Annotated in this window: 101 protein-coding genes and 1 pseudogene (1 of these 102 only partly in view); 6 read left to right on the forward strand and 96 right to left on the reverse strand. The window is 37.2% G+C overall.

Annotated features, from left to right (window positions below):
* The 4 genes from PYW36_RS07110 to PYW36_RS07125 form a co-directional block, all read right to left on the reverse strand.
* A protein-coding gene (locus PYW36_RS07110; RefSeq protein WP_103158848.1) for a 2-oxoacid:acceptor oxidoreductase subunit alpha crosses the window boundary here: on the reverse strand, positions 1-735 show its start. It extends 1023 nt beyond the left edge of the window; only the first 735 of its 1758 coding nucleotides appear in the window; the start codon lies at positions 733-735; its stop codon lies beyond the left edge, outside the window.
* Between the two features lie 112 nt (positions 736-847).
* Positions 848-1639, reverse strand: coding sequence for a TIGR00282 family metallophosphoesterase (locus PYW36_RS07115; protein ID WP_037573411.1), 792 nt, complete (start codon positions 1637-1639; stop codon positions 848-850).
* 105 nt (positions 1640-1744) lie between these two features.
* Positions 1745-3886 carry a heavy metal translocating P-type ATPase gene (locus tag PYW36_RS07120; RefSeq protein WP_103158849.1) on the reverse strand — a complete coding sequence of 714 codons (2142 nt, stop codon included), beginning with the start codon at positions 3884-3886 and terminating at the stop codon, positions 1745-1747.
* Positions 3864-4250 carry an ArsR/SmtB family transcription factor gene (locus PYW36_RS07125; protein WP_103158850.1) on the reverse strand — a complete coding sequence of 129 codons (387 nt, stop codon included), beginning with the start codon at positions 4248-4250 and terminating at the stop codon, positions 3864-3866. The genes PYW36_RS07120 and PYW36_RS07125 overlap by 23 nt, the downstream gene beginning before the upstream one ends.
* A 201-nt stretch (positions 4251-4451) precedes the next feature.
* Here PYW36_RS07125 and PYW36_RS07130 point away from each other — a divergent pair, with 201 nt between their 5' ends.
* On the forward strand, positions 4452-4670 hold the full coding sequence (locus PYW36_RS07130; protein ID WP_037573959.1) for a hypothetical protein: 219 nt from the start codon (positions 4452-4454) through the stop codon (positions 4668-4670).
* Between the two features lie 70 nt (positions 4671-4740).
* On the opposite strand, the gene rny is transcribed toward PYW36_RS07130, so the two are convergent.
* The 46 genes and pseudogenes from rny to ylqF all read right to left on the reverse strand — a co-directional run bounded on the left by rny (position 4741) and on the right by ylqF (position 58236).
* Complete coding sequence (gene rny, locus PYW36_RS07135) at positions 4741-6300, reverse strand: ribonuclease Y (protein ID WP_103158851.1); 1560 nt, start codon at positions 6298-6300, stop codon at positions 4741-4743.
* Positions 6301-6842: 542 nt separating this feature from the next.
* Positions 6843-7886 (reverse strand): recombinase RecA, encoded by a 1044-nt coding sequence (gene recA / locus PYW36_RS07140; protein WP_037573405.1) that lies wholly within the window; start codon positions 7884-7886, stop codon positions 6843-6845.
* A 163-nt stretch (positions 7887-8049) separates the two neighbouring features.
* On the reverse strand, positions 8050-9201 hold the full coding sequence (locus PYW36_RS07145; RefSeq protein WP_103158692.1) for a CinA family nicotinamide mononucleotide deamidase-related protein: 1152 nt from the start codon (positions 9199-9201) through the stop codon (positions 8050-8052).
* A gap of 106 nt (positions 9202-9307) precedes the next feature.
* On the reverse strand, positions 9308-9892 hold the full coding sequence (gene pgsA, locus PYW36_RS07150; RefSeq protein ID WP_037573398.1) for a CDP-diacylglycerol--glycerol-3-phosphate 3-phosphatidyltransferase: 585 nt from the start codon (positions 9890-9892) through the stop codon (positions 9308-9310).
* Between the two features lie 40 nt (positions 9893-9932).
* A complete protein-coding gene (locus PYW36_RS07155) occupies positions 9933-10328 on the reverse strand; it encodes a helix-turn-helix domain-containing protein (protein ID WP_103158691.1) in 396 nt (131 codons plus the stop codon).
* A gap of 12 nt (positions 10329-10340) precedes the next feature.
* Positions 10341-11210 carry a DUF3388 domain-containing protein gene (locus tag PYW36_RS07160; RefSeq protein ID WP_037573391.1) on the reverse strand — a complete coding sequence of 290 codons (870 nt, stop codon included), beginning with the start codon at positions 11208-11210 and terminating at the stop codon, positions 10341-10343.
* Between the two features lie 51 nt (positions 11211-11261).
* Positions 11262-11966, reverse strand: a complete 705-nt coding sequence (ymfI, locus tag PYW36_RS07165) for an elongation factor P 5-aminopentanone reductase (protein ID WP_103158690.1) — start codon at positions 11964-11966, stop codon at positions 11262-11264.
* Positions 11966-13252 (reverse strand): EF-P 5-aminopentanol modification-associated protein YfmH, encoded by a 1287-nt coding sequence (gene yfmH / locus PYW36_RS07170; RefSeq protein WP_037573387.1) that lies wholly within the window; start codon positions 13250-13252, stop codon positions 11966-11968. The genes ymfI and yfmH overlap by 1 nt, the downstream gene beginning before the upstream one ends.
* A complete protein-coding gene (gene yfmF, locus PYW36_RS07175; protein ID WP_229717274.1) occupies positions 13245-14519 on the reverse strand; it encodes an EF-P 5-aminopentanol modification-associated protein YfmF in 1275 nt (424 codons plus the stop codon). Before yfmF ends, yfmH begins: the two co-directional genes overlap by 8 nt.
* A gap of 30 nt (positions 14520-14549) precedes the next feature.
* Positions 14550-15266, reverse strand: a complete 717-nt coding sequence (locus PYW36_RS07180; protein ID WP_037573385.1) for a GntR family transcriptional regulator — start codon at positions 15264-15266, stop codon at positions 14550-14552.
* A 2-nt stretch (positions 15267-15268) separates the two neighbouring features.
* Entirely contained in the window at positions 15269-17620 is a 2352-nt protein-coding gene (locus PYW36_RS07185) for a DNA translocase FtsK (protein WP_103158689.1), read from the reverse strand.
* A gap of 232 nt (positions 17621-17852) precedes the next feature.
* Positions 17853-19526 carry a ribonuclease J2 gene (gene rnjB, locus PYW36_RS07190; protein ID WP_037573383.1) on the reverse strand — a complete coding sequence of 558 codons (1674 nt, stop codon included), beginning with the start codon at positions 19524-19526 and terminating at the stop codon, positions 17853-17855.
* A gap of 307 nt (positions 19527-19833) precedes the next feature.
* Positions 19834-21150, reverse strand: a complete 1317-nt coding sequence (locus PYW36_RS07195; protein ID WP_103158688.1) for a M30 family zinc metallopeptidase — start codon at positions 21148-21150, stop codon at positions 19834-19836.
* 277 nt (positions 21151-21427) lie between these two features.
* Positions 21428-23533, reverse strand: a complete 2106-nt coding sequence (gene pnp / locus PYW36_RS07200) for a polyribonucleotide nucleotidyltransferase (RefSeq protein WP_103159293.1) — start codon at positions 23531-23533, stop codon at positions 21428-21430.
* Positions 23534-23696: 163 nt separating this feature from the next.
* Positions 23697-23966: a 30S ribosomal protein S15 gene (gene rpsO, locus PYW36_RS07205; RefSeq protein ID WP_037573379.1), complete on the reverse strand. Its 270-nt coding sequence runs from the start codon at positions 23964-23966 to the stop codon at positions 23697-23699.
* 103 nt (positions 23967-24069) lie between these two features.
* A complete protein-coding gene (locus PYW36_RS07210) occupies positions 24070-25041 on the reverse strand; it encodes a bifunctional riboflavin kinase/FAD synthetase (RefSeq protein ID WP_103159292.1) in 972 nt (323 codons plus the stop codon).
* A 14-nt stretch (positions 25042-25055) separates the two neighbouring features.
* Positions 25056-25973: a tRNA pseudouridine(55) synthase TruB gene (gene truB, locus PYW36_RS07215; RefSeq protein ID WP_037573374.1), complete on the reverse strand. Its 918-nt coding sequence runs from the start codon at positions 25971-25973 to the stop codon at positions 25056-25058.
* Between the two features lie 71 nt (positions 25974-26044).
* A complete protein-coding gene (gene rbfA, locus PYW36_RS07220) occupies positions 26045-26389 on the reverse strand; it encodes a 30S ribosome-binding factor RbfA (protein WP_037573372.1) in 345 nt (114 codons plus the stop codon).
* A 157-nt stretch (positions 26390-26546) separates the two neighbouring features.
* The gene (locus PYW36_RS07225; RefSeq protein ID WP_229717273.1) at positions 26547-26870 is read right to left on the reverse strand and encodes a VOC family protein; all 324 of its coding nucleotides are present in this window, start codon (positions 26868-26870) and stop codon (positions 26547-26549) included.
* Positions 26871-27066: 196 nt separating this feature from the next.
* The gene (gene infB, locus PYW36_RS07230; protein WP_103159291.1) at positions 27067-29214 is read right to left on the reverse strand and encodes a translation initiation factor IF-2; all 2148 of its coding nucleotides are present in this window, start codon (positions 29212-29214) and stop codon (positions 27067-27069) included.
* A 16-nt stretch (positions 29215-29230) separates the two neighbouring features.
* Positions 29231-29536, reverse strand: coding sequence for a YlxQ family RNA-binding protein (locus PYW36_RS07235; protein WP_037573366.1), 306 nt, complete (start codon positions 29534-29536; stop codon positions 29231-29233).
* Positions 29533-29820, reverse strand: coding sequence for an RNase P modulator RnpM (gene rnpM, locus PYW36_RS07240; RefSeq protein ID WP_037573364.1), 288 nt, complete (start codon positions 29818-29820; stop codon positions 29533-29535). Before rnpM ends, PYW36_RS07235 begins: the two co-directional genes overlap by 4 nt.
* Before the next feature lie 155 nt (positions 29821-29975).
* Positions 29976-31008 (reverse strand): annotated as a pseudogene (nusA, locus tag PYW36_RS07245) (transcription termination factor NusA); the annotation flags it as partial.
* A gap of 19 nt (positions 31009-31027) precedes the next feature.
* Positions 31028-31495, reverse strand: a complete 468-nt coding sequence (rimP, locus tag PYW36_RS07250) for a ribosome maturation factor RimP (protein WP_103159289.1) — start codon at positions 31493-31495, stop codon at positions 31028-31030.
* Between the two features lie 126 nt (positions 31496-31621).
* Positions 31622-35932, reverse strand: a complete 4311-nt coding sequence (locus tag PYW36_RS07255) for a PolC-type DNA polymerase III (protein WP_103159288.1) — start codon at positions 35930-35932, stop codon at positions 31622-31624.
* Positions 35933-36129: 197 nt separating this feature from the next.
* On the reverse strand, positions 36130-37836 hold the full coding sequence (locus tag PYW36_RS07260; RefSeq protein ID WP_103159287.1) for a proline--tRNA ligase: 1707 nt from the start codon (positions 37834-37836) through the stop codon (positions 36130-36132).
* A 27-nt stretch (positions 37837-37863) separates the two neighbouring features.
* The gene (gene rseP, locus PYW36_RS07265) at positions 37864-39144 is read right to left on the reverse strand and encodes an RIP metalloprotease RseP (protein ID WP_037573354.1); all 1281 of its coding nucleotides are present in this window, start codon (positions 39142-39144) and stop codon (positions 37864-37866) included.
* Between the two features lie 6 nt (positions 39145-39150).
* Positions 39151-40281 carry a 1-deoxy-D-xylulose-5-phosphate reductoisomerase gene (locus PYW36_RS07270; RefSeq protein WP_103159295.1) on the reverse strand — a complete coding sequence of 377 codons (1131 nt, stop codon included), beginning with the start codon at positions 40279-40281 and terminating at the stop codon, positions 39151-39153.
* Between the two features lie 15 nt (positions 40282-40296).
* Entirely contained in the window at positions 40297-41076 is a 780-nt protein-coding gene (locus PYW36_RS07275; protein ID WP_037573352.1) for a phosphatidate cytidylyltransferase, read from the reverse strand.
* A gap of 13 nt (positions 41077-41089) precedes the next feature.
* On the reverse strand, positions 41090-41851 hold the full coding sequence (locus PYW36_RS07280; protein WP_037573351.1) for an undecaprenyl pyrophosphate synthase: 762 nt from the start codon (positions 41849-41851) through the stop codon (positions 41090-41092).
* A gap of 149 nt (positions 41852-42000) precedes the next feature.
* Positions 42001-42555: a ribosome recycling factor gene (gene frr, locus PYW36_RS07285; RefSeq protein WP_037573344.1), complete on the reverse strand. Its 555-nt coding sequence runs from the start codon at positions 42553-42555 to the stop codon at positions 42001-42003.
* 19 nt (positions 42556-42574) lie between these two features.
* Positions 42575-43297: a UMP kinase gene (gene pyrH, locus PYW36_RS07290; protein ID WP_037573342.1), complete on the reverse strand. Its 723-nt coding sequence runs from the start codon at positions 43295-43297 to the stop codon at positions 42575-42577.
* Between the two features lie 153 nt (positions 43298-43450).
* Positions 43451-44332 (reverse strand): translation elongation factor Ts, encoded by an 882-nt coding sequence (gene tsf, locus PYW36_RS07295; protein WP_172458446.1) that lies wholly within the window; start codon positions 44330-44332, stop codon positions 43451-43453.
* A 214-nt stretch (positions 44333-44546) separates the two neighbouring features.
* Positions 44547-45335, reverse strand: a complete 789-nt coding sequence (gene rpsB, locus PYW36_RS07300) for a 30S ribosomal protein S2 (protein WP_037573336.1) — start codon at positions 45333-45335, stop codon at positions 44547-44549.
* A gap of 161 nt (positions 45336-45496) precedes the next feature.
* The gene (gene codY, locus PYW36_RS07305; protein WP_037573333.1) at positions 45497-46270 is read right to left on the reverse strand and encodes a GTP-sensing pleiotropic transcriptional regulator CodY; all 774 of its coding nucleotides are present in this window, start codon (positions 46268-46270) and stop codon (positions 45497-45499) included.
* 14 nt (positions 46271-46284) lie between these two features.
* Positions 46285-47694 carry an ATP-dependent protease ATPase subunit HslU gene (hslU, locus tag PYW36_RS07310; protein ID WP_103159285.1) on the reverse strand — a complete coding sequence of 470 codons (1410 nt, stop codon included), beginning with the start codon at positions 47692-47694 and terminating at the stop codon, positions 46285-46287.
* Between the two features lie 16 nt (positions 47695-47710).
* A complete protein-coding gene (gene hslV / locus PYW36_RS07315) occupies positions 47711-48253 on the reverse strand; it encodes an ATP-dependent protease subunit HslV (RefSeq protein WP_037573327.1) in 543 nt (180 codons plus the stop codon).
* A 5-nt stretch (positions 48254-48258) separates the two neighbouring features.
* Positions 48259-49149, reverse strand: a complete 891-nt coding sequence (xerC, locus tag PYW36_RS07320; protein ID WP_037573324.1) for a tyrosine recombinase XerC — start codon at positions 49147-49149, stop codon at positions 48259-48261.
* 121 nt (positions 49150-49270) lie between these two features.
* Positions 49271-50575, reverse strand: coding sequence for an FADH(2)-oxidizing methylenetetrahydrofolate--tRNA-(uracil(54)-C(5))-methyltransferase TrmFO (gene trmFO, locus PYW36_RS07325; RefSeq protein ID WP_037573322.1), 1305 nt, complete (start codon positions 50573-50575; stop codon positions 49271-49273).
* A 12-nt stretch (positions 50576-50587) separates the two neighbouring features.
* The gene (topA, locus tag PYW36_RS07330) at positions 50588-52657 is read right to left on the reverse strand and encodes a type I DNA topoisomerase (protein ID WP_037573320.1); all 2070 of its coding nucleotides are present in this window, start codon (positions 52655-52657) and stop codon (positions 50588-50590) included.
* 95 nt (positions 52658-52752) lie between these two features.
* A complete protein-coding gene (dprA, locus tag PYW36_RS07335; protein WP_037573317.1) occupies positions 52753-53613 on the reverse strand; it encodes a DNA-processing protein DprA in 861 nt (286 codons plus the stop codon).
* A 304-nt stretch (positions 53614-53917) separates the two neighbouring features.
* Positions 53918-54826, reverse strand: coding sequence for a succinate--CoA ligase subunit alpha (gene sucD, locus PYW36_RS07340; protein WP_037573316.1), 909 nt, complete (start codon positions 54824-54826; stop codon positions 53918-53920).
* A gap of 20 nt (positions 54827-54846) precedes the next feature.
* Entirely contained in the window at positions 54847-56013 is a 1167-nt protein-coding gene (gene sucC / locus PYW36_RS07345; protein WP_103159284.1) for an ADP-forming succinate--CoA ligase subunit beta, read from the reverse strand.
* Positions 56014-56237: 224 nt separating this feature from the next.
* Positions 56238-56507, reverse strand: a complete 270-nt coding sequence (locus PYW36_RS07350; RefSeq protein WP_037573311.1) for a hypothetical protein — start codon at positions 56505-56507, stop codon at positions 56238-56240.
* Positions 56508-56585: 78 nt separating this feature from the next.
* Positions 56586-57365, reverse strand: coding sequence for a ribonuclease HII (locus tag PYW36_RS07355; RefSeq protein ID WP_037573308.1), 780 nt, complete (start codon positions 57363-57365; stop codon positions 56586-56588).
* Entirely contained in the window at positions 57346-58236 is an 891-nt protein-coding gene (gene ylqF / locus PYW36_RS07360; protein ID WP_037573306.1) for a ribosome biogenesis GTPase YlqF, read from the reverse strand. Before ylqF ends, PYW36_RS07355 begins: the two co-directional genes overlap by 20 nt.
* 231 nt (positions 58237-58467) lie before the next feature.
* Here ylqF and PYW36_RS07365 point away from each other — a divergent pair, with 231 nt between their 5' ends.
* The 3 genes from PYW36_RS07365 to PYW36_RS07375 are packed head-to-tail and all read left to right on the forward strand — an operon-like array spanning position 58468 to position 64037.
* Entirely contained in the window at positions 58468-58830 is a 363-nt protein-coding gene (locus tag PYW36_RS07365) for a GtrA family protein (protein ID WP_037573953.1), read from the forward strand.
* Between the two features lie 18 nt (positions 58831-58848).
* Positions 58849-61455 (forward strand): YfhO family protein, encoded by a 2607-nt coding sequence (locus PYW36_RS07370; RefSeq protein WP_103159283.1) that lies wholly within the window; start codon positions 58849-58851, stop codon positions 61453-61455.
* On the forward strand, positions 61452-64037 hold the full coding sequence (locus PYW36_RS07375) for a YfhO family protein (RefSeq protein ID WP_229717272.1): 2586 nt from the start codon (positions 61452-61454) through the stop codon (positions 64035-64037). Before PYW36_RS07370 ends, PYW36_RS07375 begins: the two co-directional genes overlap by 4 nt.
* A gap of 54 nt (positions 64038-64091) precedes the next feature.
* On the opposite strand, the gene PYW36_RS07380 is transcribed toward PYW36_RS07375, so the two are convergent.
* From PYW36_RS07380 to PYW36_RS07480, 21 genes are all read right to left on the reverse strand, one after another.
* Entirely contained in the window at positions 64092-64643 is a 552-nt protein-coding gene (locus tag PYW36_RS07380) for a phosphatase PAP2 family protein (RefSeq protein WP_209289911.1), read from the reverse strand.
* A gap of 398 nt (positions 64644-65041) precedes the next feature.
* Positions 65042-65392 (reverse strand): 50S ribosomal protein L19, encoded by a 351-nt coding sequence (gene rplS, locus PYW36_RS07385; RefSeq protein WP_037573298.1) that lies wholly within the window; start codon positions 65390-65392, stop codon positions 65042-65044.
* A gap of 101 nt (positions 65393-65493) precedes the next feature.
* Positions 65494-66231: a tRNA (guanosine(37)-N1)-methyltransferase TrmD gene (gene trmD / locus PYW36_RS07390; RefSeq protein ID WP_103159281.1), complete on the reverse strand. Its 738-nt coding sequence runs from the start codon at positions 66229-66231 to the stop codon at positions 65494-65496.
* Positions 66228-66731 carry a ribosome maturation factor RimM gene (gene rimM, locus PYW36_RS07395; protein ID WP_103159280.1) on the reverse strand — a complete coding sequence of 168 codons (504 nt, stop codon included), beginning with the start codon at positions 66729-66731 and terminating at the stop codon, positions 66228-66230. The genes trmD and rimM overlap by 4 nt, the downstream gene beginning before the upstream one ends.
* A 103-nt stretch (positions 66732-66834) precedes the next feature.
* Entirely contained in the window at positions 66835-67110 is a 276-nt protein-coding gene (rpsP, locus tag PYW36_RS07400; RefSeq protein WP_037573289.1) for a 30S ribosomal protein S16, read from the reverse strand.
* Positions 67111-67354: 244 nt separating this feature from the next.
* Positions 67355-68722 carry a signal recognition particle protein gene (gene ffh, locus PYW36_RS07405; RefSeq protein ID WP_103159279.1) on the reverse strand — a complete coding sequence of 456 codons (1368 nt, stop codon included), beginning with the start codon at positions 68720-68722 and terminating at the stop codon, positions 67355-67357.
* 13 nt (positions 68723-68735) lie between these two features.
* Positions 68736-69068: a putative DNA-binding protein gene (locus PYW36_RS07410; RefSeq protein WP_037573283.1), complete on the reverse strand. Its 333-nt coding sequence runs from the start codon at positions 69066-69068 to the stop codon at positions 68736-68738.
* Positions 69055-70410, reverse strand: a complete 1356-nt coding sequence (gene ftsY / locus PYW36_RS07415) for a signal recognition particle-docking protein FtsY (RefSeq protein ID WP_037573280.1) — start codon at positions 70408-70410, stop codon at positions 69055-69057. The genes PYW36_RS07410 and ftsY overlap by 14 nt, the downstream gene beginning before the upstream one ends.
* Complete coding sequence (gene smc, locus PYW36_RS07420) at positions 70411-73977, reverse strand: chromosome segregation protein SMC (protein ID WP_103159278.1); 3567 nt, start codon at positions 73975-73977, stop codon at positions 70411-70413.
* A 3-nt stretch (positions 73978-73980) separates the two neighbouring features.
* Complete coding sequence (rnc, locus tag PYW36_RS07425) at positions 73981-74652, reverse strand: ribonuclease III (RefSeq protein ID WP_371874978.1); 672 nt, start codon at positions 74650-74652, stop codon at positions 73981-73983.
* A 168-nt stretch (positions 74653-74820) separates the two neighbouring features.
* Complete coding sequence (locus PYW36_RS07430) at positions 74821-75054, reverse strand: acyl carrier protein (protein WP_019165520.1); 234 nt, start codon at positions 75052-75054, stop codon at positions 74821-74823.
* A gap of 175 nt (positions 75055-75229) precedes the next feature.
* Positions 75230-75967, reverse strand: a complete 738-nt coding sequence (fabG, locus tag PYW36_RS07435; protein WP_103159277.1) for a 3-oxoacyl-[acyl-carrier-protein] reductase — start codon at positions 75965-75967, stop codon at positions 75230-75232.
* Positions 75960-76886: an ACP S-malonyltransferase gene (fabD, locus tag PYW36_RS07440; protein ID WP_037573267.1), complete on the reverse strand. Its 927-nt coding sequence runs from the start codon at positions 76884-76886 to the stop codon at positions 75960-75962. Before fabD ends, fabG begins: the two co-directional genes overlap by 8 nt.
* Positions 76879-77865: a phosphate acyltransferase PlsX gene (plsX, locus tag PYW36_RS07445; protein ID WP_037573261.1), complete on the reverse strand. Its 987-nt coding sequence runs from the start codon at positions 77863-77865 to the stop codon at positions 76879-76881. The genes fabD and plsX overlap by 8 nt, the downstream gene beginning before the upstream one ends.
* The gene (gene fapR, locus PYW36_RS07450; protein WP_037573258.1) at positions 77858-78427 is read right to left on the reverse strand and encodes a transcription factor FapR; all 570 of its coding nucleotides are present in this window, start codon (positions 78425-78427) and stop codon (positions 77858-77860) included. The genes plsX and fapR overlap by 8 nt, the downstream gene beginning before the upstream one ends.
* Positions 78428-78514: 87 nt before the next feature.
* A complete protein-coding gene (locus PYW36_RS07455) occupies positions 78515-78964 on the reverse strand; it encodes an ASCH domain-containing protein (protein WP_037573255.1) in 450 nt (149 codons plus the stop codon).
* A gap of 150 nt (positions 78965-79114) precedes the next feature.
* The gene (gene recG, locus PYW36_RS07460) at positions 79115-81160 is read right to left on the reverse strand and encodes an ATP-dependent DNA helicase RecG (protein WP_103159276.1); all 2046 of its coding nucleotides are present in this window, start codon (positions 81158-81160) and stop codon (positions 79115-79117) included.
* 1 nt (position 81161) lies between these two features.
* Positions 81162-82031, reverse strand: a complete 870-nt coding sequence (gene sdaAA / locus PYW36_RS07465) for an L-serine ammonia-lyase, iron-sulfur-dependent, subunit alpha (RefSeq protein WP_103159275.1) — start codon at positions 82029-82031, stop codon at positions 81162-81164.
* 18 nt (positions 82032-82049) lie between these two features.
* The gene (sdaAB, locus tag PYW36_RS07470; protein WP_037573246.1) at positions 82050-82715 is read right to left on the reverse strand and encodes an L-serine ammonia-lyase, iron-sulfur-dependent subunit beta; all 666 of its coding nucleotides are present in this window, start codon (positions 82713-82715) and stop codon (positions 82050-82052) included.
* 157 nt (positions 82716-82872) lie between these two features.
* Positions 82873-84531, reverse strand: a complete 1659-nt coding sequence (gene fakA / locus PYW36_RS07475) for a fatty acid kinase catalytic subunit FakA (RefSeq protein ID WP_037573244.1) — start codon at positions 84529-84531, stop codon at positions 82873-82875.
* A 12-nt stretch (positions 84532-84543) separates the two neighbouring features.
* Positions 84544-84918 (reverse strand): Asp23/Gls24 family envelope stress response protein, encoded by a 375-nt coding sequence (locus tag PYW36_RS07480; protein ID WP_037573243.1) that lies wholly within the window; start codon positions 84916-84918, stop codon positions 84544-84546.
* Between the two features lie 406 nt (positions 84919-85324).
* Here PYW36_RS07480 and rpmB point away from each other — a divergent pair, with 406 nt between their 5' ends.
* Positions 85325-85513 (forward strand): 50S ribosomal protein L28, encoded by a 189-nt coding sequence (rpmB, locus tag PYW36_RS07485; protein WP_037564748.1) that lies wholly within the window; start codon positions 85325-85327, stop codon positions 85511-85513.
* 148 nt (positions 85514-85661) lie between these two features.
* On the opposite strand, the gene PYW36_RS07490 is transcribed toward rpmB, so the two are convergent.
* The 14 genes from PYW36_RS07490 to gmk form a co-directional block, all read right to left on the reverse strand.
* A complete protein-coding gene (locus PYW36_RS07490) occupies positions 85662-86297 on the reverse strand; it encodes a thiamine diphosphokinase (RefSeq protein WP_103159274.1) in 636 nt (211 codons plus the stop codon).
* Between the two features lie 3 nt (positions 86298-86300).
* Complete coding sequence (gene rpe, locus PYW36_RS07495) at positions 86301-86951, reverse strand: ribulose-phosphate 3-epimerase (RefSeq protein WP_037573241.1); 651 nt, start codon at positions 86949-86951, stop codon at positions 86301-86303.
* Positions 86951-87826 carry a ribosome small subunit-dependent GTPase A gene (gene rsgA / locus PYW36_RS07500; RefSeq protein ID WP_037573240.1) on the reverse strand — a complete coding sequence of 292 codons (876 nt, stop codon included), beginning with the start codon at positions 87824-87826 and terminating at the stop codon, positions 86951-86953. The genes rpe and rsgA overlap by 1 nt, the downstream gene beginning before the upstream one ends.
* A 261-nt stretch (positions 87827-88087) precedes the next feature.
* Positions 88088-89365, reverse strand: coding sequence for a cytochrome P450 (locus PYW36_RS07505; RefSeq protein WP_037573237.1), 1278 nt, complete (start codon positions 89363-89365; stop codon positions 88088-88090).
* 179 nt (positions 89366-89544) lie between these two features.
* Positions 89545-91548: a Stk1 family PASTA domain-containing Ser/Thr kinase gene (gene pknB / locus PYW36_RS07510; protein WP_103159273.1), complete on the reverse strand. Its 2004-nt coding sequence runs from the start codon at positions 91546-91548 to the stop codon at positions 89545-89547.
* Positions 91545-92288, reverse strand: coding sequence for a Stp1/IreP family PP2C-type Ser/Thr phosphatase (locus PYW36_RS07515; protein WP_037573232.1), 744 nt, complete (start codon positions 92286-92288; stop codon positions 91545-91547). Before PYW36_RS07515 ends, pknB begins: the two co-directional genes overlap by 4 nt.
* A gap of 5 nt (positions 92289-92293) precedes the next feature.
* Complete coding sequence (gene rlmN / locus PYW36_RS07520; protein WP_037573228.1) at positions 92294-93388, reverse strand: dual-specificity RNA methyltransferase RlmN; 1095 nt, start codon at positions 93386-93388, stop codon at positions 92294-92296.
* Positions 93385-94695, reverse strand: coding sequence for a 16S rRNA (cytosine(967)-C(5))-methyltransferase RsmB (gene rsmB / locus PYW36_RS07525; protein ID WP_103159272.1), 1311 nt, complete (start codon positions 94693-94695; stop codon positions 93385-93387). The genes rlmN and rsmB overlap by 4 nt, the downstream gene beginning before the upstream one ends.
* Entirely contained in the window at positions 94696-95634 is a 939-nt protein-coding gene (fmt, locus tag PYW36_RS07530; RefSeq protein ID WP_037573223.1) for a methionyl-tRNA formyltransferase, read from the reverse strand.
* Positions 95621-96109: a peptide deformylase gene (def, locus tag PYW36_RS07535; protein WP_037573221.1), complete on the reverse strand. Its 489-nt coding sequence runs from the start codon at positions 96107-96109 to the stop codon at positions 95621-95623. The genes fmt and def overlap by 14 nt, the downstream gene beginning before the upstream one ends.
* A gap of 368 nt (positions 96110-96477) precedes the next feature.
* Complete coding sequence (priA, locus tag PYW36_RS07540) at positions 96478-98895, reverse strand: primosomal protein N' (protein ID WP_069191678.1); 2418 nt, start codon at positions 98893-98895, stop codon at positions 96478-96480.
* Complete coding sequence (gene coaBC, locus PYW36_RS07545; protein ID WP_037573216.1) at positions 98886-100106, reverse strand: bifunctional phosphopantothenoylcysteine decarboxylase/phosphopantothenate--cysteine ligase CoaBC; 1221 nt, start codon at positions 100104-100106, stop codon at positions 98886-98888. Before coaBC ends, priA begins: the two co-directional genes overlap by 10 nt.
* Before the next feature lie 178 nt (positions 100107-100284).
* Positions 100285-100494: a DNA-directed RNA polymerase subunit omega gene (gene rpoZ / locus PYW36_RS07550; RefSeq protein WP_037573213.1), complete on the reverse strand. Its 210-nt coding sequence runs from the start codon at positions 100492-100494 to the stop codon at positions 100285-100287.
* Entirely contained in the window at positions 100494-101117 is a 624-nt protein-coding gene (gene gmk, locus PYW36_RS07555; protein ID WP_037573210.1) for a guanylate kinase, read from the reverse strand. The genes rpoZ and gmk overlap by 1 nt, the downstream gene beginning before the upstream one ends.
* Before the next feature lie 161 nt (positions 101118-101278).
* Here gmk and PYW36_RS07560 point away from each other — a divergent pair, with 161 nt between their 5' ends.
* Entirely contained in the window at positions 101279-102979 is a 1701-nt protein-coding gene (locus PYW36_RS07560) for an Rqc2 family fibronectin-binding protein (protein ID WP_037573207.1), read from the forward strand.
* 15 nt (positions 102980-102994) lie between these two features.
* Here the strand turns inward: PYW36_RS07560 and PYW36_RS07565 are convergent, their stop codons facing one another.
* The 11 genes from PYW36_RS07565 to pyrR form a co-directional block, all read right to left on the reverse strand.
* Positions 102995-103408, reverse strand: coding sequence for a VOC family protein (locus tag PYW36_RS07565; protein ID WP_037573204.1), 414 nt, complete (start codon positions 103406-103408; stop codon positions 102995-102997).
* A gap of 343 nt (positions 103409-103751) precedes the next feature.
* A complete protein-coding gene (pyrE, locus tag PYW36_RS07570) occupies positions 103752-104360 on the reverse strand; it encodes an orotate phosphoribosyltransferase (protein WP_037573202.1) in 609 nt (202 codons plus the stop codon).
* Positions 104360-105052, reverse strand: coding sequence for an orotidine-5'-phosphate decarboxylase (gene pyrF, locus PYW36_RS07575; RefSeq protein WP_037573200.1), 693 nt, complete (start codon positions 105050-105052; stop codon positions 104360-104362). The genes pyrE and pyrF overlap by 1 nt, the downstream gene beginning before the upstream one ends.
* Positions 105053-105055: 3 nt before the next feature.
* A complete protein-coding gene (locus PYW36_RS07580; protein ID WP_103159271.1) occupies positions 105056-105973 on the reverse strand; it encodes a dihydroorotate dehydrogenase in 918 nt (305 codons plus the stop codon).
* On the reverse strand, positions 105970-106734 hold the full coding sequence (locus PYW36_RS07585; RefSeq protein WP_037573197.1) for a dihydroorotate dehydrogenase electron transfer subunit: 765 nt from the start codon (positions 106732-106734) through the stop codon (positions 105970-105972). Before PYW36_RS07585 ends, PYW36_RS07580 begins: the two co-directional genes overlap by 4 nt.
* 12 nt (positions 106735-106746) lie before the next feature.
* The gene (gene carB / locus PYW36_RS07590; RefSeq protein WP_103159270.1) at positions 106747-109920 is read right to left on the reverse strand and encodes a carbamoyl-phosphate synthase large subunit; all 3174 of its coding nucleotides are present in this window, start codon (positions 109918-109920) and stop codon (positions 106747-106749) included.
* Positions 109913-111013 (reverse strand): carbamoyl phosphate synthase small subunit, encoded by a 1101-nt coding sequence (locus PYW36_RS07595; protein WP_103159269.1) that lies wholly within the window; start codon positions 111011-111013, stop codon positions 109913-109915. Before PYW36_RS07595 ends, carB begins: the two co-directional genes overlap by 8 nt.
* Positions 111013-112287, reverse strand: coding sequence for a dihydroorotase (locus PYW36_RS07600; RefSeq protein WP_103159268.1), 1275 nt, complete (start codon positions 112285-112287; stop codon positions 111013-111015). Before PYW36_RS07600 ends, PYW36_RS07595 begins: the two co-directional genes overlap by 1 nt.
* A 13-nt stretch (positions 112288-112300) precedes the next feature.
* Positions 112301-113176: an aspartate carbamoyltransferase catalytic subunit gene (locus tag PYW36_RS07605; protein WP_103159267.1), complete on the reverse strand. Its 876-nt coding sequence runs from the start codon at positions 113174-113176 to the stop codon at positions 112301-112303.
* 19 nt (positions 113177-113195) lie between these two features.
* Complete coding sequence (locus PYW36_RS07610) at positions 113196-114488, reverse strand: uracil-xanthine permease family protein (protein WP_103159266.1); 1293 nt, start codon at positions 114486-114488, stop codon at positions 113196-113198.
* Positions 114489-114649: 161 nt separating this feature from the next.
* The gene (pyrR, locus tag PYW36_RS07615; RefSeq protein WP_037573946.1) at positions 114650-115174 is read right to left on the reverse strand and encodes a bifunctional pyr operon transcriptional regulator/uracil phosphoribosyltransferase PyrR; all 525 of its coding nucleotides are present in this window, start codon (positions 115172-115174) and stop codon (positions 114650-114652) included.
* Between the last annotated feature and the right edge of the window lie 169 nt (positions 115175-115343).

A 115343-nucleotide genomic window follows, 5' to 3' on the forward strand; every position in this document is an offset into this window, starting at 1 on the left:
CACTGTGCCATTCACTTTTGGTAAATTATCTATCATATATTCCATAATTTCAGATGCAGGCGTTATAGGATAGGCTGCCATAAAACGGGAGCCCCCAGTGATGGCGCCTAAACCGATAGCATCATTACCTATCATATAAAGATGAGGTGCGCCACTACCTTCTTCAAGAATGAAATCACCTGTGATATTTTCATGTTGCTCTGACATCACACGATAGCCTTCATTTAATGCTTCAATATTTAATTGAACAACCTTTTCCCCTTTTTTCTCAAACATGTTTTGAATCAACGTTTCAAATGTCTCTGTTTGAAGTTGCATAAGTGCAGCTGTTGCACCAATTGCCACCATATTTTTCATTAAAGGTGTCCCTAGCTCTTTCGCTATCTCAGTAAAAGGCAAAACAATAAATTGCGCTTTACAATCTTCAGGTTTTTCTGGTTTCGCTTTACTGTCAGCTAATATTACACTGTCTTCACGCATCTCATGATGGTTTAATACAATCGTTTCTTGATCAAATGCGATTAAAATATCTAAATCATCACTAATTGCATGAACAGGTGTAGTAGAGACACGAATTTTATTATTTGTATGGCCACCTTTTATGCGGCTAGAAAAATGTCGGTAACCATATAGATAATATCCTTTTCGGTTCATCGCTGTCGCAAAGATTTCACCTGTCGATTCAATCCCTTCACCTTGTTGACCGCCGACTTTCCATGATACTTGTGCTTTCATTTAAATGAGCCTCCTACACGTTTAAATTCATTTAATATCATATCAAAATAACCCATGATTTGCCTCTACAAATCATGGGTTTGTTAAAAATTCATACTAATGGACGATACGTTTAATGAAACGGATGATCTTCATTGATTAAAATTCTTGAAATGGCTTTCGCTGTTCCATCTTGCTTTAAATCAATTACCACACCTGACAATACCCCACGTCCTTCATCTGGAACCACGTGTCTTTGAGGGAGACTCGTAATAAAGCGTTTGATTACTTCATCTTTATTAATTCCTAAAATCCCGTCATAAAAACCCGTCATCCCTACATCGGTAATATAAGCGGTTTGCTTTGGTAAAATGCGCTCATCTGATGTTTGGATATGTGTATGTGTACCCACAACCGCACTGACACGTCCGTCTAAATACCATCCCATTGCATATTTTTCGGACGTTGTTTCAGCGTGAAAATCAACAAAAATAAAATCAGTTTCTTTTTTCGCCTCTTCAATTAATTGGTCTGCAATTTTAAAAGGGTCATCAATCATGGGCATAAAACTTCTACCTTGAAGATTGATGATGGCTAATTTTTTATCATTTAAATTGATAATTCTCATACCGACACCAGGGGCTTCACTTGGAAAATTAGCGGGTCTTACAAGACGTGTAGCATCATCAATGAATTCATATATTTCCCGCTGCCCATAAGTGTGATTTCCCATTGTCATAAAATCGACACCTTGTCTCAATAACTGTTTATATATTTTTTCAGTTAGTCCTTTACCATGCGCAGCATTTTCAGCGTTCACAATTGTCACTGTTGGACGATAATGTTGTTTTAATTGCGGAAGGGCTTCTTCTAGCGTTTGACGCCCAATTTTACCTACAATGTCACCAATAAATAGTAATCTCATTCAATAAGTATCCTCTCTAATTCAAGCTAAATCTCGCTTGCATCTCTACTATTTAATTTTAACGGGTTCACTGTACATGTCAACAACTCCCATTATAAACACTTGTTACGGTTTGATATATAAGAGACGCATCGCATTCAAGCCGACTAATAATGTGGCACCCATATCTGAAAAAATAGCAATCCATAACGTTAACCATCCTGGTATGACGAGTAATAACGCAGCTACTTTAAGACCAATTGCGATGAGGATATTGATTTTAATAATACGCATTGTTAAACGACTTAATCGGAATGTGTAAGGAATTTTAGTTAAATCATCACTTAATATCGCAATATCCGCTGTCTCCACTGCTGTATCCGTACTTGCTGCACCCATAGAGAGACCTACATTTGCCTTAGCAAGTGCTGGCGCATCATTCACACCGTCTCCTATCATGGCAACATGTGTGTACTCACGTTGTAACGATGTCACTCTTGCTTGTTTATCTTCTGGAAGTTGCTGTGCTTTGAAATGTGTGACACCAACCTCATGTGCAATCGCTTTTGCGGTTTGTCCATTATCACCTGTCAACATTTCTAAATGTTGCACACCCAGTTTGAGTAATTTTTGACAGCTGTTAAAAGCTTCTGGACGGATTTGATCGTTTATTGCGATGAGTGCAACAATGCGTGTCTCTTTTGAAACTAACACCACAGTGTGACCTTGCGTTTCATACACTTTAACACGTTCCTGCCAATGTGGCGTCATTTCGGTTTCAAAATATTGTGGTTTTGCCGCCATAAAAGAGGCATTTTGAATCTTGGCCGAGACACCTACACCCGTTAAAGAGTGGAACTTTTGAACGTCTTCATTCAGAGGTAGCGCTTTATCTTGAATATAAGTAACAATTGCCCGAGCGATGGGATGGTCTGACATATTTTCAATCGTTCCAATTTGGCGAAGTAATTCATCTTTGTTGTCTAACTCATCATCAAACTCAATATGCGTGACTTTGGGTTGACCCTGTGTCAATGTCCCTGTTTTATCAAAAATGATAGCTTTAACTTGGCTCAGTTGCTCTAAATGTATGCCACCTTTAATTAAGACGCCTTGTTTTGCGGCATTACTAATACTCGAAATAATCGCTATAGGTGTCGCAATGACAAGAGCACAAGGACAACCAATAACTAAAACTGAAAGGCCTTGATACAACCAAGTATGCCACTCTGCCTGCCATAATAGAGGAGGCAATATCATAACCATAACAGCGATGATAATAATGATTGGGGTATAATATTTAGCAAATTTTTCAATAAGTGCTTGCGCTGGAGCCTGATTCACCTGTGCCTGTTCCACGAGTTGTATCATTTTAGATAAAGTGGTTTCATTAGATTGTTTCGTTACACGAACTTCTAGAACGCCGCTTTCATTTAAAGTTCCCGCAAACACTTCATCACCTTGTCCCTTATCTACAGGAATAGACTCACCTGTTATTGCGGATTGATTAATACTAGAAGCCCCATTGATAATGATTCCGTCTAATGGCACTTTTTGCCCAGGTTTAATATATATGATGTCATTCACATGGATATCTTCTACAGGAATCTCTTCAATCTCCTGTTGATTCATCCGATATGCGGTGTCTGGTGCAATGGACATTAAAGATTTCATGGATTGTCTGGCTTTGTTCATCGTAAATGCTTCTAAAGCTTCACTTAATGCAAACAAAATGACGACCACTGCCACTTCGCCCCATTCTCCAATGAGCGCACCACCAACAACTGCAATTGTCATCAAGGAATGCATGTCAAATTCAAAATGAATGAGATTTTTAAAACCTTGGATAAGTAGTGATGCCCCGCTTATTAAAATTGATGTTAAAAATAGCAAAATAGTAATGAGGTGTGTTTCTCCAGCGGTGTATTTTGCAATATAGCCTAGCACAACAAGAAGTGTCGCAAAACAAATAGGATAGTGATGATGATAAAAAGCGATGACTTTTTGCCACCATTTTTCATTCAGAGTGGCACTTTCTTCCTCCGTTTGAACAGCAGTCTTGGTTTCTAACTTCACATCTAAATTTTCGAATGCGCCCGCTTTGTTAAGTTCCTCAATTGTAGGATCTCCCGTCACATAAATTTTAGAGGCTCCAAAATTAACGGTCGCCTTTTCTACTGACGGCAATTGGTTCAATTTCCGCTCAAATTTATTCGCACAATTCGCACATGAGAGGCCTACAACATCATACGTTTTCTGTTGATCCATTGGCAGTCACTTCTTCCTTATGTTCTATAGACACAAGCATAATTTGTCTAATATGTTCATCATAAATGCGATAAAAAGCACGTTTGCCCTCTTTACGATAAGTTACAATCCCGTTGTTATATAGGACACGTAAATGATGTGAGGCATTCGCAACTGTAATGTTCAGTAATGTCGCAATATCGCACACACACAATTCATCATGAATACAAAGCGCATAAGTCATTTTAGCGCGGTTTAAATCGGCAATGCTCTTAAACATTTGACTGACTTCATTTATCGGGGCTTGGTGAATCGCAACTTGTGCGTCAGAAATTTTTGTTTCGTCAATTGACCATAACTCACATGTAGGTATTTCCTTAACCACTTTCTTCACCTCTTATTCAAGTATGTATTTGAATATAGTATAATGAAACCAGAATAAACATTCAAGTAAAGACTTGAATAATAATTTATGATTTAAAACATTAAGAGTGGGTAAACTATTAAAAGAAAGTGAATAATGTATACTCTTTATTACTATTTGTTTGCTTTTTCAAATCAATATATAGGAGTTGTAAAATTATTTATGTCCATTTCAATTGATCCCGAAAAATTTGCAGAACTTGTTGTTGGGGCGAATCCTTCTAAAAAAGAGAACCCTGAAGACATTGCGAAAGACAGTATCGATATATATATTCATGCCTATCGTTTAGCAGAAAAATATACCAACATCTCCTCAAATTGTTACGATACTGCAGGGGCATTAAAAGAATTACATGAAACTGAATTGAACTTAAGTCATTAAAATGCGAGTTTTACCTTATTAGGTCTCACATATAAAAAAGCAATGTTACTTCGCGTAACATTGCTTTTTATTATTTTGCATACTCTATTGCTCTCGTCTCACGTACGACTGTCACTTTGATATGACCTGGATATTGTAATTCATCTTCAATTTGGTTTTTGATGTCTCTTGCTAAACGATGGGCTTTCAAATCATCGATATCCTCAGGTGAAACCATCACACGTATTTCACGGCCTGCTTGGATAGCAAATGCTTTATCAACGCCATCGTAACTTTCAGAAATGCGTTCAAGTCGTTCTAAACGTTTAATATAATTTTCTAATGTTTCTTTTCTTGCACCTGGTCTTGCTGCTGATAGAGCATCTGCAGCTGCAACTAAAATAGAAATAATTGACGTCGGCTCAACATCACCATGATGAGAATGAATCGCATTAATCACCGTTTCAGATTCACCATATTTTTTCGCCAATTCGACACCGATTTCTACGTGACTGCCTTCAACTTCATGGTCAATCGCTTTACCAACATCATGCAGAAGTCCTGCTCGTTTTGCGAGTGTCACGTCTTCATCAAGTTCGGCAGCCAACATACCAGATAAGTAAGCCACTTCAATGGAGTGTTTAAGCACATTTTGACCATAGCTTGTACGGTAATGCATACGACCTAATATTTTAACTAAATCTGGATGCATATTATGAATATTTAATTCAAATGTCGCTTGTTCACCTGCATCACGTATAATTTCATCAACATCTCGACGTGCTTTTTCAACCATATCTTCAATACGCCCCGGATGAATGCGTCCATCAGATACGAGATTAATTAAAGCAGTTTTAGCAATTTCTCGCCGTATTGGATCAAATCCAGATAAAATCACTGCTTCTGGCGTATCATCGATAATCAAATCAATACCTGTCAATGTTTCAAGGGTACGTATGTTACGGCCTTCACGACCGATGATACGACCTTTCATTTCGTCATTAGGTAAATTCACCACAGAAACCGTTGATTCTGAAGTATGATCAGCAGCAAAACGTTGAACTGCGGTTGCAAGTAATTCTTTCGCTTTTTGATTGACTTGTTCTTTTGCTTCGTTTTCTTTTTCTTTAACCAATATTGCAATATCTTGTGACAACTCATTTTCAACACGCGCCAATTGTTCTTGTCGTGCTTCTTCTTGAGTGAGACCGGAGATGCGTTCTAGTTCTTGTTCGTGCTTCATTATTATAGATTGAACACTACTCTCTTTTGCATCTACGTGTTGTTGTCTTTCTTCAAGTTTAGATTCTTTTTGCTCTAAAATCTCATCCTTTTTATCTAAAAGATCAGATTTCCGCTCCAAGTTCTCTTCTTTTTGAAGAAGTCGGGATTCCTGCCTTTGAAGTTCACCACGTCGTTCTCTAAGCTCGCTATCAGCGCGTTCTCTTAGAATTTGGTTTTCTTCTTTAGCTTCAATCAACTTTTCTTTTTTGAGATTCTCTGCTTCTTTATTGGCTTGTTCAATAATATCGTCGGCAGTATTTCGTGCTTGAATCTGCTTTTGATGTATTAAATATTGGGCAAACAGATACCCTACAACAACTCCTAGAATGATACCCAGCAAAATGAGTAAGAGGCTTAATAAATTCACACAAACACCTCCTTTTTCTAGGATTTGGTACTGTATGTCAATAAATCTATAAGATTATAAGAATAAAAATAAGGACCATACAAGTTCAATTGTACGTTTTGAACAATGAAAAATCAAGGTTTGTGCCATTAACCGTCTCAACAAATTTTGATAAATTAGTTTAATTTATCAAATAGAGAAAACACGTTGATTTATTCTAAAATACAAATGTAATGATTGTCAGATTAAATTAAGCAGAAAGTATAAATATTCATTTAATATATACTTTTAAATTCTTTATAAAGAATAAATTAATCTTCCTGTTGAAAAACAGGTTTGTCTATTAACGAAACAGATTTTGAACAATAATATTAGAATTGATGTAGGTGGATGATAAAATCCCTCTTACCGACGATTTTACTCATTTAAGTCGTTTTAAAATAGCCATCAAAATTTATCTCGTCGTAAATTTTGATGGCTTTCTCACTTGAGGTTGGCACGATGCGCCAACCCGGTTCTATTTATATCAAATTGTGTTTTTCATTAAATTGACGATGTAGCGATTATTCGTCAAAAAGTGTTTGAGGTGAATCAGCTTCGTTTTCATCAACGTCGCCATCGAAAATGCCCAACTTCTCACGCAACTTACGATCGATTTCATCTTCAAGTTCAGGATGCTCTTTCAAGAACATTTTAACATTTTCTTTACCTTGACCCATACGTTCACCATTGTAAGAATACCAAGCACCTGATTTATCAACGATGTCATATTCCACACCTAAGTCTATAAGTTCACCTTCACGTGAGATACCTTGTCCATACATGATATCTACTTCTGCGACCTTAAACGGAGGTGCTACTTTATTTTTAACAACTTTGATTTTTGTACGATTTCCCACAATGTCTTGACCTTGTTTTAATTGTTCAGCACGACGTACCTCTAGACGAACAGAACTATAGAATTTTAAGGCGCGGCCCCCAGGTGTTGTTTCAGGGTTACCAAACATCACACCGACTTTTTCACGAATTTGGTTAATAAAAATAGCTGTTGTATTTGATTTTGAAATAGCTGCTGATAATTTACGTAGTGCTTGAGACATTAATCGCGCTTGTAAACCAACGTGCGTATCTCCCATTTCACCTTCAATTTCAGCTTTTGGTGTTAATGCTGCAACAGAGTCAACGATAATGATATCTACAGCACCACTTCGTACAAATGCTTCTGCAATTTCAAGACCTTGCTCACCATGGTCAGGCTGAGATAAATATAAATTATCAATATCTACACCAAGTGCCTGAGCATATACTGGATCCAAAGCATGCTCAGCATCAATAAATGCTGCAACTCCACCATTTTTTTGAACTTCTGCGATTGCATGGAGAGCAACCGTTGTTTTACCTGAGCTTTCTGGGCCGTACACTTCTATAATACGACCTTTAGGATAACCACCTACTCCAAGTGCATGGTCCAAAGTGACTGAGCCACTTGAAACACTTGAAACACGGCGATCTTTATTTTCTCCAAGTTTCATTACGGCACCTTTACCGAATGATTTTTCCATATTTTTAATTACTGTATCGAGTGCTTTTTGACGTTCATTATCCAATTGAGGACCCCCTATAAATATAGTTTCCTTTAGTATTTATCTCTACTATACATGGTAAAAAAAGAAAATACAAGCATTTTGCGAATATTTGTTCGCTATTCACCAACGCATTATATTTATAAAAGCGAACATTTGTGCTTATTTTTTTGTGAAAATCACCTGTTCACCCATGATTTTTTAACCAATTCAACCATTCTATCATGATATAATTCGAACTGCGCTCTCTCATTTGCAAATGTTGATCTGAAACATAAAAATAAACTACATGTACTGCATTACCTTTTAAAAAGCAAACGTAAACTTTGTTGTTTTCACTCAACAAACTGATGGCCATCTCGCTATCATATAAAGATTGGACGAAATATGCACTTTGTCGTAACCGATTTTCGATTGTCTCAGAAGAATCAATAAAAGCAGAATGATGTAGCATATACCCTTTTACATTCTGTTGGGTATCTACTTGTTTAAGTCTTAAATTTAAAGCCCCTTCTGTCACTCCATCATATAACGCTAAAGACTGTGTTGCCTCAGCTAATACGCGTGCTTCAAGTGTTGTGTCATTAGACCCATAATAATATTGTCCTACTCTTTTTAATATCTCATTTTTCACTGGCTCAATTATTTGTTGACACGCTTCGAGCGAGGCACCATTAGCGGTTAAACGAATAGTCACTTCATGAGTCCCAGCTAAAGGCGCAATCGTTGGGTTAGACTGCTCAGAAATTAAATCGTTGAGTTCTGTCTCAAGTTGAGATTCACCAATTCCGGCAAAGCGTAAAACTTCTGAAAAAATAGTCCCATTTGTATGGGAAAAATGAGGCATCATATATTGGTTGACCATCGGTTTCAATTCTTTAGGTGGACCAGGCAGAAGCACAATTTTTTTGTTTTCATTTTCTACAATCATCCCCGGAGCCATCCCCACATCATTGTTAAGCACTTGAGCGCCTTCAATCACCAATGCTTGTTGTTTGTTATTTGGCGTCATCACTTGATGTTGCTCACTAAAGTAACGTTCAATATTTTCTAAGGCAGCTTGATCTATGATTAGCTTTCTTCCTAAAACATCTGCCACGGATTGTTTCGTGAGGTCATCTTTTGTCGGGCCCAATCCTCCAGTTAAAATAATTCCGTCATAATTCTGCATTGCGCGTTTTAACACAGATTGCAACCGCTCTTGATTATCTCCAACAACAACATGCTCTAAAACATGATGCCCCGCCGCATTTAGAACTTGTGATAAATATTGCGCATTCGTATTTGCTATTTGTCCAAGCAATAACTCAGAACCTACACCAATAATACAAACTTTCATACCCAAAATCCCCTTGATTATTTTTTGATAACAAAACCTCTAATGTGTGATGGTGAAAAGGGCAAAAGCCTTCAACACATACTGTGCATTAGAGGTCGATAATCCATTATTTTTTATCTTGTAAGAAAACATCTTTTCCTTTGTAAAAGTACTCAATACCTGACAATACTGTAAAGAAAACACCGATATATAGTAAAACTTGACCTAATGAAAAACCAATCCACTGACTCAAAGGATCACCTAATAGTAGAAAGATAAGTGCCACCATAGTCACGGCAGTTTTGATTTTTCCTAATTGTCCTGCGGCACTTACAAACCCTTGTTCGATTTGTAACAAACGTAAGCCTGTGACTGCAAATTCACGTGCAATAATGATAACTGCAACGACAGAGTTCGTTAATCCTAACTGTACAAGGACAATTAAAGCAGCGGATACAAGCAATTTGTCTGCTAACGGGTCTAAAAATTTTCCCATATTCGTGACAAGTTGCCATTTTCTAGCTAGGTACCCATCCACCCAGTCACTGACTGAAGCTAATATAAAAATGATACCACTAATTAAAAATTCAATTCGAATGGACATGCCACCCAAAAACGAAATGTGTCCCATGCCAAAATCAACTAGTGCAAAAAGCATAAATATTGGGATTAAAATGACACGGAATAATGTAATCTGATTAGGTAGATTCATATGTATTTCCTCTTTTCATAAACTCATTCCATGATTGTTATTATAGCACAAGAGAAAGTATGGCCCAAAGCACACTTGTAACAAAAAATGTTCCTGCAATCAGAGCCAGTAAATATTTAGGTTCTTTGGTTGATGTAGTCAGTGTATAAGCATCAGGGTTTTGATGTAATTGATTTAAGAGTGCTTGTGCATGATTATATGAAGGAGGCAACTCATCTTCATGATCCGCCATTAATGCTTTCGCATCCATATTCACTGCGTGTGCATATTTTTGAATAAAGCCTTTTGCATATTCAGGTTGATTCAGTGATTCAAAATTGTTATTTTCAAGATGAATTAAAGTTTCTCTTTGAATATGTGTTCGTTTTTCTAATTCCGATAACGTTAAACCCATCCGTTCTCGTCTTCCTTGTAACACTTTACCTATATGCTTCAACTGTGCTCCTCCTTAAAATGGTTTAAATCCATCTCCAAAACCGTCTCCAAAGCCTCCAAAACCGTCACCGAAACCACCAAATTCATCACCAAAGTTGAGATTATTTTTACTTTTCACTGTTTTCTTTTTCATTTCGTCATATTCGATTTTTTGATTTTCTTCTGCACGCAATTCAATAATATAATCAAAATCGTCCATGACGTAATCACTGGCTTCTACAAATAAATCTGGGTGTTCGACCACTTTAACAGAAGGCAATGTCATCACTTCTCGAACGAGTTCTTGATGTTTAGGATTTCTTTCTCTTGCCGTCACGGCCCCATCTATAATATAAACATGGTCTTTATCGTACTCCCCTTTAATTAAAGAACTTCTTACAGTTTGTTTAATTAAAGTCGAGCTAATGAACAACCATTTTTTGTGGGCTGATACACTTCCAGCGACGATAGATTCTGTTTTGCCGACGCGTGGCATCCCACGAATACCAATCAGTTTATGCCCTTCTTCTTTGAATAATTCCGCCATAAAATCTACCAGTAAACCTAAGTCGTAACGTTCAAAGCGAAAAATTTTCTTATCATATTTATCTTGTTTAATATAGCGGCCATGTCTTACAGCCAAACGGTCTTTTAATTCTGGCTCACGTAACACACGTAAAGAGATGTCATCAATTTCTTGTAATAGGGTCTCAAATCGTTTTACTTTTTCTTCACTATCTGATTTGATGATAAATGCGCGACGAGAATTATCTATACCATTAATCGTACCAATATTAATTCCCATCATCCCTAGTAAACTTGAAACGTCACCAAGCAATCCTTCACGGTTAATATTAATCTCGTATTCTAAGTACCACTCTTTTTTTTCTTTTACTTGTGTCATCACTTTACACCCCTATCCCAATGTGTGACATATTAATGGTATTATACCAAACTAACGGTACCAACCACCATTAATTCGTTGTACTGTTCCAGTGACACTTTTGGCTAATGGAGATATTAAATAGCGACATGTATTGGCGATTTCTTCTGGTTCGATGAGCCGTTGTTGAGGAATGGTTTCAAGAACTGCCTCCAAATCACTTGCCTCAAGTTCTTCTGTCATACGTCCTGAGACAATGCCAGGCGCAATCGCATTCACAGTCACACGTGTTAATGCTAGTTCTTCACTCATTGCTTTAACAAAACCAATTTGTGCTGCTTTCATTGTTGAATAAATCGTCTCGTAGCTCGCCCCGGTTTCTCCCCATATAGAAGAAATGACAATAAGACGTCCTTGTTCACTTTGAATCAATTGGTGAAGAAAATATTGCGTCATCTTAATTAGATGGTAAACGTGTACACGATACATATTATCAAGTTGTATATCGGTCGTATCTTGAAGTAAACCGTACAGACTTTGACCGCTCACATAAATCAGAACATCAATATTTTTAACCTCACCAAACAGCACATCCAATTCTATCGATTGCGTTAAATCTACTTTAATAAACTGGACCGGTTGATGCATAAATTTTTCTTGTAATGTGTCTAAAGGCGTTTGGTGATAGGTCACAACAACTTCATATCCTTGTTCTAACAAATCAGCCACAATCGCTTGCCCGATAGATCCAGATCCACCAACAACGAGTGCTTTCATTACGATTTCATCTCCAAACGACTGTCTACAATTTGCTCTAAATTGAAGCGTTTTAAAACCGTTTGATTCATTGAGTCTAAAGAAATCTCCTCGATAATGTCTAATAGTTCAAATAAACTTACACCATCAAAATAGTATTTAGTATACTGATTGGCAATATATTCAGGGGCGTTCAAACTAGACACATACTCACCAATAAACTGTTTTTTAAGCAAATCAAATGCGTGACAATCTTGTATTTTCCCTAGATTATTTTGTAGTTCTTCAAGTAACAACTGTTTTAATTGATCGGGCTCTGTTGTTGCAGATGTAATCAGTGAAAAACTGTAGGTAGGTTCAATCACTGTTTGATAACTAAAAGTATCGTCAATAAAGGCTCCATCTAAAAGTTTTTGGTAGAAATCTGTTTCTTCTCCAAATATAAGTTCAAAAAAGAATGACATTTCAATATCTTCTTTCACGCGTTGTGTGTCTGAAGCGGCATATAAGTTATTTTTAAAACCAAGCATTAAGCGTGGTGATTGAATAGGCATTTCTTCAACAATTTTATGTTGCACGACATGCGTAGGTTCCTCTAAAGGATCTCGTTCAATTTGAGGTTGTGCTTTAATATGTCGTGCGGCCTCATGTTGTTGTATGACTTCCATGATATGTTTTGGCTCTACATCTCCAACGATGAATAAAACCATATTTGAAGGGTGGTAAAAGGTATTGTAACAAAGATACAAGTCATCTTTTGTAATGTCATAAATACTGTCTACACTGCCTGCAATATCTACGCGCACTGGATGTTGATGGTACATCGCACGTAACGTATTGAACATTAGTTTGTATCCGGGCTGTTCTTGATACATTTTGATTTCTTCAGCTATAATCCCTTTTTCTTTTTCGACTGTTTCTTCAGTAAAGTATGGTGTTTCTACCATGTTTAGAAGTCGAATGATATTTTCTTCTAAATGATTTGTTGCACTGAATAGATAACTTGTGCGATCAAATGTTGTAAATGCATTCACTTGTGCATCATGTTCTGCAAAATCAGTAAATAAATCGCCCTCTTCTTTTTCAAACAATTTATGTTCTAAAAAGTGAGCCACCCCATCGGGTACAGTTACAAATGTCTCAGTTTCATGAGGTTTAAAACGAAAATCAAGTGAACCAAAAGCTGTCGTATAAGTGACGAAAGTTTTTTGAAAGCCTTTTTTAGGGATGATAAAAACATTCAACCCATTATCTAGGACTTCTGTATAAACGGTTTCGTCAATTTGTTCATAATAAGTCTTATGCATGAGATTCACCTTCCTTCGTCATGACATAAATCGTATCAAGTTGTGCACGTTGACAGAGTTGTTGTACCTCTTCTGACGTCACACTTTTAATTTTCTCTTCAAATGAACGCTCATTTTCATCTTTTGAAACTAAAAGTTGGTTATGCATGACTTCAATTATGTGTTTTTGACGGTCTTTTGCTTCTTTACGATGAGACAAGATAATTTTTTTCGCGAGTTCTAGTTTATCTTTACTAAATTCTCCATTTTTAAAACGATTAAATGCCTCAATAATTGTTGTTTGCGCTAATTTTACATCCTTTAATGAAACACCACTCATCACAAAAAGGAAACCGTTTTTTCCATCGATTTGTGAGTGAATTGAATACGCAAGACTTTTTTGTTCACGTACTTCATTAAACAATACGGATGAAGGATCCCCACCAAACATCGTGTTGAATACGACAAACGCATAGTAATCAGGTTGACCCAATGCGGTCGGGAAGCGGAAGCCTAAATTCAATTTGGCTTGATCTACTTCGTCGAATTCAACTTTCTCTTTGACTGCCTTTAAAGGTGCAATATCTTGAGCGATAGAGTGGAAGTCTATTTTATTTGTATTGAAATGGAAGGTATTCGCAAGTCTTTTCTTAGTATGTTCCACGTCTACGTTCCCCACCACATAAACATGACAAAAATCTTCGTTTAAGAGTTGACGATATGTATGATAAATGTCTTCGGGCGTGACTGCATCCACATATTCAAGTTCACCTGCGGCCATGTATCGATAAGGATGATCTCCAAACATATGCTTTAATAAATTTAAATAAGCTAGTTGAGATTTGTTATCTTCAATTGCAGCTAATTTTTTCTTTAATAAAGTTTTTTCTTGTTTTAAAAAGCCTGCATTAAAGCCACTATTTTCTACCAACGGCGCGTATAAGACCTCTTTCAATAGGTCAATTCCTTCTTCAAGTAAAGGTGTCGCATCTTTAAGATAACGTTCATTAACGATTTCTAATGTCAATGTCAACACGTGACGGTCTTTGAATTTTGAAACGTAACTGTTTATGTAGGCCCCATAAAGAGAAGAAAGATGCTGATTAAATGCTTTATCCGTAGGCCATTTTTCAGTAGCGCGAATCAGTAACTTACTTAAAAGTGAGCGCTTTGTCATCGTTTCAATATTGAGTGGTGCCATAAATTTAAAAGTAATCATTGTCGTTTTAAATTTATCTGTTTTATGAATATGTATAGCGTCTAAAGATGATGGTTGTGTCTCGTTCAAATAATCTCCTCCTTTGAATCATGTAATATATTATAGACGTTTTCGTATCGTACGAAACTTAACTAAACTACTTTTAAAGTAATTTAATGAATATAAAATAGGTGTGCCATCTTTTGTATAGTGCACTTGTTTTAATAACATAATGCCATCTTGCGGGTCAGATTCTAATGCATCAGAAATGTATGGTTCATAGCTAATGGCTTGTATTTCAGTTTCGGCGTATGAGATTTCTTTTTCAGTCACTTGTTCAATCGCTTTTAAAATGGACTTGGGTTGATCATGTTGCCCAAAATAGTCGAGGACATTCGTAGCTACTTTGTCGAGACAATACACTACAGGATGATTATCAGCTGTGCGAATCCGTTCGATTACAGTGATTTTTTCATTGGGTTCAATATTCATTACTTGGCTATCATGGAGTGAAGCGGGCTCTTCATCGAGACTTAAGAAAACTGTCCCATGTTCATATCCTTTTTCTGAAATCATACGAGTGATGCTCATTAATTCGTCTAACGGATAGAAGAAAGGTTGCGGTATATTGACCCGCGCCCCTTCCTCAAAGTTTTCCGTTACGATTTGTTCGGTAATTAACTCATGAATCGCCACTGTCACATGCTCTGTATCAACGTCGCATGTACGTGCTAAATTTAAAACACTTGGTAATGACTCTCCCGGTTTCAATGCTTCTGAGTCAATTTGTTGTAAAATCCATGATTTAACTTTATTTACTTCTGGCGTCACAGACATATTTACACCTCTCCATCATTTAAATCCACTAAAATTTGTCTCGGTTTACTACCTTTTTGCGGCCCAATCACTTGATTTCTTTCTAAATCATCCATGATACGAGATGCACGATTATAGCCTATTCTAAATTGGCGTTGTAAAAGCGATGTACTCGCTTTTTGTTGTTCAATCACAAACAAATAAGCCTCATGGTATAAAGGATCATCGCTTTCCGCTTCACCTTGTTCAACCACTTCATCAGGTTCCATTTCTTTAACATAGTTTGCGGACTGTTGTGCGACAACATAATCTACAACTTTTTGTACTTCATTATCACTTAAAAAAGCCCCTTGCACACGTGTTCTCACAGAACCTCCATTTTGGATAAATAACATGTCTCCTTTACCCAATAATTTTTCTGCACCTCCACTATCGATGATTGTGCGTGAGTCCGTTTGAGAACTTACCGCAAAAGCGATACGTGACGGAATATTATTTTTAATGAGTCCCGTAATTACATCAACGGAAGGACGTTGCGTCGCAATAATTAAATGAATCCCAGCAGCACGTGCCATTTGCGTAATACGTGTTATCGCTGTTTCCACATCTTTACCTGCTACCATCATTAAATCTGCCAACTCATCAACAATTACAACAATATAAGGTAGTAATGGCTCTTTTTCGCCTAATTCTTCATTTTTTCGTGTAACTAGCGCATTAAAACCTTCAATATTGCGTGTGCCAGAATGTTGGAATAAATCGTAACGTCGCTCCATCTCACCGACCACTTTTTCTAATGCTTGAGAAGCTTTATGCGGGTTCGTAACAACTGGAGTTAATAAATGTGGAATACCATTGTACACATTTAATTCTACCATTTTTGGGTCAATCATCATAAGTTTTACTTCATGTGGTTTTGCATTGAGTAAAATACTTGTAATAATGCCGTTGATACAAACAGATTTACCACTCCCTGTTGAACCTGCCACAAGTAGATGTGGCATTTTATTCAATTCCGCGGTCATCGGTTCACCAGAAATATCTCTTCCCAAAGCAACTTCAAGCTTATTTTGTGTTGGGAATTTTTCTTGAAGGACCTCTTTTAAAGAAACGAGTGAAATTTTTTCGTTTGGCACTTCAATACCTACAGCGGACTTTCCAGGAATCGGCGCTTCAATACGAATATCTTTAGCCGCAAGTGCCAAGGCCAAATCACTATGTAAGTTGACAATTCTACTTACCTTTACCCCCTGTGCGGGTTGTACTTCATATTGTGTGACCGCTGGACCAATTTTTATTTGTGTGACTTTGGCATTCACGCCAAAGTTTTTAAGTGTCGTTTCTAATAGCTTTCCTTTTTGTTGAACTTCTGTTCTACTTGTCGTTTGTTGCTTTTTAGGTTCATCAAGTAAAGTGAGTGGAGGTAGTTCATAGGCTTGATTTTCTACTTCACCCGCTTCTGAAATTGAACCTTCATTCGTATGCGTTGAAGGAGGTTCTTCTGTTTTAGTTTGTCGTTGAGGGGGCGCCGGTTTAGAAGGTGTCACAGACGCTTCAGTAGACGCCGGTGCTTCATTTGATTCTTGTCTTGTATTTTCTTGATGATCCTCATGTCCAAAAATTGGAATCGTTGGCACATCAAAAGCACTTTCCGTTGTGTCTTCAGGGACTTCTTTAAAGTGTGATACATCTTTTGGTCTGTCTCTTAAGCGTTTTGCTTCTGTTCTTTGTTGACGCGCTTCACGACGTTTCAATTTAAAATCATGATATTTATCATATGATTTTGAAGCGCCTGATTTTGAAGTTTCAAACCATAATTTTGTCACGTCTCGATGACGTTTTTTTAATAACAAAATGATACTAGAAGCTAATAAAACAATCGTTAATAAAGTCACCCCGACAATCGAAATCAGTGGTGTCAATATGTGAACTAAGTAATAGCCAAATAGTCCTCCCCCAAAATTAGGGAAATGTGTTAGTTCGTATTGCTGATACACAAATGAAAGGACAGGCTCACGTTTAGCTCTCATCCCTCCAACGGATTGGTAATACAATTGTGCAACAAATAGTAACGCTATTTGAAGTAAAATTGACCCTGTAAGTCGACGAGATTTAGGCAACTTACCATTATAAGCTAAGAAACCTGTAGCTAAAAGTAATAGAATATATGTAAGATAACGCGTTAACCCAAATAAATAATTGAATATGCTATCAATTGCTATGCCTACAATACCAAGTTGAAAGAGGCCAAGCATGATCATAATGACAAAAACAATCGCTAATATAAAACGTACCGAATTATCTTTTTTATTCTTTTTCGTGGTACGTTTTTTGCGTGTCGCCGTTTGCGATTTTCGTTTTTTTGCTTGTGCCAATGAAAGTCACCTTCTTCTTTCTTAAATCTTTGTTCTATATGAATGGAGTCCTTGCTACTTTGTAATATGTATTATTGTATGAAATATCCATTAATGAATACGTAATAAAATCTACACTACTCTTTATTATACCGTAATCTTTATGTAAAAAAATGAATCCTCTCTTTAAAAATGACGGTCTTTTCAAAGAGAGGGATTCGATTGCATACATTTTTTCAGTTCTTTTTGTTTCTTATATTTCTGAGATGACTGGAATAATCATAGGTCTGCGACGTGTGCTTTCGTATAGTAGTTTACTAATTTGATCACGCATGTTTTGTTTAATTTCAGACCATTCGATATGTTTGGCTTGTAAGCCTTCTTCAACAATTTCTCGTACTTTTTCTTCTGCTTCTTTAAGGAGTGCTTCACTTTCTCGCACATAGACAAAACCACGAGATTGAATTTCTGGACCGGCAGCAATTGTTTTATTTTTAGGGTCTAATGTGACGACTGCAATGAAAATACCATCTTGTGCCAATAAATGTCTGTCTCGAAGAACGATATTCCCGACATCACCAACACCGATACCGTCAATTAAAATGTTACCTGCATGAACTTTTTCGTTTAAAGTCATATCATTGCCATCGAAATTAATAACGTCGCCAGCTTCAACTAAAAAGATTTTCTCTGGTTGTACCCCTGATTCACTTGCCAACTTAGCATGGGCAATTTGCATTTTGAATTCCCCTTGAATAGGAATAAAATACTCAGGTTTCATCATATTCAGCATCATTTTTAATTCTTCCATACAGCCATGACTTGAGGCATGAATTTTTTTATTGTTCGGAATAATTTCTGCACCTGCACGTACTAATTCATTTAAAGTATCACCAATAATGACTTCCATATTGGCAGAAGCTGTAATCGCTAAAAAGACAGAATCACCCGGTTCAATATTCATAATTTTATGTTTTTGACGGGCCATTTGATTGAGCGCTTCGACAGGTTCACCTTGCATTCCTGTTGCAATAATGATGACTTCATTTTTTGGATAATTTTCAATTTCATTTATTGGAATAAGTAAATCTTTAGGAATATTAAAGTATCCCATTTTACGCGCTATGTTAAACGAACTTTCGAGTGAACGTCCTAAAAATGATACTTTGCGATTCAATCGTGATGCAATATTTAACACTTGTTGAATACGAATAAAATTAGATGCAAAACATGAAACAATCAAACGTCCTTTCACTTTCGTAAAAGCGTCATACATGTGTGATTCAATAACATTTTCTGGTGTATTGTACCCTGGCTTTTCTGCTTCATTTGAGTCACTAAGTAACGCAAACACACCATTTTGACCAATTTCAGCCATTTTTTGAATGTCTGGCGCATATTGCCCATGTAAACTTTGATCAAATTTAAATTCACCTGTGTAGACAATGGCACCATAAGACGTATGAATACATACACCTAAACTATCTGGAATACTGTGAGTTGTATTAAAAAATGTGACATTTACACCTTTAAAACGCATAATAGATTCATTATTCACTACATAATATCTAATTTTCTTATCGATTTGGCGCGCTTTCATATTTTCTTTAACAAGTCCGATTGTTAATTTTGATCCATACACCGGTGCATCCACTTGTTCAAGCACATAAGTCACTGCTCCAATTGCATGTTCATGGCCGTGCGTTAAGAAAATTCCTTTTAGTTTATGTTTATTTTCAATCACATATTGAATATCTGGAATAACAATATCGATACCTAACATTTCATCTTCTGGAAACATTAATCCTGCATCAAGCATAAACATTTCATCGTCAACTTCAACTATATACATATTTTTCGCAATTTCACCGACGCCACCTAGGGGGATGATGCGAATATTTTTATTTTTCTTCTTTACTAAATTCAAAATGTTACCTCCTAATAAATATAACCCGTCCATTGTACATTCATCTTTTATTATAGTTGATAACCTATCTTCTGTACACTATTAAAACATTTCATGCTATTCACAAATTAAACTGCTAATTGATAAAATCTCTAGCATTCATTTATAAATCATTAATAAATCTCAAGTGTCCGTTAGAAACTCAACCTTACTTGCACAGTATTATTTTTAAAGTTACATTAAAATAGCCATCAAAACTTATCTAAGGGTAAATTTTGATGGCTTTCAAACTCTAGGGTGAGGACTTTCCTCGCACCTAAACGCTTTATTATTTTATTTTTATATATTTAATGTTATCATCTTTATCTTTTGGTATTTCAAATTCATCTGTGGACTCGAACATCACTGAACCTTGAGGTGCTAGTGTTTGAAGAAGTTGTCGGACTGGTTTAGGGTTAATACTGTTAAAGCCAGCTTCTCCTTTGAATCCATCTAATCCTGTCGCCTCTTTTTTCTCTAAGGCTACTCTAAAATGACTCATAAATTCACCTAAAGTCATGTTAGGATCGACATGTTTTTGTATGGCCTTTTCTAATGCTTCGCTTGTATCTGCAGGATCTTGCAAGATTTCTTTAAATATGGCATCTCCATTATCACTTTGAGCACTTAAATATTGAGAGAAAAGGTATGACAACGCATAATTAGAAAGAACATCTCCACGATGATTCCATTTGATTAAAGAATGTCCATTGGCAATCGAATTCGAATGATTGTAATAATCAATTCGGTGTTCTAGCGGTTTACCTAAATACAAATGCTCACTTGCCATCGCAAATGCCTCATCTAACCAAACATCCATGCCGTCTTCTTTCTTCTCTTTTAATAATTTTTGGTTCGCATTCACCATATGTTGGTATTCATGAGCTAATGTTGAATACACTTTCTTTTCATTCAAACGCGTTCGATCTGTTCCCATGGATGGATAAGTATCCATATAGAACACTTCAGCACGGTTTGAATTAGGAACATCATAAAGGTCTCTTGGATGGAAATAGCCTCCTGTATATGATCCTGTAACATCAAAATCATCTTTAATATCGTACACTAAAATATTGACTTTCCCATCTTTATCGACATCTGAAGGTTCACCAAACTTTTCTTTTACAAGCGGGTCAATCTTCTGATCAAATTCTCGTCCAATATTTTTGGCTTGTTGGTCTGAAATGTAATCATCAGCTACCCATACATTTGTAGCTGTCCCATTATATTTTAGCGTCGCTTTTGTTCGTTCATTTGCGTTCGTTTGCATGTTTACTGTCGTAAAGACACGTGTATCTTCTAATTTAGAATTGGAAAGCGCATTTTCAGATTTTCTTGTTCTATCTGTGATAGGTGTTTTTTCTTTAGGCGCTTTAAAGACTTTATCTTCTTGATATGATTGTAAATTTTTCGCTTTTATCGTATCAATCGTGTTATTTTTCAAACGATTCTCTTTAAAATTTCCAATGAAAGACTCATTTGCTTCTTTATTCGTCTCTTCATTATTTATAATATATGTATTTGCTTCCGCTAAGGGACTCAAAGAAAATACTGCTACCATTGAACTTGCGACAAGCGACGTTACCATTTTTTTCTTTTTGAACATTGAATCTTCCTCCTTAAAGTTTAATTAATTTTAACTTAGCATTTATATAACTACAAATCAATATTAATTTTATCTAATAAATTGCATATACTTTATTAGAATAACTTTAGTTCTACTACTTAATGAGCGAGCCTCATATAGCCCTTTATCTTTACCATTTTCATATAGTAAAAATTTTAGAAATTATTTTTCATTTTCCAAATTATGAAAAATAAAAAAGCAGTGAAACGACATTAAAATATCGTTTCACTGCTTTTGTTTTGAATTACCTATAATATTATGCTTTAGAATTTAATAATACTTTGTGAGACGCATTGACACGACCTTGTTTGTCAATTTCTGTCACTTTTACTTTTAACGTATCCCCAATTTTTAAGACATCTTCAACCTTATTGATACGTTCGTTCGCAATTTGTGAAATGTGAACGAGTGCATCTTTACCTGGGAACAATTCAACGAAGGCGCCAAATTTTTCAATACGTTTGACTTTACCCTCATATATTTGACCCACTTCAGCTTCACGAACAATACTTTCAATCCAAGCACGCGCTTGATTAATCATCTCTTGTTCTGTAGATCCGATATATACCGTACCATCTTGCTCAATGTCTAATTTTACACCCGTAGCATCAATGATTTCATTGATTTGCTTACCACCTGGTCCAATGACATCTCTGATTTTTTCTGGTTTAATCATTAAAATTTCTACTTTAGGTGCGTAAGCACTTAATTCAGCACGTGGCTGATCGATGGTTTGTAACATATGTTCTAAAATTGCTAAACGCCCTTGTCGCGCTTGTTCAAGTGCTTCTTCAATCACTTCTTTCGTTAATCCATCGATTTTGATATCCATTTGAATGGCTGTAATACCTTCTTTAGTTCCTGCAACTTTAAAGTCCATGTCACCTAGGGCATCTTCCATCCCTTGAATATCTGTCAAAATCGTATAACTTTCATCTCGTGTTACAAGTCCCATTGCGATACCTGCAACTGGGGCTTTTATCGGTACACCTGCATCCATTAATGCCAATGTAGATCCACAAATTGATGCTTGAGAAGATGAGCCATTCGATTCAAGAACTTCACTTACAATACGTACAGTATAAGGGAACGTTTTCTCGTCAGGAATAATGTATCTCAAAGCACGTTCGCCGAGCGCTCCATGCCCAATTTCACGACGCCCTGGTGCACGTACAGGACCAGTTTCCCCTACTGAGAAGTTCGGGAAGTTGTAATGGTGCATAAAACGTTTGTGTTCTTCTTCACCTAAACCATCAATAATTTGATATTCGGAAATTGAACCTAAAGTCAATACTGACAATGCTTGAGTTTGGCCTCGAGTAAATAAACCAGAACCGTGCGCACGTGGCAGTAACCCAACTTCAGACGATAGTGGACGAATTTCATCTGGTTTACGGCCATCTGGTCTCACTTTTTCATCGGCGATAAGGCGTCGAACTTCCTCTTTAATTAAGGCATTGATAATGCTGTTTACTTCTTTAAGTAATGCTTCGTTTTCTGGATCTTCTTCATTTATATATTCAGCAAGAATCGTTTCTTTAACCGCATCTAAATTCGCTTCACGGGCTTGTTTCTCCATCGTTTGAATTGCATCGTTCAGCTTATAATCTTCAGCTTTGGCTTTAACTGAATCAATTAAAGTTTCATTTTTTTCAGCAGGAACAAATTCGTGTTTTTCTGGTTGAATATGCGCAATAATCTCTTCTTGGAAAGCACAGAGACGTTGGATTTCTTGATGACCGAATAAAATAGCATCTAACATTTCCGCTTCTGTAATTTCACTGGCACCCGCTTCTACCATGTTAATTGCATCTTTATGTCCCGCCACTTCTAGATCTAAACGAGATTGCGCTTTTTGTTCTAAATTTGGATTGATCACATATTCCCCATCAACATAACCCACGTTGACACCCGCAATAGGCCCTTGGAATGGAATATCTGAAACACTCAATGCCATAGAAGAACCAATCATTGCTGCCATTTCAGGAGAACAATTAGGGTCTGCACTCAATACCATGTTCATGATTTGTACATCATGGCGATAGCCATCAGGAAATAGCGGTCGAATTGGGCGGTCGATAAGACGCGCAGTTAATGTAGCTTCATCCGCTGGACGTCCTTCACGCTTTTTAAATCCTCCTGGAATTTTACCTGCTGCATACATTTTTTCTTCATAATTGACCGTTAAAGGGAAAAAATCACCATCACGTGGTTCTTTCGATGCTGTCGCTGTTGACAATACAACAGTATCTCCGTAACGGACTAAGACGGCGCCATTTGCTTGTTTTGCAAGTTGCCCTGTTTCTATTGTTAACGGTTGGTTCGCCCATTCCGTTTTAAATACCATTTTTTCTTGAGACATGTATAATCTCCTCTCCTACTTCGATTACATTTCATCAATATTTCATTACTTATTATAGCTTACATATAAAACGCGACACAAACGCTTTCTAGATAAAAAGCGTCATATAGTAAAAAAAGAAAGAAACCAAAGCCTGGCCTCTTTCTTTCAATGTGATGTTACATTAACGACGGATACCTAATGATTTGATAAGTTCACGGTAACGCTGAATGTCTTTTTCACGTAAATAGTTTAATAAATGGCGACGACGACCTACCATTTTTAATAAACCACGACGAGAGTGGTGGTCTTTTTTATGTGTACGTAAGTGATCGTTTAATGCAGTAATTTCTGCAGTTAATACCGCGATTTGAACTTCTGGTGAACCCGTATCAGTTTCGTGTGTACGGTATTCTTTGATTAATTCGTTTTTACGTTCTTGTGAAATTGCCATGTGTCAATTTCCTCCTTTTATTTGTTTTAAGATGCCTTAATCTGAGTGAGGCGTCGGAGTTTCGACCTACCAAGACTAAGGTCAAGCGTCTTACTTTCAGACCTTATATATTATATGATACATCATCACCAAAATCAACAGCAAGTAAATATTTCGCGCGTTCTTTATCTTGATTCATTTGAGCAACGAGTGGATCAATCCCATCAAATTTCAACTCTGGACGTAAATAATGATGCCATACGAGTACCACACGTTCCCCATAAATATTTTCGTTGAAATCAAAGATGTTCACTTCGATAACGACTTGTGGAAGATCATCGTGAAATGTAGGTTTGACGCCTACATTACAAACGCCTCTGTATACCCTGTCGCTTGACCCGATACGTAAACTTACGGCATATACCCCTTTCGCAGGTAATAAATAATCATCACTTGGTTGAATGTTGGCGGTTGGAAAACCAATCGTACGACCTCTTTTTTCACCTTGAACTACAGTACCTTTAATTTGGTAACGATAGCCGAGTTGGTCGTTTGCCTTTTGCAAATCACCTGTTTTCAGCGCCTTACGTATGGCAGTTGTAGAAATCTTTTCATTGTTTAAATCTTGCTTTCCAACAGTGATACATTCAAACTGGTCTTGATATTCTTGTAGCATTGCCATGTTGCCTTTACCATATTTACCAAATGTAAAGTCAAATCCAGCCACAATCACGTGGGCTTGGTTTTTCAACAGATATTCTTGTATAAAATCATCAGAACTTACATCCGCAAATCGAGACGAAAAATTAACGACTAAACAATAATCAATATCATATTGGCGGAGTAATTCGATTTTGTCATCTAAAGGCGTTAAATAAGTCGTTCTTTTTTGTTTAGGATTGAGTACAACAGAGGGATGGGGGTCAAATGTCATCACTGCTTTTTTTAATCCACGTGATGAAGCCACTTCGTCAAGTTTATGAATTAACGCTTGATGACCTCGATGTAATCCATCAAAAAATCCTAATGCGATAGCAATCTCGTCTTGAATATATTGCTCAGGTTGAATGGGGTGTGTAATTTCTATAACTTCCATAATCCTATGCTCCTTTAGTTAAACACCTTTTTCGGTTTAATTTCAGTGCGATGTGTAGGATGTGCTTCGTAAATAGCTATAACTGCATCAGTCGCTGCATCCACAAAAACAAGTTGATTTTGTGTGGTCATATTAAATTGTTGTCGCGACAATTTTTGACCATTTGAAATACGTTGCTTTAATTGTTTGTCCTCTATGTAAACCATTGGCAAAGCTTTTAATCCATATATCATAGGTAAAATAAAATCAGACAATGTATGGTTTTGATGCTTTTCTGCAATCCTTTCCAGTGATAATGCTTGGTCTATATGAAAGCCACCACTTTCCAAACGCGTCAATCGCGACATATGTGCTGGCAAGTTCAGCTGTTTTCCAATATCAGTTGCTAATGTCCGAATATAAGTGCCTTTCCCACATGATACTTCTATACTAAATGTAGCACATTCTTTATCAAAATCCACTTGATTTAATCTTTCTATGTGCGTAATCTTGACTTGTCTCGCCGGGCGTTCTACTGTTTCTCCACGTCTAGCATATTCATAAAGTTTCTTACCGTTGACTTTGACAGAAGAGTACATCGGAGGAATTTGTGTGATGATGCCTTGAAAGGAAGCTAAAACTTGATCAATTTGAGTATTGGTCACATCTCCTTCTTCGATAATTGTCTGTTCCAATACTTCCCCCGTTTGATCTTCAGTCGTTGTGGCTATCCCTAAGGTAATTTCTGCTTGATACGTTTTACCCATGTCCATCACATAATCGCTCACCTTAGTCGCTTGACCGATACAAATAGGCAATACCCCATCAACTTCAGGGTCTAATGTTCCTGTATGTCCTATCTTTTTCGTTTTTAAAATTTTACGTAATTTGAATACAACATCATGACTCGTCATGCCACGTGGCTTATATACTGGTAAAATACCGTGGTACATTGTTTCACCCCTTTACATAAAAAAGGACACGGCCCACTTTTGGTCGCGTGACGTATCCTTCTCTAATAACTTTAATCTTTTTTGTGTAAATCTTGAATCAATTGTTCAATACGATTTCCGTACTCAATAGATTCGTCGTATTCAAACTGTAACTCTGGTACGACACGTAAGCGCATACGTTGGCCGACCTCAGTTTTAATAAAGCCTTTTGCTTTTTCAAGCCCTTTAAACGTGTCTTCACGTTCTTTATCACTACCAAGTACTGTACAGTAAACCTTTGCTAATGATAAATCATTTGTCGGTTGCACATCAGTTATCGTTAAAAATCCGATACGTGGGTCTTTCAACTTATTGTTGATAATATCCATTAATTCTTTTTTCATTTGTTCACCGACGCGTTGTGCTCTCATATTCATAGTTTGTCACCTCTTTATATTTAAATTCATAGCTTTGACTTCAAAATAACATTATAAATGACAGTTGAAATGTCCGTCAATGAGCAATCCGCTCTGACTCAATCATTAAAAGCAAGAACATTGAAAAAATGATGATCAATATCTTGAAATACGCAGCCTAGAAACCCATCACGTTGATGTTTCGGTTGGACAAGTGACCCCCAGCTTCAGTGACACGAACAATTAAATCATCTAAATCTTTTTCGCTTGTGACGGAAAGTGATATTAATACATCTTGACCGGTCACTTCTTGTTGTAAATAACTATGAAAAGTGGGATGCTCAACGAACATAATAGGAGAGGACGCACCTGCTTGTATCCCAAACATATGGCCCACTTGTTCAGGTCTTTGCATAATTTCAAAACCTATAGCTTTATAAAATGCTATACTTTTCTTTAAATCTTTGACAGCTAAATTAAACCACATATTTGTCACTAACATCATTGCACCTCTCAGTTAAAATTGAAAGTCAATTTCGTCATATTTCTTTTCTCATATTCAGTTTATACTGTAATATTTATCACCATTATACCCTATCTTACTCTACTTAAGTCCATGAATTACAACGTAAAATAAAGGAACGGACAATCCTTCTGCCCGTCCCCTTTTTCAGAACTAAAACATATCGATTTTAATTTTATCGTTCTACTTCAACCATGATGTACGCTTCAATAATATCGCCTTCTTTAATATCATTGAACTTTTCAATTGTAATCCCACATTCATAACCTTGTGCAACTTCTTTTGCATCATCTTTGAAACGTTTAAGTGTGTCGAGTTCACCTTCAAATAAGACAACACCATCGCGAATAATACGCACACTAGAATCACGTGTAATCTTACCTTCAGTCACGTAGCTACCTGCGATTGTTCCAACTTTAGATACTTTAAATGTTTGGCGCACTTCAGCTTGACCGATGACTTTTTCTTCGTATTCAGGATCAAGCATCCCTTTCATCGCCGCTTCAATTTCTTCGATAACGTTATAAATTACACGATGTAAACGCATATCGACATTTTCAGCTTCAGCCGCACGCTTTGCACCTGCATCTGGTCGAACGTTGAATCCAATGATAATACCGTTTGACGCATTGGCAAGTGTCACGTCGGATTCATTGATTGCCCCTGTTGCAGTATGAATGATACGTACATTGACACCTTCAACATCAATTTTCATTAAAGAGGCTGCAAGTGCTTCAACTGAACCTTGAACGTCCCCTTTAATAATGACATTTAAGTCTTTCATTTCACCTTGTTTCATTTGTTCAAACAAGTTATCTAATGTCACATTTTTACTTTCTTGACGTTGTTGGATAATACTTTCTTGTTCACGTGCTTCACCAATACGGCGTGCTTTCTTTTCATCTTTGAATACAACGAAACGATCGCCAGCTTGAGGAACATCATTTAAACCTGTAATTTCGACAGGTGTTGAAGGTCCAGCAGTTTTAATACGTTTACCTAAATCATTGACCATTGCACGTACTTTACCATGCGTGTTACCCACTACAATCGCGTCACCCACATGTAATGTACCATTTTGTACAAGAAGGGAAGCGGCAGGTCCACGAGATTTATCTAATTCTGCTTCAATTACAGTCCCTACTGCAGCTTTATCTGCATTCGCTTTTAATTCTTGGACTTCTGCTACAAGACCAATCATCTCAAGTAAATCATCGATACCTTCGCCACTTAAGGCAGATAATGGAACGAAGATTGTATCGCCACCCCAGTCTTCTGGGATTAAGTTGTATTCTGTTAATTCTTGCATCACACGGTCGGCATTCGCTGTAGGTTTATCAATTTTGTTAACCGCAACAATAATAGGTACTTCTGCTTCTTTCGCATGATTGATTGCCTCAATTGTTTGTGGCATCACACCATCATCTGCAGCTACAACTAAAATTGTAATATCTGTCACTTGGGCACCACGTGCACGCATTGTCGTAAACGCTGCGTGTCCTGGAGTATCTAAAAACGTGATTTTCTTGTCATTATTTTCAATTTGGTAAGCCCCAATATGTTGTGTAATCCCGCCAGCTTCACCTTCTGTCACGCGAGTATTACGAATGGAATCTAATAAAGTTGTTTTCCCATGGTCAACGTGTCCCATGATAGTTACAACAGCTGGACGCTCAGATGCATCTTCATCATTTTCAATGTCATCAAAGTAAATGGATAGGTCATTATCATCAATAACAACTTCTTCTTCTAATTCAACACCATAATCTGATGCTACGAGTTCTAATGCTTCAATATCTAGGGATTGGTTGATATTGGCCATAATACCTAATAAAAATAGCTTTTTAATAATTTCAGATGAATCTACACCTAATTTTTCCGCGAGCTCACCAACAGTAATCCCTTCTGTATAAGTGATTTTTGATGGCATTTCTTTTGACTCTGCAGGTTGTTGTGCTTGTTTTTGTTTATTGTTACGGTTTTGCTTGTTATTTTTATGATTACGTTTGTTATTCTTGTTGTTTTTAGCATTACCGTTATTCTTTTGCTGTGGTTGTTTAGAATTGTTATTTTTTTTATTATTTTGCTTAGGTTGATCTTTCTTTTGTTGGTGTGTTGAGGCATTATTATTTTTCTTAGCGTCTTTTTGTTCAGATGATGTGTTTGACTTTTTGAACGCTTGATCTAATGTTTTAATTTGATCGTCTTCTAATGTTTGCATGTGGTTAGATACTTCGACGCCTGACTTCTTTAATTCATCAATGACATCTTTACTTTTAATATTTAATGATTTGGCATATTCATAGATTCTTTGTTTACTCATTGAACCACTCCTTACTTTATTCATCGATCATAGAGATTAATTTCTTCGCGAAACCTTGATCGGTGATGCCGATATTTACTCGGACTTCTTTCCCTACTGCGTCTCCTAATTCGAAGCGATTGCTTACAATACGATAAGGGATTTGATAACTCTTACACTTATTTGTCAGTGTTTTTTTAGTGTTGTCTGATGCGTCATTAGCAATGAGCACTAGAGAAAGGCGTTTCTTTTTAATTTCATTAAGGATGACACTTTCTCCACTTTTCACTTTGCCTGCACGCATTGCGAGCCCTAGAAAATTTAAAAATGCGCTATCGGTCATTTTGTTGGAATCTCTTCTCTATAAATTAATCGAATAATTTCTTTATAAACGGGATCTAAATCTTCTTTTGAGGCTTTAAAAAATTGTTCTAGTTTTTCTGCAGATTGGGCTTTTTCAACTAGGGCAACATCTTTGGAAACATAAGCACCACGACCCGGCTTTTTACCTGTCGCATCTGCTGAAATTTCACCTTCTTTATTTTGAACGACACGAATCATTTCTTTCTTAGGCTTCATTTCATTAGATAAGATACATTTGCGCATAGGAATTTTTCTTTTTTTCATTAAAAATCCCTCCTATTTGTCTTCGTGTTCTGAGTCAGATGTTACTTCTGATGATGAATCATTTTTAATCTCTTCTTCATCTAATGCGTCAACTTCGGATGATTCTGTTGATGGTTCTTCTTTAGTCATAAATTTATCTTCAAGTTGTAAATCTTTAGCATCAGATTCAGATTTAATATCGATTTTCCAACCTGTAAGTTTAGCTGCTAATCGTGCATTTTGACCACGTTTACCAATCGCTAATGAAAGTTGATAATCCGGAACTATTACTGTTGTTGATTGATTTTCTTCGTCTACGATCACATCAACTACTTGTGAAGGACTTAACGCATTACTTACGAAAACTTTAGGGTCCTCACTCCATTGAACGATATCAATTTTTTCGCCACCTAATTCTTCAACAACCGCTTCAACACGTGCGCCTTTTGCACCTACACATGCTCCAACCGCATCGATATCTGGATTATCTGAATGCACACTGATTTTTGAACGATCTCCTGCTTCACGCGCCACAGATTTTACTTCGACTGTGCCTTCGTAAATTTCAGGGACTTCTTGTTCGAATAAACGTTTAAGTAAGCCTGGATGACTACGTGAAACATAAATTTGTGGTCCTTTAGTCGTTTGTTCGACTTTGTTCACATAAACTTTGATACGTTCATTAGGGACGTATGTTTCATTTGGACTACGTTCAGCTTCTGAAAGTACCGCTTCAGTACGTCCTAAATTTACGTAAACATAGCGGTGGTCGACACGGTCAATGACACCTGTCATGATATCTTCTTCTTTGTCGATAAACTCTTCGTAAAGAATTTCACGTTCTGCATCACGCAAGCGTTGCATCACAGCTTGTTTTGCAGCTTGAGCACCTACGCGGCCAAAGTCTTTAGGTGTCACATCTTCTTCATAAATATCGCCAATTTCGTAGGCAGGGTTTTTAACGAGTGCTGTAGAAAGGTCAACTTCTTCTCTGTCATCAAAAACCTCTTCAACGACTTCTTTACGAGAAATGACACGGAATGTCCCGCTGTCTAAATTTAATTCAACACGTACATTGCGTGCACTGTCGTAATTTTTTTTATATGCCGTAATTAAAGCGGCTTCAATTGCGTCCACAAGTACCTCTCTAGGAATCTTTTTTTCCTTTTCAAGGTATTCAGTCGCTAATAATAATTCATTACTTTTCACTAATACTTCCTCCTAACATTTATAGCATGACCGCATGTCTTGCTTTTGCGATTTTCTCACGCGGAATGTTGACTTGACTTGTTTTTGCTTTGATTTTAACTTCCATAGTAATTTCTGTATCCGTCACTGTCTTTAAAATGCCTAACCATTCTTTTTCACCTTCAACAGGCGCATACAACGAAACAAAGATAGGTTGTTCTATCGCATTATGAAAGTCTTTTTCTTTTTTTATTGGTCGTTCTGCACCAGGAGAAGCAACATCAAGGTAATAGGCTTCTGAAATTGGATCATGTTCATCCATTACTTCGCTAATTTTTTCTGATGCAATTGTGCAGTCATTTAAATCGACACCGCCTGGCTTATCAATTGAAATGCGCAAATAATGGTCACGACCTTCTTTTGCAAATTCAATATCAACTAAGTCATAATTTAATGCTTCAAGGACAGGTTGGATTAGTGTTTCAACTTGCTCTGTAACTTTACTCATACGAGCCCCCTTATCAGCGGTACACAAAGAGAAAAGAGCGGGTGATACCCACTCTTTCTCCTTGAGTCCAAATTTATAAGCATGTTTATTATAGCATAATCGCACTGTTCCTACAAATGACTTCTATTACATATCAAAAATTGAAAGTTGCGCTTTGTCAGGCATATTCGGTAAAGAACCGAGATCATCTAAATATTCGATAACTTTTTGTGAAACTCCAGCCTTTTTATTTAAATCTTCTTTTGATAAGAACGGTCCTTCTTCACGCGCCTCGACAATCCGTTTTGCAACGTTTTCACCTAGACCAGGGACTGCCACGAATGGAGGTATTAAAGTATCTCCTTCGATAATAAATTCGTATGCTTTACTTTTTTCAAGTGATACTGGTTGCATTCGAAAACCACGTTGTGCCATTTCATTCGCAATTTCAAGAACGGTCAAAACATCTTTTTCTTTTTTACCAAGGTCCATATATTTCGCATACATGTCTTTAACAGTGTTACGTATACTATCTTTATCTTTAACCATTGTTAGTAAATCAAAATCAGACGCACGAATCGTAAAATAACTTGCATAATAATATAGCGGATAATGGACTTTGAAATAAGCAATACGTACCGCCATTAATACATAGGCTGCGGCGTGGGCTTTCGGGAACATGTATTTGATTTTTTTACATGAGTCCAAATACCAGTCAGGTACGCCGTTATCGGTCATGACTTGTTCCCATTCTTCGCTTAATCCTTTCCCTTTACGGACAGATTCCATAATTTTAAAAGCAAGTGAAGGTTCTAAGCCAGCATACATGAGATAAACCATAATATCGTCACGACATCCGATACAACTTGAAAGCGTACATGTCCCACTTCGGACTAATTCTTGCGCATTGCCTAACCACACATCCGTTCCATGGGATAAACCTGAAATTTGAACAAGTTCTGAGAATGTGGTTGGCTTCGTGTCTTCTAACATTTGACGTACGAATCCAGTCCCAAATTCTGGCACGCCATAAGTTCCTGTTTTAGCTAGAATTTGTTCTTCTGTAACACCTAATGTTTCAGGGGAACTGAAGATGCCCATCGTTTCTTTATCATCTACAGGAATGGTTTTAGGATCGATACCAGACAGATCTTGTAACATACGAATCATCGTTGGATCATCGTGTCCAAGAATATCAAGTTTCAAAACATTATCGTGTATGGAATGGAAATCAAAATGCGTCGTCATCCACGAAGCACTCTGGTCATCAGCAGGATATTGTATCGGTGTAAAATCATAAATATCCATATAATCCGGTACAACGATAATCCCACCTGGATGTTGGCCTGTCGTCCGTTTGACACCTGTACAGCCTTTGACTAAACGGTCTACTTCAGCACCCCGTTTATGAATGCCTTGATCATTTAAATAGCCTTTCACAAATCCGAATGCTGTCTTTTCAGCGACGGTACCAATAGTTCCGGCACGGAATACTTTATCTTCTCCAAATAGAACTTTGGTATAGTTATGCGCGTGTGGTTGATATTCCCCACTAAAGTTCAAGTCAATATCTGGTACTTTGTCTCCTTTAAATCCAAGGAAGGTTTCAAATGGGATGTCTTGTCCTTCTTTAATCATCTCTGTACCGCATTCACACGTTTTATCTGGTAAATCAAAGCCTGAACCGACGGAACCGTCATCAAAAAACTCACTTTTTTTACATTTCGGACATATATAGTGCGGTGGTAAAGGGTTCACTTCAGTAATTTCAGTCATTGTTGCAACAAAACTTGATCCTACTGAACCCCGGGACCCTACAAGATAACCATCGTCTAGTGACTTTTTAACGAGCCGTTGAGAGATTAAATAAATAACCGCAAATCCATTACCAATAATACTTTCTAATTCTTTTTCGAGACGATCAATAACAATTTGGGGTAAATCTTCACCGTATAAAGCTTTAGCATTATTGTAACTGAGTTCACGTATTTCTTCATTAGCCCCGTCCATATTCGGCGTAAATAGTTTATCTTTAATAGGCACAACCTTTTCAATACGCTCAGCTAAAGCACGCGTGTTCTCTACGACAATTGTTTTTGCCCGGTCTTCCCCGAGGAAGTGAAACGCATCTAACATTTCATCCGTTGTTCTAAAATGCGCTTCAGGTAAAGTCGAACGATTTAATGGATTCCCTGGTTGTGAAGCGATTAAAATTTGACGTGCAATCCCATCGTGCTCATGTAAATAATGCACATTTCCAGTTGCAATAACTGGAATTTGATTCGTTTCTCCAACTTTTAAAATCCGCTCATATATTTCTTCTAACGTGTCGTGATCACGAATTAACTCACGATCGAGTAAATCTTGATAGAGTGCTGGAGGTTGGACCTCAATATAATCATAATATTTCGCGATACGTTCAACTTCCGATTGATCACGTTGCATCACAGCAGTAAATACTTCACCTTCATCACACGCTGTACCGACTAACAAACCTTCACGATGCTCATCTAGTAATGACCGTGGTATACGCGGCGTCCGGTAATAATATTTAACGAGCGACGCACTTACAATTTTAAATAAGTTTTTGAGTCCTGTTTGATTTTGCACAATTAAGGTAACGTGTTGTGGTCGTGCACGTTTATATGCATCTTCGTTCGATAAAAATTGATTGATATCTTTATGGAAATGGACATTTTTTTCTTTCAGTTGTCCGAGCATTTTGATGAAAATATATGCTGTCGCTTCTGTATCATATATCGCTCTATGGTGTTGCGTAAGTTCCACACCATATTTTTTAGCTAGAAAGTTCAACCCATGCTTACCGTAGCTCGTATTAATCGTTCTTGAAAGTTCTAGCGTATCAATGACTCCATTTTCCGAAGGGCCAAATCCTAAGCGTTCATATCCAGTATCGATAAAGCCCATATCAAAGGAAGCGTTATGGGCAACAAATATCGCATCGCCCACCCATTCTTTAAACTCAGTTAAAACTTCTTTTATTTCTGGTGCATCTTTTAACATATCGTCATTGATATGCGTTAAATTTTTAATTGTTTCTGTTAACTTTTCATGCGGATTACTAAAGCGCTCAAATTTATCAATAATTTCACCATTTTGAACTTTAACCGCAGCCAGTTCGATAATTTTATCATATTGGTTGGATAAACCCGTTGTTTCCACGTCAAAGACAACATACGTCGCATCTTTTAAAGCGACATCTTTCGGTTTATAAGCAATGGGCACCCCATCATCGACGAGCATACCTTCCATCCCATAAATCATTTTAATGCCATTTTTTTCTGCTGCAGCATGGGCATCTGGAAAGGCTTGTACTCCGTTATGATCTGTGACTGCAATAGCTTCATGCCCCCATTTTGCAGCTTGTGCAACATATTCCCCAATATGAGAGACTCCATCCATTTGACTCATTGAAGTATGCAAATGAAACTCTACACGTTTTTCTTCAGCTTTATCTTGTTTTGGACTCCGCTTAATTTCTTCAATGTCTGACATCATCATAACAAGATCACGAATGAACATATCCTCCTCGATTCGCCCTTGTGCACGTATCCATTTGCCTTCAGATAAAGCTTTAAAATGATCTAAATCATCTTTGTTTTTACGAGTGAACATCTTTAGTACAAGTGAATCTGTATAGTCTGTCACTTTTAACTCAACAATATGCCGTCCACTTTTCAATTCTTTAATATTGATATCAAAAATGACACCTTCGATCGCAACCTTGAATTCCTCTTCGATAATAGATTCAATTGGACGTACGTTTTCAACTTGAATTGGTTTACCAATTTTACATTTATCGACTGTCGTTCCTGATTCTTCTTGTTTTTGACGGGCTTCTTTTATTTTTTCGATTTTAGAAGTGGCTTCTCGAGCACTTTGTTCATCTTCTTGTTGAATATGTGCTTCTAAGGAGGCTAAGTCATCATCATGGCCTTGTTCATCCGTTTCAAAAATGACTTTGGAAATATCAAAGCCGCAATTTTTTAATGCCTTCAATAAACTGCCGTTGCACGCTTTATCAAAATGGTTACGTTCAACATCGTTTTGAACGAGCACTTTTACGACAGAGCCTGACATCATAATTTTCTTCTGTTTCAGTTGTCCTTTAACTTTTGGTGAAAGCTTTGTTTTATCGATACAGCTAGAAAAATATTTTAAAAGTCGTTCATCTTGGCCTGAGGTATCTTTAATTTGAAATTGGGCGTCCACTGTTGCGATATCCTTAAAAGCTTCAGCCATTGCATTCATAAAAATTAAATAGTCTTCATATTTCAAAAAATAAGGTAATACAATATGGAAGGTCCATGAACGTTTTTTTTCAGAAACATCGACCCGTGTTAATTCACCTTCTTCGACAATGGTTTCATCTAAATGTGTCGTTAAATTCAATTGTTGAAGTAGAATCTTAAATTTTTCATGATTCTGTAATGCCACGATATATAAACCACCTTATTTACGCTCAATGCAAGAACGTTTTCGTCTTTTAGAATAAATAAAAGTGAGACGATAAATCAGGGATTATCCTGATTTCGTCGTCTCACCTTGCTATTTACAATGTTCGTTCAAATGGGACGTCATAGCCTCCATTTGACATCATCCATTAACATTATATCAAATTTTATATCAAACTGTTATTGAATTTGTTCGTATAATTTTGAGATGTAACTCGCTAAATCATCTACGTGTACATCTTCTTTTTCACCATTATCACGACGTTTGACTTCGACGATACCGTCGCTCGCATTTTTACCCACGACAATGCGCAAAGGTAAGCCAATTAAATCCGCATCATTGAATTTGACACCTGCGCGTTCTTGACGGTCATCGTAAAGCACTTTGTAATCATCGTTAAATTGATTGTAAATTTGATCTGCCAGTTCACGTTGATCTTCTTTTTTAGGATTCACCGAGATGACATGAATATCATATGGTGTAACAGCCTTAGGCCAAATAATCCCATTTTCATCATGATGTTGTTCAATAATCGCACTCAATGTACGAGAGACACCAATACCATAACAACCCATCGTCAATGTTTGTTCGCGACCTTGATTGTTGAGTACCGTAGCGTTCATGGCTTCAGAATATTTATTTCCTAACACAAATACTTGGCCGACTTCAATACCTTCAGCAAATTTCGCAATGCCTGCGCCTCCACTTAAAGGCTCACCCTCTAAAATAAATCTAAAGTCCCCATAGGCTTCCACTTCAAAATCACGGCCAATATTAGCATTAATATAGTGATGGTCGTCTTCATTGGCCCCTACAACGAGATTAGATAAATCTTGGACATAGTGATCTGCATACACTTTAATCTCTTTATCAGTAATAGGACCTAATGAGCCTGGTGATGCACCGAGTAAATTGCGAATGTCATTATCGTTGGCTAATTCGACTTGGTCTGTCTTAAAGAAGTCTTTTAACTTCACATCATTAATTTCATGATGGCCACGAACAAGAATAAGTACAAATTCACCCTCAACTTTAAAAATCATGGATTTTGTAATTTGATCTAGAGGACGGTCTAAAAATGTCGCTAAGTCTTTAGCCGTTTTTATTTGAGGTGTTGCTATTTTTTCAAGTGGTTGCATGGGTGCTTTTTCCACATTTGATGGCGTGTAAGGGACTTCTGCTTTTTCAATATTTGCAGCGTAATCACTTTCATCACTGTATACAATTGTATCTTCACCGATGGCACTTAACGCATGGAATTCATGCGTATGATTCCCACCAATAGCTCCTGAATCTGCAACAACAGGACGTACATTTAAGCCGACACGTTTAAAAATACGTCCGTATGCATCGTACATATCTTGATACGTTTGCATTAGTGATTCTTCATCAGTATGAAATGAATAAGCATCTTTCATAATGAATTCACGTCCACGTAATAAACCAAAACGTGGGCGTTTCTCATCACGGAATTTTGTTTGAATTTGGAACAATGTTAAAGGCAATTGCTTATATGAACGTAATTCATCCCTCACTAGTGAAGTGATGACTTCTTCATGGGTGGGCCCTAGTGCGAATTCTCTTTCATTACGATCGTGTAAACGCATGAGTTCAGGACCATAAGCTTCCCAACGTCCTGACTCTTTCCAAAGTTCTGATTGCTGTAAAACTGGCATAACCACTTCAACTGCATCAATACGTTCCATTTCTTCTCTAATAATTTCAGAGATATTTTGTAACACACGTGTTGCAAGCGGTAAATAACTGTAAATACCTGCTGCGTTTTGTTTAATTAAGCCTGCTTTTAATAATAACTGATGACTGACTGCCTCAGCTTCAGCAGGAACTTCTCTTAAAGTGGGTATAAATACTTTTGATTGCTTCATCCTTTATTGCTCCTCCTTAATACATCGTTATAAGAAATAACGTTGAATGTCGTTCCATGTGACGAGAACCATAATAATGACAACGAAGATGGCCCCAACTGCGACAATTGCAGTTTCTGCTTTTTTGTTCGCTGGCTTTCTAAAAATGGCTTCGTATAAAACGAATAAAATACGTCCACCATCAAGGGCAGGGATTGGTAATAAGTTCATAATTCCAAGGTTGACACTGAGTACTGCTGTAAAGTTGATTAACGTAATTAATCCTGTTTTAACGACCGTATCTACATTTTTGTAAATACCCACCGGCCCATTCAACATATCAAAGCTAAAATGTCCGGTAAAAATACTGCCAATCATGGCGACAACAGCCGTGAAAATCAATTTTCCAAATTCTACTGTTTGAGTTAATCCAAAGATTAAGGGCTCAATTGGAGATATTTCTTTGGTAGGTACAAATCCTAACTGATATTCTGTCACTTTTTTCGTTTTAGTTAAATTTTGCGTGAGTTTTTTAGGCGAAAACGTTTCTGAATGCACTTTACCGTCACGTTCATATTTTAGTGTTGTCTTTTCGCCACTCGTCGCTTTCATTTCTTTTTTAATATCTCGTAGATTATCTGTGGAGTGCCCATTGATTTCAGTTATGACATCTCCCTTTTTAAGTCCTAACTGGGCAGCAGGCGTATTAGGTGCCACTTGGTCGACTTTGTTGGTCGGTGCCCCTTGCCAATAAGCGAGACCTACGAGTAAAACAGCCGCTAAAATAAAGTTGAATAGTGGTCCAGCAAATAATGTTAAAAATTTCTGATAAGGTTTTTTATAGGCAAATTGACGTTCTCTTGGTGCAATTTGGATTAAACTTCCATTTTGTACAAAAAATGCTTTTTTAGCGATAGGATAATGGTGGCGTACTTGATCATAAGCCATAATACCTTCCAAATACAGTTCCTTGTTAAAATCAACTTTTTTAACTTCCATCGCTTCCATACGTTGAAATTTATGTTGATCATCTAAAATAATATGCGTAATTTCATCTTGATCATTTAATTTCACTTTGACATGCATCCCTGGTTCAACTGGAGCTTCATCCATGCCATCGCCAGCCATTCGGACATAACCTCCGACTGGCAAAAGACGAATCGTATAGAGTGTTTCGTTTTTACGAAAACTTAAAATTTTTGGCCCCATCCCGATTGCAAATTCTGGGCACATGATCCCCGCACGTTTTGCAAACAACATATGACCATATTCATGCACTGATACAAGTAACCCAAAAACACAAATAAATGCAATAATGGTTATAAACACAGATGACTACACCTCGTATTCTTTAGATTTATAATGCGCATCTAGCGCTAAAATTTGCTCAAGTGACGGATTGTGAATCACTTCATGTTGATCCATCTCTTTTTTAATTAATCGTTCTATGTCTAAAAATCCAATTTCACGATTTAAAAATTTAGCAACAGCGACTTCATTCACAGCATTCAATACTACCGGCATCGTACCACCGATACGGATAGCGTCATACGCATATTGAAGACAACGATAACGATCAAAATCCATTGCTTTAAAATGTAACTGTGCAACTTCCGCTAAATTTAACGAAGGTGCCTCGTGTTTTAGTCGATGAGGATACGTAAATGCATATTGAATCGGCATGCGCATGTCCGGTGTACCCAACTGCGCCATTACGCTTGTATCAACAAATTCAACCATTGAATGAATAATACTTTCTTTATGTAAAATGGTCTCAATTTGCTCAATTTCTAAATCAAACAACCATTTTGCCTCAATGACTTCGAAACCTTTATTCATCATTGTTGCTGAATCAATGGTAATTTTATGGCCCATAGACCAGTTCGGATGATTGAGCGCATCTTCAACGGACACATTTTCTAACGCATCACGTGATAAATCTCGGAAAGAACCCCCACTTGCAGTTATTGTCACTTTTTTAATTTGCTTTTCATCTTCACCATTTAAACATTGGAAAATGGCCGCATGCTCTGAATCTACCGGCAAAATATTCACATTGTATTTGCGCGCATGAGTCATGACAAGCTCTCCAGCGACGACAAGTGTCTCTTTATTCGCAAGGGCAATGTCTTTGCCTTTCTCAATCGCACGCATCGTCGGTTCTAATCCCACACTACCTAATAATGAATTGAGTACAATATCATTTTTTTCATAAGTAGCAACTTCAATTAGCCCTTCCCTTCCGGAAACAACTTTAATATTATACTCGGAAAAATACGTCACATCTTCAGAATTTTGTACGGCAATGATGTCTGGTTGATGGGTCTTTAATACTTTTTTTGCGTACTCAATATTTTTACCTACTGTAAAGGCAACAAGTTTAAATTCATTAGGATGACGTTCGATGACATCAATCGCCTGTGTACCAATCGAGCCAGAAGCGCCTAATATTGCAATATTTTTCATCATTTTCACTTCACCTTACATTTGAATTAAGAAAAGATACATTAATGGTAACACGAACATAAAACTATCAAATCGGTCTAAAATCCCGCCGTGTCCTGGTAATAAGCGACCAGAATCTTTTACGCCAAAGTGACGTTTAAAACCTGATTCAACGAGGTCACCGAGCTGACCGAATGCACTTAAGACGACCGTCATTACAAGTACCCAAATCATACTATAGTCAAAAGGCACGAAAAACATAAATGCTAATGGCACTAGTAAGCTACACAATAATCCACCAATAAAACCTTCCACCGTTTTATTAGGGCTAATGACAGGCCATAATTTGTGTTTACCAAATGAACGTCCAAAAAGGTAAGCCCCTGTATCCGTTAACCAAACAATCAACAAACCAAATAAAATATAATGGAGTCCAGCTTCTCGTGTTTCATAAAAATACATAAAACCAATCCCTACATAGGCGACAGACATGAGGCAAAATGCGGAATCCATAAAACTAAATCTATTTTTAGACATCACTGTATAACTTAATAAAATAAAACTTAAAGCAATTAACGATTTTTGTTGTAATACGGGGACCCAAGTGATATCTTGTGGCAACAAAATCAGCACTAAAGCAAGAGCACTGATGAATCCCGGAATCGAAAGCAACTGTATACGGTTCATATTCAACAATTCTTTTAGTGCAATTAAAGCAAGAATGGATGTAAACAGCATCCACGTTGTTCCCCCAATAAGTAAAATAGGGAGAAATACGATTAACGCAACAATCGTTGTAATCGTTCTAACCTTCATAATCTTCTCCTATCTACAATCCCCCAAAACGTCTTTGTCGAGATTGATATGTTTTAATACATTCTATCAATTCTTGCGCATCAAAATCTGGCCACATTTTTGAATTAAAAATAAATTCACTGTATGATAATTGCCAAATTAAGAAATTACTAATACGTTGTTCACCTGATGTGCGAATAAGTAATTCAGGATCAGGGTAATGACTTGTCATTAAATATTTTTGAAATTGTGTTTCATCAATGGCTTCAATTGCAGCCTCGTCAGCAGTTCTCATCTCTTGAAATAATGCCTTCATTCCAGAAATAATTTCAGCGCGTCCACCATAATTGATGGCGAAGATCAGTGTTAATCCTGTGTTTTGTGCAGTTTTTTGTTTGGCCTCTTCAATCGCTTGAATTGTTTTTTGGGGCAACTGGTCGATAAAACCGATGGTCTCAACTTTTACATTTTTTTCAATAAGTTCCGGTAAAAATGTATTTAAAAAATTAACGGGTAACCCCATGATATAGTTAACTTCTTCTTCAGGACGTGACCAATTCTCTGTTGAAAATGCGTAAAGCGTTAAATATTTAACGTTTAAATCATTTGCTGCACGTGTGATCGTTTTAATAGTTTGCATTCCTTGATAATGTCCTTTAATTCTAGGCATTTTACGTTGTTTCGCCCAACGTCCATTACCATCCATAATAATGGCAATATGTTCTGGTATATTATGTAAATCTATAGTATCGATTTGAGATGATTGTTCTTCTTTGTTTTTAAATTTCTTAAACATGCGAGTTCCTCCGAGCCTAATTGCGTCTCATTTTATTATAGTCATTAAAAAGTACAATTATTTATCATTTTATCACACTCAAATCACTCATTAAATCACAAAGAAAAAAACTGTACCAAAGTCTGATTCGGTACAGTTTTGCAAATGAATTATACAGACATAATGTCCTTTTCTTTTTCAGTAACTAATTGATCAATTTGTTTAATTGATTCGTCTGTTACTTTTTGAACATCGTCAGAACCAGAACGTAATTCATCTTCAGTGATGTCTCCGTCTTTTTCTTGTTTTTTCAATGTATCATTTGCATCGCGACGAATATTACGTACAGAAACTTTCGCATTTTCACCTGTCTTTTTAACTTCTTTGACAATCTCTTTACGACGTTCCTCAGTAAGCGCCGGTACAGTAATACGAATTACTTCGCCATCACTTGTAGGTGTGACACCTAAGTTTGCTGCATAAATGGCTTTTTCAATATCACCTAATGATGTTTTATCATAAGGAGAAATGACCAATAAACGTGCTTCTGGCACACTAATACTTGCCAATTGTTGTACCGGTGTTGGTGCGCCATAATAATCAACGTTTACACCTGACAATAAATTGGAGTTTGCACGTCCAGCATTGATTTGAGCTAGTTCACGAGATAAATTCTCGATAGATTTTTGCATGCGTGATTTTGTATCTTGAATAATTCCACTCATAAGATAGTCACCTCTAAAATTATTTTGTAATAATTGTGCCGATTTCTTCTCCTAGAACAGCACGTTTAATGTTCCCTTCTTCCATAATTGAGAAGACATTTAACGGGATATTGTTATCCATACAGAATGAAGAGGCTGTAGAATCCATGACTTGTAAGCCTTCTTGTAACAACTGTAAGTAAGTTAAACGATCATATTTTTTAGCATTTGGATCAACTTTAGGGTCTGCAGAATAAACACCATCAACATTGTTTTTACCCATTAAAATGACATCTGCTTCGACTTCAGCTGCTCTTAATGCGGCAGTTGTATCTGTTGAGAAGTATGGATTTCCGATTCCTGCTGCAAAAATAACGACACGTTTCTTCTCTAAATGTCTAATGGCACGTCGACGGATGTAAGGTTCTGCGACTTGTTTCATTTCAATTGACGTTAATACTCGAGTATCACAATCAAGTTGTTCTAAGCTGTCTTGTAGCGCTAAAGCATTCATCACTGTTGCAAGCATACCCATATAATCCGCAGTACCACGATCCATTCCTAAATCGCTACCCGTTTTACCACGCCAAATATTGCCGCCACCTACAATTACAGCAACTTCTGTATCCATTTTTGCCACTTCAGCAACTTGCTGAGCAATGCTTTTAATAATCATTGGATTTATTCCAAAGCCTTTGTCCCCTGCTAATGCTTCACCACTTAGTTTCAAAACTACACGCTTATATTTTGAAGTTTCAGTCATTATAATAACCTCTCTATTCGTTTTATGTAAAACAATACAAGTAAAGAAGACACACGAGGCATCTTCCTTACACACGGCTTCAATAACCATGAATTGAAGTCATGTAAAGGAGGACACAAATGGTGTCTTCTTTCTCATACTAAACCGTGTCTATTATTTCATTTGTCCTTTAACTTCGTCAGCAAAGTTTTCTTCACGTTTTTCTAAACCTTCACCTACTTCATAACGTACGAAGTCCACTAATTGACCACCTTTTGATTTAAGGAATTCTTCAACAGTTTGATCTGGGTTTTTAACGAAGTCTTGGTTAACAGCACAAATTTCTTGTAAATATTTACGCAAACGACCTTCAACCATTTTTTCAACGATGTTTTCAGGTTTACCTTCATTTAATGCTTGTTGTTTTAATACTTCTCTTTCGTGATTGATTTCTTCTTCACTTACTTGGTCAGAAGAAACATATTTAGGGTTAATCGCTGCAATGTGCATTGCTACGTCTTTAGCTGCTTCTTCGTCAGTTGTACCTTCAACAACTGAAAGCACACCAATACGTCCACCCATGTGTAAGTAAGCACCAAATGCATCGTTGTCAGTTTTAGTGCGAAGTGCGAAACGACGTAAGCTTAATTTTTCACCAATTGTTGAAATCGCTTCGTTCATATGTTCAGAAACTTTTTTACCATTTGGTAATGTTGATTCATTTAACGCTTCAACAGATTCAGCTTTCGTTTCAAGGATTTGGTTAGCAATTTCTTTAACTAACTGTTGGAAACCTTCGTTACGTGCAACGAAGTCTGTTTCAGAGTTGATTTCAACGATAACCGCTTCGTTACCTTTAACTTCAACATGTGTAATACCTTCTGCTGCAATACGGTCTGCTTTTTTCGCTGCTTTAGCAATACCTTTTTCACGTAAGTAGTCAATTGCTTTATCGATGTCACCATCTGTTTCTTGTAGCGCTTTTTTACAATCCATCATACCCGCGCCAGTTTTTTCACGTAATTCTTTAACAAGTTTAGCTGAAATTGCCATCACTATTCCTCCAATATTATTTCATTATTGTATTTTAAAAAAAGGGGCTGGGACATCTTGTTTGTCCTAGTCCCTTAAAATGCTTTCATTCTTAAAATTCAAAATGGTACGTGTTAAATGATATTTAAATCACTATATTCATCACCACTATGACAGGACAGACGAAGAAAATCAAATTATTGAAAATGTTCAGCTGTCCCTCATTTTAAGATTCTATTTATTTAGACTCAACAGTTTCTTCTGTTTCTTCAGTTGAAGATTTTTCAGTTGCTTCTTCTTCGTTTAAATCGATGTTTTGCTCTGCAGCAACTTCATCGTTTGATACACCTTGTTGACCTTCTAAAATAGCATCTGCCATTTTACCAGTTAATAATTTAACGGCACGAATCGCATCGTCGTTTGCTGGAATAACGTAGTCGATTTCGTCTGGATCACAGTTTGTATCAACAATACCCACGATTGGAATGTTTAATTTACGTGCTTCAGCAATCGCGTTACGCTCTTTACGAGGGTCAACAACGAATAATGCTTGAGGCATTGATTTCATATCACGAATACCGCCTAAGAATTTAATTAAACGGTCATATTCTTTTTTAAGTTCTACAACTTCTTTTTTAGGAAGTACGTCGAATGTACCGTCTTCTTCCATTTTTTCAATTTCAGAAATACGTTTTACACGTTTAGAAATCGTTTTGTAGTTTGTTAAAATTCCACCTAACCATCTTTGGTTAACGTAGAAATGTCCTGCACGTTCAGCTTCAGCTTTCACTGACTCTTGTGCTTGTTTTTTTGTACCTACGAATAAGACTTTACCGCCTTCTTCAGATACTTGTTTAATGAAGTTATAAGCTTCTTCTACCTTTTTCACTGTTTTTTGTAAGTCGATGATATAAATACCATTTCTCTCAGTGAAGATGTACTTTTTCATTTTTGGGTTCCAACGGCGTGTTTGATGACCGAAGTGAACACCAGCTTCAAGTAATTGTTTCATTGAAATTACTGCCATGATTAAAATTCCTCCTATTGGTTAATATCCTCCACATGCGCTAACACAAACACGACGAAATGTCGCACCCATTCGTGTTTTGGCTTCATGTGTGTGTTTTGACTTTCTCATAGCCGCATATAAATATATCACAAAAGATTTTTCTATGCAACTTATATTTATTATTCAGCACGTTTGAGTTCATCTAAAAACGCTTCTTTTTTCACTTTAATGAATGTTCCCTTCATACCTAGCGATCGAGATTCAATGACACCCGCACTTTCGAGTTTACGTAAAGCATTCACAATCACTGAACGCGTAATCCCAACACGATCTGCAACTTTTGAAGCAATTAACAATCCTTCTTTGCCACCTAATTCTTCAAAGATGTGATCAATCGCTTCTTTTTCTGAATAAGATAATGAATTAATCGCCATAGAAATCGCCGCTTTATCACGTGCTTGTGATTCAATTTCATTATGCTTTTCACGTAAAATTTCCATACCAATGACTGTCGCTGCATACTCTCCTAAAACTAAATCATTTTCACCGAAATCATTAGCGACACGACCAAGTACTAATGTCCCCAATCGTTCTCCTCCTCCAATAATTGGGAAGATTGTCGTTCTAGAATTTTTAAACAAGTCTTCATTTTCTGGAGGGAATACTGAAAGTTCATTATCAATTTTAATATTTGATGATGTCTCATGCACATTCATCAATTTGCTTGTATATTCATCAGGAATATGGCGTTCCTCAAGCATTTTAATAATACGTTCGTTTTTTAGTAGTTCGTTTAAATTCGACCCTAAAATTTTACCTCTTCTAGAAACAATAAAAACGTTCGTTACTGTTACTTTACTGATAGTTTGCGCTACATCTTTAAAATCAACTGAAATACCTTTATGTTTTTGTAATAAGCTACTTAGTTCTCTCGTCTTAGATAATAAACCCATGTCACTTCTCCTTTTTATAAAATGAATTCACTTAAATCTTTATTCGTTGAAATCGTTTTTAGTTTTTCATCAACATATTGTGGTGTGATATCCACATGTGCATTTGGCATATTCGGTGCCTCAAATGATAAATCTTCTAACATTTTTTCTAAAATAGTGTGTAATCGTCTTGCACCAATGTTATCTGTTTCTTGATTAACATGAAAAGCCATTTCTGCCAAACGTTCAATCGCTTCATCTGTGAAATTCACAGTGACTTCTTCTGTTTCAAGCAACATTTCATATTGTTTGATTAAAGAAAGTTTAGGTTCTTTCAAAATTTTAATGAAATCTTCAACTGTAAGACTTTCAAGTTCGACACGAATTGGGAATCGACCCTGAAGTTCAGGAATTAAATCACTCGGTTTCGAAACATGAAAAGCACCTGCTCCGATAAATAACATATGTTCAGTACTAACCGTACCATATTTCGTGCGAATCATGCTACCTTCAAGAATAGGCAAGATATCACGTTGAACCCCTTGTCTTGAAACATCTTGACCGCCACTATTTTGACTGTTTGTGGCTACTTTATCGATTTCATCAATGAATATTATTCCCATTTGTTCAGCAAGTTCAAGTGCTTCTTGATTCGCTGTTTCGTGATCAATCATTTCTTCAGCATATTCGTCTATTAAAATTTTACGTGCTGTTTTCACTGGAACTTCTTTTTCTACTTTTTTCTTAGGCATTAATTGATTCATCATTTCTTGCATTTGTTCATTTTGCTGATTCCCTAGCATGCCCAAAGCGCCTGGATCTTGTTCAACTTTGATGCGCACTTTTTCATTTTCAAGCTGACCTTTTTGTAGTTGTTCTTTAATATCAGAACGTTTCGTTTTAATTTCTTCTGTTGGCGGTTCTTCCTCTTCATCTTGTTGTTGGCCAAAATTAGGAATGGCCCCTCCAAAAAGAGATTCTAAAGGATTACTACTTGATTGATTTGCTTTTTTCTTAATGCTTGGAACTAACAATTTCACTAAGCGTTCGTTCGCTTTTCTTGTCGCTTCCTCTTTAACTGCACTTTTCTTTTCTTCTTTCACAAGACGCACCGCAACATCAACTAAATCACGAACCATACTTTCAACATCGCGACCCACATAACCCACTTCAGTAAATTTCGTAGCTTCAACTTTAATGAAAGGTGCCCCCACGATTTTTGCCATTCTACGGGCGATTTCTGTTTTACCCACTCCGGTAGGGCCCATCATTAAAATATTTTTAGGTGCAATTTCTTGTTTAACTTCGTCCGCTAAAAGACTTCGACGATAGCGATTTCTTAAAGCGATCGCCACTTTTTTCTTCGCTTCGTCTTGCCCGATAATAAATTCGTTTAATTTCGTCACAATTTCTTTTGGGGTATACTTAATGGCATTTTGATCCATAAATTTTGAACCTCCGTTATAATTCTTCGACCGTAATATGGTCATTAGTAAACACACAAATATCAGCGGCGACTTTTAAACTTTCGTAAGCCATTTCTTTAGCTGATAAATGCGTGGCATGTCGTTTTAATGCACGTCCAGCGCTCAATGCGTAATTGCCGCCTGAACCAATTGCAATTAAGTCATCATCTGGGGCGATAACTTCACCTGTCCCACTGACCACTAAAATATGATCTTTATCCATAACAATTAACATAGCTTCAAGTTGACGTAATTGTTTATCACCGCGCCATTCTTTAGCGAGCTCAACCGCTGCACGTTCTAGGTTGCCACTATATTGTTGCAATTTCCCTTCGAACTTTTCAAATAATGTGAATGCATCAGCAACACTCCCAGCAAAACCTGCAATGACACGACCTTGATATAACCGTCTTACTTTTTTAGCAGTTTGCTTCATAATGACTTGTTCGCCGAGCGTCACTTGGCCATCGCCAGCCATCGCGGCACTTCCATTATGTCTCACTGCATAAATTGTTGTCGCATGAATTGATGAACTCATAAAAACTACTCTCCTTTTCTAGCACGAGGATGTGCATTTAAGTAAACACTTCGTAAACGTTGATTTGACACATGTGTATAACGACTTGTTGTTGATAAATTAACATGCCCTAGTAAACTTTGAACGGTCCTCAAATCTGCGCCTGCATCTAGCATATGTGTTGCAAACGTATGTCGCAATTTATGAGGATGTATAGATGAAACTCCCGCAGTCCGTTTAACGATTTCATTCAAAATATAACGGACGCCACGAGCTGTCACAGGTTCACCCTTTAAGTTCACTATTAATTTACCATGTGTGGCGTTCTGTATAGGTTGAAAGTGGTTAAGATAGTCTTCGATACTTTGCTTGCAAAACTCTCCAAAAGGGACGATACGTTCTTTACTACCTTTCCCCATCACTTTTAACACACACATATTCAAATCTACATCCGAAATATTTAAATCAACTAATTCTGATACACGGATACCTGTCGCATATAAAATCTCAAGTATCACGCGATCGCGTCTCCCTTTTTTCGGATCTTCCTGTACCGTTTTAAATAATGCTTCCATTTCTTCAGAATAAAAAAATGTAGGTAAATACGTTTCTTTTTTCGGATGCACGAGCTGAACGAAAGGATTTACAATCGTATCATCTTGGGTCATCCAAAAATGATAAAACGTACGCAGCGTTGAAATTTTCCGCGAAACCGTTGTTCTTTGTAACCCTTGGTTATAAAGCATTGCAAGATAGTTTCTCGCATCTCTATATTCAAATTCTCGTAATGATAATTGTTCTTGTTGTAAAAATTGGTTGAACTGAATTAAATCATCTTCATAAGCTTTTAATGTATGTTCTGAAAAAAAACGTTCTCGCTTTAACATAAGTAAAAACAGGCGTTGGATATGTTCCAAAGTAAAAACCCCTCCATCATTAGCATTGTAGCATAATGATGAAGGGAACTGCATAGATTATACTGTGAATTTTCGTAGTAATCTAAATTTTGCTTATTTTGCCAATTTATTTTTTTATCTTTTATAATGTCTTTTTAAAATAATCTAAATACGTTAATGCACGGTTGGCTAATTTTTCGTAACGCTCTTTTTTATCTTTGATGCGTTCGTCAAGCGCGGGCACTAAACCAAAATTGGCATTCATCGGTTGGAAATTCTTATTATTATTCGCATGAGAAATATAATAGGCCATACTTCCTAGCATCGTCTCACGAGGGAAAATCGCATCCTCTTTATCCAGTAAGCGGTGTGCGAGGTTAATTCCTGCAATCATACCACTGGCTGCACTTTCAACGTAACCTTCTACCCCCGTCATTTGACCTGCAAAAAAGAGATTTGGTTTATTTTTAAACTCATACGTTTCTGATAATACTTCTGGAGAATTGATGAAAGTGTTTCTATGCATGACACCGTAGCGCACAATCTCTACATTTTCAAGTCCTGGAATTAATTGAATGACTTCTTTTTGGGCTCCCCATTTGAGACGCGTTTGAAAGCCAACAATATTATATAACGTTCCAGCTGCGTCATCTTGTCTAAGTTGCACGACAGCATAAGGACGTTTTCCAGTTTTAGGATCTTCAAGACCGACGGGTTTCATCGGGCCAAACAATAAAGTTTTGGGTCCACGGCTTGCCATGACTTCAAAAGGCATACATCCTTCAAAATATTTCTCTTTTTCAAAGTCTTTGCCGGGTGCTACTTCAGCTGCCATCGCCGCTTCATAAAAGCGATTAAATTCCTCTTCTGTCATCGGACAGTTTAGGTAAGCGGCTTCCCCTTTATTATATCTTGATTTTAAATAGACTTTATCCATATCAATTGAATCTTTTTCAATGATAGGAGCTGCTGCATCATAAAAATACAGTTGATCTTCACCTGTTAAAGCAACGATTTTTTCTGCTAATGGCTCTGTTGTTAACGGACCCGTCGCAATAATCGTAGGGCCATCAGGAATGTCTGTAATTTCTTCATTTTTCACTGTAATATTAGGATGATTTTTGATTGTATCAGTCACATAATCCGAAAAATCATGACGATCTACGGCTAATGCCCCTCCTGCCGGTACACGTGCGTTATCAGCAGCAGCAATAATTAACGAATCAAGGCGGCGCATCTCTTCTTTTAAAACACCCACTGCATTCGTTAATGCATTCCCTCTTAATGAATTTGAACAAACAAGCTCAGCAAATTTATCTGTATGATGTGCTGGTGTTTGTTTGACAGGTCGCATTTCGTATAAATTAACAGCAATACCTCTTTCCGCTAATTGAAAAGCTGCTTCTGAACCCGCTAAACCTGCCCCGATGACATTCACTGTCGTCATACGATTTCCTCCTTATTTTTGTACTTCTTCTTTATAATCACAGTTAGAGCAAACGACTTGCGAACTGCGTCCTTTTTTCGACTCTACTAAATAATGATTACATTTTGGACAATCTCGTCCTACGGGTTTATCCCACGTCACAAATTCACATTCAGGATAGCGACTACAACCATAGAAAATTCGATTTTTCTTTGATTTACGTTCGACGACGTCGCCTTCCTTACATGTAGGACATTTTACTCCTATAGGTTTCACGATAGCTTTAGTATTTCGGCAGTCCGGAAAGTTCGAACATGCCATAAACTTTCCATATCGACCCATTTTGATGACCATTGGACTACCACATTTTTCACAATCTTCGCCTGCAGGTTCATCTTTAATTTCGATTTTTTCCATTTCAGATTCAGCGCGCTCAACATCTTGTTTAAAACTGTTATAAAAGTCACTGACTACTTTTTTCCATGCAATGTCTCCATCTGCTATTTTATCGAGCAGTGTTTCCATGTTCACAGTAAAATCAACATCAATGATTTCAGGGAAATAATCTTTTACCTGTTCATGAACGATTTCACCGAGTTCAGTCGGAACAAAGCGCTTACTTTCATTTTTAACATAATTTCTCTTTTGAATTGTATCAATCGTTGGCGCATAAGTTGATGGACGACCAATTTTTAATTCTTCAAGTGTTTTAACAAGACGAGCTTCAGTGTATCGAGGTGGCGGTTGGGTAAAATGCTGCGCCGGATCAATTTTAGTTGCGAGCGCTGTATCGCCTACTTTTAATTCAGGTAAACGATTTTCTTTTTCTTTATCTTTATCGTCATTTGCTTCGACGTAAAGCGTCATAAAGCCTTTAAATTTAATTGTTTGTCCATTAGCTCTAAATTTAACATCATTTTGCGTTAAATCAACTGCAACCGTGTCTAATATTGCGGGTGCCATTTGGCTTGCAACAAAGCGTTCCCAAATTAGCTTGTACAAGCGATACTGATCACGTGTTAAAAATGCTTTCATCTCAGATGGCGTACGTAAAGTACTAGTTGGACGAATCGCTTCGTGCGCATCTTGGTCACCTTGTTTTCCTTTCGACACAGCTTTCGTTAAATAAGCTTCCCCATATTCAGATTGAATATATTTTTTAGCTTCAGCTTGCGCATCTTTAGAAATACGAGTAGAGTCGGTACGCATATAGGTGATTAATCCTACAGTTCCTTTACGTTTTAAATCGATACCTTCATATAATTGTTGCGCAACCATCATCGTTTTACGGGCTTTAAAATTTAGTTTGCGCGCGGCTTCTTGTTGTAATGTAGAAGTGGTAAACGGATTTGCCGGGCGACGAGTTTTTTCTTTTTTCGTCACGTTGGATACTTCAAATTCGTTACCATCCAACGCTTTAGTGATGATGTCGACATCATCTTTCGTCGATAACTTAAATGGTTTCCCTTTATAATGAAGAAACTTGGCTGTGAATTTCGATTTTTTGTGTCGGAATTCTCCTTCAATAGACCAATATTCCTCAGGTTTAAAGTTACGAATTTCATTTTCACGGTCAATGACTAATCTAAGTGCCACAGATTGTACACGGCCTGCCGATAAGCCTTTTTTAACTTTCTTCCATAATACCGGTGAAATATTATATCCTACAAGACGATCTAATACACGTCGTGCTTGTTGGGCATCAACAAGATTCATTTCGATTTCTCTTGGATGTTTAAAACTTTCTTTAACTGCGTCTTTAGTGATTTCGTTAAATACGACACGATTTTCTTTACTATCCTCTAATTCCAATATATGTGCTAAATGCCATGCAATTGCTTCACCTTCACGGTCGGGGTCACTAGCTAGAAAAACTTTTTTCGCCTTTTTAGCATATCTTTTTAAGTCTTTAACGACTGGTCCTTTACCGCGTATTGTAATATATTTAGGATCATAGTCATGTTCAACATCAACACCCATTTGACTTCTTGGTAAGTCTCGTACGTGCCCCATGGATGCGATTACTTTGTATTTTTTTCCTAAATATTTTTCTATCGTTTTAGCTTTTGCAGGCGATTCAACAATGACAAGATTATCTGCCAAAGCAGTTCCCCCCTTGCTTTTTCTGTTTACAAAGATAAATGATAAACGGTAATTTTTATATTTGTCAATCTTTTGCATTTATTTAATAACAAGGTTCACTGAATTGACGTATTCATATCTTTTAAAATATCCTCCGCAGAAAGTACGATTTCGGCACCTTCCTTTACACGCAATAAATTTCCTTTTGTATTGGGGTTAAACATATCTCCAGGTAAAACATAAACATTACGATTTTGTTCTAACGCTTGATCTAATGTTATTAATGCACCGCTTCTTTCTTTCGCCTCTGTGACGAGCACTCCTTTACTTAAGCCACTTATGATACGATTGCGTTCAGGAAATCTAAATTTTGCTGGAGCAGTGGTTGGTGGATATTCGCTGATACTTAAACCCCCTGCATATTTATCAATATGTGTTCTTAGGGTTTGAGTATGTTTAGGATAATGGTGAAAATGACCAAAGCCCAATACAGCTATTGTAGGGATGTTGTTACACAATGCATAATGATGGGCTAATGCATCAGTTCCTTTTGCCAAACCAGACACAATAACGATAGGCTGATGCTTCATCTGATGTAATAAATACTCAACTGCCCGTTCACCATAAGCTGTAAAATCTCTTGCGCCTACAACTGCTAAGGGATAATAACACGCATCATTAAATAAATTTAAATTCCCCTTACAATAGAGTAATAACGGTGGATGATATATTTCTTTTAATAATGAAGGAAATCGTGCATCAATGATTGGGAGGGGTACAATACGATGCGCCTCTAATTGAGACTGGATGATATCAATGTCTAAGGATTGGAAAGCTAAAAATTTTTTGTAAAAATGAGACTTCTGATGGATTAGAGGATGATTTTTTAAAATAGGTGTGATTTCAAATTGTAAAGATTTCACAGGAGATGTAAATAGTTGATAGATTTGATTTGTCGTAAAACCAGCATAATGCATTTTCAATGAATTTTTTAGATACAATGACGTCACCTCAACCCTAGTCTACCGCATCCTTCTCGTTTTGTTTGTGTCTAAAATAAGTATTATATTTGCACATTAAAAATATTTATTTTTTCAATGTGATGACCGAGGTATCGTTTTTATAAAAGGCTTGGCCTTAATTTGGAAATCACTACAAAACTATTATAATTAGGAATCTCTAGGGATTACTCACTGACATAAATACATTTAATTAAAAGATGATGAAAGACTAAAAAGAGAGTGGGACATTGACATGCCCCACTCCAATTATCATCACAAATTATTTTTTTACAGTTAATAATTGTTCGTAAATGCCTGCATCTTTAGCAGCTTGAATTAATGTTGAACCAATTTCTGATGGTGTGTCTGCTGTTTTAACACCACAAGCATTGAGTGTTTTGATTTTTTCATCAGCAGTACCTTTACCACCTGAAATAATCGCTCCAGCATGGCCCATACGTTTTCCTGGAGGGGCTGTTTGACCTCCAATGAACCCTACAACTGGTTTTTTCATGTTCGCTTTAATCCACTCTGCTGCTTCTTCTTCAGCAGTACCACCAATTTCACCAATCATGACAACTGCGTGTGTATCTTCATCTTCATTGAACGCTTTTAATACGTCGATGAAGTTTGTACCATTAACTGGGTCACCGCCGATACCTACAGCTGTAGATTGACCAATGCCCTCTTCAGTTAATTGATGTACTGCTTCGTATGTTAATGTACCTGAACGAGATACAACACCTACATGACCTTTTTTATGGATATACCCTGGCATAATACCAATTTTTGTTTCATCAGAAGTGATGACACCTGGACAGTTTGGTCCAATTAATCGTGTCTTTTTGCCTTCTAAATAACGTTTCACTTTAACCATATCAATAACAGGAATATGTTCTGTAATACAGATTGCTAAATCTAATTCTGCATCTGCACATTCTAAAATCGCATCAGCTGCAAATGGTGCTGGTACATAAATAACAGAGACATTCGCACCCGTTTCTTGTTTTGCTTCTTCAACAGTATTGTATACAGGTACACCTTCTACGACTTGTCCACCTTTACCTGGTGTCACACCCGCAACGATTTGTGTCCCATATTCTAACATTTGTTTAGTATGGAAAAGGGCAGTTGACCCTGTAATACCTTGTACGATTACTTTTGTATTTTTATCAACAAATACACTCATTTTGTTGTCCCATCCTTTCCTTACGCTTCATTCACAAGTTTAACAATTTTTTGTGCACCTTCAGCCATTGTTGTCGCTGGTACAATTGCTAAACCTGAATCTTTTAAGATTTTCTTACCAATTTCAACGTTTGTACCTTCAAGACGTACAACTAACGGCAATGTTAAATCTACTTCTTTGACAGCTGCTACAATACCTTCAGCAATGACGTCACAACGCATAATACCACCAAAGATATTTACAAAAATACCTTTAACGTTGCTATCACCTAAGATGATTTTAAAGGCTTCAGTTACTTTTTCTTTTGTAGCGCCGCCCCCTACGTCAAGGAAGTTTGCTGGGTTACCATTAAAATGGTTAATCGTATCCATCGTCGCCATCGCTAGTCCAGCTCCGTTAACCATACAACCAATGTTACCATCTAATGCAATATATGATAAATCATACTTAGATGCTTCGATTTCTTTTGGATCCTCTTCATCTAAATCACGTAATTCTAAGACGTCTTTATGACGGAATAAAGCATTGTCATCAAAATTAATTTTAGAATCGAGTGCTAAAACATCCCCTTCACCTGTTAAAACAAGTGGATTGATTTCTACGATAGAACAATCCTTTTCAATGAACACATTGTATAAAGAAATTAAGAATTTAACAGCTTTGTTGATAGATTCTTTAGGGATATTAATATTAAAAGCGATACGGCGTGCTTGATAAGGTGCTAAACCAACCACTGGATCAATCGTTTCTTTGAAGATTTTTTCTGGGTTTGTTGCCGCAACCTCTTCAATTTCAGTTCCACCTTCTTCAGATGCCATTAAAGTTACACGATCAGTTGCACGGTCGATCACGAAACCAACGTAATATTCTTTTTGAATATCTGCGCCTTCTTCAATATAGAGACGTTTAACTTCTTTACCTTCTGGCCCTGTTTGATGTGTCACTAACACTTTCCCTAATAATTCATTGGCGTATGTTTCAACTTCTGATAAAGACTTAGCAATTTTGACACCGCCAGCTTTACCGCGACCACCTGCGTGAATTTGTGCTTTAACAACATAAACATCACTGTCTAACTCTTTCGCTTTTTCCACAGCTTCTTTCGCTGAGAAAGCCACGCGCCCCTCTGGTACTGCTACGCCCATTGAGCGAAAAATTTCTTTTCCTTGATACTCATGGATATTCATACTCCATCCTCCTGTTTCTTAAGGTTAAGTTCACCTATAATTATAGGAAATGTAAGCGCTATTGTAAACAGATAGCGTCTTGTTTTTCCATTCGTTACAGTCATATGTAATTCATGATTACCATGACACTTCCTTATACATTCATAACCTGCATAACAAAAATGTCGACAAAATCAAAGACTTTGTCGACAAGTGAACAAATGTTGAGACACACTTTTTAAACCTTATTTATCTGCTTGAAATGTGACTTGTGTATCGCCATCCATAGGTACACTTACAATTTTTTGTTCATCTTCTGTGGATTCCACGACGAACTGATGCTCTTTTAAGAGGCGAATCAAATCCATTTGCGATTCTTTTTCTATAGATACATTCAAGTTTGATTCAATTTCTTCTTTAATGTTTCTTAGCTTACTTTCATCTTCAGTAATTTCAGTATTTGTTTCTTCAAAATGCACTAAAACTTTATAAAGTTTTTGTAATGTTTCATCCATAAGTTTTTAGTTCCTTTCTTCTTGGACATAGTTACATATTAAACTAGTTTCATGTCGATTTCAAAAACTTTAATGCAGTTATAAACTAAAATGAGATTTAATCGGTTCGAAAGATTGACGATGAATAGGCGTGATGCCATATTGTTTCAAGCCTTCTAAATGTTTTTTTGTTCCATATCCGGCATTATTTTTAAAATCATACTGTGGAAATTGTGAGTCGTATTCAACCATGAGCGTGTCACGATATTCTTTTGCAATGATACTTGCTGCTGCGATAGAAACACTTGTTGCATCTCCTTTGACGATAGATTGTTGAGGCTTTTGCAAATGTTCCAAATGCATCGCATCTATTAAATAATGTGTAGGTTCAATATTTAAATTTTCGATTGCACGATACATGGCTAATTTTGTTGCTTCATAAATATTAAGCTCATCAATTTCTTTCGGGGAAGCTTCGCCAATAGCCCAAGCCCGCACTTGTGATTTCAATGATTCATTTAATTGCGCACGTACTTGTTTTCCAAGTTTTTTAGAGTCATTGATTCCTAAATGCTGATGATTCGCTTCTAAAACAACAGCACTTGCGACGACAGGCCCTGCTAGTGGTCCGCGACCTACTTCATCGATACCACAAATTAACGCATCTGCATCGAGTGTTAATATGTCGTTTTCATATATGCACATTTTCTCGTAATTGAGGCGTAATGACTCATTTTTCTTTATCATTTTTTGCCGACGTTCAAATGCTTTTTGAACCCCTTTTCTCGGATCGTGATAGTGCGTATGTTGTTGTAAAGCCTCGAGACTTGTTAAACGACTTAATTCTTTTTCAATTTCTTTAATGGTTTTCGTCTTCATGAGACACATCGCTTTCTAAAAATGCATCATACAAATCGAAACAATATGTTCCGATTTTAGCGTTTCTAATATCGTACACAATGAGTTCTATGACAGCTTCATAGTCTACTTCATTGCCGCGTTGCAATAGTCCTCGTTTTCTACCTATTGCATCAAACCATTCAAGATTTTCTGCTTCTTTTTCCACCTCTATTTTGTAATGGGCTTTTAATCCTTCATAATCATGATTTTTTAAAAACTCAAGTCCGTAAATGGCCACATCATCTAAATGGACAATGCTGTCTTTGATAGCACCTGTTAAACTTAATTTTTTGCCTACAATTTGATCTTCAAATTTAGGCCATAAAATCCCAGGTGTATCCAGTAACTGAAGCGATTTTCCAACTTTAATCCATTGTTGTTGCTTTGTCACCCCTGGCTTATTTCCTGTTTGGGCAATAGCACGATTGGCCAATTTGTTAATTAATGTAGATTTACCTACATTTGGGATACCTACAATCATGGCGCGAATAGCTCTAGGTTTTAATCCTTTTGCCTTTTCTCTCTCCATTTTGTCTTTCGTTGCTTGAATAGCGGCTTTTTCGACTTGTTTTAATCCTTTTCCATGTTTAGCATCGACTGCCACTGGTATAGCACCTTTTTCTTTAAAGAAGGCTTCCCATTTTGTCATTTCATTTAAATTTGCCATATCTTTTTTATTTAAAATAACAACACGAGGCTTTTGTTGAATGACTTCATCAATCATTGGGTTTCTCGAACTATAGGGTATACGCGCGTCGACGAGTTCAAAAACGACGTCTACTTTTTTCAATTGTTCAGTGACTTCGCGTTTTGCTTTAGCCATATGGCCTGGATACCATTGAATTACCACGTTATTTCACTCACTTTCTTTCTATCTTTGCCATTTGATATTTCACGCATAGGGTTATTTTTGTGTTATATTTAACATAGTTTTAACTACAATACAAAACTCAGTTTACGTGTGTTAAAATGTTTGACTTTAAAGATAAGTATACTGGTTTTTGGCGTCAATAGCTATCCTCATTCGCCTAAAACAGATATAGCATGAAAGTAGGAAAACGAAGTGTTTAAAACAGAAAGAATGTACGAACTTATCCGATTTGTGATTGTCGGTGGAATTAACACAGTCAATTATTATGTGGTTTATTTATTATTGTTATATGGGTTACATATTCACTATTTAGTGAGTCATATTATTGGCTTTGTAGTATCTTTTATCATTTCATATTATTTAAATTGTTATTTTGTGTACCGTGTCCGACCTACATTAAAAAAATTCCTTGCTTTCCCACTGACACAAGTTGTAAATATGGGCATGCAAACATTGTTGATTTTTGTTTTTGTAAATTATTTTCATTTTAAGGAGTTTATCGCCCCATTTGTTGGGTTAATTATTACTATTCCAATTACATTTATTTTATCTAAATATATACTAAAAGATTAATATTTGAGAGGTTGAAACATGCGCAAATTCAAACGTCCTTTTTTATTAGGTCTTGCATTTTTAGGTTTAGCGTTGGTTGCCCATAGTTATATTTTATTTAGATTTTTTAAAGATGGTCTTTTATTTACAGGTCCTAACGATGGCATTGAACAAATGGTACCTATCCAAATGTATCTATATCAAAAATGGTCGGAAGGGACCTTTTTTTATGCCACGGATTTTGGATTAGGTGGAGATTTTTTTACTGATTTATCCTATTATTTTACAACGAACTTTTTATTTATTCTGAATGTGATTGTAGTGAAATGCTTACACTTGTTACATTTAGTGCAACCTAACACTTTAATGTTTTGGTTCCATAATGCCATCGTGGTCTCCATTCTAAAATGCGCACTTGTACTTGCAGCAACATACTATTATGCATCGTATTTGAAACTTAACACATCATCCAAATGGGTGTTTGCATCTGCTTTTGCCTTCTCACCATTGTATTTTCGCTTCACCGTCTACTGGCCATTTTTCAGCGATGTTTTTGTACTACTTCCATTGCTTTTTGCAAGTATAGAGCGTTTTTTTAAAACAGGCAAAGTTGGGCTTTTTATCATTATCGTCGCATTATCTTTAATGAATAATTTTTATTTTGCTTACTATCAATGCCTAATGGGATTACTTTATTTTCTGTTCCGTCTTGTCTTCACGCATAAAACAGATGTTTTATCACGTCGACGAGCTACTTGGATAATAATTGTGAGTACAATACTAGGTTTTGGTTCAAGTCTAGTGTTCTTTTTCCATGGCGCACGCAGTTTCTTTAATAATGAACGCGTCCGTTTTGAAACTAAAATCCCTTTTTTCGAACCTTTTAATGAAAATACAAATATTATTTTTGATAATTACCTTATCGTCATATTAATCATTACTATCCAAGCGCTCTTAACTTTTAAACTCTATAAACATACATATTATAAACTTTTTGCAATTTTAAGTTTACTCACGATTGTTTCAGCTTTTATTCCTTATGTTGATAGTATATTCAATGGTTTTTCAGCGCCTCAAAAACGGTGGCATTATTTATTAGCATTTGCAACGAGTGGTCTTATTGCTCTGTACGTCCATTATTTTCACACCATTAAAGTCCGCACTTACATTTGGACTTCCTTATTCGGGTTTATTTTGGTTCTTATCAGTGCTTACATGTATCATAAGTTTGTGATATGGATCGTTTGGGTGCCTATTGTGTTTTTGATTGGTCTTTTATCGAAAACACACGTTAGCTCTTTCTTCTATAAAAAAGGCATTTACTGTTATGCAATAAGCGTCATTATATTAGCACTCCTTGTGTCAAGTGTATTTACAAAATATCAAATTTTTCATCAAGATCATGAAAAACGGGCAAATACATTTTATGTGAATGCGAGTCTTTATAACACCCCTGTTCAACAAGATTTAGTGCAACAAATGAATGCTAAAAAGTTACCTGAAGAACGGATAGATTGGCGTGTCAACGAACAAGATAATACGCCGATGTATCAACATTTTAAAGGCTTAAGTTTATATTCTAGTATTTTTGATCAACAATTGATTGACTTGTACTATAAAAATTTAATGATCAATATAAAGGAAGAATCCGTGAGTCGCTATCAATCTACGGGGGGACGTGCCAATATTGCAAGTTTATTTTCAGTACGTTATGTCATGCTCAAAGATTATCAAACCAATTTGCCTGAATTTTTTAAGCCTGTTAAAGCGTCAGGACAATACCGAATGTATGAAAATCAACAAGTCTTACCGGCTGTTCGAATCATGGATCAGTATTATGACGCACGCTATCTTAAAACCGCAATTGACCGTGAGCATGCGATGATCGATGGTGTCGTTTTAAATCGTAAAGGAGAAAAGTATAAGCCTCATGCGTCTAATCTACTTTCACAAGTGGATGTTCAAGACGATGCGATACAGCATTTAGGCCGAAATCAGATAAAAGTACAAAAAGTTGGCGGAGGATACACGTTATCACTCCCGCAAAATTTACAAAAGAAATTCAAAGATTTTTATTTAGTTGTCCATATTAAACGCGGACAACCTGACAGTAACCACATGATTGATGTGAATGGTTATCAAAACAATCGTTTGTTTAATGCTTCAAAATATCGTACCGGACAATATGAGCAATTATACTGCGTCCAACCAGATAAAGAAGGGAATATTCACATCGGGCTTTCTCCTACTGGAAACTATGAGTTTAAAATATTAGGTTTATATGGTGAAAATTATCAAACGCTTGAAAACGCACCTAAAGAAAAAATTTACGCTTCCTATCAAGAAGGACAATCAAAGATTAAAGTGACTTTGAAAAAACATAAAAAAGGGATGATGGTGCTTAATGCGCCTTATCGTAAAGGCATGAAAGCTCAAGTCGACGGACATCCAGTAACGCCTCAAAGGGTCAATTACTTTATGATTGGAATCCCTGTAGATGCACAAGCAAAGCATATCGAAATCACGTACCGACCGCCGTGGTTCTTTACGATGATAATTTTGTCTATCATATTTGCCCTATTGAGCTATTTATTTTCAAAATATATTTACCTTAAGATTAATAAACGAAAGAGTGAAGCATATTGAAAGTAATTTCCAAAAATAAAATTTTATCCGTATTAAAAGTTTTCTTAATGGCCCTCGGTGTGGCGGCCATTGTTTATATCCCTGTCATTTATCGTTTTATCACGGAAGGGATTATTTATAGCGGAAATGGGGACGGTTTTAAACAAATGATGCCCTTCCAAAGATTTTTGTATGATCGCTTTAGTCATTTTTCATCATTTTATGACTTATCATTTGGATTAGGTGGGGATTATTTTACTGATTTAGCCTATTATTACGCTACTTCGCCAGTGATGTATTTAAATTTTGTTTTTATCGCTATAGGTGAAGCTTTATTTCACATTGACCCCTCACATATTGCATTTTGGCCAGGAAATCAAATATTCACTGCTTTTTTCAAATGCATGCTGACATTTATGATTACCTATGGCATGTTTCGCGAATTTCATTTAAAAGGAAAATATCGCTTCATCGGCGCATTTTTATTTAGCGCCTCATCTGTACTTTATTATTTTAATTTTACTTGGTCATTTTTTGGAGATATTTTAATTTATCTCCCTCTATCAATATGGGGACTTGAGCGATTTTTTAAATATCGTAAAATCGGCTTATTTATAGTAGCCATTGGTTTAACACTATTTTCTAACTTTTACTTCAGTTATTATGAGTCGATTGCGATAGGTTTCTACTGGATTTATCGTATGGTTTTTAAACATCCCGATGACATACTTTCACGCTTTCAAAAGTTCTATTTTATTGTACCTGCCGTTCTTTTAAGTTTTTGTTTGTCATCCCTCGGTTTTGTGACAGGGGTACGTTCTTTTCTAAATAATGATCGCTCATTAGGTCAAATATTCATTGCCCCTATCATTGATTTTTCACAAAAATATCATATCTTTAGTAATGGTTTTTATATCACGCTTACATTTATTGTTCTCGTTGCTTTATTTTCATTTAAACTTTATCGACATTATTATTTTAGAATGTTCGCCATTATGACATGGCTCATTTTAATTGGGTCTTTATCGCTTTATTTTGATAGTTTTTTCAATGGTTTCTCAGCTCCACAACGTCGATGGGTATATTTGCTCGCATTCTCGACAAGTGGTCTACTGGCCATTTGGTTAAAGTACTTTACTGAGTTAACGATGAAAGATTATTTAAAAGCTTTGTCTCCTTTAGGGATACTAGCTATTGCTATCGTTTTCTTTTCAAGAGGCGCTATGTGGTGGATGATTGTTGGCATCGTCATACTTTTTATTTTAGGCCTTATCGCACTACGTCAAAAAAAATCATCTGTTCGTCTCATGAATGTGGTCATCGCATTATTTGTCGTTCAGCAATTTATTTTATTAATCAACTATCATGACAATAATATCGCGCCTTATCAATCTACTATGAAAGATATACATGCTCCGAAATACCATAGTGGCCCCTTGCAAAATGCCATTCATCAAATCACGGCCCATCAACGTGCATTAGATCGCATTGATTATATGGATAATTACGCGATAAATGCAGGGATGCTTTATGGATTCAATGGTATTTCTTTATATTCAAGTATATTTGATGGCAATATTCTCGATTATTATGATAAACAAATGCAAATTAATATGGAGTATGACAGTAATAGTACTTACCGTTTGCTTGGCGATCGCGCCAATCAATATGCCTTATGGGGGGTAACAGATCGTATTAAGCAATCCCCAGATAATAATATTGCCTATGGAATGCGTCCTAAAGATGAAATTAAAGATTCGCCTATAACTTGGACACACTCTAAAAATACGATGCATTACCCAGCAGCACATTTAACTTCTCAAGTTTTTGATTCGAAAGATTTAAAATCACCTTTAGACCGGGAACAAGCCATGCTTCAAGGTGTCGTCATGGATCAAGCAAAACCGAACACAACGTTTAAATCAAATTCTAACTTATTGTCAAAAGCAACGTTAACCCCGCGTGACGCGCAAATATTAGGTCATCAATTAGAGGTAAAAAAAGAGGATGGGGGTATAACAATTCAGTTACCCAAGGCGCTCAACCAAAAATATAAAGACTATTATTTAGAGATGGATATTGAGCTACTTCACCCAAGTAAAGAACATTACCTTAATATTAACGATTTTCATCAACGACGTTCAAAATTAGATTATCAATATCGTCGTTTTGTCACACCTGTCACTGTCAGAGTTCCCGTTAAAGATGCGCTTCATATTAAACTAAAAAAAGGAACTTATCGTTTCCAAATGAATGGTATTTATGGGGAAGATTATGCAACTTTAAAACGTGCGCAACAAAAAGTAGAACCTGTTCACGTGACACGTCAAAAACGACAACTTACAGTGACGATGAACCCTAAACAAGACAGCTATTTAGTCCTCCCTATCCCTTACAGAGACGGGTTGTATGCTAAAGTCAATGGTGAGGAAAGAGCGGTACAACAAGGAAATGGCATCTTTTCTGTCATTAAAGTCCATAAAGGAGAACGTCACCTTTCCGTTCATTATGCACTGCCGTATTGGCCACTTTTAGTCACTTTAACGCTCATAGGTCTTGTAGGTACGTTGCTTTATCGCCATTTTTTAAGACGTCATCATTAACCCATGCTAAAACCCTTCAAAGTCAATCACTTTGAAGGGTTTTTTCTCTTGTATTCATATGTTGACGTTAACTTTAAACACTTTTCCATGAGCCAACCATTTTAAATGATGGAAATAAAGATGTAACCGGTTATATAACGTGAGTGAAAGTGTCACCCAAAGTATACCTAACGAGGCTCCTCCAAACACATCTGAAATAAAATGTGCATGAAAATAGAGTCTTGAAAACATAATACTTACCCATAACACGGTAACGATGATAATCGCACTTCTTCTTAAAAATGTACGATGGATTTTAGGAATAAATACCATTAATAAAAGTAAAGCAATCATCGTACTTGATAAGGAATGACCGCTAGGAAACGAAAATCCTGAATCGTTCAGTAAATGATCATAAGGTCGATGTCGATGAAGCCCATTTTTGAGCAAAATCCCTAATATTCCCCCGCCTGCGACTGTCCCGAGTATCCAAAGCGCAAACACATAATATTTCTTAACGATAAGAACGATTGAAGTCATTATCGTTAAAATCGCACAAGTGAGCACATCTCCGTAAGATGCCACAAAGGTCATATAACTATTAAATAGCGACTGATGAAAGTTCATCGTAGGCTCTCCAAATTGTGTCATAAAAAAGTTAAACGTTTGATAATCTATGACATGAGTCAATCTTAAATTAAAAATTACACTTGTCATGACCACTATAAAAAGCGTACTGCTCAATATACATATTTTTTTCATATTAAACGGCTGTTCCGTACAATAACATCAACTAATTGATGCGACTTAAAATATTATCTCTTGATGAGATTTCAATCACTGTTATATTTTAAAACGTGTGTAGGATATACCTTCCCCCCTCTGAGTTCCTTTAGTATACTGCGTTCTCTGAGAAAAAATCATAGGAAAGTAGGCGTATATCTACCTCATACTTTAGCCTCACATAAAAAAAAGCTTAAAAGCCACATCAAAAACAATGTGCACTTTTAAGCTTTAAACATGTATTAGCGAATTTCTTGAATACGTGCTGCTTTACCACGTAAGCTACGTAAGTAGTAAAGTTTCGCACGGCGTACTTTACCACGACGTTTTAATTCGATTTTTTCGATTTTTGGTGTGTGTAATGGGAATGTACGTTCAACACCTACACCAGATGAAATTTTACGAACTGTAAATGTTTCAGAAATACCGCCACCACGACGTTTGATTACAACACCTTCGAATACTTGGATACGTTCACGTGAACCTTCGACGATACGTACGTGTACACGTAAAGTATCACCAGCACGGAATGTTGGAATATCGTCACGTAGTTGTGATTTCGTTACTGCTTCGATTAATTTGTGGTTTGTCATTTTTATACTCTCCTTCAACCTATGTTCTTGCCTTGACAATGTATAGCAGCGGATCATAGTGATTTTTGTGCGTTTCACACTCAGAATATTGTAGCAAAAGTTTAGTTCTTTTTCAATGCATTTTTGTGTGAATCTACAATTTTTTGTTCTTCCTTTGTTAATGGATAATGTTCAAGTAAGTCTGGACGTTTTTCCAGTGTACGTTTCAATGATTGTTCTCGACGCCATTTTTCAATATGGGCATGATTTCCTGATAGAAGGACGTCCGGCACCGCATGACCTTCAAATTCTCGGGGTCTCGTATACTGAGGATATTCTAGCAATCCGCTTGAAAACGAGTCATCTTCGTGTGACACTTGATTCCCTAAAACATCAGGAATGAGTCGCACAATAGCATCAGTCATGACCATCGCCGGTAATTCTCCCCCTGTTAAAACGAAATCGCCCACGGAAAATTCATCCGTCACTAGATTTTCTCGAATCCGCTCATCATAACCTTCATAATGACCGCAAACAAAGACGAGATGATCTGCTTTTGCGAGTGACTCTGCGTGTTTTTGATTAAATGGTTTTCCTTGAGGCGTCATTAAAATCACGCGCGTCGCATCAGATGTTTCAAGATCACGCATGGCATTAAAGATGGGTTCTGGTTTTAGTACCATGCCTTGCCCACCCCCAAAAGGATAATCATCCACCTGATGATGTTTATTATTTGCATAATCTCTAAAGTTAATCGTCTTTGTCGTTAGAACGCCCTTATCTTGTGCACGCTTCAAAATGGAAGTATTTAATACACCCTCAAACATTTCTGGAAAAAGTGTTAAATAATCGATTCTCATTCGTTTAACAGTCCTTCCATCGGTGTAATGACAATTCGACGTGCATCGATATCGACTTCTTTTACAACATCTTCAATATAAGGAATAAGGTGCTCTTTTTCACCTTTAACGACCCAAACATCATTGGCGCCTGTTTCGAAAATTTCAGTGACGCGACCGATTGGACGGTCACCATCAACAACAGTGCAACCGATAATATCAGAATAATAGAATTCATGTTCTTCTAATTGTATATCCGCGTGATCACGCTCTTGATATATTTTTTGCCCTTTCAAATGTTCAATATCATTGATATTTTGATAACCTTCAAATGTGAGCATATGTAACCCTTTATGCATCCGATGTGTTCGTACTGTTAACGTTAGCGTTTGGCCTTTATCCTCGACTTGAAGGACCTCACCGGGTTGAAAGCGAATATCAGTAAAATCTGAATGAGACTGTATTTTGACTTCGCCTTTTATTCCATGGGTGTTAATAATTTTACCTACTTCTACAATCATAGCTTGCGCCTCCTCACTTACTGAAAATATAAAAAAAGTGAGACGTAAAATCAAATAGTTCCATTTGATTTCGTCGTCTCACCTACTTTCATGAACTCAAGAATTATTTTGCTTTCTTTTGTTCGTCAAAAGTTTTTAAGATACCTTCACGAGAAAGAATGTTGTGAACTGTATCTGTTGGTTTAGCACCCTCTTTTAACCATTTAAGTGCTAATTCTTCGTTAATTTTAACCTCAGGTGCATTGACTGCTGCTGGGTTGTAAGTACCGATTTGCTCGATGATGCGACCATCACGTGGTGCACGTGCATCTGCAACTACGATACGGTAGAATGGATTTCTTTTTGAACCTAAACGTGTTAAACGAATTTTAACTGCCATTTATAATACACTCCTTTAAATTTTCAATAGTTTTGTTATCTACAAGAAATTATAATAACAGGTCTTTTCTAATTTGTAAAGAGAAAATACTTTACCAATTTAAAAAATCGAATGTTTTTTCAAGCACTCAAATAGCCATCAAAATTTACGAATAAATAAATTTTGATGGCTTTCTAGCTTAAGGTTGAAATTAATTTCAGATTCCATGTATCCGATGACGATGATATTCAATTAGATTTAGTGTTTAAAAAGGTAAGTTCATTCCTTTAAGCATATTTTGCATTTGGTTTTGTTTACCTTTTTTACCTTTGCCGCCACCTGTAAACTGCTTCATCATTTTCTTCATATCATTAAATTGTTTAAGTAAACGATTCACTTCTTGTAATGAACGTCCAGAACCTGTAGCAATTCTACGTTTTCTAGATATATTCAATTTAGCTGGGTTTTCTCTTTCTTCAGGTGTCATGGATTGAATAATTGCTTTAATATGATCGATTTGTTTATCGCTCATTTTTAAGTTATTGATCCCTTTAACTTTGTTCATTCCAGGGATCATCTTCATAATATCATCCAAAGGCCCTAAATTTTTCACTTGATCCAGTTGTTCTAAAAAGTCTTCTAACGTAAAGGATGAATCGCGCATTTTCTTTTCTAAAACTTTAGCTTTAGACTCATCTACGTCTTGTTGCGCTTTTTCAATGAGACTTAAGACATCACCCATACCGAGTATACGTGAAGCCATACGCTCTGGATGGAATAATTCTAAACCATCCATCTTCTCACTCATCCCTACAAACTTAATCGGTTTTTGTGTCACTGCACGAATAGATAAAGCAGCTCCACCTCGTGTATCCCCATCAAGTTTTGTGAGAGTCACTCCTGTAACATCAAGTTGTTTGTCAAATGAATCTGCCACGTTGACCGCATCTTGACCAGTCATGGCATCGACAACTAACATAATTTCATCAGGCTTTGAAATTTCTTTAACTTCTTGAAGCTCGTTCATTAATGCTTCATCAATATGCAGTCGACCGGCTGTATCGATAATGACAAAATCGAGATGTTCTTCCTTGGCGTATTTTAACGCATTGTCCACTATTTGTTGAGGCGGAACTTGGTCACCTTCGGAATAAACCGGAATATCAATTTGTTTCCCCACTGTTTGGAGTTGATTAATCGCTGCAGGACGATAAATATCACCTGCGACGAGTAATGGTTTTTTATTATATTTTTTGCGCATTAAAAGGGCAAGTTTACCCGCAGTTGTTGTTTTACCGGCACCCTGTAAACCGACCATCATAATGACAGTCGGCGGTTTTTTCGCCATATTAATACGTGTATTATCTCCACCCATGAGTTCGGTTAATTCTTCTTGAACAATTTTTATCACTTGTTGTCCTGGAGTTAATGATTTCATTACATCAGAACCTAATGCACGTTCTGATACAGTATTGACAAAGCTTTTTACGACTTTAAAGTTAACATCGGCTTCTAGTAAAGCGAGACGTACTTCTCGCATCATCATTTTAATGTCAGCTTCAGTCACTTTACCTTTACCTTTAATTTTCTGCATCGTTTCTTGCAGACGATCGGATAGACCTTCAAATGCCATAAAGTGACCCTCCTTATTCTAAGTCTTCTAATTCTTTTATATAGTGTTCTAATTTTTCAGGTTCATGTAGAGATTGATGCATTAACTGATACAATTCTTGACGACGTGTAAATCGTCGATATAATCCTAGTTTCTTTTCATAATCTTCCACTAAGTCGCCAGTTCTTCTTATATTATCATATACGGCTTGACGACTCACATCAAACGTTTCTGCAATTTCGCTTAATGCGTAATCTTCTAAATAAAACAGTCGTAGATAATTTCTTTGTTTTTCAGTCAATAGTGATTGATAAAAATCAAACAAATAATTCATGCGAATTGTTTTAATTAAATCATTCTCGCTCATCCGTCACGTCACCATTTTCACTTTCATCTTTCGCTACGCTTTGTTCAATCATATCTGCAAATAAACCATATACATAACTTTCTGCATTAAACGGTTGTAAATCGTCTAGTTTTTCTCCTAAACCTACATATTTCACTGGAATATGTAGCTCATTTCGGATGGCGAGCACTATACCACCTTTTGCTGTGCCATCAAGTTTAGTTAAGACAATACCTGTCACATCAGTAACTTCTTTAAATGCTTTCGCTTGCGCCAGTGCATTTTGACCTGTAGTTGCGTCTAGACATAATAAAACTTCATGTGGTGCATCAGGTACAGAACGTCCAATGACACGTTTAACTTTTTGTAATTCGTTCATTAAGTTTTGTTTGTTTTGTAAGCGCCCCGCTGTATCGCAAATCAGGATATCTACACCTTTATTTTTAGCAGCATTAATCGCATCGTACATTACTGCAGCTGGATCAGATCCTTCTTTTTGTCGCACGACTTCCACACCTACGCGATCTCCCCAAACTTGCAATTGCTCAATAGCTCCAGCACGGAAAGTATCGCCAGCAGCTAACATGACTTTCTTACCTTGTGCTTGATAACGATGTGCGAGTTTACCAATGGTTGTTGTTTTACCCACACCGTTAACGCCTACCATTAATATCACATTTAAACGATCATCTTCTAAGTTCATAACTTCTGATTGGTCATCTTCTTGATGATAAATTTCAACCATTTTTTCGACTATCGTTTCACGTAGGTCTTCTGTTTCAGTCACATTTCGGCGTTTGGCTTCCATGCGTAGCTCATCTACTAATTCCATAACAGTATTGAATCCAACATCAGCTTGAATCAGCATTTCTTCTAAGGCTTCAAAGAAATCTTCATCAACCGTACGATAATGCGCGATTAAATTATTCAATTGTGTTTGGAAGTTCTCACGTGATTTTTCTAAACCATCTCGGAATTTAGCACCTATTTTTTGTGCTTCGATTTCTTCAAATTCCTCAATCGACATGAGGCCATCCTCTTCAAAATCATCATCCCAACTTTGATCGGTCCAGTCAATTTCGTTGGCTTTTAATTTTTTCTTCTTGCGTGGCTCTGTTTCAATTTCCTCTTGATTAGGTTTTGAATCCAATGGTGTCGATGGCATCTCTTGGTGGTAATCATCCATGGACTTTGATTGAACGCTATCTTGTTCTCGATGAGAGACCTCTTCTTTTTCCTCACGCCACTCTACTTCTTCATGTTGTTGTTTTCGACGTTCAGATTCAAAGTCATCAATTTTATCAAAGTCTTTATCGATATCTTGTCCACTAAATTTATCTTTTAGTCGTTTAAAAAAGCTCATTTAGCTTTGTTCCTCCTTCATAACATCATCTATTGTATTTAAATTCACACTAACGAGTCTAGAAACGCCCAACTCTTGCATCGTCACGCCGTAAAGACGATCACACATTTCCATTGTGCCCTTTCGGTGTGTAATCACAATAAATTGGGTTTCATGGGATAAGTCACGTAAAAATTGAGCGTAACGCACGACATTGGCTTCATCCAGTGCGGCTTCAACTTCATCGAGGATTACAAATGGCGCAGATCTTACTTTTAAAATCGCAAATAATAACGCTATCGCGCTTAGCGCACGCTCTCCTCCACTTAACAGCGATAGATGTTGTAATTTTTTGCCCGGAGGTTGCACTTTAATTTCAATACCTGCCGTTAAATAATCGTCATCTGTTAAATTTAATGCCGCTTCTCCACCTCCAAATAAAGCTCGGAAAACTTCTGAGAAATGTTGTTGTATCGCATGAAATGTCTTACTAAAGCGTGTTGTTACTTCCGCATCCATTTCAGTAATAATTTGTTCTAAAGTTGTTTTAGCTTCTCTCAAATCATTTCGTTGTGTCGATAAAAACGTATAGCGCTCATTGACCTCTTCAAATTGTTCGATCGCATTTAAATTTACTGGGCCGAGCTCATCTATAGTCATTTGCGTTAATTTCACTTTTTGACGTAATGAATCCACTTCTTCTTTAGTGACTTCGTAATGTGCTTTGGCATACTCAAAAGTCATACGATATTTTTCATCTAAATGTTTTAACGCATGATCAATTAAGACGTCTAATCTTGACTGTGCAGATTTTATTTCTTGATACTGGTTTTCAATATTTAATAAGTGCTGATGTATCTCTTCTAATGCAGATTCATTAGATTCTATAAGTTGTTCAGTATCTAAACGTTGTTGACGCAACTCATTTTGTCTTTCTAAGAGCTGGTCTTTTTCATTTTGTCGTGTTTTAATTTTAACATTTAATGACGTTAATGTCCTCTCATCATTGACATCCTCTGAATTAAGGAGATCATATTGTTCTTGCAATTTTGCCATTTGTGATTGTACTGTTTGCGCTTCATTTTCTAATCGATGACATTCGGATTGTTGTGCTTTTAATCTTTCTTTAATCACCGCTAAATCTGATTTCTTTTGATGGAGGTTTTGTTGTAGTGTTGTCTCTTCTTCTTGAGCGACTTTAGATTGTGCTGTTAGCGCTTGGATTTGTTGATTTAAAGTGTCTAATTGTGTGGCTAACTGGGTTTGTTCTGCTTTTTTTTGCTTTAAGGTCGCTTCACTTTGAGCACTTTCGTAACCATCGTTCATTTCAAATTCGAACTCTTCATGTTCTGCTTTAAGACGTTGTTCAATTTCATAATGTCTATCTTGCTCCAATGATAAATCATGAATCGCATGTTTGAGATGATTGTGTTGTTGCTGGATTTTTACATATTCTTCACTTAAATCATTGTACGCTTGCTTTTGTGATTGGCAGAGGGCTTCTAACTCTTTTGTCTGCGCTATATAAGTTTCTAATTGACCTTCAAGTCGTTGAATATCTTTTTTCTGAGTTAATATTGATTGTTTTTGTTGTGTGCCCCCACCTGTCATTGAGCCACCCGGATTCACTACATCTCCTTCTAAAGTCACAATTCGAACTTTATATTGAAGTGCACGCGCAATCGTATTCGCATTTTTAATATGATCCACAATCATTGTACGGCCTAACAAATTATCAATAATTCCTTGATATGTAGGTTTTGTTTCTATCGCTTTATTCGCAACATTAATAAACCCATCAAATGAAGCTGCTTTTTCGATTAAAGTCTGATCTAGGTATTTAGGCTTAATGACTGATAAAGGTAGAAATGTTGCACGACCTCGCTTTTGTTGCTTTAAATATTGGATAGCTTGACGAGCTGAGACTTCATCGTCAACGATGATATGTTGCATTGAAGCCCCTAAAGCGACTTCAATGGCTGCTGTAAGGTCAGTAGGTACTTGAATACTTTGAGCCACTGCACCGTGAATGCCTGATAAATGTGTCGCATTCAATACACTCTTGACACCTTGATAAAAGTACGTCATTTCGTTTTCTTGCATGCGTAAACCTTCAAGACGAGATTTTAATTGATCCGTATAACGATAAGCTTGATATAATTTATCTTCTGATGTTTTTTGTGTGGCTTTCGCTTCTGTTAACTTTTGTTCAATTTGTTGATTTTGTTTGGCAACCGCATCGAGATGAGTTTCTTTTTCTTTTTTTTGAATTTCAATTTGAGAAATATGTTGTTGCGCTTCTTTAAGTTGTTGATAAGCTTCTGTCAGGCGGGAATCAAGACGCGATTGTTTCGTTTGATGTTCTTTAATCGTGCGTTCCAAAAATCGTATTTCATTATTGACTTCCGATTGTTGAGACATACAAGCATAATAGTCATCTTTTAATGTTTCTAAGTCTGTCTCACTCGTATTTTGAGTTCCATCTAAGCGCACTTCAAGTTCGTGAATTTCTGTCGCAAGTGTTTGTTTTTGATACTTGAGTTGCTCAATCTTTTTATGGACAGCTGACGTTTCTTCCTCTAAAACACGTTGTTGGTGAGTTAAGCTCTCTTGTTCTTCCTCTATACGAGCATTAGATTGTGATTGGTTTTTTTGGCGTTCTTCTATTAATTTATACTGTCCTGTTAACTTTTCAACATCTTCAGTGGACTGAATCAATTCATTATTTAACGTTTCTAATTGTTGATCTATTTGATAACGTTCACCTTTTGCCTTTTGAATTGTACGTGTGACATCAGCTTTTTTAGTTTGGATTTTTTCTTGTTCACTTTTTAAATCATTTAAAGCTTGATCATGGGTTGTAATTTGATTTTGATAGTCCTCGATATCATGTAACGTTACACGAATGTCGCTCTCTTTAAGTGTTTCTGATAATTGTAAATACTCTTTTGCAATCGCTGCTTCCTCTTTTAATGGTTCAACGCGCCCCTCTAAATCATATAAAATATCTTCAACACGATTTAAATTTTCTTCTGTTTGACTCAATTTATCTTCCGAAACTGCTTTACGTTTTTTATATTTAAGAACGCCTGCCGATTCTTCAATGATTTGTCTACGTTCATGAGGTTTTGCATTTAATACTTCATCCACGCGACCTTGGGAGATAATGCTAAAAGCTTCTTTACCTAATCCTGAGTCTAAAAATAATTCAACGACATCTTTTAACCGCGTACGTTCATTATTAATATAAAATGCACTTTCTCCACTTCTGTAAAGTCTTCGAGTGACGGTTACATTTTCAGCATCAATATTGAGGAACCCGAGTTGATTATCAAGTTGCAATCGTACTTCTGCAAAGTTTTGTGCGTTACGGTGTTTCGCTCCAGAAAATATAACATCTTCCATTTTGCTCCCACGCAATGATTTTGCTGATTGTTCACCCAGTACCCATTTAATCGCATCTGTGATATTACTTTTTCCGCTTCCGTTCGGTCCTACAATCGCAGTCACACCTTTATCAAATTGAACTTGCGTAGGTTCAGCAAATGATTTAAATCCTAAAACATCAATAGATTTTAAATAGACCATGACTTACTCCTTGTTCGACAGTTGCAATAATGCTTTTTCTGCTGCTTTTTGTTCAGATTCCTTTTTCGTGCGCCCCATGCCTGATGCCACCGCGACATTATCCAGTAACACTTCTGAAGTGAATTGACGATGATGTGCGGGTCCATCTTCTTTAATAAGGCGATAGGAGACTGTGCTTCGTAACGTTTGATGTGCCATTTCTTGTAATTGTGTTTTAAAATCTACCACTCCACTTAAAGCATTATCCTCAACATATGGAAAAATAATTGCGTTTGCAAACCGTTCGACGACTTCTATACCTTGATCTAAATAGAGTGCACCCACAAACGCTTCAAACGCATCCGCAACTAAAGAAGGTCTCGTACGTCCTCCCGTTTTTTCTTCACCTTTTCCTAATAAAATGAGTTGGTTCAGTTCTATTTTATTCGCAAATATTACAAGTGATGGTTCACACACAATCGTTGCACGCATTTTTGTCAGGTCACCCTCTGGAACATTAGGGTATTTCTCATATAAAAAGCGTGATACCGTCAATTCTAATACCGCGTCTCCTAAAAATTCTAAACGTTCATTATGACTTAAACGTTCCATATTGAAATCATTAATAAAACTAGAATGGGAAAAGGCTTGTTGATAAATTTCTAAATTACGAAAAGGTAAATCGAGTGCCTTCATCTTTTGTTTAAAATTATGTTCAAATGATTTTATTAATGTCTGCTTTCGTAATTTTGCCATCGAGTCTCCTCCATTATCAGTTTTGTAGTCTCAGTGAATGTCTTGGCTTAACATTATGAATTGATTAGTAAAAAATCTGAGTCGAAAAAACGACTCAGATGAAAAGAATTATTTTTCAAGTGTATTAATGTAATTCACAGCATCTCCAACTGTGTTGATTTTTTCAGCTTCTTCATCAGGAATTTCTGTACCGAATTCGTCTTCTAATTCCATAACTAATTCCGCAATGTCAAGTGAATCTGCGCCTAAATCATCTTTGAATGAAGCATCTTCAGTTACCTTGTCAGCATCAACGCCTAAACGGTCAACGATGATGTCTTTTACTTTATCGAAGTTTTCCACAGTGTTTCACCTCCTTTAAAAAGTCAGTGTATCTCTCAATTTCAACCACGATTGAATAGAAATACTAGACTTTTTTATTTTGCCATTTTATCAGAACAAATACAACCATTCTCCAATAAAATTTCGTATATTTAAGATAGGTTTAGTCATCATTTCACTATTTTGCAAAATGATTTTATTCCATGTGCATACCGCCGTTCACATGAATCGTTTGACCCGTAATATATTTTGCCTTATCAGAAGCTAAAAATGCTACTGTATGCGCAATATCTGTATCTTCACCAAAATGACCTAATGGAATTTGCGCTTTCATGCCATTTTTTAAATCCTCATTTAAAGCATTCGTCATATCTGAAACGATGAATCCAGGTGCCACAGCATTCACTGTAATCTGGCGTGAAGCTAATTCACGAGCCGCTGTTTTCGTCATCCCTATAACACCCGCTTTAGAAGCGACGTAATTGATTTGACCTGGGTTACCGACAGCCCCCACAATACTCGTTAAGTTAATGATACGGCCACCTTTTTGTCGTAACATTTGAGGTGTAACTTTTTGAATACAATTGAAGACACCTTTTAAGTTTGTATCAATGACGTCATCCCATTCTTGTTCTTTCATACGCATTAACAAATTATCGCGTGTGATACCTGCATTATTGACTAATATATCAACAGAACCGAATTGGTTTACAACTTCTTTAATCATGGCTTTGACTTCATCAGGATTTGAAACATTTGCTTGAATCGCAAAAGCTTCTACGCCTTTTTCTTTAATTTGATTAACGACCTCTTCTGCTTTTTCTTTGTTGCCTGCATAGTTTATGGCTACGTTATAACCTTCTTCAGCCAATTGTAAGGCAATACTGCGTCCGATTCCTCGGGAAGCACCTGTTACTAATGCTACTTTAGTCATGATTTAACCATTCCTTTACATCTTCGAGCGTTTGAATCGAAGTTAATTTTACATCTCTATCTATTTTTTTAACTAAACCCGACAATACTTTTCCCGGCCCTATTTCAACAAAGTGATCCACGCCTTGATCAATTAACCATTGAATCGAATCAATAAATTGAACAGGTGAATACAATTGCTGAATCATATGCTCATGAATTGTTTGAGCGTCAGTTTCACCTTTAGCGTGTACGTTTTGCACGACAGGGATTTTAGCGTCTGACCATTGAAATTGCGATGTATAGGCCTCAAAATCTTTTTCAATCACTTGCATCATAGAAGAATGAAATGGGCCCGATACTTGTAATGGCATTACACGTTTTGCACCCAGCTCCTTACCTTTTGCTACAAGTTCATCTATTTTTGTTTGATGTCCTGACACCACGATTTGACCTGGACAATTGATATTTGCCGGCTCTACAATTTCAGTCTCAGTTGAAAGTTGTTCGCAAATTGAACGCACTTCATCAAAGCTCAATCCTAATACGGCGGCCATTCCACCAACACCACCTGGAAAAGCTTGTGTCATGAGTTCTCCACGGCGTCTCACAATTTTGACCGCATCGTCAAACGCTAACACCCCACTCATTACAAGACTCGAATACTCACCGAGACTATGACCGATTGTAAAATCAGCTTGAGGTTGTCCCATCGCTGCATAGAGCGCCATACTATGAGTCAGTAACGCAGGTTGTGTATTTTCAGTTTGATTTAAAATGCCTTGTTCATCTTTAAACATCGTATCTAACAAATTAAAATCAACCGTAGCTTGTGCTTCATCTAATACACGTGTGGCTACTTCATCCGTTTGATATAAATCTTGAGCCATTCCGACTTTTTGAGCCCCTTGACCGGGAAACATAAATGCGACTTTACCCATTATTTTCGCCTACCTTTTCACGCATAGTTTCAACAATTTTCGTTTCAGAAGCGATCTTAGCTTGGCGGATCGCTGAATAGAAGGCTTTGGCATTCGAACTTCCATGTGCTTTCACAACAACACCGTCAAGTCCTAATAACACTGAACCGCCATATTCAGAATAATCCAATTGCTTAGCAAGTCCTTTAATATCATTTTTCATGACCAGTAAGGCTAATTTATTTTTTAATTTAGACATTAATGTCCCTTTGATAATTTTACCTACAGACTTGGCCATACCTTCTAAATTTTTCAATATCATATTACCTGTATAACCATCTGTTACGATGACATCAGCTTCATCTTCTAAAATTGTTTTTGCTTCAATGTTTCCTACAAAATGAAGACTGTCGGAGGCTTGCAATAATGCGTATGCTTGCTTTGTCAGTGCATTCCCTTTTTGTGCCTCTGTCCCGATGTTAAGTAACGCCACACGAGGTTGGCTGATTTCACGCACATTTTGTGCATAAATATGGCCTAATAGCGCATTTTGATACAAGTGTTCAGCTTTAGCATCTGCATTGGCCCCAACATCTAAAAATACAACACCTTTTCCTTGAACAGTAGGAAGTGTTACGACAAGAGCGGGTCGTTGAACGCCAGGTAAACGTCCAACAATAAATAAACCTGCTGACATTAAAGCGCCAGTATTCCCAGCAGATACACATGCGCGTGCTTCTCCATTTTTGACTGCTTCTGCCATTTTTACCATTGAACTATCTTTTTTACGTTTAATGGCTCTTACCGGCTCATCTTCCATTGAAATTTGTTCTGTCGTATGATGCACATGTACACGTGGATGATTAATGTGACATTGTGTTTCATCACCAAATAATAAAATTTCTAAATCTTCAAAATCATGAACTGCTTTTTCTACTGCTTCAAGGACAATATTTGGTGCGTGATCTCCACCCATCATGTCAACAGCAATTTTAACCATATGATTCATCCTCACTTATGTAATACATTTTAAATATGCCTTCAAAAACCTTGTTCTTATTTACAAAGGAACGAACGGTCATTTCGTAGTATTTATTATCGTGATGTTCGACGCGTGCTTCAGCAATCACGACGTCACCTAAATAAACCGGTTTGACGAAATGAATGTGACTTTCTTTTGTGAGCACTGATTCATGTTGGACAAGCGCTACACACAACGAATTGGCTTGCGCAAACACCACATGCCCCCTAGCCACGTTATTGCGAGAAAAAACATCCTGGCGCGTAATTGTATATACAGATTTAGCATAATGATTAGACTGTAAATCAACTACATCACCGATAATATCTTTATCTTCCAATGAGCTAATATTTTGATATTGGTCTTTTGCAACACGTTTTACGCGTTCTCTCAATTCAGGGATACTCAGTTGATTTCTATCAAGTCTTATCGTTTGAATACTCACATCATACATTTCACTTAATGCTTGATCTGTAATAAAGGGATTTTGTTGGATGGTATTCTCAATCATTTCGCGTCGTTCATTTTTGGTTCGTTTCATGTTTTAGCCACCCTTATTTAGTACCAAGTCTTAATGGACTTGTTCTTATTTTAACACGCTTTACTGGAAGTTCAAAATAATTTAATGTTACGCATTCATAGGATAGATACATTTGAAAGTTTCTAAAACGACGTCGTCATTCATAGAAAATTCTAAGCCATAATATTGACATGCCTCATTAAAAAAAGAAATATGGTCCTGTCGCCATGCTTCAACCGTGCGATAACCTTCACCTTCGTTTTGAATATGTCTAATATCTACGTCTTTAAACGAGACCACTTGTACATTTGTAGTAATCGTCATACACATTGGATATCTATTTTCGTCTAAAATCATATTCAATTGTCCGACGAAAGGGAGAGGTTCTTGTTCTACGGTATATAAAACACGCGCACTCGTCGTCGCTCTTTTTTCACCGTCTATTACGCGTTGTCCTAATCCATTAGGGTTACTCCCAAAAGACCACGCAGTATAGCTTTCATGATTGAATTCTGGATATAATTCTATAAATCGATACCAAAAATTTCGTTGTCCCATAAAAATCCCCCACTTTTTTCGTCTTATCACCCAAAATTATAACAATGAAATGTTAACGCAATGTTAAAGCATCGGATTTATAAATAAAAAATGAGTGAAGCAAATAGGTAGCCTCACTCACTAAAATTCAACATATAATAGATAGATTTATTAGTCAAAACTTTGATGAAGCATGTTTTCTTCAATAAAATGTCGCAAGTGATCATAATCTTTAGTAAAAAAAGCCCCTGATTGAATGAGTTCTGCTGCTTCGTCACGTGCTACTTCAAGCATACGATAATCCTCTACAATATTGCCGACTAAGAAATCAGGAAGTCCGCTCTGTTTAACACCAAAGAAATCTCCAGGACCACGCATTTCTAAATCACGTTCACTTAACTCAAATCCATCTGTGGTTTGCGTCATAATTTGCATCCGTTCGATACCTGTCTCTGTTTTAGGAGATGCAATCAAAACACAATAACTTTGATGTTCACTACGCCCGACACGTCCGCGCAATTGATGTAATGTCGAAAGGCCAAATCGATCCGCATCATAAATGACCATAAACGTCGCATTCGGCACATTTACCCCTACCTCAACGACCGTCGTTGACACAAGAACATCAATTTCGTGTGCACTAAATTGATGCATGACGAAATCTTTTTCTTCAGAAGACAATTTTCCATGTAAAATTCCAACACGTGCTTTTGGCAACTGCGTTTTTAGATCTTCATAAAGCGCCAATACATTTTGTACATCTTCTAAATGCTCTGAACTTTCGATAAGGGGTGAAATAACGTAAGCTTGCCGTCCCTTTTGAAGTTCGTTTGCCATTTGGTGCAACACTTGATGATAGGCTTCATGTTTTGCCCAAGCTGTTTGAATGGGCTTTCTTCCTTTAGGTAAATGTTTAATAGAAGAGACATCCATTTCACCAAAAACTGAAATAGCTAAAGTTCTAGGGATAGGCGTAGCGGTCATAAATAATACGTTACTAAGTGCGCCTTTTTCACGCAATTTTTGACGTTGCTCGACACCAAAGCGATGTTGTTCGTCTGTAATCACTAAACCGACATTATGGAACATGACATCATCTTGAATTAATGCATGTGTTCCGATGAGACAGTCAATTTCTCCTGTTTTAAGTTGTTCAAGTAACAACTTACGTTTTTTCCCCTTTACAGACCCCGTCAACAATGCCACATTCATCCGTTCTCCAAATAAACCGACTAAACTTTCGGCATGTTGTTCTGCTAATATTTCAGTGGGCACCATAAGCGCGGATTGATACCCTGCCGTTTTTAAGGCATACATACAAATTGCAGCCACTACCGTTTTCCCCGATCCCACATCCCCTTGGAGTAATCGATGCATACGAATAGGTGCTTTTAAATCTCGAAATATTTCATTGACACTCAATTTTTGTCCGTCTGTTAATTCAAAAGGAAGTGACTCAATAAAATCTTTCACTAATTCTAAATCGTAATTGACTTCAACGGCTTGATCTGATGTTTTTTCTAATCGATTTAACCACTGCATTCTTAACTCAAACATGAAAAACTCCGTAAAAGCAAACGTCCTTCTTGCTTTTATTAGTGCTTGTTTATCACGGGCATGATGGAGCGCATGAAGCGTGTCACTTAAAGACTCCAATTTATATTTTTGTCTTAACGCTAAGGGCAACCACTCATGTATGGTTACATCGTTTAATGTATTTTGAATCATTTCTTTTAAGGGTTTTTGTTTTAACCCTTCTTTAACGCGATAAACGGGAGTGAATTGTGATTCTTCACGTTGGGCAAGGTCAAAAATCATTTTTGTACCGTTAATTTCTTGTTTATGTTTAATCCATTTCCCTTTGATAATAACCGTTTGATGTAACTGCATATTTTTTTTGAGATAAGGTTGATTAAAATAGACGACTTTGACTGCGATGCCGTCAATCATTACATGCACAGTCAATTTCGATTTGTTGCGTCCAAAAAAAGCGACAGTAGGTGTAGAATATATCTCACCTTGTACTGTCACTATAGCCTCATTTTCTGCATCACTGAGAGAAATAAGCGTATTATCCTCATATCTTATTGGTAAGTGCAAAATCAAATCTTGCACATTCCAAATATTCATTTCATTTAATATTTGAAGGCGTTTCGGCCCCAACCCTTTAATATCCTTTAATGCATACGGATTTTCTATAAGGTTTACTTTTGTCATGTTAATCACCAAAAATTTGTTGTTTTAAGCGTTGACCCGTTGGTGTACCTGCAAGTCCTCCTCTACCCGTTTCACGAAGGGCAGATGGCATAGTTTGTCCGATGCGATACATTGCATTGATAACTTCATCAGTTGGAATGCGTGATTCAATTCCGGCAAGTGCCATATCTGCAGACACAATTGCATTGGAGGCCCCAGCTGCATTTCGTTTTACACAAGGGACTTCGACAAGACCAGCCACAGGATCACACACAAGACCCAGCATATTTTTCATACAAATCGCAAAACCTTCAGCCGATTGTTGAGGTGTACCTCCTGCAGCTTCAACGACTGCCGCAGCAGCCATAGCCGCCGCCGAACCTACTTCCGCTTGACATCCACCTGCTGCACCAGAAATAGAGGCATTGTTGGCTACCACAAAGCCGAACGCTCCAGATGTCAATAAAAAGTTTAACATATCTGTGCGTGAAAGTTGTAATTTATCCTTAAGCGCGAATAATACCCCAGGTACAACACCGGCGGAACCCGCTGTTGGTGTCGCACAAATTTTCCCCATTGCCGCATTGACTTCATTCGTTGCGACCGCTTTACTGACTGCATCTAATAGCGTGTAGCCTACAATGGACTTTCCGCTTTCTATATACTGTTTCATAAGGACAGCGTCTCCACCCGTTAAGCCCGTTTTCGAAGTGACACCTTGAATGCCTTCTTCTACCGCTTTCTCCATCGTTTCTAAATTGCGATTCATATGTGCGTATACTTCTTCTTTTGAAAGACCTGTCACTGACATTTCTTGTTCCATCATCACTTCATAAATTGCTTTATTTTCTGCTTCGCATTTTGCGATTAGCTCTTTCACATTTTTAAACATATTATCCCCTCCGTCATCTTACGCATCACCCATTAATGAAACAGCCACAACACCTGGTACTTGACGAATTTCATCAAGAATTTGCGCATTGATTTCATCATCAAGTTCACACGTCATTAATGCTTGATCGCCTTTTTCTTTGCGCGCCACTTGCATACTTCCGACATTGATGCTATGGTCACCAATAATATTTGCCACTTTACCTATCGTTCCGAACGTATCTTGATGAAAAACAAGCAGTGTAGGATAATTGCCACTAATCGCCAATTTAAAACCGTTAATCGCTACGATTTCAATTTTACCTCCACCAATCGACACCCCTTCTACTGAAATATGATGATCATCATCAATCATATCAATAATCGCCGTATTAGGGTGCGAGCGCTCCTCGGTCATCTCGATAAAATTCACGCGCATCCCCTCAGCTTTAGCCGTATCTAAACTTGACTCAATACGACTATCATCTGTATCATAGCCGAGCAAACCTCCAACAAGCGCAACATCTGTTCCATGCCCACGATACGTTTCCATAAATGAACCGTATAAGTATATATCCGCACGTTCAGGTTGTTTGCCAAATAAGTCTCTAGCGACCAGTCCAATACGTACGGCCCCTGCTGTATGTGAAGACGATGGACCTACCATTGTCGGTCCTATAATGTCGAAAACACTTTTATATTTCATTAAAATATTCCCCCTTGATTACATCTCTATTGAAGACAATCACATTATAACAAGCTCTTAGAAACTTTAAAATATTGTGATAATGATTACAAACCTTGATATAACGAAAAATCACAGGTTAATGGATTATACCCATTTCCTGTGATTTTACTGTCCTTTATTCAACTGAAAAGAAATAAGGATAAATTGGTTGTTGACCTTGTTGGATTTCAACTTCAACATCTTCATAGTTCGTTTCCATAAACGACTCAATCCATGATGTTTGTGCATCATCGGCTTCTTCTCCAACGATAATTGTTAAAATTTCACTGTCATCATCTAACATTTTTTCTAATGTATTTTGAAGCGTGATTTTAACATCTTTATCGGAAACAACAATCTTATCTTCAACTAGTCCCATAAATGCATCTTTTTCAATGTTAATACCATCTATTTTTGTATCACGTACTGCATAAGTAATAGACCCTGACTTAACATCTTCTAATGATGTCGTCATGACTTCTTGATTGTGCTCTAAATCAGCTGTACTATCATAGTTAAACATTGCAGCGATACCTTGAGGAATTGTTTTCGTTGGGATAACGACAGCATCAACATCAACTATTTTAGCCGCTTGTTGACTCGCCATTTGAATGTTCTTATTATTCGGTAGGATAATCGCACGTTTACAACCGCTTTGTTCGATAACTTTAACGATATCTTCAGTAGAAGGATTCATTGTTTGTCCTCCACTAATCACGTGTGTTGCCCCCATAGATTTGAATAATTTAGTAATGCCTTCTCCCATTGAAATGGTAATAATAGCTGTCTCTACAGGTTCATTTGAACTTTTGTCTGATTCTGTTGATTTCGCCGCTTCTTTTCGTAAAACTTCGCGGTGTTGTTCACGCATATTTTCTGCTTTTACTTTGATGAGTTCACCATATTTTTGACCGAAAGTAAAAACTTCACCTGGTGTTTCAGTATGAACATGAACTTTTACAATTTCATCATCACTAATCACAAGTAAAGAGTCCCCAAATTGACTCATATCGTTTCTAAATTGTGTTTCGTTGAACTTGGCTTTACCTGGAAGAAAACGCACCATCATCTCTGTACAATATCCGTAAACAATATCTTCTGTATTGATGACACCATGAAAGTCGTGATCGTCATTGAAGAAATCCCCAGTATCTACACTTGAAGCTTTCTTTTCGATTTTTTCGCCTTTCATCGCCTTTAAAAAGCCTTCATAAACAAGTGTTAAACCTTTGCCACCACTGTCTACAACACCGACTTCCTTGAGAACTGGCAATAAATTAGGCGTGTTTTCAAGTGAAACTTGAGCCGCTTCATACACATGTTCCATGATCTCTAAACAATTCTTCGTTTCCATTAGCTTTTCAGTGGCCGCATGAGCTGCATCTTTCGCAACTGTTAAAATCGTCCCTTCCACAGGTTTCATCACTGCTTTATATGCAGTATTTACACCTGCTTCAAAACTTTTTACGAACCCTTCTCCATCGATTTCTTTTTCATTTTCCAGTGCTTTTGAAAATCCTCTGAAAATTTGAGATAAGATTACGCCAGAGTTTCCTCGCGCACCCATCAATAATCCTTTTGAGAAAGTTTTTCCTAAATCACCAATATGGCGTGTTGGGTTATTTTGAACTTCTTCACGACCTGATGTCATTGAAAGGTTCATATTCGTTCCTGTATCCCCATCTGGAACCGGATATACATTCAATGCATCTACCATATCTGCATTGTTTGATAAATTTTGCGCTCCCTGTATAATCATTTCGGCAAATAAATCACCGTTGATTTTCATTACCATCCGAATGTCCTCCTATTTGTCTTTCCCGTCATTATTAAACCGTACACCTTGTACAAAGATATTTACAGAATTCACTTTTAACTTTAATGTGTTTTCAAGCGTATATTTCACTGTAGCTTGGACATTTTGTGCAACTTCAGAAATTTTCACACCATAACTTACGATGATATACATATCTACATCTAAAATGCCATTGTCCTCTTTGACTACAATCCCTTTTGCGTAGTTTTCATGGCCTAATATTTCTGCCAATCCATCACGAACTTGTTGACGTGAAGCCATTCCAACGATACCATAGCACTCCACTGCTTTGCCACCGACTACCGATGCAATCACCTCGTTTGAAATATCTATGCTGCCGTAATCATTTGTTATTTCTAATGACATATAAAATCGCCTCCTTATTCAACATATATGGATTTCTTTCATTCAAATGCTCACTTATCGTTACATTTAAATCTCGGCGAACACCTTTATGACATAACGATAAGCTCAGAATTCACCTGTAAAATTACGTCTTAGGTGTGACTCCCAATACAATGATTCATAAATATTTATATCTATCTTACTAAAATTATAACAACCTTGCCATAACGAACTACATAATTTAAAATTTTTGTAAATATATGTAAAGGTTTAATCACAATTTAAGATTATATCAGAAACTAAGCAATGCACAAAGTATTTTCTAGTTATTCCAAGAAGTTTTTATTGCGTTCCAAATTTGAATATGGTATATTACCTTAGTATGTAGTAGCAAAGTGTATTTGTATTTCTTAAAGGAGGTACGATGATGGGTAAACAATGTTTCGTAACAGGCCGTAAAGCGTCTACGGGTAACCACCGTTCACACGCATTAAACTCAACTAAACGTCGTTGGAATGCTAACTTACAAAAAGTTAGAATTTTAGTTGATGGTAAACCTAAAAAAGTTTGGGTTTCAGCTCGTGCTTTAAAATCTGGTAAAGTTACTCGCGTGTAATTATCAGAGGCACCACGCTTGCCATTAAGAGATTAAGTACAATTTAAAACGAACCCCGCGTCTTTATGTGGAAGACGCGGGGTTTTTTGTATATAATCATAGACTTGAGTGATACCTCTTAGCATACACACTCCTCCTAATCATAATTTTAATCTCGACTTCTAATTTGATAAATTAAACCTTCATGTACGGTTACAATTGCATTTTTATCTTTAAATTCATTTGAGATGGTAAGTGTCGATCCTTGTTCAAGGAGAGCTTCATTTAATTCATATTTAAAACCTTTCAATGATAACGACGCCTGATCTGTTGCAGGAATAAAAGAGATGTAGTTGTATTGTTTTTTATGACGTTTTGAATAGGTGCCTGTTGTTAATAACTCTATAATATTATGTTGATCAATAAGTTGAATTTTATGCGCTTTAAACGTTTCATGCTTTAACATTTGCATTGCACCCATAAAATGATCCAAGCGTCCTCCAGTAGCACCGTAAATTTTAATTTTTTTATACCCTAAATCAAGCGCCTTCTTTACAGCATAGGCAAGGTCAGTGACATCTTTTTCCCTCGGCATCACTTCTACATCCATTTGTGCTTGAATCCATCGTCGTTCATCATCAGAAACTGAATCAAAATCCCCTACTGCAAAAACAGGCTGAATCTTTGCCTGTAAAAGGTCATAAGTGCCTCTGTCTACACCTATCCAATCTTCGCCACCCTTTTTTTCAAGTAATCGATTCGGTATCTCCCGAGTACTACACAACAAATGAACTCTTTTTTTCATGAATTATCCCTCACTTTTTAAGTGTCGTAGTGCTTCTTGATATGAATCAAATTTAAAGAAATATGAACCGGCGACAAGCCAATCTGCACCCGCTTCAATCACCTTTGCTGCCGTTTGATGATTGATGCCACCATCAACTTCTATTTTATAGTTAAGTTGGTGCTTCTGTCGATAAGTATGCAAAGCCTGGATTTTTTCTATAGATTGAGGGATAAAAGTTTGTCCTCCGAAACCAGGGTTTACAGACATCACAAGCACGAAATCCACTTCTGATAATATCGCTTCAATCTGATGCCACGAAGTACCTGGATTAAGTACGACACCTGCTTCTTTGCCATGTGTTTTAATCTTTTGAATCGCTCGATGAATATGCGGTGTTGCCTCAATGTGAACGGACACTTTATCTGCGCCTTTTTCACAAAATGCGTCGATATATTGCTCAGGGTTTTCAATCATCAGATGCACATCAATGGGCAACTTTGTTTTTTGACGTAATGCTTCTAACACTGGAAATCCAATCGATATATTCGGGACAAATTGCCCATCCATGACGTCAAAGTGTAAGCCATCTACGCCAGCATTTGTGAGATGTTGTACTTCTTGTTCTAAGTTCATAAAGTCTGCTGATAATAAAGAAGGAAAAATCTTTGTCATTAATATTTCACCTTTCGATTTGAAATTTCATTAAGTAATTGAACATAATGTTGATATCGGAATTCTGAAATTTCTCCGGCCTCTACCGACGCTTTCACGTAACATTTAGGTTCATTGACATGATAGCAGTCCCGAAATTTACATTGTTCTCCATAGCGACTGATTTCTATGAAGTTGTCTCGCAAAGTTTCTTTATCGATGTGGTCAAAATCTAGCGCACTAAACCCCGGGGTATCTGCAATAAACCCCTGCGCTCTAGGATATAATTCGACATGTCGCGTCGTATGTTTTCCTCGATTGAGCGAAGTAGAAATTTCATTCGTCTCAATGTTAAACGTAGGTTGAAATCTATTTAATAAGCTAGACTTACCAACTCCAGATTGACCACTCAACACAGCCAAACCCGGTTCCCATTCTGTAAAAATTTCGGATGCTGCATCATCTTTGCCCACAAATTGGGTCGCATAACCGATATCTTCATAAATGCTCAATATGTTTTCAATTTCGTTTATTTCTTCTTTTGTTGCTAAATCTTTTTTCGTAATGACGATGCGTGGCTTTAATCCATATGAATGACCGATAACGAGGAAGCGGTCAAGTAATTGTGTTGAAAAGTTAGGAGATACCGCACTCATCACAATCACTAATAAATCTATATTACTGACAGGGGGACGCTTCAATTCATTTTTACGTGGATGAATATGATGAATATAACCTGAGGCATGTGTTTCATCATCAATATCCACAATATCCCCCACTATGGGAGAGATTTGCTTTTTCCTAAATAGCCCTCTCGGCTTAGCGTCATATAACGTTCCATCAACATCAACGCGATAGACACCACTGAGTGATCTAATGATTCGACCTGTTTTCACAATTGCACCTCGTTTATAAGATAGTTTTCTATTATATTATAGCAAAGGTGACGTTGAAATCACATTCACAATATAGGCGTGTGGCATGACCGGAAGTTTGTAAAATCACCACTATCCTTGGCTTAACATCATAAATTTAGGAATCAAACCGTTTTCTACACTTACTTATACACGCACACTAAAAATCCTACTCACAAAACATTTCATTTGCGAGTAGGATGTGTATAAAAACAAATGTACGATGTGTCTTTTATTTAAAATTTAACGTTGCACACGTGGGCGAACACGATGAATCACTGGACCGCTTGTCACTTTACCAGGGAATTGATCTAATTTTACACTTAAATCTTGTACGGGTGCATCAAAATCAATTTTAGTTGCAAAATACTTAATCGTTTCTTCCATAATAATGATGGTCATCCATTCTCCAGCACAACGATGATTTGTATAGAAGTCACCGCCACCTTGAGGGATTAAATCAAATGGACTGCCATCCCAGTTTTCAAATCGATCAGGATTGAATTGATATGGATTTTCAAACAATTCAGGATCATGTGTTGTACCAAAAATATCTAGTAATGTAAACGTTCCTTTTTTAATTTTAAAGCCATCAAATTCCACATCTTTTTTGAGTTTACCTGGTAAAAATGGAACAAATGGGAAAATACGACGGACTTCTTGCGCAAATTTGTAGGCATAATTTGGGTCATCCGCGACTTGCAATTTAATACGCTCTTGATCAAATTCAAGCATTGCTTTTACTGCATAGCTCACAAATCGATTGATTGCTGCAAGAGGACGTACCACATTCATTAATTCAACTGCGCATAAATGTGGATCCATTTGATGTCCTTTATAATCTTTCCAATGCGCAAACTCATAGAGTGCTGTTCCTGGTTGGGCTTTCATTTTGCCTTCACGTACCGCGACAATTTGATTTTCTAAAAACTTTTCAACGCGAGCACGCGCTTTTTTCGCTTTACGATAACCGCCACCAAATGTTTGACCCAAGCCTTGGAATGAATCAATCATGATGTCCATATCACGTGCATTGCGCTTAGCTTCTTCAGATGTTTGTTGGAGACCTGCCCATCTAAATCCTATTTTTGTCAAAATATAAATTGACGTTTTATATATATTTACTTCGTCTTGACGTTGCATCTCTTCTGTGTGCATAAACCAGTAGTTACGTGTAAGGTCACGCAAATATTTAAGATTTTCTTCCGTCATGAGTGACATGAAGAGCGCCTTACGATCCACATGAACTTTACCTTTAGTCGTGTGTATCGCACCTTTACCAAAAAGGGTGTTCACAACACGTTTTGGTAAAGTTTTTTCGCGTTGCATAAGCTCATTATCGTAAAATAATTCAGCTGCTTCTTTTCCGCTTATCACTGTCATGGGTTTCATACCAATTGCAGCTGTTTCAAAGGCTTTAGTACCAAATTTTTCTAAACGACACGGCACATATGTATATGCCTCATTCAAAATTTTAAACGTGTTATCTAAGCCAGAATCTTTAGGTAGTTTTTTCGCCACTTTTACGTTCCCCCCGAAATTCATTTTCTTTCATTTTACCCTATTATAACGTGTTTTAATCCCAATAATCTAATAAAAAAAGCCATTCATTCACCTTTTCTATGTCGCTTCCGATGGCATAAAAAAGGTAGGACTCAGTGACAAAAATGCCTTTTATCACAAAGCTCCTACCTTAGTTTTTATACATCATCATAGGCTATTGTTTTATCATTAACCGTTTTTCCATCTACCTTCACGGTGTAACTCGCTTCACTGTCTTTTTCTATCACAAAGCTTAAATTTTGCGTAATCGAGCGAGTTATTGTGAATGATTCTATAGGTGCCTCACCATTGCTATTTTTATCTTTTTTGAAAATCTCAACTTTTTGAGGTTTTCCTGCTTTACCTGTATACGGTATCGTAAAACTTTCTTGATACGTTTTGTCTTTAGCTGTATTATCCTCTTGACTATCATCATCAGCTGTAGACTCATCTGACTTTTCACCTTTAGAAACGATGAAACGCACTGTACTTCCTTCATCGACTTCTGCTTTCTGAGGTGAGTGCTTGATAATATCGCCTTCTTTTATCTTATCGTCAGCACGCTCACCATCAACTTGCACGGTTAATCCTTTTTGTTCAAGTTCTTTTTTGACTGTCTCAAAATTTTTGCCTGTATAGTCGTCTACATAAACTTGTCTTTTCCCTAGTGATTCAGTTATATCTACACGGTCTTTTGACACTGCCACTTTTTGACCTGGACTAATACTTTGACCTTCAATATTACCTTTCGCGATATCGTGTTGCGTGTAGGCAGTGGTGAAGTGAACATTTTTAAAGCCCAAATCTTGTAGCATTTTCTCCGCTGTTGCTTTCGTTTGACCAATTAAATTTGGCATTTCTTCAATGTGTTCACCTTTAGAAATAACAATATCTACTTTCGATCCTTGTTCCACTTTTTCGCCAGCTTCAGGTTGAATTTTCATAACGCGATTTTTAGCATATTCATCACTATAATCTTGCGTAATACGGCCAACTTTCAGTTTATTGTCTTTTAACATTTTTTCTGCCTGATTTTCAGTTTTACCTAGTACATTAGGCACTTGACTATATTTATTACCCATCATTGCAGCGGCCGCAAAAATAAATAGGCTGATGAATAGCAATATAAATATAAACACAAAGGCTATCTTTTTCCCTCTCGACCGCTTCGGATGCGCAGGCGTCACTGACGGTGATTGTTGGGAGGACGAAGTGACAACTGGAATTTGAGTTGTTTGTTGAACAGTTTTCGCTGATTTTGGCTCATTTTTTAATGTATCTTTGTTGATCGCAATCGTTTTCGTTGCACTTTCGTCAGTTTGATAGCGCGCTTCATCTTTTCTTGCTTCTGAAAGTGATGATTTGAGATCGTAATGCATCTCTGCAACAGAGCGATAGCGATACGATTGATCTTTTTCAGTCGCTTTTAGGATGACGTTACTCAATGATTGAGGGACGTCATGTCGTTGCTCTGTAACGTTGGGGACCGCATCTTGAATTTGTTTAATCGCAATACTTACTGGCGTTTCACCAGTAAATGGTGGGTGGCCAATCAGCATTTCATAGAGCACAATACCTAGCGAATATATATCTGATTGTTCACCGGTTTTTTCACCTTTTGCTTGCTCTGGTGATAAGTATTGTACTGTTCCTACGACATGATTCGTTTGTGTCATTGCCGTTTCACTTAGTGCTTTCGCAATACCAAAGTCAACAATTTTAAGGGTTTGATTGCGATCGATGATAATATTTTGAGGCTTTATATCTCGATGTACAATGCCTTTTTCATGCGCATGTTGTATCCCATTAAAAATTTGTTCTGCAAATTGAATCGCTTTTTGCGGCGACAATTGTCCATGCGATTTAATGTAATCTGAAAGTGTTGGTCCTTCAATGTACTCCATCACAAGAAAGAAACAGTCATCTTCTTCCCCTACATCTAGCACACTGACAATATTTTCATGAGATAAAATGGTCGTATTCTGAACTTCTCGTTCAAAACGGGCAATGGTTTCATGCTTTTCATTTGGTGAGACATGTATCATTTTTACTGCGACTTGGCGATTCAGTATTTGGTCCCAAGCCACATAAACATTACTCATGCCTCCGCCACCTAATATATGCTTAAGTTCATAACGCTCGTCTATAATACGGCCAATCATACAGGCTCACCTGCAATTTCTGCAAGTATAAATGAAGTATTATCTTTTGCCTCGTAAGATTTTGCGAGCTCTAAAATCGCCTCTCCAACTTCAGCCAACGTCGCATTCGATTTCAATACATTATGAATCTCTTTTAAAGGTACGTAATCAGTTAAACCATCAGAATTAAGTAGCAAGTATTGGTAAAAGTGGATACGCTTTGTAAACACATCAGGCGACACACGTCGATCTGTCCCCATCACTTTTGTAATGATATTACGGCGTGGATGGTGTAGTGCTTCTTCTTCAGTAATTTGACCTAGCATCACAAGTTGATTCACAAACGTATGATCAATCGTCACCTGATTAAAATGGCGCCCATTGACGAGATACGCTCTTGAATCACCAATATTCGCAACCACAATGTGGTGATCATAAACTAAAGCACACACACATGTTGTCCCCATCCCTTTATATGAAGACTGACTTTCAGAAAGCTGAAATAATTCACGGTTAATGGTTTGAAGTGTATGTTTCAGCCAAGTCTCAGCACGCTCTTGTTCAATATAGTTTTCTTCTTCAAATCGTGATTGCAGGGCCTCTACAACAAATTGGGAAGCTACTTCACCAGCTTGGTGCCCTCCCATCCCATCACAGACAACGATTAATTGCTGTTCTGTTTGATTGAAAAATATACCACCAGCGTCTTCATTTTGTTCCCGATAAAAACCAACATCTGTAAATAATTCTGCGTTTAACATCGTTTCTACCTCGTTTCTGCTTCACGTTCTTTTGCACGTAGTTGTCCACACGCTGCATCTATATCTGAACCTTGTTCACGTCTAATTGTAGCATTGATTCCTAAACGTTTTAATTCTTTTTCAAATTTAAAAATATCATCTTTAGGTGTTTTAACATAATTACGCTCTGGTACATGGTTCACTGGGATAAGATTCACATGACAATTCAATGGCTTAATTAAGGCAGCGAGCTCTCGTGCATGCTCAAGTTGATCATTGACGCCACCGAACAACCCATATTCAAACGTAATGCGACGATTCGTTTTTTCTTGATAATATTGTATGGCTTCCATCAATTTATTCACATCGTAGGCTCTATTAATCGGCATTAATTTTGAACGAATTTCATTATTTGCCGCATGTAAACTTACAGCAAAGTTAATTTGTAATGATTCGTCTGCAAAATCATAGATGCGCGGAATAATGCCTGATGTGGACACCGTAATGTGACGTGCACCAATATTTAAGCCTTCATCGTGATTTACAATTTTCAAAAAGTCCATCATTTCATCATAGTTTTCAAAAGGTTCCCCAATCCCCATAATTACAATAGAGGATACCCGTTCATCTGTCTCATCTAAAGCTTTTTGTACCGTTAATACTTGAGAAACGATTTCGCCAGCTTCAAGGTTACGTTTCAGTCCCCCCAAAGTTGAAGCACAAAAAGTGCAACCAATACGACAGCCCACTTGTGTTGTTACGCAAACTGAATTCCCATAGTCATGACGCATTAATACAGTTTCGATTGTGTAGCCGTCTTGTAATTGGAATAAAAATTTAATAGTGCCATCTCGACTTTCTTGCTTAACCACGGTTTCTAATGTAGTAATGACAAAATTGTCAGCTAAAAGTTGACGTAAATCTTTCGATAAATTCGTCATCTCTTCAAAAGCATCCACACGTTTGTCATAAAGCCATTCATAAATTTGTTTCGCTCGGAAACTTTGTTGACCATGCTCACTTAGCCACTGTTTCATCTCATCATAACGTAAAGAATAAATCGATTGTTTCTCGAAATCAGGTAAAAATTTATTTTTCTTCTTCTTTTCTGCAGTGATCATTTCGCACGTTCCTTTCTTTTAATTTTCGTAATGAAGAAGCCATCTGTATTCAAATCTTGAGGTAACAGTTGTAAGGTGCGCGTTGTTTGACCATTTACTGGATTGATAAAGGGTTCAAACTCAAACTCAGGATGCGCTTTTAAAAATGTATAAATCACATTTTCATTCTCCATCTGCTCAATGGTACATGTGGAATAAACGAGCGTTCCTCCTTCTTTTAAGGCATGTACAACGTTTTCTAATATTTTCAACTGTACTTCGACGAGAGAAGCAACTTGCGCCTCAGTCATCGTATATTTAATTTCCGGTTTATGTCGTAGGACACCTAAACCACTACATGGGGCGTCGACAATAATTTTGTCATATTTTTTTGTGTATGGCGTCGTAGCATCATGAACGAATGCTGAAATGTTCTTCAATTTTAATTTATTTATATTCTCTTCAATTAACGTAATTTTATGTTCGTGAATATCTGTCGCATCAACGTGACCGGTATTTTTCATTAATTCCGCTGTTTGGCAAGCTTTTCCACCTGGTGCACTACAGCAGTCTAATATCTCTTCCTCATGTTGTGGATTTAATATTTCAGCGACAAACATCGAACTTTTATCTTGAATACTCAATTTGCCTTCTTTAAACAAGGTTGCGTCCATCACGGTTCCATGAGAGATATGCAAACAGACATCTATATGTGTATCTTTTTCTACGGTATAACCTTCACTTTGAAGTTGTTCAACTGCGGCATCCACAGATAATTGCGTTTTATTTACGCGGACGGTTTGTGGAACCGGGTGTTGCATCGCTTTTAAGATAGCTTCAGTTGTTTCTATCCCGTAATGCGTTTTCCAATGCTTCACAATCCACTGTGGCATACTATATTGAATAGATAAGCGTTTAACCTCATCTTTGATAGCCGTTAAATCAGGCAAATCTTCTGTGGTGACACGTCTTAAAATAGCATTAACGGTATTCCCTGTTTGTTGACCTCCACGCTTTTTCGCAAGTGTTACGGCTTCGTTAATAATGGCATGCGTTGGTATTTTATCCATATAAATGAATTGGTAGAGGCTCATCCACAATAACCGACGTACCCATCCTTTAATTTTTGTTTTGATAAAAGGCTTTAAATAATAATCTAGCGTCAATTTGTGCTGAATCGTGCCGTAAACTAATGCGGTCAACAATCCTCGATCTGCAGCACTTAAAGATTCGCGCGTTAACACTTCATTAATCTTCAAGTTACTATAGGCGCCCTCTTTAAATACCGCTTCTATCGTTTCAAGACTTAATGCGCGCACTGTAGTCATTTATCCTAAGTCCTTTCCAACAAGCTCTTCTTGATATCCACTTAAAAAATTGGCTGTTGGCATGCGTTTTTTACCCGCCAATTGAATTTCTTTTAACGCAATACTTTCACTTGAACCTGTTCCGACAATGATTTGTTTTTTTGTCGTTCGAATAATTTTCCCCGCTTCACCTGTTATATCCTTCACAATATCAGCAGCATAGATTTTCATGACTTTATCATCAAAGCGCGTTGAAGCGACCGGCCATGGTGAAAGGCCACGAATATGATTGAAAATCGTACGTGCATCTTGTGACCAATCAATCCACTCATCTTCACGTTGAATATTTGAAGCAAATGAAGCATTCGTATCGTCTTGTGCGGTACGTGGATTTGTGCCGTTTAAAATAGAGGGTAAAGTGTCACTTAACAACTTTGTGCCTAACGCACTTAATTTATCATGCATCGTACCCACGTTATCTTGATCTTCAATCGGTAAGGCTTGTTGAGCAATCATATCACCAGCATCAAGTCGTTCTACCATATACATAATCGTTACACCTGTTTCACTTTCTCCATCTATGATGGCTTGGTGAATAGGTGCACCTCCTCGATATTTTGGGAGTAATGAGGCATGTACATTCACTGCCCCATATTTAGGGTGGTCAAGTAACGCTTTTGGTAATAATTGTCCAAATGCTGCCGTTACAATCAAATCATACTCCATATTTAATAATGTGTTTAGTGTCTCAGAGTCACTGAGTTTTTCCGGTTGATATACAGGGACATCATGCGCCATAGCAACCTTTTTTACCGGGGGTGGTGTCAACGTCCGTTTTCGTCCAACAGGGCGATCTGGTTGTGTAACGACCGCAACAACCTCATAAGATTCTATTAACATTTCTAAAATCGAAGTCGAAAAATCTGGTGTCCCCATAAAAACAATTTTATTCTTCGTCATAATACGCCTCCAATTCTTGTTCTGTAATCTCTCTATCCATTATATCTGTAAATAATATGCCATTTAAATTGTCAATTTCATGTAAAATCATTCGTGCGATATCATCATAAGCGGTGAGCTCAACTTCGCGCCCATATATATCTTGGCTTTTTACGGTAATCATTTGACTTCGCGTCACTTCACCAAAACGATGAGGTACACTCAAACAACCTTCTATCTCCGTAACTTGTTTTTCTGACGCCTTGATAAGCGTTGGATTAATCAACTGTAAAAGTCCATCTTGTTCCATGTCTACAAGCGCGATTTGTTGAGAGATTCCAATTTGAGGGGCACTCAGTGCTTGGCCACCCGACTCATACATCGTATCTTCGAGATCTTGAAAAATTTCCGTCAAAGTCGAATCAAAAGTTTCTACACGGTTTGCTTTTTTATGAATGAGTGGATTGTCATCTGTTAAAATTTTCTTAATTGCCATCAGTCTTTCTCCTATTAAAATTCATCATTATATTATAGCTTAAATTGCCAAAAAATGCGATGTAGGTTCACACTTGTTTCCGCATTTGTTGTCATTTGAAATTTTACGCTTCCTTCAAGTCAGGCCACGCATTCTTTTAGCGATAGGACGCTACTATCATTACTTAAAGAAAGTGGAATTAAACGCCTTCGTTTATGGATACACCTCATTCAAAAATTTAATTATGGCCTTTAAATTTGTAATAGAAGAGCCATCAAAATTTTTCTGTGGGTAAATTTTGATGGCTCTCTCAGTTTTTGCGGGCGCTCTTGACACTCGCGCTCTCTTATTCATGTCGTCACGATGGTCTCATTTTAACATTTCATGTCTTACATCATATTGTAAGGATGAATGTCTATTTTTAACGCTAACTTATCTTTGACATATTGCTCATGATAGTAATCATCTAAATAGGTTAATGCATGAACCAATGAGGGTTCACTTTTGTATTTTACAAGCACTTGAAAACGATGTTCGTGGTTGATTTTAGGAATCGCCGCAGCTGAAGGACCTAAAATGAATGCCTTATCTGATAAATGCTGAATTAAAATTTGATGAACATGTGTGGCTGCTTGTAAAACTTTTTTCATATTTTCATGCGTGATTGTAAAATTAATCAAATAATAATAAGGGGGATATTGTCCGATTTGTCTAAAACGCATTTCCTTTTGATAGAAATTTAAATAGTCATTGGACTTCACATCTTGAATGGCATAATGGTCTGGATTATACGTTTGAATTATGACCTCTCCGGTCTTTTCATGACGTCCCGCGCGTCCAGCCACTTGTGTCAGTAATTGGAACGTACGCTCGCTTGCACGAAAATCTGGCAAATTTAATAAAGTATCCGCGTTTAACACACCCACTAATGTAATGTTTGGGAAATCTAGGCCTTTCGCAATCATTTGCGTGCCTAATAAAATATCTCCTTCTCCCTCGCCAAATTGACGTAACATTTTTTCATGACTGCCCTTTTGCGTCGTCGTATCGACATCCATTCGAATCACACGCGCCTCTGGAAACATCTCATTTAGTACTTCTTCTACTTTTTGCGTCCCTGTCCCCATTTGTCGAATATGCTCACTTTCGCAATTAGGACATTGAAATGGCGCCGCTTCTTGATAACCACAATAGTGGCATTTTAATTGATCCGTGGATTTATGATACGTTAATGAAATGTCACAATTAGGACACTGTGGGACGTGTCCACAATCACGACAAAGCATAAATGAAGCATAACCTCGACGGTTCAGAAAAAGCACTGTTTGCTCTTGTCGGTCCAATCGTGCTTGAATCGCCGTTCTCAGTTGTTCTGAAAACATAGAACGATTCCCTTGCGCCAATTCCTCTCGCATATCACAAATCTCTATTTGAGGTAAAGGCTGTTGATTGACGCGAGAAGGCATAGATAATAAATGATACACCCCTTTTTCAGCACGCGCATAACTTTCTAAACTCGGTGTCGCACTTCCAAGTACTAAAGGGCATTGATGATAACGTGCACGCCAAAGGGCGATATCTCGTGCATGGTATCGTGGATAGTCTTCTTGTTTATAAGTCGCCTCATGCTCCTCGTCAATAATGATAATTCCTAAATTTTTAAAAGGCGCAAAAACACTGGAACGCGCACCAACACTCACGCTTGCACGGCCATCTCTAATTTTTTGCCATTCGTCATAGCGTTCCCCTTTTGATAGCGCAGAATGTAACACTGCGACTTCATCGCCAAATCGTCGTTTAAAACGGTTCACCATTTGAGGTGTTAACGCGATTTCAGGGACTAACATCATGGCCGTTTTCTGTTGCGTCAGAACTTGATCAATAATCTGTAAATAGACTTCTGTTTTTCCAGAACCTGTCACACCATGAAGTAAAAATGTTTCTGATTGCTCTTCATACAGTGCTTGTTGGAGTTGATCAAATGCGTGTTGTTGTTCCTCAGTTAATGCTCGTTTGGCTTCCGCCTCAAATATTCGCCCTGCATAAGGGTCACGTTCAACAATCGCTTCATATTTTTCTAAAATCCCTTTTTGCGTTAACGTTTTAATAGAGGAATTTGAAAAACCCATATCTAAAAGTTCTTTCAAAAAAACGTCACGTCGTTGTTCATCTAGTAAAAATGCGACGAGTTCATGCTGTTTAGGATATTTTTCTAAATGCGCTAATAACGCATCCCCTTCTTCAAGTTGAGCCAATCGAACGGCTTTCTGGGTTTTTTTCGTCGTCGTTTGATTCAATAATGTCACTTCACGAAGACGCCCATCCGCTAAATAAGGTTGTAACGTTTGAATCATTTCATCTTTTTGCGCTTGTTGATAGCGATACTGGCCATTTGCATCGAAATATGATATCACGGATTGTGGCAATTCGGCTTCAGGCGTTATTTCAAAAACTTTCGTATATTTAGCTTTAATGGCACTCGGTAACATCGCTTCTAAAATCGAAATACGCTTAGAAACAAAATATTGACTAAACCACGCACTTAATTGGACCAATTCTTCTGTCAATTCAGGTTGAATATCTTTCACTTCAAGCAAGGATTTAATTTTGGATAAGTCATATTCCGCCTCTTCTTCAGATATCACTTGCATGACATAACCTTGAATTTTTCGAGGACCAAAAGGAACAATAACGCGAACACCGGGTTGCACCACTGACTGTAAATCTTTCGGTATGCGATAATCAAATGTTCTGTCGACGCTTTTTGAATCGATATCGACAATCACTTGAGCGATAGTCATGTCCATGCACCTGCTAATGCATCCAAAATATGGCGTGCGACCTCAATTTTCGCGCCTTTTGGAATGGCTACTTCTTGTCCCTCTTTAAAGTACATTGTGACTTCGTTTTCATCTGAGCTAAAACCAATGGATCTATCGCCTACATTATTGGCAATAATGACATCCGCATTTTTACGTTGAAGTTTGTCTTGTGCATAAGTCGCCACATGTTGTGTCTCAGCCGCAAAACCTACTAATTTTTGATGTGTTTTATGTTCCCCTAAGTACTTTAAAATATCTTGTGTTCGTTTAAATTCTACGGTGACATTGCCGTCTTTCTTTTTCATTTTATGCGTTAATGGTGCCACCGGTGTATAGTCTGAAACAGCAGCAGTTTTAAAAATAATATCTTGTGTTAGATAGTGTGTTTTAACTGCTTCAAACATTTCTTCTGCACTTTGAACGTGAATCATTTCTACGCCTTCAGGTGGTGTGATAAACGTAGGGCCTGAAACTAAAGTTACTTGAGCCCCTTCTGCTACAAGCGCTTCTGCAATCGCATACCCCATTTTGCCAGAAGCTCTATTGGAGACGAAACGGACGGGATCGATCACCTCGACGGTTGGCCCTGCCGTAATTAAAACTTTTTTATTTTTAAAATAAGACAACGCGTGAGACACTTTAGCAGAAGTTGGACTAGATGGTGTATTTTGACCTTGCTCTATCGCTAAAATAATATCCATGGGTTCTGCCATACGTCCTTTTGCGACATATCCACAAGCAAGAAATCCCTCACCCGGTTCAATCATATGATAGCCATCTTCTTCTAACACACGCATATTATGCTGAATTCTAGGATTCTCATACATATGAACATTCATTGCTGGCGCTAAAAATTTAGGTTTAGCTGTAGCTAATAATGTGGACGTCACCATATCATCTGCAATACCATTGGCGAGTTTTGAAATAGTATTTGCAGTGGCAGGTGCCACAACGACAATATCTGCCCAATCTCCTAAGGCAATGTGTTGAATTTCTTCTGGATTTTCCTCTACGAACGTATTCGTATAGACCGCTTGCCGACTGATAGCTTGAAAAGACAAAGGGGTTAAAAATTCTTGCGCATGTGCGGTCATCATCACCCGAACATGATAACCTGCTTGTGTTAATTTACTAGTTAAATCGATGGCTTTGTATGCTGCAATACCACCAGTCACTGCGAGTAATATATTTTTCATTTATTCCACTCCTGTTAGCACTCTTGATTCGATTATAGTATAGCCTTGTCTTGTTTTCACATGATAGGTATTTAAATAAATGCTTCATGGTGTTAATAGATTTCATATAGCAAAAGGCCAAGACATCTATTTGTGTAGCTGTCCTAGCCTTTATGTTTACCAATATCGGTATGTGTTATTAGAAATTTTTAGGGTCAACGTAAGGATGTACTTTGTTCGCAGCGATTTCTTCTAAAGCACGTCCTACTGTTTTTTTACTTTGATAGTCATTCAATAATAAATGTTCAGGGTCCGCCTGAATTTCACGTGCGCGCTTTGCAGCGGTAGTCGCAATTAAATATTTAGAACTGATTTTATCTTGTAATTGATGAATAGGTGGATATAACATTATTTTTTAGCCTCCAATAACATTTTTCGATATTTTGCTTCAATACGTTCACGCTTTAAGTGTTCTGCTTCTACAATAGCTTGAATTCGGTCTTTCGCAAGGTCAACCTCATCATTAACTACGACATAATCGTAAAGATTCATCATCTCAACCTCTTTACGCGCTTCATTAACACGGCTTTGAATTTTTTCTTCAGATTCCGTCCCACGTCCGATTAATCGTTCTCTCAAATGATCTAGACTTGGAGGCGCTAAAAAGATAAATAGTGCATCAGGAAATTTTTTGCGAACTTGTTTTGCCCCTTCAACTTCGATTTCTAAGAAGACATCATGTCCAGCATTCATTGTCTCTCTTACATACTGAACAGGTGTGCCATAATAATTGCCCACATATTCAGCGTATTCAATAAACGCATCTTCTTCAATGAGCTTTTCAAATTCATCCCTTGTTTTGAAAAAATAATCCACGCCATCTGTTTCTCCAACACGCATCGAACGTGTCGTCATTGAGATTGAATATTTATAAGATGTCGTCGGATCATCAAAAATCCGCTTTCGAACTGTGCCCTTTCCTACACCAGAAGGGCCTGAGAGTACTATAAGTAAGCCTTTTTCAGTATCCATTCCTTACGACCTTTCCTTCGCTATTCTCTAGTTATTAACATATCTTACCATAATTTCAATTCTATTGTATAGAGTTGATATATAGAAAAGTTTCAATCTGCACATTAGAATTTTGCGTGTTATAATGAAACAATGAATTTTAATAAAGGTGGCCCGAAAACATGGCATTTGATGGACTTTTCACTCGAAAAATGGTTGAATCCCTTCAACCCCTCGTCTCTGGACGTATTCACAAAATAAATCAACCGGAAAACGACACCATTTTAATGGTTGTGCGACAAAATCGTAAAAATCATCAATTGTTGTTGTCCATTCATCCAAATTTCGCCCGAATACATCTCACAGAGAAGAAATACGACAATCCTTTTGAACCTCCAATGTTCGCACGTGTTTTCCGCAAACATTTAGAAGGCGGGATTATTCAAGCAATACGGCAAATTGGTAATGACCGACGTGTTGAAATTGATGTAATCAGTAAAGATGAAATTGGTGATACGATTCATCGCACTATTATTTTAGAAATTATGGGTAAGCATAGTAACCTTATACTCGTTAACGATAACCGCAAAATCATTGAAGGTTTCAAACATCTCACTCCCAATACCAATCAGTATCGTACTGTGATGCCGGGATTCGAGTACGAAGCGCCGCCCACACAAGATAAGCACAACCCGTTTGACTATGAAGGGACAGATGTTTTAAAATTCATCGATTTTAATGCTGGGCGCATTGATCGTCAACTCTTACAAACCTTCGAAGGCTTTTCGCCATTGATTACAAAAGAAATCACCGCACGCCGTCAATTCATGACAACAACGACTTTGCCTGAGGCTTACGATGAAGTTTTAGCAGAAATCGATGAACCTGCAAAACCTGTTTTCCATAAGAACCACGACACCGGTAAAGAAGATTTTTATTTTATGGATTTAGAACAATTTTACGATGACAAAATTGAATATGCGTCGCTTCATCAATTGCTAGATCGATTTTATGAAGCACGAGGAGAACGAGAACGTGTCAAACAACGCGCGAATGATTTAGTCAAACTTGTTCACCAATTACTTCAAAAAAATCAAAATAAATTGTCAAAATTAATAGATGAACAAGAGGGCACTCAAAACAAAGAACAACAACAATTGTTTGGAGAATTGATTACCGCAAATATTTATCAACTTAAAACTGGAGATGCCTCATTAACTACATTAAATTATTATACAGGTGAAGAAGTGACGATTTCGCTTGACCCGACCAAGTCACCTGCAGATAACGCACAATATTACTACAAACAATATAACCGTTTAAAAACACGTGAGCGTGAATTAAAACATCAAATTGCCCTGACGCAAGCCAATATTGATTATTTCGAAAATATTGAACAACAATTGTCACATATTACCGTGCATGAAATTGACGACATTCGTGATGAACTCGCAGAACAAGGATTTATTAAACAACGTAAAAACGTCAAGAAAAAGAAAAATGCACAAATGCAACTTCAAACTTATATTTCTACTGATGGAGATACTATCCACATCGGTAAAAACAATAAGCAAAATGACTATTTAACTAATAAACTCGCTAAAAAATCACAACTTTGGTTTCATACTAAAGACATCCCTGGGAGCCACGTCGTAATTATGGCTGAATCTCCAAGTCAAAACACCATTGAGGAAGCGGCAATGATAGCCGCTTACTTCTCAAAGGCTGGACAATCTGGACAAATACCTGTTGACTATACAGAAATTAAACATGTGCACAAACCAAGCGGTGCGAAGCCTGGATTTGTCACGTATGATAATCAAAAAACACTATATGCTACCCCTGACTATGATAAAATCAAAGCCTTACAAAAAAATGATTAGGTCCGTGTGACCTAATCATTTTTTAGTTTCAGGAAGTGCGAGTTGGAAGTTAACTCCAAATTTATCTTGTACCCATGCAAATTCTCGATATTGTGGTTGCATTTCCGTTTTCGGCATTAAAATAGCACCACCGTCTTTTAAGCCATTGTATAAAATATCCATTTCATATTGGTCTTTCGCAGTGACAAATAAGGACATCGCAGGATTCATTTCAATCTCTGTCCCATTCATATTATCAATTGCCATGAACACTTGACCGTTTAATTTGAAAATCGTATGTTGAACTTTACCTTCATATTGTGGTGTCGTATTGTCGTATTTTACCATCGTAATAATTTCACTATCTTCAAAGAGAGATGTATATAACTGAACGGCTTCTTCCGCATCCCCATTGAACATTAAAAATGTTGTAATTTTAGGTATTTTCATTTAAGTTCTCCTCCTCAATGTTAAAGGTCGCGTGCTGCCTTTAACATGATTATCTTTTTAACTTTCACTTATTAATATAACCCGTTACAATAGAAATAAATCATAAATTGGAGGCAAAATCACAATGATAAGCATGAATTTAATTATACCTATTCTTGTCCTTTTACTTATAATGCTCATCGGCTATGCATTCGCACGCTGGTTTTTAAGATAAAATGTTATCCAAATTTACAACAAGGCGACTAGGCATAGCGCTAGCCTAATAGAAGAGAGGCAACAAAATTTACCTCAGAGTAAAATTTGTTGCCTCTCTTCTTTTGAACGATGAACAACCTAACCTCTATTAAAGTGTATCTCTCCATTGAACGAGTGAGTCTATATCTTCTTTAGCAATTTGACCTTGTTCTGCAGCCACTTCAACAAGCTCATCAAAAGAGCTTAAAGTATAAAACGGCACATCCGCTTCCTTGAACATGTCATCTGCTTTTGATAAACCATAAGTAAAAATGGCAACGACACCTAACACTTCCGCCCCTGCTTCACGTAAGGCGTCTACTGCAGTGATAGATGATCCTCCAGTTGAAATTAAATCTTCAATGACAACCACTTTTTTCCCAAGACTTGCTGCACCTTCAATTTGATTTTGTTTGCCATGACTTTTACTTTTAGAGCGTACATAATTCATCGGTAATTTCATTTTTTCTGAAATAAAAGCGGCATGAGGAATACCAGCCGTCGCTGTGCCCGAAATCACTTCAACATTTTCAAAATGTGTTTCGATTAATTCAATCAATCCATCACGAATGGCTTCTCGTACTTCAGGATAGCCAAGAGTCACACGGTTATCACAATAGATCGGCGATTGAATGCCAGAACTCCACGTAAATCTATCGTTTGGAGACAACGAAACTGCCTCAATATCTAATAAAGATTGCGCAATTGCTTTAACCATTATTTTAACCAACTTTCTTTAATTTGATGATAACTTTCCACCGGTTGTGCGCTTTGAGTAATAGGACGACCCACAACAATATGTGTCGAACCTAATTGTTTTGCGTCTTCAGGAGTAGTCACACGTTTTTGATCGTTACGCGCACTATTCGCTGGTCGAATACCCGGTGTTACTTTTAAAAAGGAAGACCCACAATGTTCAGTAATTAACTGTGTTTCTAGTGGTGAACAAACAACGCCATCTAATCCAGACTGTTGTGCGAGTTTAGCATAATTCAGCACAGCTTCTTCGATAGAAGTTTGAATATTTTGCTCTTCATGCAACATTGTTTCAGTGGTAGACGTTAATTGTGTTACTGCAATGATTTTGGTTTTTTCATTTTGTGTTCTAAAACCTTCTACTGCACGGCGCATCATTTCAGAGCCACCTGCAGCATGCACATTGACTAAATCCACCTCTAGTTTAGCCAATCCTTCCATTGCTTTACCTACTGTGTTTGGAATATCATGAAGTTTTAAATCTAGAAAGATATCATGTCCCAAAGCTTTAATATCTTTTATTAAGGTTGGCCCTGTTTGATAAAACAATTCCATACCGACTTTGACAAAAAGAGGCTCATCAAAAGGTTTTAAAAACGTCATAACGTCTTCTTTGGAAGCAAAGTCTAGCGCAATGATGGGCGTGTTTTTCATACATTACAGTCCTTTCTGAGTACGTTCTTTTAATTCATGAATATGCGACACACCTAACTCATCTAACAGTGTAGGCAATGTATCAATAATTTCTTTACAAACAAGTGGATTTTGAAAATTAGCCGTTCCAACTGCTACAGCGTCAGCACCTACCGAAATGTAATCAATGACGTCTTGAGCATTTTGAACGCCCCCCATAGCGATAATCGGAATCGTTGGGAGTGCCTTTCGTACCTCATAAACCATACGCAATGCGACTGGCTTAATGGCTGGGCCACTTAATCCACCAATGACATTACTAATGATTGGTCGTCCTGTTTTTGCATCAATACGAAGTCCCACAAGCGTATTAATCATCGTTAAACCGTCTGCATATTCCGCAATCGCTTGTGCCATTTCTACAATATTAGTGACATTCGGTGACAATTTGACATAAACCGGGACTGCAGATACTTCCTTCACTTTTCTGGTGAGTTCCGCAGCAACTTGTGGATCTACACCAAACTGCATGCCCCCTTCTTTCACATTTGGACAAGAGATATTAAGTTCAAGGGCTTTAACATTAGACGCCTTAGAGATGTGTTCTGCGACATAGACATAGTCTTCTTCTGTAGACCCTGCAACATTCGCAATGATGGGCACATCATAGGCTTCAAGCGCTTTTAACTCATGGTCTAAAATGTGATGAACCCCTGGATTTTGAAGTCCTATCGCATTAATCATGCCACTATCTGTTTCAGCCACACGTGGCGTTTCATTACCGAAACGCGCTTCTTTTGTGGCCGCCTTAATCATGATAGCGCCAAGTTCAGAAAGGTTATAAAACTGGCTATACTCCGCACCAAAAGCAAAACATCCACTCGCAGGCATGACTGGATTTTTGAGTGATAATCCTGGAAGTTCAATGTTTAATCGACTCATAATACGACTGCTCCTTTTTCAAATACGGGACCGTCCGTACATACTTTGACATAATCAGTATTACTGTGGGGCACATGACAGACACATGCAAAACAAGCGCCAACGCCACAACCCATACGTTCTTCTAGTGAAATATAACCTGGCACATCTTTTAAAGTGTAGAGTTCCGTTAAAGCTTTAAGCATTGGTTTGGGTCCACACGTATAGTAAATATCATAGTCTACAGGTAATTGATCTATCACAGTTGTCACAAAACCTTTTTCCCCTAAAGAGCCATCTTCCGTGACAATATAGGTCTCACCTAACGCTTCAAATTGATTTTTATAGAATACATCTTGTTTTGAACGAAAACCTAAAACATGTACTGTTTCAATACCACGGGCATTTAACTGTTTTGAAAGTTCATAGAGCGGTGGAACACCAATGCCACCCCCAACAAGTAAAGCCTTCTTTTTAGCTTTATCTACAGGAAAACCATTTCCTAAAGGGGCAATGATATCTAGTTCATCTCCGGATTTTAGCGCTGCAATCTTTCGAGTCCCTTCACCTTCAGCTCGAAATAGCATCGTAAAACTTTGATGGTCTCTATCAATTTCACAAATAGATATCGGACGTCTTAACATGTGCAATGACCCTTCTCCTGTTTTAATATGCACAAATTGGCCAGGTTGTTTTAATTTTGAAACTGTCGGACCACTTACTTTTAATTCGTATATCCGATCTGCAATCATTTGATTTGAAAGCACTGTTAATTTTTCCACCGCTAATACCTCCTACATATTTCGCATTGAAAATGACATACTTTCAATGACATTCGTTAATGCATTTGCTGTATCAAGTGACGTAAGACAAGGGATACCATTTTCTACTGAAGTGCGTCGTATTTGGAAACCATCACGTTCAATCGTTTTACCTTTCGTCATCGTGTTAATCACGATTTGAACGTCACCTTCTTGAATTTTATGCAGTAAATCGTCTTCTCCACCAATTTTACCTACTGTCTCAACTTTAATATCATGCTCTGCTAAAACTTTTGCAGTCCCTGCTGTAGCAATAATTTTATAGCCAATTTGGTTTAAACGTTGTGCGATTTTTACCATTTCTTGTTTATCTTTATCACTCACAGTAATGAGCGCTGTTCCATAATCTTTAACTTCCATCCCTGAAGCTGTTAATCCTTTGTATAGCGCCTTTTCTAATGTAAGATCTCGTCCCATGACTTCCCCTGTAGATTTCATTTCAGGTCCAAGTGTAATATCTACATTTTTCAATTTATTAAAACTAAATACAGGCGCTTTGACAAACACACCTTCTTTATACGGTTGAACCCCTTGCGTATAACCTAGATCTTGAAGTTTTTCTCCCATAATCGCACGCATCGCTAGTTGTGCCATTTGAATTTCTGTAATTTTACTTAAAAATGGTACTGTTCGGCTTGAGCGCGGATTAACTTCTAGCACATAAACCCCATCATGTGCGAGTACAAATTGGATATTGATTAATCCAATCACATTCAAACCTTTTGCCAGTTTAATGGTATAGGCTTCTAAAGTCTCAATATCTTCTTGAGATAACGTTTGAGGTGGGTAAACAGCGATAGAGTCCCCAGAATGAACTCCCGCACGTTCGATATGTTCCATAATTCCTGGAATCATCACTGTTTCTCCATCACAAATTGCATCAACTTCTATTTCTTTTCCTGTTAAATAACGATCGACTAAAACGGGATGTTCAGGACTTGCTTTAACCGCTTCATTCATATAGTTTTCAAGTTCCACATCACTATACACGATTTCCATCGCACGACCACCTAAGACATATGAAGGTCTTACAACAACTGGGTAACCAATTTCACGCGCATTGTCCAGTGCTTCTTTTGCAGATGTGGCCGTTTTCCCTTTAGGCTGTGGCACTTGAATACGATTTAATAAGGCTTCAAACTCTTTTCGGTCTTCTGCACGGTTTAAATCTTCTAACGTTGTTCCTAAAATTTGGACCCCATGTTTAGCCAACTTGTCTGCTAAATTAATCGCAGTTTGTCCTCCAAACTGAACAACGACGCCTTTTGGTTGTTCAAGTTGAATAATATTCATCACATCTTCTTCTGTAAGAGGTTCAAAGTAAAGTTTGTCTGAAATTGAAAAGTCTGTCGATACCGTTTCAGGGTTGTTATTCACAATAATCGCTTCATATCCTGCATTTTGAATCGCCCACACTGCATGGACTGTTGCATAGTCAAACTCCACACCTTGACCGATACGAATAGGACCAGAACCAAGCACGATAATTTTTTCTTTATCTGTAACGATGGATTCGTTTTCCTCTTCATACGTTCCATAAAAATAAGGTGTCGTCGATTCAAATTCAGCCGCACATGTATCGACCATTTTATAAACAGGTTGAATCTGATGTTGTTGTCTCAGTTTAAAAACTTCCTCTTCCGTCATCTCGAAACGATGTGCGATTGTACGGTCACTAAATCCGAAACGTTTCGCAAATTTAAGGTAGTCAATATCCCCTTTATTTGCTTTTAAAGCGTGTTCCATATCGATGATATTTTTGAATTTATTTAAGAAAAAGTAATCAATTTTTGTCATTTCATGTATTTCTTCCAACGTCGTTCCACGTCTAATTGCTTCACCGATAAAGAAGAGGCGTTCATCATCTTGTGCTTTGATACGTTCTTTAATATAAGATAAATCAAACGATTCTCCATTTGGTAACCCTAAATGGTGCACACCATACTCCAAAGAGCGGATGGCTTTTAACAACGATTCTTCGTAAGTACGGCCTATAGACATGACCTCGCCTGTTGCTTTCATCTGTGTTCCTAATTCACGCTCACCTTTTTCAAACTTATCAAATGGAAAGCGTGGAATTTTAGAAACGATATAATCTAAGCTCGGTTCGAATGCCGCATAAGACGTGCCTGTCACAGGGTTTTTCATTTCATCTAATGTCAAACCGACCGCAATTTTTGCGGCTAACTTGGCAATCGGATACCCTGTCGCTTTTGATGCGAGTGCAGATGAACGTGATACACGTGGATTGACTTCGATGATATAGTAGTTCATTGAATGTGGATCCAATGCTAATTGAACGTTACATCCACCCTCAATACCTAGAGCACGGATGACTTTGAGCGAAACATCACGTAACATTTGGTATTCCACATCTGATAATGTTTGACTCGGAGCTACGACGACGGAGTCTCCTGTATGAATACCTACGGGGTCGATATTTTCCATATTACATACAACGATGGCATTATCGTTTTTATCGCGCATCACTTCATATTCAATTTCTTTATATCCTGCGATGGATTTTTCGATTAAACATTGTGTCGCCGGACTATATTTCAAACCATTTGATACGACTTCTTTTAATTCATCATCGTTATAACAAATACCGCCACCTGTGCCACCCATCGTAAATGCTGGGCGGACAATAAGAGGATAACCCACCTCTTCTTTAAATTGAAATGCTTGTTCAAGCGTGTTAACGATATCACTTTCAGGAACAGGGACATTGAGTTCATTCATGAGTGTACGGAAACGTTCACGGTCTTCCGCGCGTTCGATTGAATCTAACTCAGTGCCGAGTAATTTCACGTTGTTAGAAGCTAAAACTCCACTGTTATGAAGTTCAATCGCCATGTTCAAACCTGTTTGTCCCCCTAAAGTTGGTAGTAAAGCATCGGGTTGTTCTTTTCGAATAATGCGCGCTATAAAATCGTGCGTCAACGGTTCAATATAGACTTTATCCGCAATTTCTTTATCTGTCATAATTGTCGCAGGGTTAGAATTGACCAAAATGACACGGTAGCCTTCTTCTCTTAAAGCTAAACATGCTTGAGTTCCTGCATAGTCAAACTCTGCAGCTTGACCGATAATAATCGGTCCTGATCCAATGACGAGAATAGATTGAATATCGTTTCTTTTAGGCATGATGAACGCGCTCCTTCTTTTTTTGTTCTAGCATTAATTCGATAAATTGATCAAATAAGTAATTTGAATCTGTCGGTCCAGGACAAGCTTCAGGATGGTATTGCACAGAAAAGGCAGGTTCAAACTTATGTCGTAAGCCTTCTATTGTGCCATCGTTCAGTGCGATATGTGTGACTTCTAAATCGGTTTCTTTTAATGAGTCTGCATCAATCGCATACCCGTGATTTTGGCTTGTTAATGCAATTTTACCTGTGCTTAAGTCTTTCACAGGGTGGTTGGCACCGCGATGACCAAATTTCATTTTAAAAGAAGTGGCTCCTTGTGAGAGTGCAAACAATTGATGTCCGAGACAAATGCCGAAAAATGGAATTTTGCCGATGATACCTTTAATCATATCCACAGCAACTTGAACATCTGCTGGATCTCCAGGGCCGTTAGACAACATCACACCATCTGGAGACATTTTAATAATTTCTTCAGCTGTTGTGTCGTAAGGAACAACTGTGACCTCACAACCTCTTGCATTCAATTCGCGTACAATATTTTGCTTTTTCCCAAAGTCAACTAACACAACACGCAAATCAAATCCTGTAGAGACATATGGGGTTTTCGTAGACACTGTCGGAACTTCATTTCGTGGAAATTCGATTGTTTTCAAGTTTTGAATAGTCGTCTCAATCTCAGTTTCATTATCAACGAATGCGGCTTTTAAGACACCGTGTTCACGAATTTTTTTAGTAATACTTCGTGTATCTACACCACTAATACCTGGAATATCAAATTCTTTTAACACGTCATTCAAAGTTTTTTGTGCTCGAAAATTACTCGGCGCTTGACATGCTTCTTTCACCACAACCCCTTTTAATGTGGGGATTAATGATTCAAAATCGTCACGATTAATTCCGTAGTTTCCAATTAAAGGGTAAGTGAATGTAATTATTTGGCCTGTATATGAAGAATCAGAAAGTGTCTCTTGATAACCTGTCATAGCCGTGTTAAAAACAATTTCACCTTGCGTTAGTGTGTCAGCTCCCAATTTAAAACCTGTATAGTACGTTCCATCCTCAAGTACGAGATATCGTTTTTCAAACATTATTTCCCCTCCTCATAGCGTATCTCGCCATCTACAATCGTAAATAGCGTTTTACCGTAAACCTTTTCTCCTAAAAATGGTGTGTTAGAAGATTTAGATAAAAAGTCTTGTGCTTTTATCTCGTATGCCTCATCTAAATTGATTAACGTTAAATCAGCCACAGCCCCTTCTTTCAAAGTGCCATAAGGCAAATCAAATACTTGTGCCGGCTTGATTGTGATATAGTCCACTAATTGTTGTAATGTCCATTCGCCTGTTTTTACAAAATGTGTATAGAGTAACGGAAATGCTGTTTCACTTCCGACGATTCCAAACGGTGCACGTGTCATAGGTTGATTTTTTTCATCTTCAGCATGAGGTGCATGGTCAGTTGCGATGATATCAATCGTTCCATCTAATAATCCTTCAATTAATGCTTGTCGATCTTCAACGCTTCTTAAAGGTGGATTCATTTTGTAAATCGCATTGTCACCAGGAATATCTTCTTCTGTTAATAATAAGTGATGGGGTGTCACTTCTGCGGTCACTGGAATGCCTGCTTTTTTCGCGTCACGAATTACACGAACACTTTCTTTTGTAGACACATGACATACATGATAATGACAACCTGTCGCTTCACTTAATAACACATCACGTGCAATTTGAACCGATTCACAAATGTTCGGAATGCCCGGAATCCCAAGTTCCTCACTTCTTTTACCTTCGTGCATGGCACCTCCGTAGATTAAACTATTGTCTTCACAATGAGCAACAACAGCTTTGTTGACTGCTTTGGCTTGTTGCATCGCTTCATACATTTTGGCTGCTTCTTGTACACCCACACCGTCATCTGTGAAAGCAAATGCGCCTTCACTTGCTAATGCTTCAAAATCAACATGTTTCTTTCCTGCTTGACGTTCTGTAATGGCAGCATAAGGTAATACTCGAACTTGGGCATTTTCATCAATCAATTGTTGTAAATGACGCATATTCTCAACTGAATCTGGCACAGGTTTTGTATTTGGCATTGGGCACACTGTTGTAAAACCACCACGTGCTGCTGCCTTTGTCCCTGTTTCAATTGTTTCTTTATGTTCGCCACCGGGTTCTCTTAAGTGTACGTGGACATCAATAAAACCAGGAGATAAGAAATGTCCTTTAGCATCTATGATTTGCATTTCAGATTGAGGTTCAATTTGTGTGGCAATTGATTTTATTTTCCCTTCTTGAATTAAAACATCAACTTGCTTTAACGTCCCTGCTTCTAACATTTTTGCATTTTGAATTAAAACCATCATAATCTCTCCCTTATTGTATTGTTTCAGTTAATACAGCCATTCTTAAATAAACGCCATTTTCCATTTGTTTAAAAATTCTTGATTTAGGAGCTTCAACTAAAGCATCCGCAATTTCTACATTGCGATTCACAGGTGCAGGATGCATAACAATCGCATGATCTTTCAATTTTTGGTAACGCGCTTGATTTAAACCAAATTTTTCATGGTAATCCTGCGCATCAAATCCCGCCGTCCCTTCATCATGTCGCTCATGTTGAACGCGAAGCAACATCACAATATCTACGTTTTCAATCACTTCGTCTAAATCTATGTACTCCCCTGGCATCGTTTCGTCTTTCCAAATATCTGGACTTGAAAATACAACATTTGCCCCTAAAGCTGTTAAACTGTGATAATTACTTCTTGCAACACGTGAATTTTTTATATCTCCACAGATCACCACGTTTAATCCTTCAAAACGTCCAAATTCTTCATAAATGGTCATCAAATCTAATAAACTTTGTGTCGGATGTTGGCCACTTCCATCTCCGGCATTAATGATTGAAATGCCCATCTCTAACAGTTCATCATAATAATTATTTTCTGGGTGGCGAATGACTAATGCATCACATCCAATACTTTGTAATGTACGACACGTGTCATATAATGATTCCCCTTTTTGAACAGAGGAAGTTGCAATCTCAAAATTAATTTGTTTCATTTCTAAACGATGCTCTGCCATTTCAAAACTACATTTTGTACGCGTTGAATTTTCAAAAAATAAGTTTGCAATATATTTTCCTTTTAAACTAGGTCGTACTTCTCCATGTTTATATTGAGAAGCAATTTCGATGAGATGCTTGATTTCTTTTGGCGATAATTTTTCCATAGACACTAAATGTTGCATAGTATTGCCTCCTTATAAATTAGCGTTTAGGTAGTAAGAGATTTAAAATAATGCCCGCTGTTGCGGATAAAGCCATACCTTCAATTGTCAATTTCACACCTAAATCTGATAAATTTAACATCATATTCCCGATCCCAATGACTAAAATAACTGATGCAATCACAAGATTTCTATTTTGAGCAAAATCAACTTGACTTTCAACAATCATGCGTAGACCACTTGCAGCAATCGTCCCAAATAAAAGGATGGAAACCCCACCCATGACTGGTGTTGGAATGGATGAAATCAGTGCCGTAAATTTACCGACAAATCCAAGAATAATCGCGATGACTGCAGCACCTGAAATCACATAGATGCTATAAATTTTTGTGATGGCGAGCACCCCAATATTTTCTCCATATGTTGTACTAGGAGGCCCTCCAATAATACTTGAAAACATGGTAGACACCCCATCACCAATTATTGAGCGGTGTAAACCTGGATCCTCAAAAAAGTTTCGCCCTACAATTTTGTTAATGACCATTTGATGGCCGATATGTTCACTCACTGTAACAAACACGATAGGTAACATCACTGCAATTAAACCTAGGTGAATAGATGGATGATAATCCGCAAATGGGATGTAGATATCTGGAAATTGTAACCAAGCCGCTTCTTTCACTTTGCTAAAATCAACGATGCCAAATATAATTGCTGTGATATAACCAACAATAATACCGATTAATACGGGAATAAGTGAGAAAAATCCTTTGGCGAAACCTTGTACGAGCAATGTGACAATTAAGGTAATACATGCCACAGCGACATATGTGAGGTTATATCCTTTCATGTCGCCAGAGTTTTCAAACATCGCCATATTGACTGCAGTAGGTGCAAGACTTAATCCTATGACCATAATGACCGGGCCTACTACGACAGGTGGGAGGATTTGCATCAACCAGTTTGTCCCGCTGAGTTTAATGGCAATACCAATAATGACGTACATCACACCACTCATGAATAAAGCAACAAGCATGTCTCCTAAACTATTGGTACTTAGTCCAGTAATAATAGGTGTGATAAAAGCAAAACTCGAGCCCAGATAGGCTGGAATTTTCCCTTTTGTAATGAATATGTATAATAATGTACCAATTCCTGAGGCAAGTAGCGCTGAGGATACAGGCAAACCTGTTAAAAACGGGACTAACACAGTGGCTCCAAACATTGCGAATAAATGTTGGATACTTAAAAATGCCCATTGACCCGCTTTTGGTTTTTCATGTACGTCTAATACAGGTTGCACTGTACGTTTAAACATTTCTTCATTTTGCATCTTTTTTTCTCCTTTAATAAAAAAATCTCTTAACTGAATTCAGTTAAGAGACACAAGGGTATCATCGATAAAGTGATAGATTGAAATCCAATCGTTTCAATGCTAAACACTTTTTCGTAACAAGTACCTTTGTCAGTCTCTCGTACTGAATTAAAAGGTGTTTATTCAATTACAACGGCATTGCGATGATCAGTTTCAGAAAGATAAACTTCCACTGATTCTTCATGTGACGTTGGAATATTTTTTCCGACAAAATCAGCGCGAATCGGTAACTCTCGGTGACCACGATCCACTAATGTCGCTAGTCCAATTTTTTTAGGACGACGATGTAATAATATAGCGTCTAATGAGGCACGAACAGTTCGTCCTGTATATAACACATCATCGACAATGATTACAATTCGGTCGTTCAAATCAATATCAATATCGAACGATTGAGATAATTGTGCATCTCGCATTTCAACATCATCTCGAAATTGTGTAATATCTATTGTTCCAGTAGGGACCTCCACATTTTCGATTTGTTGAATTTTGGCTTGAATGCGCTTTGCAAGGAATTCTCCTCGCGTTTTGACACCTAGTAATGCTAAATTTTCAGAACCCTTATTATATTCCAGAATTTCATGTGCAATTCGAGTTAACGTACGGTTAATCGCGGACTCATCTAAAACCATGCGTTCTGCCATTTTAGCCATTCCTTTCACCATAACTTTAAGCGTTGGGACACCAAAGCCTTTTGTTGATACAAAAAAACTCATGTCTTTATGAGACATGAGTAGCTATGTGAAATTGCATGTATTTCACTACACCCGTTTCACTGAACGTCGTAGCGCACATACAAGTTATCATTCATAT

Source organism: Staphylococcus chromogenes, assembly GCF_029024625.1.
Classification (GTDB): Bacteria; Bacillota; Bacilli; order Staphylococcales; family Staphylococcaceae; genus Staphylococcus; species Staphylococcus chromogenes.

What these genes read in the sequence shown, in the direction of transcription:
- rpsO (WP_037573379.1), bottom strand. Translation starts at nt 23,966, where the DNA reads ATGGCAATTTCACAAGAACGTAAAAACGAATTAATCAAAGAATACCGT.
- pknB (WP_103159273.1), bottom strand. Translation starts at nt 91,548, where the DNA reads ATGATTGGCCGTATTATAGACGAGCGTTATGAACTTAAGCATATATTA.
- fakA (WP_037573244.1), bottom strand. Translation starts at nt 84,531, where the DNA reads ATGGTAATGAAAATCAACGGTGATTTATTTGCCGAAATGATTATACAG.
- PYW36_RS07350 (WP_037573311.1), bottom strand. Translation starts at nt 56,507, where the DNA reads ATGGATGAAACATTACAAAAACTTTATAAAGTTTTAGTGCATTTTGAA.
- hslU (WP_103159285.1), bottom strand. Translation starts at nt 47,694, where the DNA reads ATGGATCAAAATGCCATTAAGTATACCCCAAAAGAAATTGTGACGAAA.
- sucC (WP_103159284.1), bottom strand. Translation starts at nt 56,013, where the DNA reads ATGAATATCCATGAGTATCAAGGAAAAGAAATTTTTCGCTCAATGGGC.
- fapR (WP_037573258.1), bottom strand. Translation starts at nt 78,427, where the DNA reads ATGAAACGAACCAAAAATGAACGACGCGAAATGATTGAGAATACCATC.
- rlmN (WP_037573228.1), bottom strand. Translation starts at nt 93,388, where the DNA reads ATGATCACTGCAGAAAAGAAGAAGAAAAATAAATTTTTACCTGATTTC.
- yfmH (WP_037573387.1), bottom strand. Translation starts at nt 13,252, where the DNA reads ATGCATAAGACTTATTATGAACAAATTGACGAAACCGTTTATACAGAA.
- PYW36_RS07115 (WP_037573411.1), bottom strand. Translation starts at nt 1,639, where the DNA reads ATGAGATTACTATTTATTGGTGACATTGTAGGTAAAATTGGGCGTCAA.
- fabD (WP_037573267.1), bottom strand. Translation starts at nt 76,886, where the DNA reads ATGGGTAAAGTCGCATTTATGTTTCCCGGTCAAGGGGCTCAAAAAGTC.
- infB (WP_103159291.1), bottom strand. Translation starts at nt 29,214, where the DNA reads ATGAGTAAACAAAGAATCTATGAATATGCCAAATCATTAAATATTAAA.
- ftsY (WP_037573280.1), bottom strand. Translation starts at nt 70,410, where the DNA reads ATGAGCTTTTTTAAACGACTAAAAGATAAATTTAGTGGACAAGATATC.
- rimM (WP_103159280.1), bottom strand. Translation starts at nt 66,731, where the DNA reads ATGATTGTAGAAGTAGGTAAAATTATTAACACCCATGGAATAAAAGGC.
- PYW36_RS07210 (WP_103159292.1), bottom strand. Translation starts at nt 25,041, where the DNA reads ATGGAAGTTATAGAAATTACACACCCCATTCAACCTGAGCAATATATT.
- codY (WP_037573333.1), bottom strand. Translation starts at nt 46,270, where the DNA reads ATGGGTTTATTATCTAAGACGAGAGAACTAAGTAGCTTATTACAAAAA.
- smc (WP_103159278.1), bottom strand. Translation starts at nt 73,977, where the DNA reads ATGGTCTATTTAAAATCTATTGATGTTTTAGGATTTAAATCATTTGCT.
- fabG (WP_103159277.1), bottom strand. Translation starts at nt 75,967, where the DNA reads ATGACTAAAGTAGCATTAGTAACAGGTGCTTCCCGAGGAATCGGACGC.
- PYW36_RS07455 (WP_037573255.1), bottom strand. Translation starts at nt 78,964, where the DNA reads ATGGGACAACGAAATTTTTGGTATCGATTTATAGAATTATATCCAGAA.
- recG (WP_103159276.1), bottom strand. Translation starts at nt 81,160, where the DNA reads ATGACAAAAGTAAACCTTATAGAAAATCCGTATGCATTAAAGGATATT.
- trmFO (WP_037573322.1), bottom strand. Translation starts at nt 50,575, where the DNA reads ATGACGACAGTGAATGTCATCGGGGCAGGTTTAGCGGGTTCAGAAGCA.
- PYW36_RS07490 (WP_103159274.1), bottom strand. Translation starts at nt 86,297, where the DNA reads ATGAAAAAAAGAGTTCATTTGTTGTGTAGTACTCGGGAGATACCGAAT.
- rnc (WP_371874978.1), bottom strand. Translation starts at nt 74,652, where the DNA reads ATGAAGGCACTCGATTTACCTTTTCGTAATTTAGAAATTTATCAACAA.
- fmt (WP_037573223.1), bottom strand. Translation starts at nt 95,634, where the DNA reads ATGACGAAGAATAAAATTGTTTTTATGGGGACACCAGATTTTTCGACT.
- PYW36_RS07410 (WP_037573283.1), bottom strand. Translation starts at nt 69,068, where the DNA reads ATGAGCGAGAATGATTTAATTAAAACAATTCGCATGAATTATTTGTTT.
- priA (WP_069191678.1), bottom strand. Translation starts at nt 98,895, where the DNA reads ATGGACATGACTATCGCTCAAGTGATTGTCGATATCGATTCAAAAAGC.
- PYW36_RS07380 (WP_209289911.1), bottom strand. Translation starts at nt 64,643, where the DNA reads ATGAACTTTCATCAGTCGCTATTTAATAGTTATATGACCTTTGTGGCA.
- PYW36_RS07280 (WP_037573351.1), bottom strand. Translation starts at nt 41,851, where the DNA reads ATGTTTAAGAAATTTAAAAACAAAGAAGAACAATCATCTCAAATCGAT.
- def (WP_037573221.1), bottom strand. Translation starts at nt 96,109, where the DNA reads ATGGCAATTAAGAAAATTTTAACAGATGACAATCCACTCATTCATAAA.
- pyrF (WP_037573200.1), bottom strand. Translation starts at nt 105,052, where the DNA reads ATGAAAAACACGCCCATCATTGCGCTAGACTTTGCTTCCAAAGAAGAC.
- ffh (WP_103159279.1), bottom strand. Translation starts at nt 68,722, where the DNA reads ATGGCATTTGAAGGTCTATCCGATCGTCTGCAAGAAACGATGCAGAAA.
- rbfA (WP_037573372.1), bottom strand. Translation starts at nt 26,389, where the DNA reads ATGAATATGAGAGCACAACGCGTCGGTGAACAAATGAAAAAAGAATTA.
- PYW36_RS07180 (WP_037573385.1), bottom strand. Translation starts at nt 15,266, where the DNA reads ATGTCTGTGACGCCAGAAGTAAATAAAGTTAAATCATGGATTTTACAA.
- rpoZ (WP_037573213.1), bottom strand. Translation starts at nt 100,494, where the DNA reads ATGTTATATCCACCTATTCATCAATTACAAGATAAAATCAGTTCTAAA.
- gmk (WP_037573210.1), bottom strand. Translation starts at nt 101,117, where the DNA reads ATGGATACTGAAAAAGGCTTACTTATAGTACTCTCAGGCCCTTCTGGT.
- PYW36_RS07260 (WP_103159287.1), bottom strand. Translation starts at nt 37,836, where the DNA reads ATGAAGCAATCAAAAGTATTTATACCCACTTTAAGAGAAGTTCCTGCT.
- sdaAA (WP_103159275.1), bottom strand. Translation starts at nt 82,031, where the DNA reads ATGTTTAAAAATGTGAAAGAGCTAATCGCAAAATGCGAAGCAGAAAAT.
- PYW36_RS07355 (WP_037573308.1), bottom strand. Translation starts at nt 57,365, where the DNA reads ATGAAGACGAAAACCATTAAAGAAATTGAAAAAGAATTAAGTCGTTTA.
- PYW36_RS07160 (WP_037573391.1), bottom strand. Translation starts at nt 11,210, where the DNA reads ATGACACAAGTAAAAGAAAAAAAAGAGTGGTACTTAGAATACGAGATT.
- PYW36_RS07580 (WP_103159271.1), bottom strand. Translation starts at nt 105,973, where the DNA reads ATGAGTCGATTAAACATTGAACTTCCAGGATTATCACTCAAAAATCCA.
- PYW36_RS07610 (WP_103159266.1), bottom strand. Translation starts at nt 114,488, where the DNA reads ATGCAAAATGAAGAAATGTTTAAACGTACAGTGCAACCTGTATTAGAC.
- PYW36_RS07225 (WP_229717273.1), bottom strand. Translation starts at nt 26,870, where the DNA reads ATGTTAGTGACAAATATGTGGTTTAATTTAGCTGTCAAAGATTTAAAG.
- PYW36_RS07370 (WP_103159283.1), top strand. Translation starts at nt 58,849, where the DNA reads ATGCGCAAATTCAAACGTCCTTTTTTATTAGGTCTTGCATTTTTAGGT.
- PYW36_RS07605 (WP_103159267.1), bottom strand. Translation starts at nt 113,176, where the DNA reads ATGCAACATTTAGTGTCTATGGAAAAATTATCGCCAAAAGAAATCAAG.
- rimP (WP_103159289.1), bottom strand. Translation starts at nt 31,495, where the DNA reads ATGAGTAAAGTTACAGAGCAAGTTGAAACACTAATCCAACCTGTCCTT.
- PYW36_RS07600 (WP_103159268.1), bottom strand. Translation starts at nt 112,287, where the DNA reads ATGGTTTTAATTCAAAATGCAAAAATGTTAGAAGCAGGGACGTTAAAG.
- pnp (WP_103159293.1), bottom strand. Translation starts at nt 23,533, where the DNA reads ATGTCTCAAGAAAAAATGGTATTTAAAACGGAATGGGCGAACCAACCG.
- rpmB (WP_037564748.1), top strand. Translation starts at nt 85,325, where the DNA reads ATGGGTAAACAATGTTTCGTAACAGGCCGTAAAGCGTCTACGGGTAAC.
- PYW36_RS07275 (WP_037573352.1), bottom strand. Translation starts at nt 41,076, where the DNA reads ATGAAGGTTAGAACGATTACAACGATTGTTGCGTTAATCGTATTTCTC.
- rnpM (WP_037573364.1), bottom strand. Translation starts at nt 29,820, where the DNA reads ATGAAAAAAAGAAAAATTCCTATGCGCAAATGTATCTTATCTAATGAA.
- trmD (WP_103159281.1), bottom strand. Translation starts at nt 66,231, where the DNA reads ATGAGAATCGATTATTTAACACTTTTTCCAGAAATGTTTGAGGGTGTA.
- sucD (WP_037573316.1), bottom strand. Translation starts at nt 54,826, where the DNA reads ATGAGTGTATTTGTTGATAAAAATACAAAAGTAATCGTACAAGGTATT.
- truB (WP_037573374.1), bottom strand. Translation starts at nt 25,973, where the DNA reads ATGTACCACGGTATTTTACCAGTATATAAGCCACGTGGCATGACGAGT.
- PYW36_RS07595 (WP_103159269.1), bottom strand. Translation starts at nt 111,013, where the DNA reads ATGTTTGAAAAACGATATCTCGTACTTGAGGATGGAACGTACTATACA.
- rsmB (WP_103159272.1), bottom strand. Translation starts at nt 94,695, where the DNA reads ATGACTACAGTGCGCGCATTAAGTCTTGAAACGATAGAAGCGGTATTT.
- dprA (WP_037573317.1), bottom strand. Translation starts at nt 53,613, where the DNA reads ATGCATTATGCTGGTTTTACGACAAATCAAATCTATCAACTATTTACA.
- PYW36_RS07480 (WP_037573243.1), bottom strand. Translation starts at nt 84,918, where the DNA reads ATGTCATTAGAAATAACAAATGATTACGGCAGCATAGATATTTCAAAC.
- coaBC (WP_037573216.1), bottom strand. Translation starts at nt 100,106, where the DNA reads ATGAAAAATATATTACTCGCAGTGACTGGTGGTATTGCAGCATACAAA.
- rpsP (WP_037573289.1), bottom strand. Translation starts at nt 67,110, where the DNA reads ATGGCAGTTAAAATTCGTTTAACACGTTTAGGTTCAAAAAGAAATCCA.
- plsX (WP_037573261.1), bottom strand. Translation starts at nt 77,865, where the DNA reads ATGGTTAAAATTGCTGTTGACATGATGGGTGGAGATCACGCACCAAAT.
- pyrE (WP_037573202.1), bottom strand. Translation starts at nt 104,360, where the DNA reads ATGGTTAAAGCAATTGCGCAATCTTTATTAGATATTGAGGCAGTTTCG.
- PYW36_RS07130 (WP_037573959.1), top strand. Translation starts at nt 4,452, where the DNA reads ATGTCCATTTCAATTGATCCCGAAAAATTTGCAGAACTTGTTGTTGGG.
- PYW36_RS07565 (WP_037573204.1), bottom strand. Translation starts at nt 103,408, where the DNA reads ATGAAAATACCTAAAATTACAACATTTTTAATGTTCAATGGGGATGCG.
- sdaAB (WP_037573246.1), bottom strand. Translation starts at nt 82,715, where the DNA reads ATGAAATATAAAAGTGTTTTCGACATTATAGGACCGACAATGGTAGGT.
- hslV (WP_037573327.1), bottom strand. Translation starts at nt 48,253, where the DNA reads ATGAGTTCATCAATTCATGCGACAACAATTTATGCAGTGAGACATAAT.
- frr (WP_037573344.1), bottom strand. Translation starts at nt 42,555, where the DNA reads ATGAGTGGAATTATTCAAGATACAAAATCACGCATGCAAAAATCTATC.
- rplS (WP_037573298.1), bottom strand. Translation starts at nt 65,392, where the DNA reads ATGACAAACCACAAATTAATCGAAGCAGTAACGAAATCACAACTACGT.
- PYW36_RS07270 (WP_103159295.1), bottom strand. Translation starts at nt 40,281, where the DNA reads ATGAAAAATATTGCAATATTAGGCGCTTCTGGCTCGATTGGTACACAG.
- pyrH (WP_037573342.1), bottom strand. Translation starts at nt 43,297, where the DNA reads ATGACTGAAACTTCAAAATATAAGCGTGTAGTTTTGAAACTAAGTGGT.
- PYW36_RS07515 (WP_037573232.1), bottom strand. Translation starts at nt 92,288, where the DNA reads ATGTTAAACGCAGAATTATTTACAGATGTTGGTTTTTATCGGGAACAA.
- PYW36_RS07365 (WP_037573953.1), top strand. Translation starts at nt 58,468, where the DNA reads ATGTACGAACTTATCCGATTTGTGATTGTCGGTGGAATTAACACAGTC.
- PYW36_RS07235 (WP_037573366.1), bottom strand. Translation starts at nt 29,536, where the DNA reads ATGACCGATAGCGCATTTTTAAATTTTCTAGGGCTCGCAATGCGTGCA.
- rpe (WP_037573241.1), bottom strand. Translation starts at nt 86,951, where the DNA reads ATGACAAAGATTTTTCCTTCTTTATTATCAGCAGACTTTATGAACTTA.
- PYW36_RS07120 (WP_103158849.1), bottom strand. Translation starts at nt 3,886, where the DNA reads ATGGATCAACAGAAAACGTATGATGTTGTAGGCCTCTCATGTGCGAAT.
- pyrR (WP_037573946.1), bottom strand. Translation starts at nt 115,174, where the DNA reads ATGGCAGAACGCATGGTTTTAGATGAGTCCGCGATTAACCGTACGTTA.
- ymfI (WP_103158690.1), bottom strand. Translation starts at nt 11,966, where the DNA reads ATGAAAGCACTCGTTGTTGGTGGATCTGGATCTATCGGGCAAGCGATT.
- carB (WP_103159270.1), bottom strand. Translation starts at nt 109,920, where the DNA reads ATGCCTAAAAGAAACGATATTCAATCTATTCTCGTCATTGGATCAGGA.
- PYW36_RS07145 (WP_103158692.1), bottom strand. Translation starts at nt 9,201, where the DNA reads ATGAAAGTTTGTATTATTGGTGTAGGTTCTGAGTTATTGCTTGGACAA.
- PYW36_RS07560 (WP_037573207.1), top strand. Translation starts at nt 101,279, where the DNA reads ATGGCATTTGATGGACTTTTCACTCGAAAAATGGTTGAATCCCTTCAA.
- PYW36_RS07195 (WP_103158688.1), bottom strand. Translation starts at nt 21,150, where the DNA reads ATGTTCAAAAAGAAAAAAATGGTAACGTCGCTTGTCGCAAGTTCAATG.
- rpsB (WP_037573336.1), bottom strand. Translation starts at nt 45,335, where the DNA reads ATGGCAGTAATTTCAATGAAACAATTACTTGAAGCTGGTGTTCACTTC.
- pgsA (WP_037573398.1), bottom strand. Translation starts at nt 9,892, where the DNA reads ATGAATCTACCTAATCAGATTACATTATTCCGTGTCATTTTAATCCCA.